Source organism: Acidovorax sp. 99 (assembly GCF_003096455.1).
GTDB classification, from domain to species: domain Bacteria; phylum Pseudomonadota; class Gammaproteobacteria; order Burkholderiales; family Burkholderiaceae_C; genus Acidovorax; species Acidovorax delafieldii.
Genome location: NZ_QEKU01000001.1, coordinates 2,401,647 through 2,513,171, shown reverse-complemented (window position 1 = coordinate 2,513,171; position 111,525 = coordinate 2,401,647). Strand labels below are relative to the sequence as shown.

The 111,525-nt window shown below is 64.1% G+C and carries 110 protein-coding genes and 6 tRNA genes (2 of these 116 running past the window's edge); 38 read left to right on the top strand and 78 right to left on the bottom strand.

Going from position 1 to position 111,525, the window contains the following annotated elements:
- The 5 genes from C8C95_RS11830 to C8C95_RS11810 all read right to left on the bottom strand — a co-directional run.
- Positions 1–287, bottom strand: the 5' portion of a protein-coding gene (locus tag C8C95_RS11830) for a nitrate reductase subunit alpha (RefSeq protein WP_116748706.1). It extends 3,517 nt beyond the left edge of the window; 287 of the gene's 3,804 nt are visible here — the first part of the coding sequence; the start codon lies at positions 285–287; the stop codon falls past the left edge of the window.
- A 34-nt stretch (positions 288–321) separates the two neighbouring features.
- The gene (locus C8C95_RS11825; protein WP_056745778.1) at positions 322–1,731 is read right to left on the bottom strand and encodes a NarK family nitrate/nitrite MFS transporter; all 1,410 of its coding nucleotides are present in this window, start codon (positions 1,729–1,731) and stop codon (positions 322–324) included.
- 20 nt (positions 1,732–1,751) lie between these two features.
- Positions 1,752–3,044 (bottom strand): nitrate/nitrite transporter, encoded by a 1,293-nt coding sequence (locus tag C8C95_RS11820; protein ID WP_116748705.1) that lies wholly within the window; start codon positions 3,042–3,044, stop codon positions 1,752–1,754.
- Between the two features lie 205 nt (positions 3,045–3,249).
- Positions 3,250–3,999, bottom strand: a complete 750-nt coding sequence (locus tag C8C95_RS11815) for a response regulator (RefSeq protein ID WP_116748704.1) — start codon at positions 3,997–3,999, stop codon at positions 3,250–3,252.
- A complete protein-coding gene (locus C8C95_RS11810) occupies positions 3,996–5,942 on the bottom strand; it encodes a type IV pili methyl-accepting chemotaxis transducer N-terminal domain-containing protein (protein WP_243415683.1) in 1,947 nt (648 codons plus the stop codon). Before C8C95_RS11810 ends, C8C95_RS11815 begins: the two co-directional genes overlap by 4 nt.
- A 71-nt stretch (positions 5,943–6,013) precedes the next feature.
- Here C8C95_RS11810 and C8C95_RS11805 point away from each other — a divergent pair, with 71 nt between their 5' ends.
- Complete coding sequence (locus C8C95_RS11805) at positions 6,014–6,880, top strand: ChaN family lipoprotein (protein ID WP_116748703.1); 867 nt, start codon at positions 6,014–6,016, stop codon at positions 6,878–6,880.
- A gap of 26 nt (positions 6,881–6,906) precedes the next feature.
- Here C8C95_RS11805 and C8C95_RS11800 read toward each other — a convergent pair whose 3' ends face one another.
- The gene (locus tag C8C95_RS11800) at positions 6,907–9,228 is read right to left on the bottom strand and encodes a bifunctional diguanylate cyclase/phosphodiesterase (RefSeq protein WP_165836537.1); all 2,322 of its coding nucleotides are present in this window, start codon (positions 9,226–9,228) and stop codon (positions 6,907–6,909) included.
- A 72-nt stretch (positions 9,229–9,300) separates the two neighbouring features.
- On the opposite strand from C8C95_RS11800, the gene purU reads away from it, so the two are divergent.
- From purU to C8C95_RS11765, 7 genes are all read left to right on the top strand, one after another.
- A complete protein-coding gene (purU, locus tag C8C95_RS11795) occupies positions 9,301–10,149 on the top strand; it encodes a formyltetrahydrofolate deformylase (RefSeq protein ID WP_116748702.1) in 849 nt (282 codons plus the stop codon).
- Between the two features lie 63 nt (positions 10,150–10,212).
- Complete coding sequence (locus tag C8C95_RS11790; protein WP_116748701.1) at positions 10,213–11,505, top strand: DNA cytosine methyltransferase; 1,293 nt, start codon at positions 10,213–10,215, stop codon at positions 11,503–11,505.
- A complete protein-coding gene (locus C8C95_RS11785; protein ID WP_116748700.1) occupies positions 11,498–12,325 on the top strand; it encodes an endonuclease in 828 nt (275 codons plus the stop codon). The genes C8C95_RS11790 and C8C95_RS11785 overlap by 8 nt, the downstream gene beginning before the upstream one ends.
- Positions 12,303–13,202 carry a LysR substrate-binding domain-containing protein gene (locus tag C8C95_RS11780; RefSeq protein WP_243415682.1) on the top strand — a complete coding sequence of 300 codons (900 nt, stop codon included), beginning with the start codon at positions 12,303–12,305 and terminating at the stop codon, positions 13,200–13,202. The genes C8C95_RS11785 and C8C95_RS11780 overlap by 23 nt, the downstream gene beginning before the upstream one ends.
- Positions 13,203–13,474: 272 nt before the next feature.
- On the top strand, positions 13,475–14,974 hold the full coding sequence (locus tag C8C95_RS11775) for an FAD-linked oxidase C-terminal domain-containing protein (RefSeq protein WP_116748698.1): 1,500 nt from the start codon (positions 13,475–13,477) through the stop codon (positions 14,972–14,974).
- Positions 14,975–14,979: 5 nt separating this feature from the next.
- The gene (locus C8C95_RS11770; protein ID WP_056059873.1) at positions 14,980–15,339 is read left to right on the top strand and encodes a CidA/LrgA family protein; all 360 of its coding nucleotides are present in this window, start codon (positions 14,980–14,982) and stop codon (positions 15,337–15,339) included.
- The gene (locus C8C95_RS11765; RefSeq protein WP_056059876.1) at positions 15,323–16,048 is read left to right on the top strand and encodes an LrgB family protein; all 726 of its coding nucleotides are present in this window, start codon (positions 15,323–15,325) and stop codon (positions 16,046–16,048) included. Before C8C95_RS11770 ends, C8C95_RS11765 begins: the two co-directional genes overlap by 17 nt.
- Positions 16,049–16,103: 55 nt before the next feature.
- Here the strand turns inward: C8C95_RS11765 and C8C95_RS11760 are convergent, their stop codons facing one another.
- Positions 16,104–17,399 carry a DUF445 family protein gene (locus tag C8C95_RS11760; RefSeq protein ID WP_116748697.1) on the bottom strand — a complete coding sequence of 432 codons (1,296 nt, stop codon included), beginning with the start codon at positions 17,397–17,399 and terminating at the stop codon, positions 16,104–16,106.
- Between the two features lie 33 nt (positions 17,400–17,432).
- Positions 17,433–18,572, bottom strand: coding sequence for an aminotransferase class V-fold PLP-dependent enzyme (locus C8C95_RS11755; RefSeq protein ID WP_116748696.1), 1,140 nt, complete (start codon positions 18,570–18,572; stop codon positions 17,433–17,435).
- 91 nt (positions 18,573–18,663) lie between these two features.
- On the opposite strand from C8C95_RS11755, the gene C8C95_RS11750 reads away from it, so the two are divergent.
- Positions 18,664–19,470, top strand: coding sequence for an AraC family transcriptional regulator (locus tag C8C95_RS11750; RefSeq protein WP_116748695.1), 807 nt, complete (start codon positions 18,664–18,666; stop codon positions 19,468–19,470).
- Positions 19,471–19,568: 98 nt separating this feature from the next.
- On the top strand, positions 19,569–20,180 hold the full coding sequence (locus C8C95_RS11745) for a LysE family translocator (protein WP_116750251.1): 612 nt from the start codon (positions 19,569–19,571) through the stop codon (positions 20,178–20,180).
- A 28-nt stretch (positions 20,181–20,208) separates the two neighbouring features.
- Here C8C95_RS11745 and C8C95_RS11740 read toward each other — a convergent pair whose 3' ends face one another.
- Complete coding sequence (locus C8C95_RS11740) at positions 20,209–23,493, bottom strand: carboxyl transferase domain-containing protein (protein WP_116748694.1); 3,285 nt, start codon at positions 23,491–23,493, stop codon at positions 20,209–20,211.
- A gap of 233 nt (positions 23,494–23,726) precedes the next feature.
- Positions 23,727–25,334, bottom strand: a complete 1,608-nt coding sequence (locus C8C95_RS11735; RefSeq protein WP_116748693.1) for an AMP-binding protein — start codon at positions 25,332–25,334, stop codon at positions 23,727–23,729.
- Positions 25,335–25,489: 155 nt separating this feature from the next.
- Here C8C95_RS11735 and C8C95_RS11730 point away from each other — a divergent pair, with 155 nt between their 5' ends.
- On the top strand, positions 25,490–26,140 hold the full coding sequence (locus tag C8C95_RS11730; RefSeq protein ID WP_116748692.1) for a TetR/AcrR family transcriptional regulator: 651 nt from the start codon (positions 25,490–25,492) through the stop codon (positions 26,138–26,140).
- Between the two features lie 53 nt (positions 26,141–26,193).
- Positions 26,194–27,441 carry a branched-chain amino acid ABC transporter substrate-binding protein gene (locus C8C95_RS11725; protein ID WP_116748691.1) on the top strand — a complete coding sequence of 416 codons (1,248 nt, stop codon included), beginning with the start codon at positions 26,194–26,196 and terminating at the stop codon, positions 27,439–27,441.
- Between the two features lie 25 nt (positions 27,442–27,466).
- On the opposite strand, the gene C8C95_RS11720 is transcribed toward C8C95_RS11725, so the two are convergent.
- Positions 27,467–28,429: an IS110 family transposase gene (locus C8C95_RS11720; protein WP_116748690.1), complete on the bottom strand. Its 963-nt coding sequence runs from the start codon at positions 28,427–28,429 to the stop codon at positions 27,467–27,469.
- Positions 28,430–28,815: 386 nt separating this feature from the next.
- Between C8C95_RS11720 and ltaE the strand changes: the two genes are divergently transcribed.
- Positions 28,816–29,886 (top strand): low-specificity L-threonine aldolase, encoded by a 1,071-nt coding sequence (gene ltaE, locus C8C95_RS11710; protein ID WP_116748688.1) that lies wholly within the window; start codon positions 28,816–28,818, stop codon positions 29,884–29,886.
- A 6-nt stretch (positions 29,887–29,892) separates the two neighbouring features.
- Here the strand turns inward: ltaE and C8C95_RS11705 are convergent, their stop codons facing one another.
- The gene (locus C8C95_RS11705; protein ID WP_116748687.1) at positions 29,893–30,612 is read right to left on the bottom strand and encodes a YggS family pyridoxal phosphate-dependent enzyme; all 720 of its coding nucleotides are present in this window, start codon (positions 30,610–30,612) and stop codon (positions 29,893–29,895) included.
- 37 nt (positions 30,613–30,649) lie between these two features.
- On the opposite strand from C8C95_RS11705, the gene C8C95_RS11700 reads away from it, so the two are divergent.
- From C8C95_RS11700 to C8C95_RS11685, 4 genes are all read left to right on the top strand, one after another.
- The gene (locus C8C95_RS11700) at positions 30,650–31,693 is read left to right on the top strand and encodes a type IV pilus twitching motility protein PilT (protein ID WP_015012257.1); all 1,044 of its coding nucleotides are present in this window, start codon (positions 30,650–30,652) and stop codon (positions 31,691–31,693) included.
- Positions 31,694–31,760: 67 nt separating this feature from the next.
- A complete protein-coding gene (locus C8C95_RS11695) occupies positions 31,761–32,396 on the top strand; it encodes a cyclic nucleotide-binding domain-containing protein (protein ID WP_015012256.1) in 636 nt (211 codons plus the stop codon).
- Between the two features lie 58 nt (positions 32,397–32,454).
- Entirely contained in the window at positions 32,455–33,591 is a 1,137-nt protein-coding gene (locus C8C95_RS11690) for a PilT/PilU family type 4a pilus ATPase (RefSeq protein WP_015012255.1), read from the top strand.
- Positions 33,592–33,690: 99 nt separating this feature from the next.
- Entirely contained in the window at positions 33,691–34,605 is a 915-nt protein-coding gene (locus C8C95_RS11685) for an NAD(P)-dependent oxidoreductase (protein WP_116748686.1), read from the top strand.
- Positions 34,606–34,726: 121 nt separating this feature from the next.
- Here the strand turns inward: C8C95_RS11685 and C8C95_RS11680 are convergent, their stop codons facing one another.
- From C8C95_RS11680 to C8C95_RS11670, 3 genes are all read right to left on the bottom strand, one after another.
- Positions 34,727–35,392: a BON domain-containing protein gene (locus tag C8C95_RS11680; RefSeq protein ID WP_015012253.1), complete on the bottom strand. Its 666-nt coding sequence runs from the start codon at positions 35,390–35,392 to the stop codon at positions 34,727–34,729.
- On the bottom strand, positions 35,389–35,988 hold the full coding sequence (locus C8C95_RS11675) for an SIS domain-containing protein (protein ID WP_116748685.1): 600 nt from the start codon (positions 35,986–35,988) through the stop codon (positions 35,389–35,391). The genes C8C95_RS11680 and C8C95_RS11675 overlap by 4 nt, the downstream gene beginning before the upstream one ends.
- Before the next feature lie 90 nt (positions 35,989–36,078).
- The gene (locus tag C8C95_RS11670) at positions 36,079–36,489 is read right to left on the bottom strand and encodes a YraN family protein (RefSeq protein WP_116748684.1); all 411 of its coding nucleotides are present in this window, start codon (positions 36,487–36,489) and stop codon (positions 36,079–36,081) included.
- On the opposite strand from C8C95_RS11670, the gene rsmI reads away from it, so the two are divergent.
- Positions 36,489–37,418, top strand: coding sequence for a 16S rRNA (cytidine(1402)-2'-O)-methyltransferase (rsmI, locus tag C8C95_RS11665; protein WP_116748683.1), 930 nt, complete (start codon positions 36,489–36,491; stop codon positions 37,416–37,418). The two genes, C8C95_RS11670 and rsmI, sit on opposite strands and share 1 nt — an antisense overlap.
- 101 nt (positions 37,419–37,519) lie before the next feature.
- On the opposite strand, the gene C8C95_RS11660 is transcribed toward rsmI, so the two are convergent.
- From C8C95_RS11660 to C8C95_RS11555, 22 genes are all read right to left on the bottom strand, one after another.
- Positions 37,520–38,773: an Hsp70 family protein gene (locus C8C95_RS11660; RefSeq protein ID WP_056059922.1), complete on the bottom strand. Its 1,254-nt coding sequence runs from the start codon at positions 38,771–38,773 to the stop codon at positions 37,520–37,522.
- Positions 38,774–38,942: 169 nt separating this feature from the next.
- A tRNA-Phe gene (locus C8C95_RS11655) sits at positions 38,943–39,018 on the bottom strand.
- Positions 39,019–39,078: 60 nt separating this feature from the next.
- Complete coding sequence (locus C8C95_RS11650) at positions 39,079–39,762, bottom strand: response regulator (protein WP_060986598.1); 684 nt, start codon at positions 39,760–39,762, stop codon at positions 39,079–39,081.
- Positions 39,763–39,804: 42 nt separating this feature from the next.
- On the bottom strand, positions 39,805–42,099 hold the full coding sequence (locus tag C8C95_RS11645; RefSeq protein WP_116748682.1) for an ATP-binding protein: 2,295 nt from the start codon (positions 42,097–42,099) through the stop codon (positions 39,805–39,807).
- Positions 42,096–42,707 carry a DUF4390 domain-containing protein gene (locus C8C95_RS11640; protein WP_056059932.1) on the bottom strand — a complete coding sequence of 204 codons (612 nt, stop codon included), beginning with the start codon at positions 42,705–42,707 and terminating at the stop codon, positions 42,096–42,098. Before C8C95_RS11640 ends, C8C95_RS11645 begins: the two co-directional genes overlap by 4 nt.
- 10 nt (positions 42,708–42,717) lie before the next feature.
- Complete coding sequence (gene rsmB, locus C8C95_RS11635) at positions 42,718–44,190, bottom strand: 16S rRNA (cytosine(967)-C(5))-methyltransferase RsmB (RefSeq protein ID WP_243415681.1); 1,473 nt, start codon at positions 44,188–44,190, stop codon at positions 42,718–42,720.
- Between the two features lie 18 nt (positions 44,191–44,208).
- Positions 44,209–44,817: a LemA family protein gene (locus C8C95_RS11630; RefSeq protein WP_116748681.1), complete on the bottom strand. Its 609-nt coding sequence runs from the start codon at positions 44,815–44,817 to the stop codon at positions 44,209–44,211.
- 179 nt (positions 44,818–44,996) lie between these two features.
- Entirely contained in the window at positions 44,997–49,232 is a 4,236-nt protein-coding gene (gene rpoC / locus C8C95_RS11625) for a DNA-directed RNA polymerase subunit beta' (RefSeq protein WP_056745839.1), read from the bottom strand.
- Between the two features lie 21 nt (positions 49,233–49,253).
- Positions 49,254–53,366 (bottom strand): DNA-directed RNA polymerase subunit beta, encoded by a 4,113-nt coding sequence (rpoB, locus tag C8C95_RS11620; protein WP_056745841.1) that lies wholly within the window; start codon positions 53,364–53,366, stop codon positions 49,254–49,256.
- Positions 53,367–53,632: 266 nt separating this feature from the next.
- Positions 53,633–54,010, bottom strand: coding sequence for a 50S ribosomal protein L7/L12 (gene rplL / locus C8C95_RS11615; RefSeq protein WP_008907085.1), 378 nt, complete (start codon positions 54,008–54,010; stop codon positions 53,633–53,635).
- 40 nt (positions 54,011–54,050) lie between these two features.
- Positions 54,051–54,575, bottom strand: coding sequence for a 50S ribosomal protein L10 (gene rplJ, locus C8C95_RS11610; RefSeq protein WP_034695835.1), 525 nt, complete (start codon positions 54,573–54,575; stop codon positions 54,051–54,053).
- Positions 54,576–54,816: 241 nt separating this feature from the next.
- On the bottom strand, positions 54,817–55,512 hold the full coding sequence (gene rplA / locus C8C95_RS11605) for a 50S ribosomal protein L1 (protein ID WP_056059944.1): 696 nt from the start codon (positions 55,510–55,512) through the stop codon (positions 54,817–54,819).
- Positions 55,513–55,944: a 50S ribosomal protein L11 gene (gene rplK, locus C8C95_RS11600; protein ID WP_008907082.1), complete on the bottom strand. Its 432-nt coding sequence runs from the start codon at positions 55,942–55,944 to the stop codon at positions 55,513–55,515. It lies immediately after the preceding gene.
- Positions 55,945–56,104: 160 nt separating this feature from the next.
- The gene (gene nusG, locus C8C95_RS11595) at positions 56,105–56,701 is read right to left on the bottom strand and encodes a transcription termination/antitermination protein NusG (protein ID WP_015012231.1); all 597 of its coding nucleotides are present in this window, start codon (positions 56,699–56,701) and stop codon (positions 56,105–56,107) included.
- On the bottom strand, positions 56,698–57,084 hold the full coding sequence (secE, locus tag C8C95_RS11590; RefSeq protein WP_056641821.1) for a preprotein translocase subunit SecE: 387 nt from the start codon (positions 57,082–57,084) through the stop codon (positions 56,698–56,700). Before secE ends, nusG begins: the two co-directional genes overlap by 4 nt.
- A gap of 91 nt (positions 57,085–57,175) precedes the next feature.
- Positions 57,176–57,251: transfer RNA gene (locus C8C95_RS11585), tRNA-Trp, on the bottom strand.
- A gap of 15 nt (positions 57,252–57,266) precedes the next feature.
- Positions 57,267–58,457: an elongation factor Tu gene (gene tuf / locus C8C95_RS11580; protein WP_099731469.1), complete on the bottom strand. Its 1,191-nt coding sequence runs from the start codon at positions 58,455–58,457 to the stop codon at positions 57,267–57,269.
- A 74-nt stretch (positions 58,458–58,531) separates the two neighbouring features.
- Positions 58,532–58,606: transfer RNA gene (locus C8C95_RS11575), tRNA-Thr, on the bottom strand.
- A gap of 60 nt (positions 58,607–58,666) precedes the next feature.
- A tRNA-Gly gene (locus C8C95_RS11570) sits at positions 58,667–58,740 on the bottom strand.
- Positions 58,741–58,814: 74 nt separating this feature from the next.
- Positions 58,815–58,900, bottom strand: a tRNA-Tyr gene (locus C8C95_RS11565).
- Positions 58,901–59,002: 102 nt separating this feature from the next.
- Positions 59,003–59,078 (bottom strand) — tRNA-Arg (locus tag C8C95_RS11560).
- 69 nt (positions 59,079–59,147) lie between these two features.
- Positions 59,148–59,804, bottom strand: a complete 657-nt coding sequence (locus tag C8C95_RS11555; protein ID WP_116748680.1) for a TetR family transcriptional regulator — start codon at positions 59,802–59,804, stop codon at positions 59,148–59,150.
- Positions 59,805–59,992: 188 nt separating this feature from the next.
- Between C8C95_RS11555 and C8C95_RS11550 the strand changes: the two genes are divergently transcribed.
- The 4 genes from C8C95_RS11550 (at position 59,993) to C8C95_RS11535 (ending at position 66,898) form a co-directional block, all read left to right on the top strand.
- On the top strand, positions 59,993–61,288 hold the full coding sequence (locus tag C8C95_RS11550; protein ID WP_116748679.1) for an efflux RND transporter periplasmic adaptor subunit: 1,296 nt from the start codon (positions 59,993–59,995) through the stop codon (positions 61,286–61,288).
- A 13-nt stretch (positions 61,289–61,301) separates the two neighbouring features.
- Positions 61,302–64,457, top strand: a complete 3,156-nt coding sequence (locus tag C8C95_RS11545; protein ID WP_116748678.1) for an efflux RND transporter permease subunit — start codon at positions 61,302–61,304, stop codon at positions 64,455–64,457.
- Positions 64,450–65,883 carry an efflux transporter outer membrane subunit gene (locus C8C95_RS11540; RefSeq protein ID WP_116750249.1) on the top strand — a complete coding sequence of 478 codons (1,434 nt, stop codon included), beginning with the start codon at positions 64,450–64,452 and terminating at the stop codon, positions 65,881–65,883. Before C8C95_RS11545 ends, C8C95_RS11540 begins: the two co-directional genes overlap by 8 nt.
- Positions 65,884–66,037: 154 nt before the next feature.
- Entirely contained in the window at positions 66,038–66,898 is an 861-nt protein-coding gene (locus C8C95_RS11535; RefSeq protein ID WP_015012225.1) for a c-type cytochrome, read from the top strand.
- 151 nt (positions 66,899–67,049) lie between these two features.
- Here C8C95_RS11535 and C8C95_RS11530 read toward each other — a convergent pair whose 3' ends face one another.
- The 3 genes from C8C95_RS11530 to C8C95_RS11520 all read right to left on the bottom strand — a co-directional run bounded on the left by C8C95_RS11530 (position 67,050) and on the right by C8C95_RS11520 (position 69,124).
- A complete protein-coding gene (locus C8C95_RS11530; RefSeq protein ID WP_116748677.1) occupies positions 67,050–67,598 on the bottom strand; it encodes a DUF2946 family protein in 549 nt (182 codons plus the stop codon).
- On the bottom strand, positions 67,591–68,604 hold the full coding sequence (locus C8C95_RS11525; protein ID WP_116748676.1) for an alpha/beta fold hydrolase: 1,014 nt from the start codon (positions 68,602–68,604) through the stop codon (positions 67,591–67,593). The genes C8C95_RS11530 and C8C95_RS11525 overlap by 8 nt, the downstream gene beginning before the upstream one ends.
- Positions 68,605–68,671: 67 nt before the next feature.
- Positions 68,672–69,124 carry a nuclear transport factor 2 family protein gene (locus C8C95_RS11520; protein WP_056059073.1) on the bottom strand — a complete coding sequence of 151 codons (453 nt, stop codon included), beginning with the start codon at positions 69,122–69,124 and terminating at the stop codon, positions 68,672–68,674.
- Positions 69,125–69,338: 214 nt separating this feature from the next.
- Between C8C95_RS11520 and C8C95_RS11515 the strand changes: the two genes are divergently transcribed.
- The 5 genes from C8C95_RS11515 (at position 69,339) to C8C95_RS11495 (ending at position 72,674) form a co-directional block, all read left to right on the top strand.
- Entirely contained in the window at positions 69,339–69,950 is a 612-nt protein-coding gene (locus C8C95_RS11515) for a LemA family protein (RefSeq protein ID WP_056744158.1), read from the top strand.
- Between the two features lie 33 nt (positions 69,951–69,983).
- Complete coding sequence (locus tag C8C95_RS11510; RefSeq protein ID WP_116748675.1) at positions 69,984–70,904, top strand: TPM domain-containing protein; 921 nt, start codon at positions 69,984–69,986, stop codon at positions 70,902–70,904.
- A gap of 104 nt (positions 70,905–71,008) precedes the next feature.
- Positions 71,009–71,446 (top strand): TPM domain-containing protein, encoded by a 438-nt coding sequence (locus tag C8C95_RS11505; RefSeq protein WP_347707485.1) that lies wholly within the window; start codon positions 71,009–71,011, stop codon positions 71,444–71,446.
- 554 nt (positions 71,447–72,000) lie between these two features.
- On the top strand, positions 72,001–72,288 hold the full coding sequence (locus tag C8C95_RS11500) for a hypothetical protein (protein WP_056746105.1): 288 nt from the start codon (positions 72,001–72,003) through the stop codon (positions 72,286–72,288).
- An 89-nt stretch (positions 72,289–72,377) separates the two neighbouring features.
- Complete coding sequence (locus C8C95_RS11495) at positions 72,378–72,674, top strand: hypothetical protein (protein WP_056062211.1); 297 nt, start codon at positions 72,378–72,380, stop codon at positions 72,672–72,674.
- Between the two features lie 293 nt (positions 72,675–72,967).
- Here C8C95_RS11495 and C8C95_RS11490 read toward each other — a convergent pair whose 3' ends face one another.
- The 9 genes from C8C95_RS11490 to C8C95_RS11450 all read right to left on the bottom strand — a co-directional run bounded on the left by C8C95_RS11490 (position 72,968) and on the right by C8C95_RS11450 (position 80,134).
- Positions 72,968–73,384, bottom strand: a complete 417-nt coding sequence (locus tag C8C95_RS11490) for a F0F1 ATP synthase subunit epsilon (protein ID WP_015012216.1) — start codon at positions 73,382–73,384, stop codon at positions 72,968–72,970.
- A 75-nt stretch (positions 73,385–73,459) separates the two neighbouring features.
- The gene (atpD, locus tag C8C95_RS11485) at positions 73,460–74,866 is read right to left on the bottom strand and encodes a F0F1 ATP synthase subunit beta (protein ID WP_116748673.1); all 1,407 of its coding nucleotides are present in this window, start codon (positions 74,864–74,866) and stop codon (positions 73,460–73,462) included.
- A gap of 33 nt (positions 74,867–74,899) precedes the next feature.
- On the bottom strand, positions 74,900–75,766 hold the full coding sequence (gene atpG, locus C8C95_RS11480) for a F0F1 ATP synthase subunit gamma (RefSeq protein ID WP_056058853.1): 867 nt from the start codon (positions 75,764–75,766) through the stop codon (positions 74,900–74,902).
- A gap of 18 nt (positions 75,767–75,784) precedes the next feature.
- Positions 75,785–77,338, bottom strand: a complete 1,554-nt coding sequence (gene atpA / locus C8C95_RS11475) for a F0F1 ATP synthase subunit alpha (RefSeq protein ID WP_056058856.1) — start codon at positions 77,336–77,338, stop codon at positions 75,785–75,787.
- A gap of 42 nt (positions 77,339–77,380) precedes the next feature.
- On the bottom strand, positions 77,381–77,923 hold the full coding sequence (locus C8C95_RS11470) for a F0F1 ATP synthase subunit delta (protein ID WP_116748672.1): 543 nt from the start codon (positions 77,921–77,923) through the stop codon (positions 77,381–77,383).
- Between the two features lie 10 nt (positions 77,924–77,933).
- A complete protein-coding gene (locus tag C8C95_RS11465) occupies positions 77,934–78,404 on the bottom strand; it encodes a F0F1 ATP synthase subunit B (protein ID WP_056058864.1) in 471 nt (156 codons plus the stop codon).
- 34 nt (positions 78,405–78,438) lie between these two features.
- Positions 78,439–78,708 (bottom strand): F0F1 ATP synthase subunit C, encoded by a 270-nt coding sequence (gene atpE / locus C8C95_RS11460; protein ID WP_015012210.1) that lies wholly within the window; start codon positions 78,706–78,708, stop codon positions 78,439–78,441.
- A gap of 54 nt (positions 78,709–78,762) precedes the next feature.
- Positions 78,763–79,641 carry a F0F1 ATP synthase subunit A gene (gene atpB / locus C8C95_RS11455; RefSeq protein ID WP_010467223.1) on the bottom strand — a complete coding sequence of 293 codons (879 nt, stop codon included), beginning with the start codon at positions 79,639–79,641 and terminating at the stop codon, positions 78,763–78,765.
- A gap of 19 nt (positions 79,642–79,660) precedes the next feature.
- The gene (locus C8C95_RS11450) at positions 79,661–80,134 is read right to left on the bottom strand and encodes an ATP synthase subunit I (RefSeq protein ID WP_116748671.1); all 474 of its coding nucleotides are present in this window, start codon (positions 80,132–80,134) and stop codon (positions 79,661–79,663) included.
- A gap of 287 nt (positions 80,135–80,421) precedes the next feature.
- On the opposite strand from C8C95_RS11450, the gene C8C95_RS11445 reads away from it, so the two are divergent.
- The 5 genes from C8C95_RS11445 (at position 80,422) to C8C95_RS11425 (ending at position 84,136) form a co-directional block, all read left to right on the top strand.
- On the top strand, positions 80,422–80,739 hold the full coding sequence (locus tag C8C95_RS11445) for a DUF493 family protein (protein ID WP_056058869.1): 318 nt from the start codon (positions 80,422–80,424) through the stop codon (positions 80,737–80,739).
- A 22-nt stretch (positions 80,740–80,761) separates the two neighbouring features.
- Positions 80,762–81,457, top strand: a complete 696-nt coding sequence (gene lipB / locus C8C95_RS11440) for a lipoyl(octanoyl) transferase LipB (RefSeq protein WP_116748670.1) — start codon at positions 80,762–80,764, stop codon at positions 81,455–81,457.
- Between the two features lie 15 nt (positions 81,458–81,472).
- A complete protein-coding gene (gene lipA / locus C8C95_RS11435; RefSeq protein ID WP_056058875.1) occupies positions 81,473–82,453 on the top strand; it encodes a lipoyl synthase in 981 nt (326 codons plus the stop codon).
- A 34-nt stretch (positions 82,454–82,487) separates the two neighbouring features.
- Positions 82,488–83,201 carry an AraC family transcriptional regulator gene (locus C8C95_RS11430; protein WP_116748669.1) on the top strand — a complete coding sequence of 238 codons (714 nt, stop codon included), beginning with the start codon at positions 82,488–82,490 and terminating at the stop codon, positions 83,199–83,201.
- A 101-nt stretch (positions 83,202–83,302) separates the two neighbouring features.
- Entirely contained in the window at positions 83,303–84,136 is an 834-nt protein-coding gene (locus tag C8C95_RS11425; RefSeq protein WP_116748668.1) for a DMT family transporter, read from the top strand.
- A 105-nt stretch (positions 84,137–84,241) separates the two neighbouring features.
- Here C8C95_RS11425 and ptsP read toward each other — a convergent pair whose 3' ends face one another.
- The 5 genes from ptsP to C8C95_RS11400 all read right to left on the bottom strand — a co-directional run bounded on the left by ptsP (position 84,242) and on the right by C8C95_RS11400 (position 88,624).
- The gene (ptsP, locus tag C8C95_RS11420; RefSeq protein WP_116748667.1) at positions 84,242–85,999 is read right to left on the bottom strand and encodes a phosphoenolpyruvate--protein phosphotransferase; all 1,758 of its coding nucleotides are present in this window, start codon (positions 85,997–85,999) and stop codon (positions 84,242–84,244) included.
- 53 nt (positions 86,000–86,052) lie between these two features.
- Complete coding sequence (locus C8C95_RS11415; RefSeq protein ID WP_056058887.1) at positions 86,053–86,322, bottom strand: HPr family phosphocarrier protein; 270 nt, start codon at positions 86,320–86,322, stop codon at positions 86,053–86,055.
- Positions 86,291–86,743, bottom strand: coding sequence for a PTS fructose transporter subunit IIA (locus C8C95_RS11410; RefSeq protein WP_116748666.1), 453 nt, complete (start codon positions 86,741–86,743; stop codon positions 86,291–86,293). Before C8C95_RS11410 ends, C8C95_RS11415 begins: the two co-directional genes overlap by 32 nt.
- Positions 86,744–86,828: 85 nt before the next feature.
- Positions 86,829–88,094: an MFS transporter gene (locus tag C8C95_RS11405; protein ID WP_207780598.1), complete on the bottom strand. Its 1,266-nt coding sequence runs from the start codon at positions 88,092–88,094 to the stop codon at positions 86,829–86,831.
- The gene (locus tag C8C95_RS11400; protein ID WP_056744131.1) at positions 88,091–88,624 is read right to left on the bottom strand and encodes a hypothetical protein; all 534 of its coding nucleotides are present in this window, start codon (positions 88,622–88,624) and stop codon (positions 88,091–88,093) included. The genes C8C95_RS11405 and C8C95_RS11400 overlap by 4 nt, the downstream gene beginning before the upstream one ends.
- A gap of 182 nt (positions 88,625–88,806) precedes the next feature.
- On the opposite strand from C8C95_RS11400, the gene C8C95_RS11395 reads away from it, so the two are divergent.
- Positions 88,807–89,310 (top strand): TlpA disulfide reductase family protein, encoded by a 504-nt coding sequence (locus C8C95_RS11395; protein ID WP_056058916.1) that lies wholly within the window; start codon positions 88,807–88,809, stop codon positions 89,308–89,310.
- A 150-nt stretch (positions 89,311–89,460) separates the two neighbouring features.
- Here C8C95_RS11395 and C8C95_RS11390 read toward each other — a convergent pair whose 3' ends face one another.
- On the bottom strand, positions 89,461–89,916 hold the full coding sequence (locus C8C95_RS11390) for a cytochrome c (RefSeq protein ID WP_108498775.1): 456 nt from the start codon (positions 89,914–89,916) through the stop codon (positions 89,461–89,463).
- A 173-nt stretch (positions 89,917–90,089) separates the two neighbouring features.
- On the opposite strand from C8C95_RS11390, the gene C8C95_RS11385 reads away from it, so the two are divergent.
- Together C8C95_RS11385 and C8C95_RS11380 are read left to right on the top strand one after the other, a co-directional pair.
- A complete protein-coding gene (locus C8C95_RS11385) occupies positions 90,090–90,767 on the top strand; it encodes a cytochrome b/b6 domain-containing protein (RefSeq protein WP_116748664.1) in 678 nt (225 codons plus the stop codon).
- Positions 90,768–90,813: 46 nt separating this feature from the next.
- The gene (locus tag C8C95_RS11380) at positions 90,814–91,305 is read left to right on the top strand and encodes a GNAT family N-acetyltransferase (protein ID WP_116748663.1); all 492 of its coding nucleotides are present in this window, start codon (positions 90,814–90,816) and stop codon (positions 91,303–91,305) included.
- A gap of 69 nt (positions 91,306–91,374) precedes the next feature.
- Here C8C95_RS11380 and C8C95_RS11375 read toward each other — a convergent pair whose 3' ends face one another.
- The 21 genes from C8C95_RS11375 to C8C95_RS11275 form a co-directional block, all read right to left on the bottom strand.
- Entirely contained in the window at positions 91,375–91,884 is a 510-nt protein-coding gene (locus tag C8C95_RS11375; protein ID WP_015012193.1) for a peroxiredoxin, read from the bottom strand.
- A 196-nt stretch (positions 91,885–92,080) separates the two neighbouring features.
- The gene (rpsQ, locus tag C8C95_RS11370) at positions 92,081–92,350 is read right to left on the bottom strand and encodes a 30S ribosomal protein S17 (RefSeq protein WP_056058906.1); all 270 of its coding nucleotides are present in this window, start codon (positions 92,348–92,350) and stop codon (positions 92,081–92,083) included.
- Positions 92,351–92,359: 9 nt separating this feature from the next.
- Positions 92,360–92,557: a 50S ribosomal protein L29 gene (rpmC, locus tag C8C95_RS11365; RefSeq protein ID WP_015012191.1), complete on the bottom strand. Its 198-nt coding sequence runs from the start codon at positions 92,555–92,557 to the stop codon at positions 92,360–92,362.
- A gap of 17 nt (positions 92,558–92,574) precedes the next feature.
- Complete coding sequence (rplP, locus tag C8C95_RS11360; protein ID WP_015012190.1) at positions 92,575–92,991, bottom strand: 50S ribosomal protein L16; 417 nt, start codon at positions 92,989–92,991, stop codon at positions 92,575–92,577.
- A gap of 2 nt (positions 92,992–92,993) precedes the next feature.
- Entirely contained in the window at positions 92,994–93,875 is an 882-nt protein-coding gene (gene rpsC / locus C8C95_RS11355) for a 30S ribosomal protein S3 (protein WP_056058910.1), read from the bottom strand.
- Positions 93,876–93,890: 15 nt separating this feature from the next.
- A complete protein-coding gene (gene rplV, locus C8C95_RS11350; RefSeq protein WP_007847806.1) occupies positions 93,891–94,223 on the bottom strand; it encodes a 50S ribosomal protein L22 in 333 nt (110 codons plus the stop codon).
- 9 nt (positions 94,224–94,232) lie between these two features.
- Positions 94,233–94,508, bottom strand: coding sequence for a 30S ribosomal protein S19 (gene rpsS, locus C8C95_RS11345; protein ID WP_010467177.1), 276 nt, complete (start codon positions 94,506–94,508; stop codon positions 94,233–94,235).
- Between the two features lie 10 nt (positions 94,509–94,518).
- Positions 94,519–95,343 carry a 50S ribosomal protein L2 gene (rplB, locus tag C8C95_RS11340; RefSeq protein ID WP_008906426.1) on the bottom strand — a complete coding sequence of 275 codons (825 nt, stop codon included), beginning with the start codon at positions 95,341–95,343 and terminating at the stop codon, positions 94,519–94,521.
- A gap of 2 nt (positions 95,344–95,345) precedes the next feature.
- The gene (gene rplW / locus C8C95_RS11335) at positions 95,346–95,660 is read right to left on the bottom strand and encodes a 50S ribosomal protein L23 (RefSeq protein ID WP_007847815.1); all 315 of its coding nucleotides are present in this window, start codon (positions 95,658–95,660) and stop codon (positions 95,346–95,348) included.
- The gene (rplD, locus tag C8C95_RS11330; protein ID WP_008906425.1) at positions 95,657–96,277 is read right to left on the bottom strand and encodes a 50S ribosomal protein L4; all 621 of its coding nucleotides are present in this window, start codon (positions 96,275–96,277) and stop codon (positions 95,657–95,659) included. Before rplD ends, rplW begins: the two co-directional genes overlap by 4 nt.
- Positions 96,277–96,951: a 50S ribosomal protein L3 gene (gene rplC, locus C8C95_RS11325; RefSeq protein WP_056058913.1), complete on the bottom strand. Its 675-nt coding sequence runs from the start codon at positions 96,949–96,951 to the stop codon at positions 96,277–96,279. The genes rplD and rplC overlap by 1 nt, the downstream gene beginning before the upstream one ends.
- Before the next feature lie 232 nt (positions 96,952–97,183).
- Entirely contained in the window at positions 97,184–97,495 is a 312-nt protein-coding gene (rpsJ, locus tag C8C95_RS11320; RefSeq protein WP_005796953.1) for a 30S ribosomal protein S10, read from the bottom strand.
- A gap of 25 nt (positions 97,496–97,520) precedes the next feature.
- The gene (gene tuf / locus C8C95_RS11315; protein WP_099731469.1) at positions 97,521–98,711 is read right to left on the bottom strand and encodes an elongation factor Tu; all 1,191 of its coding nucleotides are present in this window, start codon (positions 98,709–98,711) and stop codon (positions 97,521–97,523) included.
- Between the two features lie 142 nt (positions 98,712–98,853).
- Complete coding sequence (fusA, locus tag C8C95_RS11310) at positions 98,854–100,956, bottom strand: elongation factor G (RefSeq protein ID WP_056057548.1); 2,103 nt, start codon at positions 100,954–100,956, stop codon at positions 98,854–98,856.
- Positions 100,957–101,105: 149 nt separating this feature from the next.
- The gene (gene rpsG, locus C8C95_RS11305; protein WP_005798541.1) at positions 101,106–101,579 is read right to left on the bottom strand and encodes a 30S ribosomal protein S7; all 474 of its coding nucleotides are present in this window, start codon (positions 101,577–101,579) and stop codon (positions 101,106–101,108) included.
- Between the two features lie 175 nt (positions 101,580–101,754).
- Complete coding sequence (gene rpsL / locus C8C95_RS11300) at positions 101,755–102,132, bottom strand: 30S ribosomal protein S12 (protein WP_015012185.1); 378 nt, start codon at positions 102,130–102,132, stop codon at positions 101,755–101,757.
- A gap of 264 nt (positions 102,133–102,396) precedes the next feature.
- Positions 102,397–103,566, bottom strand: coding sequence for a D-alanyl-D-alanine carboxypeptidase family protein (locus tag C8C95_RS11295; protein ID WP_116748662.1), 1,170 nt, complete (start codon positions 103,564–103,566; stop codon positions 102,397–102,399).
- Positions 103,567–103,663: 97 nt separating this feature from the next.
- A complete protein-coding gene (locus C8C95_RS11290; protein ID WP_056642991.1) occupies positions 103,664–104,314 on the bottom strand; it encodes an alpha/beta hydrolase in 651 nt (216 codons plus the stop codon).
- Between the two features lie 87 nt (positions 104,315–104,401).
- Complete coding sequence (locus C8C95_RS11285) at positions 104,402–104,761, bottom strand: ferredoxin (protein WP_015012182.1); 360 nt, start codon at positions 104,759–104,761, stop codon at positions 104,402–104,404.
- Positions 104,762–104,859: 98 nt separating this feature from the next.
- Positions 104,860–105,963, bottom strand: coding sequence for a VanZ family protein (locus C8C95_RS11280; RefSeq protein WP_116748661.1), 1,104 nt, complete (start codon positions 105,961–105,963; stop codon positions 104,860–104,862).
- 18 nt (positions 105,964–105,981) lie between these two features.
- Positions 105,982–106,419, bottom strand: coding sequence for a CopD family protein (locus C8C95_RS11275; protein ID WP_116748660.1), 438 nt, complete (start codon positions 106,417–106,419; stop codon positions 105,982–105,984).
- Positions 106,420–106,707: 288 nt separating this feature from the next.
- On the opposite strand from C8C95_RS11275, the gene hemB reads away from it, so the two are divergent.
- Positions 106,708–107,715: a porphobilinogen synthase gene (gene hemB, locus C8C95_RS11270; RefSeq protein WP_116750248.1), complete on the top strand. Its 1,008-nt coding sequence runs from the start codon at positions 106,708–106,710 to the stop codon at positions 107,713–107,715.
- A 60-nt stretch (positions 107,716–107,775) separates the two neighbouring features.
- The gene (locus C8C95_RS11265; protein WP_207780643.1) at positions 107,776–109,023 is read left to right on the top strand and encodes a magnesium transporter CorA family protein; all 1,248 of its coding nucleotides are present in this window, start codon (positions 107,776–107,778) and stop codon (positions 109,021–109,023) included.
- Positions 109,024–109,191: 168 nt separating this feature from the next.
- Here the strand turns inward: C8C95_RS11265 and C8C95_RS11260 are convergent, their stop codons facing one another.
- Together C8C95_RS11260 and C8C95_RS11255 are read right to left on the bottom strand one after the other, a co-directional pair.
- Positions 109,192–110,052: an amidohydrolase family protein gene (locus C8C95_RS11260; protein ID WP_116748658.1), complete on the bottom strand. Its 861-nt coding sequence runs from the start codon at positions 110,050–110,052 to the stop codon at positions 109,192–109,194.
- Positions 110,053–110,158: 106 nt separating this feature from the next.
- Positions 110,159–110,848, bottom strand: a complete 690-nt coding sequence (locus C8C95_RS11255; RefSeq protein WP_116748657.1) for a dienelactone hydrolase family protein — start codon at positions 110,846–110,848, stop codon at positions 110,159–110,161.
- 122 nt (positions 110,849–110,970) lie between these two features.
- Here C8C95_RS11255 and C8C95_RS11250 point away from each other — a divergent pair, with 122 nt between their 5' ends.
- Positions 110,971–111,525, top strand: partial view of an SDR family oxidoreductase gene (locus tag C8C95_RS11250; RefSeq protein WP_116748656.1) — the 5' portion only. The gene runs 192 nt beyond the window's last position; 555 of the gene's 747 nt are visible here — the first part of the coding sequence; the start codon lies at positions 110,971–110,973; its stop codon lies off the right edge, out of view.

The window sequence follows — 111,525 nt, the reverse complement described above, 5'->3', positions numbered from 1 at the left end:
CCGCGTGCGCAGCCACGGGGTTCGTGATTGGGCAGGTCGGGCCGGGTGCGGGGGTAGTCGGTCTGCTGGGTTTCCCAGGTGACGATGCCGCCTTTGACGTAGATCTTCCACGAGCAGGAGCCCGTGCAGTTCACGCCGTGGGTGCTGCGCACGATCTTGTCGTGTGCCCAGCGGTCACGGTAGGCGTCTTCCCAGGTGCGATCTTCACCATTGGTTTCGCCATGGCCCTGGGCAAAGGTCTCGCGGGGCTGCGAGAAGTACGAAAGGCGGTCGAGGAAATGGCTCATCGGGGGCTCCTTGTTCTGTTCTGTTCAGGGGTCATCAGCAAGGCATGGCGGCGTTCTTGCGCGCGTAGTGCCACCAGGTGATCACGATGCAAACGAGGTAGAAGGCGAAGAACGTCCACAGCGCGGCATGGGGGCTGCCGGTCAGCGCAATGGAGCTGCCATAGCTCTTGGGAATGAAGAACCCGCCGTAGGCCGCCATGGCGGCCGTGAAGCCCAGCGTGGCGGCGCCCAGGGTGTTGCCTTCCTTGTTGGCCTGGGCCACGGCTGCAGTGTTGCGGGGGTCCACACCGCGCATGGCTTCGGTCAGGAAGATCACGGGGATCATGCGGAAGGTGGAGCCATTGCCGATGCCGGTGGTGAGGAACAGCACCAGGAAGCACACGAAGAAGCCTGCAAACTGACCTTCATTGCCTGCGGATGGCAGAAACACCGTGACGCCCACCACGGCAATCGCCATGACGATGAAGTTCCACAGCGTGACGCGCGCGCCGCCGAGCTTGTCGGCCAGCCACCCGCCAAACGGCCGGACCACCGCGCCCACCAGCGGCCCCAGCCAGGCGTAGGCCAGGGGGTTGATGTTAGGAAACTGGCTCTTGATGAGCAGCGGGAAGCCTGCGGCATAACCGATGAACGACCCGAAGGTGCCGAGGTACAGCACACACATCAGCCAGTTGTGCTTGCGCTTGAAGATGGCGGCCTGCGCAGCGAACGACGCACGCGCATCGGCAATGTCGTTCATGCCAAACCAGGCGGCCAGCGCCGTCAGCGCAATCCATGGCACCCAGATGAAGGCGGCGTTCTGCGTCCACACCTGCGCGGTCTGGCCGTTCTTCACAATGGTCTGTGCATCGCCACCAAAGACCCCAAAGATACCGGCCGTCACGACCAGAGGGCTGAGGAACTGCACCACCGACACGCCCAGGTTACCGAGGCCCGCATTCACACCCAGCGCGGAGCCCTTGCGCTCCTTCGGAAAGAAGAAGCTGATGTTGGCCATGCTGGAGCTGAAGTTGCCGCCGCCCAGGCCACACAGCAGCGCGAGAATGAGCATGGTGGGGTAGGCCGTGGTGTTGTCCTGCACCGCAAAGCCGATGCCGATGGCCGGGATCAGCAGCGAGGCGGTGGAGATCGCCGTCCAGCGGCGGCCACCGACCAGCGGCACCATGAACGAGTAGAAGATGCGCAGCGTGGCGCCCGAGAGCGCGGGTGCCGCCGCCAGCCAGAACAGCTGGTTGGTCGAATACTTGAAGCCCAGGCCCGGCAGGCTCACGGCGACCACGCTCCAGACCTGCCAGATGGCAAAGGCCAGGAACAGCGCGGGCACCGAGATCCACAGGTTGAGCTTGGCGATGGCTTCGCCTTCGCGCTCCCAGAACGATTTGTCCTCCGGGGCCCAGAGGGTGAGCAGACGCCCCTGGCGCCCGCTGGTGGTGGTGGCAGACATGGTGAGTTTTCCTTGAAAGATCAACGGGTGGCAGGTTGCGCAACAGCGCCCTGCGAACCCATGAGACGGGTGTTGCGCACTTCGGTGAAGTACATCCAGATGAGCGAGACCCACACCACGCCGTACATCAGCATGAAAGCGCTGGAGCGGATGCCGGTAAGGTCCATCAGCGCACCGAACAGGATCGGCAGCACGAACCCGCCCAGGCCGCCAGCCAGACCCACGATGCCGCTGATGGCGCCGATGTTGTGGGGGTAGTCGTCGCTGATGTACTTGAAGACACTGGCCTTGCCGAAGGCCCAGCAAATGCCCAGCAGAAACATGAGACCGGTGAACAGGTACACGTTCAGGCCGATGTGGAAGGTCTTGGGGCCGTTGACGGTGACGATGGTGAAATCGGTCTGGGGGTAGCTCAGCAGGAACAGGCAGATCCAGCTCACCCACATCACCCACCAGGTCACGCTGTGGGCGCCGTACTTGTCGGACAGCATGCCTCCAATGGCGCGCAGCACACCACCGGGCAGCGAGAAGCACGCGGCCAGCAGCGCCGCCACGCGGATATCCAGGCCAAACTCGCCCACGTAGTACTGCACCATCCACAGCGACAGCGCCACGTAGCCGCCAAACACGATGCTGTAGTACTGGCAGTACTTGAGGACCTTGGGATCCTTGAGCGCCTTGAGTTGGTCGGTGAACTTGACGTTGCTGGGCACCAGGTGGGCCGGGTCGCTGTAGCTGAACAACCAGAACAGCACCAGCGTGCCGAGCATGATGGCCGCATACACCTGCGGCACCATGGTCCAGCCGAAGGCCACCAGCAGCACTGGCGCCACGAACTTGTTCACGGCTGCACCCGAGTTGCCCGCGCCATACACACCCATGGCCGTGCCCTGGCGATGCTTGGGGAACCAGCGCGCCACATAGGGCGTGCCCACTGAGAACGAGCCCCCCGCCAAGCCCACGAACAGGCCGATCGTCAGGAAGTGCCAGTACTCCGTGGCATAGCTCATGAGCCAGATGGCAGGCACGGTGGTGGCCATGACGGCCGCCATCACGATGCGGCCACCGAACTTGTCGGTCCAGATCCCCAGGGGCACCCGCACCAGCGAGCCCGTGAGCACGGGCATGGACATCAGCAGCCCGAACTGCGTGGAGTTCAGGTTCAGCATCTTCTTGATGGGGATGCCGATGACGCCAAACATCATCCACACCATGAAGCAGACCGTGAAGGCGAAGGTGCTGACGATCAGCACCGACCAAGCTTGGCGAGTGCGCTGCGGGCTGTCGCCCGGGGGCAGGGTTGCGTTGGCCATTGCGCGATTCCTCTCTTTTTGCATGAGAGGAATGGTCGCGTTTGTGGCGGCCTTTGCACATCCTTCACTAGAGGGTGTGCGGCGCGGCAGAGGGACTAGTTACCCTGGGCGGAGCATCGTCCGAAAGAACTATGGCGCAAGCGTTGTGGGTAGTAGCACCCGCTCCACACCAGCCCGACACGCCCGGAGCGTGCGTGGGCCAGCGCTATTCCGCGCGCTGCCGGTCCGAGGCGTACACCGCTGCCTGAACGCGCGAACTCAGGCCCAGCTTGCGCAGGATGTGCTGCACGTGGATCTTCACCGTGGTCTCGGCGATGTCGAGCGTGCGCGCGATCTCCTTGTTGCTGGCACCGCGTGCAATCTCGCGCAGCACGTCTTCCTCTCGCGGTGACAGGGGTGTGAAGCCGCTGGAGGCGCCTGCGGCGACCGCAGCGGCATCGGCGGGTATGGACGCGACGGGCGCTATCTCGGGCGCACCCTGCGACTGGAACGCCGCCACCAGCTTGCCCATCAGCTCAGGGCTAACCACGGGCTCGCCCCGGGCGGCACGGCGAATGGCCTGGGCCAACAGGTCGCCGTCGATGGTCTTGAGCAGGTAGCCCTGCGCGCCGTTGCGCAGCGCGGTGGCCAGGTCTTGCGCGTCCTCGCTCACGGTGAGCATGAGCACGCGCGAGGCGGGCGAGACTTCGCGCAGGCCTTGGATGGCATCCACGCCCATCACCCCGGGCAGGTGGTTGTCGAGCAGGATCACCTGCGGCTGCAGCTGGGGCGCAAGCCGCAGGGCCTGCGCGGCATCCCCCGCCTCGCCCACCACGGACAGGCCCTCATACTGGCTCAGCAGCGCGATCAGCCCGCGACGGAACAGCGTGTGGTCGTCCACCACCAGCAGCGTGACCGGCGTTGTCGTCGGCGCTGACGCGGGGGTTGGGGCAACGGGCGATACGGAGGTCGTCATGGCATGGTGGCTTGTTGGGGGGATACGGCGTATATCGAACCCGCTGAATGGGTGGATGCGGCGGGCTGGTGAGGCGGCGTGGGTGCGACCGAGGGAAGCTCGATGCACACGCGGGTGCCCTGCCCCGGAGCGGACTCCACCTGGACCACCGCGCCAATGCGCTGGGCCCGCTCGCGCATGATGCCCAGGCCTACATGCAGCGAGTCCGGTGGCACGGAGGCCACCTCAAAGCCAGTGCCGTTGTCCTGCACCTCAAAGCGCCAGCGTGGATGGCGGTGTACCAGCACATCCACCCGCGTGGCGCCCGAATGTTTGCGCACGTTCGACAAGGCCTCCTGCACCATGTGCAGCACCTGGATCTGCACGTCCTGCGCCAGCGGCAAGCCGTGGCCCACCATGCCCAGCGTGGTGGCCATGCCGGTCTGGTGCTCAAACTTGGACAAGGTGGCGCGCAGCGCTGACTCGATGTCTTCCTCGCTGGTGCGGGTGCGGAAGTGCACCAGCAGCTCGCGCACATCGGAATAACACTCGCGCACCCCCACATCCAGCTCGCCGATGCTGCGGTCGCGCTTGGCCTCATCGCCGCGCGCCACGGCATCGCGCAGCAGCTGGGTCTGGATCTTGAGGAAGGCCAGCGACTGGGCAATGGAGTCGTGCAGCTCCCGGGCCAGCAGGCTGCGCTCCTCGGCCACCGCCGCCTCGCGCTCCAGCGCGGTGGCACGCAGGCCCTCCATGGCACTGGCCAGGTGGCGCGTCATGGCTTCGAGCAGGTCGCGCAGTTCATCGGTCAGCTCCACCGGCGAGCGGAAGAACAGATCCACCTCGCCCAGCAGGCGCTGCAGCATCTGCACCGGGATGGTGACCATGGTCTGGAACCCCGCCTCGCGGCAATGGGGCAACGCAACGGTGGTGGACGGTGTGATGGGAATGACCCGCGTGCGCGCCTGGGCCTGCGGCTGGCCACACAGGCAGGTGCCCGTGTGCAGGCAGTGCTCGCCTTCGGCCATGGTGTTCGGCAGGCCGTCGCCCGCCAGCAGCACATAGCGTTCGTTGGCCTCATTGGACCAGCGCACGGCGGCTGCGTCGGCCCCCGCCACGCGGCGGATCTGCTGCACAAAACCCTGGGCCAGCAGCTCCAGGCTGCCCGCCGTGCTGGCCAGCGCGCTCACCTCATACAACGCGGCCAGGCGCTGGTTCTGCACAGCGATGCTGGCGGTCTTTTCGCGCACCTTGTGCTCCAGCTCGTCGTGCGATGCCTGCAGTGCATGCGCCATGAGGTTGAAGCCCGCCGACAGCTGACCGAACTCGTCATCCGTATCCACCGGCAGCCGCGTGCCCAGCTCGCCCTGGCGCAGCCGGGCCTGGGCCTGCTGCAGACGTGCCACGGGATTGATGACCAGCAGATAGCTCACGGCCATGAAGGTGACGGCAGCCACGATGGCCAGCGCCATCATGAACAGCTGGAACAGGTGCAGCGCGGCAGTCCAGCCCGCGATCTGAATCTCGATGGCATCCACAAAACCATCGACCTGCTGCACAAAGGCATCGGCCTCCGCCAGGTTCCGGGCGCGGTCCGGGGGCGATGCGCTGACCCACCCGGTGCGGGCCTCGGTCCACCGGGTGCGGATGCCATCGAACCGCGTACGTGTCTCGTCGCTCCACGGCACAAACAGCGGGCGCGACGGATCGCCCGTGCGCAGCAACTCCAGGCTGGCGTCGAACTGGCGGGCGCGTTCTTGCACGGCCTCGGGTGGCTCGCTCTGCAGCACCAGCACCATGCGCAGCATGTTCATGCGCAGGCGGCCGGCCTCGTTGACCGCCGCTGCGCCGCCTTCGAGCTTCCAGGTCACCCACAGGGTCAGGCCGATGGAAGCGAGCGCCACCAACAAGAAGCCCGCGCCCATGGCAAGGAGTTTGGTGGAGAGCGTGGGACGGGAGCGCATGGCGCAGTGTAGGGAAGGGGCATCACCACAACCTTGACCTGGGTCAAGAGCGGCCCGCGTAGCATGGCGCCATGCAACGACTGCCCCTCCCTCTCCTGCGCACCTGGCTGGTGCTGGGAAGCGTCACCGTGGCGCTGGCTGGCTGCGCCTACGCCCCTGCCCCGGGCACGCCGCCCTCCCCCCTCTGGACCGACCGCTTGCAGAGCCTGCTGCCCGCCGATGTACTGCTGCTGGGCGAGCAGCACGATGCACCCGACCACCAGCGCCTGCAGCGCGAGGCCGTGGCGTGGCTGTCCTCGCGCGGGCAGCTGGCGGCCGTGGTGATGGAGACGGCCGAGCGGGGCCACAGCACCCGGGGCCTGCCGCGCGATGCCAGCGAAGCGCAGGCCCAGGCCGCCCTGCAATGGGACAACGCCGCCTGGCCATGGCAGGCCTATGGCCCGGTGGTGATGGCGGCCGTGGGCGCCGGCGTGCCCGTGCTGGGAGGCAACCTGCCCCGCGCCCGCATGCGGGCCGCCATGGCGGAGACCGCCTGGGACCGGCACTTGCCCGCCCCCGCGCTGGCGCAGCAATACCAGGCGCTGCGCGACGGCCACTGCGGGCTGCTGCCGGAGTCGCAAATTGCGCCCATGGCCCGCATCCAGATAGCCCGCGACGCCAGCATGGCCCGGACGGCCCAGGAGGCGTTGCGCTCCGGCCAGACGGTGCTGCTGGTGGCTGGCGGCGGCCATGTGCTGCGCCACCTGGGCGTGCCAACCCATTGGCCGGCAAATCTGGTGTCAAAAGTGGTGATAGCGCAGGTGGAAAATGCGCCAGCCGCTATCAAATCAGGTGCACAAGCAGATGCCGTGGTCCAGACCCCGGCGCTGCCCCCGCGTGATGTGTGCGCAGAGTTGCGCGAGCAGTGGCGCCCTGCGCCTCCCGGACAGAAGGTCTGAGCGCACTCAGGGCCTGTTCACCCTATTCAGCCCTGCGCGGCGGCAGCAGTCTCCGCTTGCGCGCGCAGCAGCGCCACAAAATCGTCGGCAGGTACAGGGCGGCTGCACAGGTAGCCCTGGTAGGCGTCGCAGCCCCGCTCGCGCAGAAAGGCCAGCTGGCCCTCGGTCTCCACCCCCTCGGCCAGCACCGACAGGCCCATGCTATGCCCCATGGCGATGATGGCGGCGCTGATGGCCATGTCGTCCTCGCTTTGCGGAATATCGCGGATGAATCCCTGGTCGATCTTGAGCACGTCGATGGGGAACCGCTTGAGCTGTGCGAGCGACGAATAGCCGGTGCCGAAGTCATCCACCGCGATGCGCACCCCCAGCTCGCGCAGGCGCACCAGCACCTGGCGGGCCTCTTCGGTGCGCTCGGCCAGGGCGCTTTCGGTGATCTCCAGCTCCAGCAGGGCCGCCGGAAACCCGCTGGCCTGCAGCGCGGCCGCCGTGCAACCGGCCAGGTCGGTCAGGTGGAACTGGCGCGGCGACACGTTCAGCGCCAGGGTCAGCGGTGGCAGCCCGGCATCGCGCCATTGCTGGCCCTGACGGCAGACCTCGCGCACCACCCATTCCCCCAGCGGGCCGATGACGCCCGAGGTCTCGGCCACGGGAATGAAGCGCGCGGGGGAGATCAGCCCCTCTTGCGGGTCGTTCCAGCGCACCAGGGCTTCGGCGCCCTGGATGCGACCGGTGGCAATGTCGATCTGGGGCTGGTAGTACATCTGCAGATGGCCCTGGGCCAGCGCCAGGCGCAGGCGCGACTCCAGCTCCAGCCGCTCGCGGGCCGCCTGGGTCATGGCCTCGTGGAAGAAGCACCACGCCCCCCGGCCGCGCGCCTTGGCGCCATAGACCGCCGCGTGGGCGCCCTGCAGCAGCAGCTCGGTGGTGCCGGCGTGCTCGGGGAACATGCAGATGCCCACGCTCACGCCCGCCACCACCTCCAGCCCGTCGGGCGAACGCCAGGGTTCGGCCACGGCGCGGATCAGGTGGCGCGCCACGGCGGCCGCACCGTCAGCATGGCGCAGGTTGCGCGCCACCACCGCCAGCTCGTCGCCCGCCATGCGCCCCAGCACATCCCCGGGCCGCAGGGCGGACTGCACCTGCCGCGCAATGTGCTTGAGCACCTCGTCGCCCGTGGCGTGACCATAGCTATCGTTCACATCCTTGAAGCGGTCCAGGTTGAGCAGCAGCACCGCAATGTGCTCGCCGCTGCCCTGGGCCTCCTGCACCGCCAGCTCCAGCTGGTGCCCGAACCAAGTACGGTTGGACAGGCCGGTGAGCGGGTCGTTGTGTGCCAGGTATTCCAGCTGCCGCTGCTGGGCCTTTTCTTCGGAGATGTCGGTGAACATGCACACGTAGTGCGTGATCTCACCCGCCGGGTCGCGCACGGCCGACAGCGACATGTGCTCCGGAAAGATTTCGCCGTTCTTGCGGCGGTTCCAGATCTCGCCCTGCCAGTACCCGGTTTCGGTCAGCGCCGACCACATCGCCTCATAAAAAGCCTTGTCGTGGCGGCCCGACTTGAAAACGCGCGGGGTCTTGCCCAGCAGCTCCTCTTCGGTATAGCCCAGCAGCCGGGTGAACGCCGCGTTGACCGACAGGATGCGGCTGTGGGCGTCGGTCACCACCACGCCCTCCATGGTGTTGTCCACCACCGTGGCCGCCAGGCGCTGGCGGGCCTCGCTGCGCTGCAGCGCCGCACGCGCGGCCTTGATCTCGTCGAGGTCCTGCACCACACACACCAGGTGCGCGGGCTCATCGCCCACTTCGGGCGCCAGTGTCACGGTGCACAGCACGGGCGCCCGGCGGCCGTTGTCCAGCCGCAGGCAGTGGCGCTCGCCCACATAGTGGTCGATCTCGCCAGCCAGCAGGCGCTCCAGTTGCGACGCCGCCCAGTCAGGGTCCTGGGCGATCATCACATCGCGAAAATTGAGGCCCAGCGTCTGCGCAGGCGTGGCCCCCAGCAGGTCGCACAGGCGGGCGTTGGCCCACAGAAAGCTGCCGTCCAGCGCCACCCGCGCAAACCCGGCCGGCGCATGGCGCACGATCTGCGTCAGCTCCTGCGCCATGGCCATGCGCACCTTCTCGGCGCGGCGCATGCGCCGCAGCAGCCACCAGGCCAGGCCGCTGGTCAGCGCCACATAGCCCCAGCCCTTCCAGGTCTGAAAACGGGTCAGCAGGGCCGGGTCGGTCACCCAGTGGGCCAGCAACACATCGCCCGCAAACACCCAGGCCACCCCCAGCACCAGGTACAGCAGCATGCCCCGCCAGGGGACCAGTGATGAGGCATAGCCCTCGTTGCCCATTGCGCTTCTTGCGCTCCTTGTTGATTTCACGGTTTCACGGCCTTTGGCCCTTGCTGCGACAATTGCACAGCTATGACCAACGCCTACATCCTTACCCTGTCCTGCCCCGACCGCCTGGGGCTGGTGCACGCCGTCTCCGGCTTTTTGCTGGAGCATGGCGGCAACATCGAAGAAGCCGCGCAGTACAACGACCACGCCACGGGCCTGTTCTTCATGCGGGTGCAGTTTGCCTGCGACCAGCACGACCACCCCACCCTCAAAGCGCGCCTGACCAGCTTTGCCGAGCCCTACAACATGCACTGGAGCCTGCACGCCACGGCAGCCCCCATGAAAACCGTGCTCATGGTCAGCAAGGAAGGCCACTGCCTCAACGACCTGCTGTTCCGCTGGAAGAGTGGCCTGCTGCCCATCGACATCCGCGCCATCATCAGCAACCACCGCGACTTCTACCAGCTGGCGGCCAGCTACAACGTGCCGTTTCATCACATCCCGATGACGGGCAGCACCAAGGCCCAGGCCGAAGCCAAACAGTTTGAGATTATCGAGGGCGAAGGGGCCGAGTTGGTGGTATTGGCCCGTTACATGCAGATACTTTCTCTTGACCTATGTCAAAAGTTGGCCGGTCGGGCAATCAATATCCACCACAGCTTCCTGCCCAGCTTCAAGGGCGCCAAGCCTTACTACCAGGCGCATGACCGGGGCGTGAAGCTGATCGGTGCCACGGCCCACTACGTGACGGCCGACCTGGACGAAGGTCCGATCATCGAACAGGACGTGGCCCGCGCCGACCACACCGACACCGTAGAAGACCTCACGGCCCGCGGCCGCGACACCGAAAGCCAGGTGCTGGCCCGCGCCGTGAAGTGGCACAGCGAGCACCGCGTGATCCTGAACGGCCACAAGACAGTTGTGTTCCGTTGAGACGCCGCCAAGCATACGAACATCAGTTCGCACGCCACATGTTCAATCAAGCAATAGCAACATATGCAACCCACTAAAGCTACTGCGCGCCCCATAGGCGTGGACCTCTTTGCTGGTGCAGGCGGTCTCTCGCTAGGGTTTGAGCAAGCGGGGTTTGACGTAGTGGCTGCGGTGGAAATTGATCCAATTCATTGCGCCACTCACGAATACAATTTTCCGCAATCAAAAGCAATCTGCGCTTCTGTTGTCGATTTGTCGGGAGCAGATATTCAACGCATCGCGGGCCTTGGCCACACCGATATTGACGTCGTTTTTGGTGGGGCCCCGTGTCAAGGATTTTCCATGATCGGAAAGCGCGCCTTGGATGACGCTCGGAATCAGTTGGTTTTTCACTATGTGCGCTTGGTTCGAGAGCTAAATCCCAAATACTTTGTATTCGAGAACGTCAAAGGTTTAACTCTCGGCAAGCATGCCCAGTTTCTCGAAGAGCTTGTAGATGCCCTCACTGCATCTGGGTACAAGGTACTGTTGCCTTACCAAGTGCTGAATGCAGCAGATTTCGGCGTTCCTCAGGACCGAAAGCGGCTCTTCCTAATCGGCGCCCGGGCTGATCAAGTGCTGCCAGGCTATCCAAAGGCGTCGTCCCACCGCACCACCGTGTGGGATGCGATCGGTGATCTGCCAAATGCCGATGACTTTGCCGAGTTGGAAGAAAGCGATGCAACAACCGCTAGATGGAGCACGCGATCAGCCTATGCAAGGCGTTTGCGATGCCTAGAGGCTGATGCAACCGATTTCAGCTATCCGCGCTTGTTTCGCAAAGAACTGCTGACAAGCAGCCTACGCACCAGTCATACCGAACGCTCTCAGGCACGATTCCTAGCGACGCCGCCAGGGGAGACGGAGCCAGTAAGCCGCTTCAAGAAGCTTCATCCCGACGGACTGTGCAATACCTTGCGCGCGGGTACCGACAGTGCTCGAGGTGCATTTACCTCTCCCCGGCCAATCCATCCAACATTGCCTCGCGTAATCACAGTGAGAGAAGCTGCGCGACTGCACTCATACCCAGACTGGTTTCGCTTTCATGCAACGAAGTGGCATGGTTTCAGGCAAATCGGCAACAGCGTTCCACCGCTCTTGGGACGCGCAGTTGCAACACAAATTATGAGCGCTCTCGGCCTAGTCCCTTGTATACCGAGTGCGCCTTTGCAGCTAGGGATGGATTCGCTGTTGAATTTTCAGATGCTTGATGCTTCACGCCACTTTGGTGTTGCAAGAAACGTCATTGCTCAGCGTAAGCGAAGCGCCACCAGTCGCGACGTCTACACACGAAGCATTGAAGAGACCTATGCCTAAGTCCCCAGCACAACCGCAACCGAGCAGTGTTTCTAGGAACCCCAATCGATACGCAGCCATCATCGAGCGTGTTTTTCAGAATCACTACGAACCTGGAATCGATTCGTTTGAATTCACCCGAGAAGAGCTTATTGCAGTCGCTGCAGAACTCGAGCTGCAATTACCGAAGAACGTCGGCGATTTGATTTATTCGTTTCGCTACAGAAACGAACTTCCGGGAAGAATTCTCGACTCAGCCAAGTCTGGTCTTGAATGGATCATTGAAGGAGCGGGTCGTGCAAGATACCGTTTTCGCCTATCGCAACGTAATCGCATCCTGCCTAGGGAAGACTTGCTAACGATCAAGATGCCGGACGCAACGCCGGAAATCATTGGGGCTTACGCGTTGGGCGACGAGCAGGCTCTATTGGCCAAGGTCCGCTACAACCGTCTCATAGATGTTTTTCTTGGTATTGCGGCCTACTCTCTTCAGAATCACCTGCGAACAACAGTCAAAGGTATAGGGCAAATCGAAATTGATGAGATCTATGTCGGGCTGGACAAGCACGGTCGGCAATTCGTAGTCCCAGTGCAAGCCAAAGGAGGGTCTGACAAGCACGGCGTCGTGCAAACTCAACAAGACATCGCACTATGTGCACAAGCCTTTCCCGGGTTGATTTGCAGACCCGTGTCAGCGCAGTTCATGACGGACGACCGTATTGCGATGTTCGAGCTAACGGTTGTCGACGGAAGTGTCAAAGTGATGGAAGAAAGACACTATCAATTGGTCAACGCACATGCCATTACCTCATCCGACCTTGAGCAGTACTCGCGAACGTAGAGCAAGCACGGCGGCTCGCATTCCGCCCATCCAGTGCCTGCTGACGTTCGAGGCCCTGGCCCGCCTGCGCAGCGTGACGCAGACGGCCGACGAGCTGTGCGTGACGCCCAGCGCCGTGAGCCACCGCGTCAAGCAGCTGGAGCAGATCCTGGGCGTGCGGCTGTTTGGCCGGGCCGATTTTTCGCTGACCACCGAGGGCAGCGCCTACCTGGCCCATGTGCGCGAGGGACTGGGTGCGCTGCAGCGGTTCCCCGGCCAGGCGGCCGCGCCAGGGCGCCGGCGGCTCAAGCTGGCAGTGACGCCCACGTTTGCGCGCACCATCCTCATCCCCCGCCTGCGCCAGTTCACCGAGGCGTACCCCGAGATCGACCTGGCGCTGCAGGTCTCCATCCCGCTGCTGGACGTGGTGGCCGAAGACGCCGACCTGATGGTGCGCTTTGGCCCTGGCCACTATGCCGACGTGGAGCATGTGGAGCTGGCGCGCGACGTGGTCACGCCCCTGGCCTCGCCCGCATTCGTGCGCGAGCACGGGCCCTTTGACCGCCCCGAAGACCTGGAGGGCGTGCCCCTGCTGCGCAGCCCGCTGGAGCCCTGGCGCACCTGGTTTGCTGCCACGGGTCTCGACTGGGCTGAGCCCAGCGAGGGCTCGCAGTTCAACGACATCGGCCTGATGTGCGACGGCGCTGCTGCCGGCATGGGCGTGGCGCTGGTACGCCTGAAGCTGGGCGCGCCCTGGCTGGAGAACGGCACACTGGTGCGCCTGTTTGACACGGACACCGCCAGCCCCCACGCGCACTACCTGTGCTGGCGCACGGGCACCATGGACCGGTGGGAATGCGCGGCGTTTGCCGAGTGGCTGCGCAAAACCATGGCGTAGTAGAGGTATCCCCCTGAGTCGCCTTGGGCGCCTTCCCCCTTCTCTCGGATGCGCCGGGAAGGGGGACGCAGCCCTTGCTGCGAGGCGGCCCTTGCTCGGCCGCCCCCCTCGCCCGAGCCGGTCCCGCCTCCATCAGGTTCAGGCAAATTTGCCTCCAACGCTTGCCCAAAAGGCGCTAGCAGCTATCAATTGGTGAGCAATCCGGTGTTTTTCACAATCCCCTGAAGAAAAGCTCAAGCCCGGGCACCGAGCCATCCCCTACAGTGACAGCCATGAACACTGCCGCCGACCCCACCGTAGCCCTGTCCGAACGCGCCGCGCGTCAGGCCGAGGTTGTCCAGGCCCTGGGCCGCGTGCTGCCCGCCCACTCACTGCTCTGGCACAACGAGGACACCACGCCCTACGAATGCGACGGCCTCACCGCCTACCGCCAGCGCCCGCTGGTGGTGTGCCTGCCGGAAACCTACGACGAGGTGCAGGCAGTGCTGCAGGCGTGCCACCGGCTGCAGGTGCCGGTGGTGGCGCGCGGTGCGGGCACGGGCCTGTCGGGCGGCGCCATGCCGCACGCCCTGGGCGTGACGATGTCGCTGGCCAAGTTCAACCGCATTCTCGACATCAACCCCGAAAGCCGCACGGCCGTGGTGCAGTGTGGCGTGCGCAACCTGGCGATCAGCGAGGCGGCGGCACCCTACAACCTCTACTACGCGCCCGACCCCAGCAGCCAGATCGCCTGCACCATCGGCGGCAACGTGGCCGAGAACTCGGGCGGCGTGCACTGCCTCAAATACGGCCTCACCGTGCACAACGTGCTCAAGGTAAAGGGCTTCACGGTGGAAGGCGAGCCCGTCGAATTCGGCAGCGAGGCACTCGACGCCCCCGGCTACGACCTGCTAGCCGCCGTGATCGGCAGCGAGGGCATGCTGGCCGTGACCACCGAGGTCACCGTCAAGCTCATCCCCAAGCCCCAGCTGGCGCGCTGCATCATGGCCAGCTTTGACGACGTGCGCAAAGCGGGCGACGCGGTGGCCGCGGTCATCGCGGCCGGAATCATCCCGGCCGGCCTGGAGATGATGGACAAACCCATGACCGCTGCCGTGGAGGACTTTGTGCACGCGGGCTACGACCTGACTGCGGAAGCCATCCTGCTGTGCGAGAGCGACGGCACACCCGAAGAGGTAGAGGAAGAAATTGGCCGCATGAGCGACGTGCTGCGCGCTGCAGGCGCCATCGCCATCTCGGTCAGCAACGACGAAGCCGAGCGCCTGCGCTTCTGGAGCGGCCGCAAGAACGCCTTCCCCGCCAGCGGCCGCATCAGCCCCGACTACATGTGCATGGACTCGACCATCCCGCGCAAGCGCCTGGCGGACATCCTGCTCGCCATCCAGGAGATGGAAAAGAAATACCAGCTGCGCTGCGCCAACGTGTTCCACGCGGGCGACGGCAACCTGCACCCGCTGATCCTGTTCGATGCGAACGATGCCGACCAACTGCACCGCTGCGAGCTGTTTGGCGCCGACATCCTGGAGACCAGCGTCGCCATGGGCGGCACGGTGACGGGCGAGCATGGCGTGGGCGTGGAAAAGCTCAACAGCATGTGCGTGCAGTTCTCTGCGGCAGAGAACGCACAGATGTTCGGGCTCAAGCACGCGTTTGATCCGGCAGGGTTGCTGAACCCCGGCAAGGTGATCCCCACGCTGAACCGGTGCGCGGAGTACGGGAAGATGCTGGTGCGTGGGGGGCAGATCAAGCACCCCGACCTGCCGCGTTTCTGATCGCCATGAAGGCGCTGCAAGGGCTGGCCTTTCTTCTGCTCATGCAGTCGGGGGGCGAGGCGCTGTCTCACTTTTTGAAGCTCCCGGTCCCAGGGCCGGTGGTCGGCATGGTGCTGCTCTTGCTGGCCTTGCGCTGGCAGCCCGTGCGGGATGCCGTGGCGCCAGCGGCGGGCTTCTTGCTCCAGCACCTGTCGCTGCTGTTTGTGCCGGTGGGCGTGGGGGTCATGACCCACCTGGCGCTGCTGAGCACCTATGGCCTGCAGCTGGTGGCGGTGATTGTGCTGTCCACCTGGGTCGGTATGGCCGTGACGGCGCTGGTGCTGCGTCTTTTGCAGCCCAAGGAGACCCATGGCGAACTTCGTTGAGCTGTGGGTGTACCTGGCATCGGCCCCACTGTTCGGGCTGACCGCAACGCTGGCGGTGTATGTGCTGGCGCAGGCGCTGTCGGTGCGCTCGGGGCACGCGCCCTGGGCCAACCCGGTGATGCTGTCGGTGGCCATTCTGGCCACGGTCATGCTGGCCACCGGCACGGCCTATCCCACGTACTTTGCGGGCGCGCAGTTCATCCACTTCTTGCTGGGCCCTGCGGTGGTGGCGCTGGGCTGGCCCCTGTGGCAGCGCCGCGCGGCCTTGCGCTCGCGTTGGGGCCGTCTGGTGCTAGCCTCGCTGGCGGGTGGCAGCGCGGCGGCCGCCAGCGCTGTAGGCCTGGGCTGGGCACTGGGCCTGCCGGGTGATGTGCTGATGTCGCTGGCCCCCAAATCCGTCACCGCCCCGGTCGCCATGGGCATCGCCGCACAGATCGGCGGCGTGCCCGCCCTGGCCGCCGTGTTCGCGGCGCTGACGGGCATGGTGGGGGCGCTGTCTGCGCGCTGGTTGTTTGGCTTGATGCGCCTGCCCACCGACGCGCAAGGCATGGCACTGCGGGGCTTTGCGCTGGGCACGGCGTCACATGGCATCGGCGCGGCGCATGCGCTGCAGGTGCATGCCGAAGCGGGGGCGTATGCAGGGTTGGCGCTGGGGCTGCAGGTGGTGCTGGCGGCGGTGCTGATGCCGCTGGTGTTCCGGTTGTTGTGAGGGGTGCGGCAGGGACATCACCTCTTGTCCCACGCTGCGCCGCGCTCAGCGGTCCTCACCCGCCCCACAAAGCCCGCCCCATCTCCCCCACATGCGACACAGCAAACAGCACCAGCCCGATGAGCCCGCCCACCACGGTGCCATTGATGCGGATGTACTGCAGGTCCTTGCCAATGTTCAGCTCGATCAGCTGCGTCATCTCTTCCGTATCCCACCGCCGCACCGTGTCCTCGATGTGCTGCGCAATGAACGCCGACACATCCGGCGCCAGACCCTCCACCCACCGCTCCAGCCTGTCATTGAACGACTGCCGCAGCGCCGCGTCCCCCGCCAGCGACTCGCCCAGCCATAACCCCAGCTTGCCCATCTGCCGCGCCAGCACCGAGTTGGCATCGGCCAGGTCGCGTTGCAGAGCGCCGCGCAGATCCAGCCACAAGGTCTGCACATAACCTGCCACCGTGGCGTCGGTCTGCAACCAGGTGCGGATCTCCTCGCACTTGCGCTCCCATTCCGGGTCGCTGCGCAGGCGCTCGATAAAGCGCTGCACCGCCACATCAAACTGCGCACGCAGTGCATGCTGCGGGTTGGCGGCCACATCGGCCATCAGGCTCTCCAGCGCGCGGGCCAGCAGGGCCGAGCCCTTGTCGCCCAGCCAGTCGCTGGGCAGTAATTTCTCGGTGCGCGGGTGGTCCTTCTTCAGCCAGACCACGATGGACTGCGCGACCCAGGTGCGGGTTTGCTCGTTCTGCAGCAGTTCGATGAGCTTGGCCAGCACGTCGTCCAGCAGCGCCTGGTGACGGCCGTTGTGCGTGAGGGTGTCGAGCACCGCCGCCAGGGCACGCGACATATCCACCTGCCCGATCAAGGCACGCGCGGCTTTTTGGATGAAGCGCTCCACCTGCGCGTCCTGCACCGTCTCCAGCGCGGCCGATGCCAGGCGCGTGGCCTGGTGCCCCAGCAGCGCGGCGTTGCCTGGCGCCGTGAGCCACTGCGCCAGACGCTCGGCCGGGTCGTGCCGGCGGATCAGCGACACGAGCGAAGGCACGTCCAGGAACTTGTCGCGCACAAAGGTGGCCAGGTTGCGGCCGATGCGCGCCTGGTTGCGCGCGATGACTGCGGTGTGCGGAATGGGCAGGCCCAGCGGGCGCCGGAACAGCGCCACCACCGCAAACCAGTCCGCCAGCGCACCCACCATGGCGGCCTCGGCCATGGCCTTCACACCATTCAGCCAGAGACCCCGCTCTACCACGCTGGTGGCCAAAAAAACGGCGGTGACCAACAACAGCAGGCCCAGAGCCTGCCGCTTGGCACGCCCCAGGGCGAGGGTTGCGCTATCCGCCTCGGCGTTCATCCAGGCAAGCCCGCCGATCTTGACCGCAACCCGTCAGGCAGCCGCCGCAATCTGGTCCAGCGCCTTTGACAAGTGGCCCACGGTGCGGTCCACGTTGTGCCACTTCTCCAGGCCAAACAGGCCGATGCGGAAGGTCTTGAAGTCCGGCCCTTCATCGCACTGCAGCGGCACACCCGCAGCAGTCTGTAGCCCCACTTCCATGAACTTCTTGCCGTTCTGGATGCCGGGGTCGGTGGTGTAGCTCACCACCACGCCGGGCGCCTTGAAGCCGTCTGCCGCCACGCTGGGAAAGCCACGCGATTCGAGCAGCGCGCGCACCTTGGCGCCCAATTCGATCTGCTCGTCACGCACCTTGGAAAATCCATATTCACGCGTCTCGGCCATCACCTCGCGCAGGCGCACCAGCGCATCCGTGGGCATAGTGGTGTGGTACGCGTGCTGGCCCTTTTCGTAGCCCTCGGCAATCTGCATCCACTTCTTGAGGTCGCACGAAAAGCTGCTGCTCGTGGTGCCCTCGATGGCTTCGCGCGCACGCTCGGACAGCATCACCATGGCGCAGCAGGGCGACCCGCTCCAGCCCTTTTGCGGCGCGCTGATGAGCACATCCACGCCCGTGGCCTGCATGTCCACCCACATCGCGCCCGACGCCACGCAGTCCAGCACAAACAGCGCGCCCACCTCATGCGCAGCCGCCGTCAGCGTGCGGATGTAGTCATCCGAAAGGATGATGCCGCTGGCCGTTTCCACATGGGGCGCAAACACCACCTTGGGCTTTTCTGCGCGGATGGTGGCGGCGACTTCTTCTGCGGGGCATGGTGCCCAGGGCGCCTGCGGGCCACTGCCCTGCTGGCGCGCCTTGCACACCACGGAGCCGCCGCCCAGGCCCTTGTCGGCATCAAAGATCTGCGTCCAGCGGTAGCTGAACCAGCCGTTGCGCACGATGAGCACCTTTTCCTTGTTGGCAAACTGGCGCGCCACGGCCTCCATGCCGAAGGTACCGCTGCCGGGCACCAGCACGGCCGTGTGGGCGTGGTAGACCTCTTTGAGCGTGCCCAGGATGTCCTGCACCACGCCGGTGAAGCGCTTGGACATGTGGTTGAGCGCGCGGTCGGTGTAGACCACCGAAAATTCGAGCAAACCATCGGGGTCGATATCGGGCAAAAGGCCGGGCATAGAGGAGTCTCCGCGTGTGAAACTGAGGGAGGAAAAAAGGGACGATCAGGTCAGCTTATCATGGCCCCGCGCCACCCCAAGGCCGCGCGCCATGCAGCAAAAACCCTTCCGATTCCTGCCCACCGCACTGCCCGGCATCGAAGCGATGCAGGCCGACTCCCGCCTCGTCTTCGGCAGGCACATGCACTTGCAGTTCGGCCTCGGCGTGATCGAGCGGGGTGCGCAGAAATCGGCCAGCGGCCGGGGGATTGTGGAATCGGGCCCAGGCGACACCATCACGGTCAACCCCGGCGAAGTCCACGATGGCATGCCGCTGGACGAGCGTGGACGCGCCTGGCGCATGCTCTACCTGGAGCCCGCCCTGGTGGTGCCATTGGCGGCAGAGGTGCATCCGGGCCCGCACGGCTCCGCCTTCGAATTCCATGCTCCGACGATGCGCGATGCGCGGCTGGCGGACCAGGTACTGGCGCTGTTCGACGCGGCCACCCACCGCCCCAACCACTCGGCCGCAGCGTTGCATGTGGAGGAATGCCTGTTGCGGGTGCTGGGCGGCCTGCTGCGGCCGAAGGGCCACCAACAATCCGCCGCGTCCATCGCCAGGGCTCGCACCATGATGGACGACGATCCCACCGCGGCCTGGAGCCTCGCGCAACTGGCCGATGCAGCAAGTTTGAGCCGCTACCAGCTCGTGCGCCAATTTGCCCAGGCCACGGGCCTCACGCCGCACGCCTACCTGCTGCAGCGCCGACTGCAGCTTGCGCGCCATCTGATGGGTGCGGGTACGCCCCTGGCTGATGTCGCCGCAGCCAGTGGCTTTGCCGACCAAAGCCACCTGACGCGCCTCTTCACGCGCAGCTTTGGCATCACACCGGGCGCCTACGTCCGCACACGCGGCTGACAGCCCGGACCCTGCAATTTCGTTCAAGACCGTTGTGCGGGGGTTGGCCGATGCTGCGGGCATCGCCAATTCACGCCGCCGCCGCGCGGCCTCTCGCCATGGGCATCGAATTTCTCATCACCTCTCTCATCGTGGTCGTCTCGCCGGGGCCAGGAACCCTGCTGACCGTGGCGGCCGGGCTCTCGGGCGGCGCGCGAGCCGCCGCCGTGACGGCGCTGGGCTGCACGCTCGGCATCGTGCCGCACCTGCTGGCGGCGATCACCGGGCTGGCCGCACTTCTCAACGCCAGCGCCACGGCATTCGAAGTTCTGCGCTACGCGGGGGTCGCCTACCTGGTCTACATGGGCTGGGCCACGTGGCGCTCGCCCGCCACACTGGAGGTTCGCACTGACGCACCCGCACGCACAGCCGGTGGGCGTATCGCGGAAGCCATGCTGATCAACCTGCTCAACCCCAAGCTGTCGCTGTTCTTCCTCACCTTTCTGCCGCAGTTCATCGCACCGGGTGAAGCGCAGCCCGCGTGGCGCATGCTCCAGCTCTCGCTGGTCTTCATGGCCATGACCTTTGTGGTGTTCTTGGGCTATGGCGTCTTTGCCGCCCGGTTTCGTGACCAGGTGCTGCAGCGCCCCGGCACGCTGGTGTGGCTGCGCCGCGGCTTTGCGGCCGCGTTTGTCGGGCTCGGCGCAAAGCTCGCCCTGATGCACCGATAGGCACCACCGTGTCAGGTGCCGTGCTGCTTCACCAAGTATCGATGCAACGTGGACCCAGCGGCGCCACCTGCGCCGATGCCAACCCCCGCGCCAGCCAGGCCCGCGTGTCCGCCGGGTCGATCACCGCGTCGATCTCCAGCGTGGCGGCCATGTGCATCGCCTCGCCGTTGGCGTAGGACTTGGCCAGCAGCTTGGCAAACAGCGCGTCGCGCTCGGCGCCCTCGGGCAGCGCCTCCAACTCCTTGCGAAAGCCCAGGCGCACGGCGCCTTCGAGCCCCATGGCGCCGAACTCGCCCGTGGGCCAAGCGACAGTGAACACGGGCGCATGAAAGCCCCCGGCCGTCATGCCCATGGCGCCCAGGCCGTAGCCCTTGCGCAGCACCACGCTGAAGGTGGGCACGCGCAGGCTGGCGGCGGTGACGAACAGGCGGCTTACGTGGCGCACCTGGGCCGTGGCTTCGACCTCAGGGCCGACCATGAAGCCGGGCGTGTCCACCAGGCTCACGATGGGCAGGCCATGCGCGTTGCACAGCTGCATGAAGCGCGCGCCCTTGTCCGCCGCATCGGCATCGATGGCACCGCCCAGGTGTTGCGGGTTGTTAGCCAGCAGGCCCACAGGGCGGCCTTCGATGCGTGCCAGCGCGGTGTGGATGCCCGCGCCAAAGCCGGTGCGCAGCAGCAGCAGGCTGCCCTCGTCCACCAGGCCTGCCATCGCCGTGCGGGTGTCGTACACGCGCAGACGGTTCTCGGGCACCACGGCGCGCAGCAGGCGCTGGTCGGGCGCGGACCACTCTGATGTGCGGCCCTGGAAGAACGACAGGTAGTGGCGCGCGGCCTGCACCGCCCCGGCTTCGTCATCGACCAGCACGTCGATCACGCCGTTGGCATGCTGCACGGGGCTGGGGCCGATCTGCTCGGGCTTGAAGACGCCCAGGCCACCGCCTTCGATCATGGCCGGGCCGCCCATGCCGATGTTGCTGGCGCGCGTGGCAATGATCACGTCGCTGCAGCCCAGCAGCGCCGCGTTGCCCGCAAAGCAGCGCCCGGCGGCGATGCCGATGACTGGCACCTGGCCCGACAGCGCCGCGTAGCTGGCGAAGGTGTGCACATGCAGCCCCGCCACCACGGGCATGTCGGTGTCGCCCGGGCGCCCGCCGCCGCCCTCGGCAAACAGCACCAAGGGCAGCTTCTGCGCCAGCGCGATGCCGAGCATGCGGTCGGTCTTGGCGTGGTTGCGTGCGCCCTGGGTGCCCGCGAGCACGGTGGCGTCGTACGACATCACCACGGCGCGGGACTTCTCGTCGCCAAACAGTGCGCCGTTGATGCCGCCAATGCCCGTGACCATCCCATCGGCGGGCGTGTTGGCAATCAGGTCCTCCTTGCTGCGGCGTCGGGCCTGCGCGGCGATGGCGAGGGCGCCATATTCGATGAAGCTGCCGTCGTCGCACAGGTCGGCAATGTTCTCGCGCGCGGAGCGGCCACCTTGCGCGTGGCGCTTGGCCATGGCGTCGGGGCGCGCGGCGTCGAGCGTGAAGGCGTGGCGGTCGATCACGCGTTGCAGGTCGGCGCGGATGTGGTCGGGGTCGTGCGCAGCGCTGCCCTGCACTTCGACATCGGCCGCATCGTCCACCGGGTCCAGCACCAGCAGCGGCTGCTCCTGCGCGACGTAGCCACCGGCCACGGCCAGCAGCGCGCCCACGCGGCCTGCGTGCGGGGCCAGCAGCACATGCTCCATCTTCATGGCTTCAAGCACGGCCAGCTCGGCGCCGGCAGCGACCACGTCGCCCTCGGCCACGCTCAGCTGCACCAGGCGGGCGGGCATGGGGGCCAGCACTGCGCCGTCAGGGGTGTCAGAGGCAATATGTGGTTCTTTTTGCCCTGTAGCGCTAGTCGAATCTGCCTTGATAGCTATATTTTTAGTAGCAACCAGAAGCTCTGGCAGCACCGACTCCAGCCAGCGCGTGTGCACCTGCTGGCTCTCCATTTCGGGCCGTGTTGCCAGCGCCTGCAGCAGCGCGAGGTTGGTGGCCACACCGTCGATGCGGCACTCGGCCAGCGCGCGCTGCGAGCGGCGCAGCGCATCGGCAAAACGCGGGCTGCGCGTGTGCACGATGAGCTTGGCCAGCAGCGTGTCGTAGTGCGGCGACGGCGTGGCGCCTGCTGCGCCGTGCGTGTCCACGCGCACGCCGGGGCCTGCGGGCAGGTCAAAGCGGCTGAGCGTACCGCTGCCGGGGGTGGCGTTGCCCTGTGCGTCCAGCGTCTCGGCGTTGATGCGCCACTGCACGGCAAAGCCCAACACGGCAGGCGGTTCGGCAGGGTCGAGGCCGATGTCCTGCAACGTGCGGCCCGCGGCCAGCGCAATCTGCGCCTGCACCAGGTCCACGCCGGTGACCTCTTCGGTGATGGTGTGCTCCACCTGCAGGCGCGGGTTGCATTCGATGAACACAAACGGCAGGTCGTTCGAGGCCAGGTCCACCAGAAACTCGAACGTGCCCAGGCCCTCGTAGGCCACGGCGCGCGCCATGGACAGTGCGGCGGTGGTGATGCGCTCGCGCAGCACTGCGGGCAACGAAGGGCTGGGCGCGATCTCCACCACCTTCTGAAAGCGCCGCTGCAGCGTGCACTCGCGCTCGCCCAAGGCAATTACCTCGCGCCCGTCGCTCAGCACCTGCACCTCGATATGGCGGGCGTTGTCCATCAGGCGCTCCACGTACACGCCGTCCACACCAAAGGCGGCCTGCGCCTCGCTGCGACAGCGCGCGTAGGCAGCGGGCAAGTCATCGGCCGACGCCACCGCGCGCATGCCCCGCCCGCCGCCGCCACCGATGGCCTTGATGACGATGCCAGCATGGGCGTGCTGCGCGAAGAAGGCCTGGGCCTCCTCCAGAGACACCGCCGCCTGCGTGCCGGGCATGAGCGGCACGCCCTGCTGCTGCGCCAGCGCACGGGCCTGCGCCTTGTCGCCGAACAACGCGAGCTGCGCAGGCGTGGGGCCGATGAAGCGCAGCCCCGCCTCGGCGCAGGCGCGGGCAAAGTCGGCGCGCTCGCTCAGGAAGCCATAGCCCGGGTGCACGGCATCGCAGCCCTGCGCCTGCGCAATGGCGATGAGGCGCGCGCCGTCCAGGTACGCCGCCGGGCCGGTGGCGCCCAGTGCCACGGCCGCACTGGCTGCGTGGACATGGGGGCTGGTGGCGTCATCGTCGGCATACACGGCCACGCTGGCAATGCCCAGGTCGTGCAGGGCGCGCACCGTGCGCAGTGCGATCTCGCCCCGGTTGGCGATCAGGACTTTGGCAAAGAGGGGCAAGGTCATGGTTTTGCTTCTGTTTTTATAGCATTTAGCGCTTTACTGATAAGCGCTGGCGGCTATTTTTTTCTAATTGATGGACTCACAGAACTGCGCTTGCCTCGCAGCGCTTGCAACTGGCGGGGCCCACACCAGGGCTCCCGCGCAAGGGCCGCCCCGCCGCGCTGGGAGCGTCCCCCTCCCTAGCGCGAAGCGCGTAGAGAGAGGGGGAAGGCGCCGCAGGCGACTCAGGGGGTGTTTCATGCATCCCGAAGCAGGCGGCGCAGCACTTTGCCAGCGCCCGTGGCGGGCAGTGCGTCGATGAAACGCACCTCGCGCGGGGCTTTGTAGGGCGCCATGTTCTCGCGGCACCAGGCCACCAGGCCGGCGGCGTCCACATCCTGGCCGGACTTCTTGACGATGAAGGCGCGCACCACCTCACCCTTTTCCGCATCGGGCACGCCGATGACGGCGGCCTGGGCCACGGCGGGGTGCTTGATGAGCAGGGTCTCGACCTCTTCGGGGAACACGCTGTAGCCCGAGACCTTGATCATTTCCTTGAAACGGCCGATGAAGCTGAGGTAGCCGTCCGCATCGATCTTGCCCATGTCGCCGGTGTAGACCCAGCCATCCCGCAGGGTCTTGGCCGTGGCCTCGGGCTTGTTCCAGTAGCCCTTGAAGTTGCCGGGGCCGTGGATGGTGATCTCGCCCACCTCGCCAACGGCCAGCGGTGCGCCGGTGTCGGGATCGACGATGCGCAGGGTGTTGCCCGGCACGGGCTTGCCCTGGGTGCCCCAGCGGATCGCGTCCACCGGCATGGCGGTGTCCACGGTGTGGGTTTCCGACAGGCCATAGGCCGCCTCGTGCGCAATGCAGTTGGGTGCGAACTGCTGCCACTGCAGGGCCAGCGCCTCGGTGAAGGTGATGCCGAAGCTGGTGACTGGGTTGCGGCGCAGCGCGCTCCAGTCCATCTCGCGTGCGCCGGGCACCTGCATGAGCGCGCCGTTCATGGGCGCGATGCTGTACCACCAGGTCACGCGGTGGCGCTCCAGCGCCTGGGCCACGCCCAGCGGGTCAAAACGGTACAGCAGCACGGCCGTGGCGCCGGTGTACACGGGCAGGTTCACGCCCATCACCATACCGGCGATGTGGTACAGCGGGGCCACGGCCAGCAGCGTTTCGTGCGGCGTCATGCCATTGCAGTCGGCCGACGCGGCGGTCTTGAAGGTGGCATTGCCGTAGCTCAGCATCGCGCCCTTCGGCAACCCGGTGGTGCCCGAGGTATAGGTCATGAGCGAAATGTCATCCATCGACAGCGCCACGGGCGCAGGCCGCGCACCGGTGCGGGTGGTGGCCAAGAAGTCTTCGCAGCCCGCAGGCACCGGAGCCATGGCGGCGCGCATGGCCAGCAGCTCGGCGGGTACGTCGATGCTGGGCGTGCCCTCGGGTAGCAGCTCGGCATAGCGCACCACAAACACCTGCTGCAGCGCAGTCTTGGCGCGCACCTTGTCCACCACGGGCAGCAGCACATCGGCCGCGACGATCACGCGCGCCTGCAGGTCGGTGAGCTGGTACTCCAGCTCATGCTCCTTGTTCAGCGGCCCGCAAGGGCAGACGATGGCGCCGATCTTCTGGATGCCGTAGTGCGCCATCACGTACTGCGGGCAGTTGTTCATGAACAGTGCCACGGGCTCGCCCTTGGTCACACCCAGCGCCTGCAGGTGCGCGGCAAATGCATCACTGGCCGCATCAAGCTGCGCCCAGGTGAGGGGCTGGCCGTACCAGAGGTAGGCGATGCGGTCGGGCGTTTCGCGCGCGTGACGGCGCAGGTGTTCGTGCAGCAGCAGCTGCGGTGCGGCAGAAGGCATGGCGTTGTCTCCGAGGTGTCTGGAATCGCTGGTTCTTGGCGGCCACTCAGGGTTTTCTCTGAGCGCCCTCACCCGCCAGCGTCTTGCCAATATATACCGCTCGGTAGAACAATGCTACCCATGGGTATAACTCCAACGTCGCGCAAAGGACACCGATGAACCAGCAGCCCCCCGTGCAGGCCAGCGGCCGCCAGAAGGCCGCCACGGCCGGGTCGGACGAAAAGCGCGAACGCATCTTGCGCGCAGCCGAGGCGCTATTCGATGCGCAGGGCTACGCCAATACCACCATCGAGCAGATCGTGCAGCAGCTGGGCGTGACCAAGCCCTTTGTGTACTACTACTTTCGTAACAAGCAGGAGATCTTCGAGACCCTGTCGTGGGCGCCTGCCGTGGCGTGTTTCACTGCGATGGACTTTGCGGCGGACGATGACCGGCCTGCCCATGTGAAGGTGACGGAAGGCATCGAGCGGCTGATCCGCGCCACGCTGGAGCACCACCCCTCAGCCTTCTTCCCGTACCGCGAGCCGCAGGTGTACCGGCCCGAGTACCTGGCGGCCCAGAAGGATTTGGCGACCCACTTCTACGACCGGCTGTGCGCGCTGCTCGAACAGGGCCGCGACGACGGCATGTTCGAGTTCAACGACACCAAGATTACCGCCCTGGCCGCCTGCAGCCTGCCCGGCTTTCTCTACAACTGGTACCGCCCTGACGGCCGCCTGTCGCAAGACGAGGTGGTGCAGGAGCTGGCGCAGCTGGCCTGGCGTGTGCTGGGGCTGCGACGAACCCGCAAGCGCAACTCAGCCTGACGCGCACCGCAGCACCCCTACACCAGGCACAACAACCACCGGAGACAAAACCCATGAAAACCGTGTTCCTCACCCCCCTGGCCGCTGCGGCGGCCCTGCTGATCGGCACGGCCGCCAGCGCGCAGGAGACCTTCAAGGTCGCCTACATCGACCCGCTGTCGGGCCCGTTCGCCAATGTGGGCGAGCTGATGCTCACCCACACGCAGTACGCCATCGAGGACATCAACGCCAAGGGCGGCGTGCTCAAGGGCACCAAGCTGCAGCTGCTGCAGTTCGACAGCAAGCTCTCGGCGCAGGAAAGCCAGAGTGCGCTGCAGGCCGCCATTGACCAGGGGGCCAAGGCCATCGTGACGGGCGGCTCGGGCTCATCGGTGGTCACGGCGCTGGTGCAAGCGGCAGCGCGCCACAACCAGCGCAATCCGGGCAAGGAGATCCTGGTGCTGAACCACTCCTCCATCGACCCCGAGCTGACGGGCAAGGCCTGCAACTTCTGGCACTTCCAGTTCGAGGCCAACACGGCCATGAAGATGAAGGCCATCGCCAACTACATCAAGAAGCAGCCGGACATCAAGAAGGTGTACCTGCTGAACCAGGACTACGCCCATGGCAAGCAGTGGGCGCACTATGGCCGCGAGATGGTGGGCCTGGCGCGGCCCGACATCCAGTTTGTGGGCGAGGCGCTGCACCCCATCGGCCGCGTGAAGGACTTTGCACCCTACCTTGCCAAGGTCAAGAGCACCGAGGCCGACTCGGTCATCACCGGCAACTGGGGGCAGGACATGACGCTGCTGCTCAAGGCGGCGGGTGACGCGGGCTACAACCTACGCTACTTCAACCACAGCGCGGGCTCCATCCCCGGCACGGTGCTGGCGGTATCGCAGGCCAAGCAAGGCCAGCTGACCTGGGTGGCCGAATGGCACCCCGGACAGGCCGACACCCCCAAGGTGGACGCGCTGGCCAAGACCTACAAGACCAAGACGGGCAAGGACTTCCTCGCGCCGCGCATCGAGATGACGCCGCGCTTCCTCGCCGCCGCCATCAACAAGGCCCAGTCCACCGACCCGGTGAAGGTGGCGCGCGCGCTGGAAGACCTGACGCTCGAATCGGTGGTGGGCCCGGTGCGCATGCGCGGCGAAGACCACCAGCTGCTGCTGCCCCAGGTGGTCAACACCATCGCGCCGGTGGACGGCAAGGCCGTGAAGGTGGGCTGGGAAGGCACGAACTATGGCTTTCGCACCGATGCCGCCTACACCGGCAATGAGCTGGCGCAAGGCACGGATTGCAAGATGAACAGACCGTAGCCCCCCTGAGTAACCGTCTTCAAAGTCAAGCGCGATGAAGCGAAGCATCCCAAGGTTTCCCGGTTCTGACCATGGCGTTGAGCATGGTCAGCAGCTTGCGCATGCAAGCGACCAAGGCTACCTTGGGCAGTTTGCCTGCGGCTTTGAGGCGCTCGTAGAACGCCCGGATGACGGGGTTGTAGCGCGTGGCGGTCAGGGTCGCCATGTACAGCACACGCCGAATTTCAAAACGCCCGCCCTGCACCCTGCGCCTGCCTTTACGGTTGCCCGAGTCGTTGGACATAGGGGCCACGCCCACCAAAGCCGCTATCTCGCGGCGATTGAGCCGACCCAGTTCAGGCAACTGGGCAATCAGCGTTGCGCTGGCCACAGGACCTATGCCGTTGGTCGATTGCAGCAACCCGTCGAGTTCGCTGAAGTGCTCGCGCACATGGCCCACCATCTGTGCCTCCAGATCATGGAGTTGGGCCTTGATGGCGGCAATGATGGCCTCGATGCTGGGGTGCAGTTTTGTGGGCGTGATCTGCAGACGCTGGCGTTCGCTGCCCAGCATGGCCAGCAACTGACGGCGGCGCGTGACCAAAGCCGCCAGCCACTGCTGACACTCATCGGCCACAGGGCGCAGAAAGCGCGCCAAATCCTCGCGGCGCACCAACACCGCTGCCATCTCGGCCAGCATGCGCGCATCCACGGCATCGGTTTTTGCCAGACGGCCCATGCTCCTGGCAAAGTCACGCGCCTGGCGCGGGTTCAGCACGGCCACAGGCAGGCCCGAGGCTTGCAACGCACAGGCCAGGGCAGCCTCATAGCCACCGGTAGCCTCCATGACCACCAGGTCAACCCCCAAGGGCAACAAACTGGCCGCCAGTGCCGAGTGTCCATCGGGGTCATTGGAAAACCGCTGCGCACCGCTGTCGGCGCCCAGCACACAGACATCCACGTGGGCCTTGGCCACGTCGATGCCTACCGTCAGTGAAAAAGCAGACATGATCTTCAGCTCCCATGCTTGTACATGCGCGCTCGAAGGCGGCGCGCGTAACCGTTCGGGCTTCATGAAGACCAGCGCGGCAGCCGTGCGTTATGTACTCAGGGACGGGCTCGAACACCCCAGTCGCTACCAAACTGCACGGACCGGTCTGGCTACCCCCAAAAGGGCAATCAAACTTTACCGCGAGGGTCGGATGGAAGATACAAGTCGCCTTCGGCGCCTTCCCCCTCGGGGGGACGACGCCCTCGCTGCTGGGCGGCCCTTGCTCGGCGTCCCCGACCTAGGCAGCGCCCATTTCGCCGGCCGAGGGGATTGCAGCCGCAGGGGATGCCAACGCGACTAATATGGCCGGCCATTCATTGACCCGACCCACAAGGACCGCGCCCATGCCCGACTTTCGCAGCGACACCGTCACCCAGCCCACGCCCGCCATGCGCGAGGCCATGTTCAAGGCCCCGCTGGGCGACGATGTGTTTGCCGACGACCCCTCGGTGAACGCACTGCAGGACCATGCCGCCGAGCTGCTGGGTTTTGAGGCCGCCCTGTTCGCCCCCTCGGGCACGCAAACCAACCTGATCGCGCTGTGGGGCCACTGCCAGCGCGGCGACGAGGCCATCGTGGGCCAGAGCTGGCACACCTACCGCTGGGAGGCGGGCGGCATGGCCGTGCTGGGCTCCATCCAGCCCCAGCCGGTCGAAACCCAGCCTGACGGCACGCTGCGCGTGGCCGACATCGCGGCCGCCATCAAACCGGACGACCCGCACTTCGCGCGCACCCGCCTGGTGGTGCTGGAAAACACGACCGGCGGCCAGGTGCTGCCGCCCGCCTACATCGCCGAGGTGGCGCAACTGGCGCGCAGCCGGGAGCTGGCCATGCACCTGGACGGCGCACGCATGTTCAACGCTGCCACGGCCAATGCCGCGCGCAACGGCACCGATGTGTATGCGGAAGCGCGCGCGCTGTGCAGCCACTTTGATTCCGCATCGCTGTGCCTGAGCAAGGGCCTGGGCGCGCCCGTGGGCTCGCTGGTGCTGGGCTCGCGCGACTTCATCCGGCAGGCGCGCCGCACCCGCAAGATCCTGGGCGGTGGCATGCGGCAGGCAGGTGTCCTGGCGGCTGCCGGCCACTACGCGCTGCAGCACCACGTTCGGCGCCTGGCGGAAGACCACGCCCGCCTGGACCGGCTGGCCCAAGGGCTGACCGAAGCCAACCACAGCCACCCCGTGCTGCAGGGCAAGCTCACCGTGCTGCCGTGGCAGACCAACATCCTCTTCACCGACCTGCACGCAGAGGTGGCCCCAGCCTTCACCGCCTGGCTGGCGCAGCACGGCGTGCGCGTCACCAGCAGCCTGTATGGCGGCGCCACCCGGCTGCGCTGGGTGACGCACTTGGATGTGAGTGAGGCGGACGTGACAGCGGCGCTGGACTGCGTGGCGCGCTTCACGCTGCCGGGCTGAGCCCGCTCAGGCGGCGGGGTAGGTCCGGCCACCAAACACGCCGGTGCCCACGCGCACCAGCGTGCTGCCTGCCTGAATGGCGGCCTCCAGGTCGGCCGTCATGCCCAGGGATAGGGTGTCAAACTGCCCCAGGCTTGGCTCTCCCACTGCCGATATCTCGTCAAATAGCCTTCTGGCGCTAGTGTGGATTGCCAATTGCGCTTCAAATTCAGGAGCATGGTCCGGAATGCTCATGAGCCCCCGCACCACCAGCCGTGGCAGTTTTGCGACAGCGCGCACCAGGTCCAGGGCCTCGGCCGGGGCCACGCCCGACTTGGTGGGCCCACCGTCGATGTTGACCTGGATACATACCTGCAGCGGCGGCAGGTGATCGGGCCGCTGGGCCGACAGGCGCTCGGCGATCTTGAGCCGATCCACCGTATGCACCCAGGCAAAGTGCTCGGCCACCAGGCGGGTCTTGTTGCTCTGGATAGGGCCAATGCAGTGCCACTGTAGCGCCACGCCGGGCAAGGCAGCCCGCACGGCGGCGATCTTGTCCACGCCCTCCTGGATGTAGTTCTCGCCAAAGGCGCGCTGGCCTGCGGCCACCGCCTCCAGCACTGCATCGGCGCCAAAGGTCTTGGAAACGGCCAGCAGGCCCACCTGGCCCGGGTCACGCCCGGCAGCCCGGCACGCCTGGGCGATCCGGCCCATAACCTGTTGGAGGTTGTTAGCAATCGTGGTCATAATGTTTGGCAAGCGTACCAAACGATAGAGGGACTCCGTGGACATTACCCAATTGCTCGCGTTCAGCGTGAAGAACAAGGCCTCCGACCTGCACCTCTCCGCCGGTCTGCCGCCCATGATCCGGGTCCACGGCGACGTGCGGCGTATCAACGTCGATGCGCTGGACCACAAGACGGTGCATGCCATGGTGTACGACATCATGAGCGACGCGCAGCGCAAGACGTATGAAGAGTTCCTGGAGGTGGACTTTTCCTTCGAGATCGAAGGCCTGGCCCGCTTCCGCGTCAACGCCTTCAACCAGAACCGGGGCGCGGCCGCCGTGTTCCGGACGATTCCGAGCAAGATCCTGACGCTGGAGCAACTCAACGCCCCCAAGATCTTCGGCGACCTGGCCTTGAAGCCACGGGGCCTGGTGCTGGTGACCGGCCCCACGGGCTCGGGCAAGTCCACCACGCTGGCCGCCATGGTCAACTACCTCAACGAATCCGAATACGGCCACATCCTCACGGTGGAAGACCCGATCGAATTCGTGCACGAGTCCAAGAAGTGCCTGATCAACCAGCGTGAAGTCGGCCCGATGACGCTGTCCTTCGCGGCGGCCCTGAAGTCCGCACTGCGCGAAGACCCGGACGCCATTCTGGTGGGCGAAATGCGCGACCTGGAAACCATCCGCCTGGCCATGACGGCTGCTGAAACGGGCCACTTGGTGTTCGGTACGCTGCACACCTCCAGCGCCGCCAAGACCATCGACCGGATCATCGACGTGTTCCCCGCCGAAGAAAAGGAAATGGTCCGTGCGATGTTGTCCGAGTCGCTGCAGGCCGTGATCTCGCAGACGCTGTGCAAGACCAAGGACGGCTCCGGCCGCGTGGCCGCGCACGAGATCATGCTGGGCACCAGCGCCATCCGCAACCTGATCCGCGAGGCCAAGGTGGCGCAGATGTATTCGACCATCCAGACCAGCAACAGCGTGGGCATGCAGACGCTGGACCAGAACCTGACCGACCTGGTGCGCCGCAACATCATCAGCCCGGCCGAAGCACGCAGCAAGGCCAAGATCCCCGAGAACTTCCCCGGCTGAGCCCCCGACAGCACACACCCATGAACGACTTTGCGGCCCCTGCAGGCGCCGCATACCGGAGCGCGATATGAAAGGCATTTTGAGCCTTCTGAAAATGAAAGCCCGCAGCGGCAAGCCATCGGACGACCACACGGACTCCGTGCTGTTCTCCACCGCGTTTGCGGGCCAGGGGGTGGACGACTCCATGCTGGTGCCCTGGGAGGCCCGTGCCGTGGAAGTGGGTGCCAAGCGCCTGCCCACCAGCCGGGGCGGCAAGCTGCTGCAAGGCCTGTGGGCCAAGGACAAGTACATGGCGCACCTCGACAAGGACGCCGTGGAGCGCATGGAGCGCTTTTTTGAATTTGCGGCCGTCCCCTCCAACCGCGACGTGATCCGCCAGGACGAGTACGGCAACTTCATGGTGGTGCTGCTCACCGGCACCATCGCGGTGGACCGCGTGCAGCCCTGGGGCGAGCAGTTGCGCCTGGCCGAGACCCGTCCCGGCGACATCCTGGGCGAAATGTCGCTGCTGGACAGCGGCATCCGCTTTTCGGCCTGCACCACGCTGACCGACTGCGAGATCGCCGTGCTGTCGGCCGAGGCCATGGACGACATGATGACCAAGGACCCGCAACTGGCCGCCAGCCTGATTGCCCTGCTGGCGCGCAAACTGTCGCTGCGCCTGCGTGTGGTGAGCGCGCGCCTGAGCGACAACCAGAAATGATGCACCTATCCACGACACAAGATCGTCCGGCAGACGACCACCCCCGGGAGAACTTCTGATGGAACGCGATCAGGCCAGTAAATTCATCAATGACCTGCTCAAGCTGATGGTGAGCCGCAATGGCAGCGACTTGTTCATCACGGCAGAGTTTCCACCCGCCATCAAGGTCGATGGCAAGGTGACCAAGGTGTCGCCGCAGCCGCTCACACCCAACCACACGCTGACGCTGGCGCGCGCCATCATGAGCGACAAGCAGGTGGCCGACTTCGAGCGCACCAAGGAGTGCAACTTCGCCATCTCGCCCGCCGGCATCGGGCGCTTCCGCGTCAACGCCTTCATCCAGCAGGGCAAAGTGGGCATGGTGCTGCGGACTATTCCGCTCACACTGCCGACCATTGACGGCCTGGGCGTGCCACAGGTGCTCAAGGAGGTGACGATGACCAAACGCGGCCTGTGCATCCTGGTGGGTGCCACGGGCTCGGGCAAATCCACCACGCTGGCCGCCATGGTGGACTGGCGCAACGAGAACTCGTTCGGCCACATCATCACGGTGGAAGACCCTATCGAATTTGTGCACCCGCACAAGAACTGCGTGGTCACGCAGCGCGAAGTGGGCCTGGACACCGACAGCTGGGAAGCCGCCCTGAAGAACACGTTGCGGCAGGCGCCCGACGTGATCCTGATGGGCGAAATCCGCGACCGCGAGACCATGGAGCATGCGGTGGCGTTTGCCGAAACCGGGCACTTGTGCCTGGCCACGCTGCACGCTAACAGCGCCAACCAGGCGCTGGACCGGATCATCAACTTCTTCCCTGAAGAGCGCCGCGCCCAGTTGCTGATGGATCTCTCGCTCAACCTGCGCGCCATGATCTCGCAGCGCCTGATCCCCAAACAGGACGGCAAGGGCCGCGCCGCGGCGGTGGAGGTGATGCTCAACACCCCGCTGATCTCCGACCTGATCTTCAAGGGCGAGGTCTCCGAGATCAAGGAGATCATGAAGAAGAGCCGCAACCTGGGCATGCAGACCTTCGACCAGGCGCTGTTCGATGCCTACGAGGCCAACGTCATCAGCTACGAAGACGCGCTGCGCAATGCCGACTCGCTCAATGACCTGCGCCTGCAGATCAAGCTCAACAGCCAGCGCGCCAAGTCGCCCGATCTGGCACAGGGCACCGAGCATTTCGCGATCGTGTGACGCCAGAGCAAGCTCCACACGCCTTCGCCCCGCTTCACCCGCCCTTCTGGGCGGGTTTTCGTTTTGACCCATACTTTCAGCTCATCACGCGATCACACCATGCCAAGCACCAATCCCCGCAATTACGACGCAACCCCTTCCCGCAAGGTCGCCTTTCTGGGCCTGGGCGTGATGGGCTACCCCATGGCTGGCCACCTGGCGCTGGCCGGTCATGAAGTCACGGTGTACAACCGCACCGCTACCAAATCCGTAGCATGGTGCGCAGAATATGCGCGCACCAAAGCCCCCAATCATGCAGCGACGCCCCGCGAGGCGGCCGCAGGCGCCGACATCGTGTTCTGCTGCGTGGGCAACGACGACGACCTGCGCTCCGTGACGCTGGGCGCGGACGGCGCCTTTGCCGGGATGAAGCCCGGCGCCATTTTTGTGGACCACACCACCGCATCGGCCGAGGTGGCGCGCGAGCTGTACGCTGCTGCCCAAGCCTTGGGCCTGCAGTTTGTCGATGCCCCCGTGTCGGGCGGCCAGGCGGGCGCACAGAACGGCATGCTCACGGTGATGTGCGGCGGCGATGCGGCCGCCTTCGAGGCCGCTCAGCCCGTTGCCATGGCGTTCTCGCGCGCCTTCACGCTGCTGGGCGCCAGCGGCTCGGGCCAGCTGGCCAAGATGGTCAACCAGATCTGCATCGCCGGGCTGGTGCAGGCCCTGTCAGAAGCCGTGGCGTTTGGCCAGAACGCCGGGCTGGACATGAAGCAGGTACTGGACGTGATCGGCAAGGGCGCGGCCCAGAGCTGGCAGATGGACAACCGTGGCAAGACCATGGTGGACGGCAAGTTCGACTTTGGTTTTGCCGTGGACTGGATGCGCAAGGACCTGGGACTGGTGCTGGACGAAGCCAAGCGCAACGGATCACGCGTGCCCGTGACGGCGCTGGTGGACCAGTTCTACGCCGATGTGCAGAAGATGGGTGGTAACCGCTGGGATACGTCCAGCCTGATTCAGCGCTTGAAGTAACCGCGCAACCACCGGCGACGCGTGGCAGAGCAGCGGAGCTCCCACGCTACATGCCAATAAAAAAAGTCCCAGACCACGCGCTGCGGTCTGGGACTTGGACCCTACGGTCTGATGCTCGGCCTTAGCCGCCAGCTGGCTTGGTGTCCGTGGTGACTGGCGCAGGCTGCGGCGCAATGCGGCGCAGTTCTTCTTCCGAAACGATCTCGAACACGCGCACCACCTTGCGCACATCGGTCACACCCCGGGCGATGTCGGTGGCGCGGTTGGCTTCGCGCTGCGACACACGGCCCATCAGGTAGACGGTGTTGCGCTCCGTCACCACCTTGAAGGAGTTGGCCGAGATGTCCTGCGCGTCCACCAGGCTCGCGCGCACCTTGCCGGTGATGAAGGTGTCCGTGGACCGCTGGCTCAGCGTGGAAGGGGGCATCACGGCCAGATCGTTGACGACCGAGCGCACGTTTTCCACCTGCGACACCATCTGCTCCACCGCCTGACGGTCCTGGGCGGTGGCGACTTCACCGGTCAGCAATGCCTGGCGGTTGTAGCTGGTTACGTTGACGTGGGCCCGGTCGCCCAGGGTCTCGCGGATGCGATTGGCAGCGCGCAGCTCGATGCCTTCGTCTTCGATCTGGGTGCCGGCCGTGCGGCGGTCTACCGCCATCACGCCGCCGACTACGGCGCCGCCCACGATCAAGGGCGCGCAGGCCGAGAGTGCCGCCGCCAGCGTGGCGGCAGCCAGGGCAGTGCCCACCACGCGGCGGGTGCGGTTCAGGGTTGTCGGGGTCATAGTGGAATCTCCTGTTCACCAAGTAACTGTGCGTCCACGCCGTCGCTGAGGCAGTGCAGCACCAGCGTGTGGACTTCGCGCACGCGTGCCGCACGCTCGTGGGGCACGCTGATCAAAACGTCGGTCTCCCGCAGCATGGCGGCCAGCTTGCCGCCGGTGCGGCCCGCCAGCACCACCACCGTCATGTCGCGCTCGTGCGCGGCCTCGGTGGCGGCCAGCAGGTTGGGGTCGTTGCCATGCACCGTCAGGGCCAGCAGCACATCGCCCGCCTGGCCCAGGGCACGCACCTGGCGCGCAAACTGCTGGGTGGCATCGTGGCTGCCCGCAGCCGCCGTGAGCAGGGTGTTGTCGGAGGTGAGCGCCAGCGCGGCCAGCTCGGGGCGTTCGCGTTCAAAGCCCGCCACGCAGAAGGCGGCAAACTGCTGCGCCTCGGCGGCCGATGGGCCATTGCCACAGGCCAGCACCTTGCCGCCGCTGGTCACGCAGGCCAGCACCGCCTGTACGGCAGCGGCAATGGGGTGGCTCAGGGTTTGCGCGGCCTGGTACTTCAGGTCGGCGCTGTCGATGAAATGCTGTTGGATGCGTTGCTCAAGCATGAGGGCCCGATGATACCCGCCGCGTGTTACAGCTTTTGTAGCAAAGGGTAGCCACCTGCATTGCGCTGGCGGCCAGCCGGTTGCATGCCGCTACTGCGCATCGAACGCTGCCTTGAGCCACTGCACCCTGTCCTCCACCAGCACCACGTCAAACCGGCACGGCGGTGGCGACGGCAAGCGCATCAGGTAGTGCCGTGCGGCAAAGATGATGCGCTGCTGCTTGGTCGCGCTGATGCTGGCCCCGGCGCCGCCAAAGCCGCCGTGCGTGCGGCTGCGCACCTCCACAAACACCAGGGTGCCGTCCCGGTCGCGCATCACCAGATCGATCTCGCCCCCACCGCGCCCAGGCGTCCGATAATTGCGCACCGCCAGTTGCAGTCCCGCTGCCTGCAGATGGGCCAATGCCTGGTCCTCGGCAGCGTTGCCCCGCTCACGCGTGGTGGCTTTTTTGGCAGCCCCCGGGGTGGCAAGGGCCGGTGGTCTTTTTCCAAGGAAATTCATTGAGCGCATCTTTCGCTTCAGCCCAGGGCGCGGCGCACGACGCCGCCGCTGCGCAGCATTATCCGCAGGGCGCGCTGTACGTGGTGGCCACGCCCATCGGCAACCTGGCCGACATCACCTTGCGCGCACTGCATGTGCTGCAACTGGCCGACACGGTGGCCTGCGAAGACACGCGCCATACGCAGTCGATGCTGCGCGCCTACGGCATCGACAAGGGCGCCAGCCAGCTGCTGGCTGTGCACCAGCACAACGAGGCCGAAGCCGCGCAGAACGTGGTGCACCGGCTGCAGCAGGGCCAGCGCGTGGCCTATGTGAGCGACGCAGGCACCCCCGGCGTGAGCGACCCCGGCGCACGTCTGGTGGCCGCAGTGCAGGCGGCGGGCCTGCGTGCCGTGCCCCTGCCGGGCGCCAGCAGCATCACCACCGCATTGAGCGTGGCCGGTGCCGTGGCCCACAGCACCGAACACGGCGGCTTTGTGTTTGCAGGATTTCTGCCCGTCAAGAACGCGGAGCGTGCCAACGTGATTGCGCAGCAGCTGGCCCAGGAGCCCCGGTGCGTGGTGCTGCTCGAAGCGCCCCACCGCATCGGCGAGCTGGCCCAGGCCCTGGCCGTATTGGGCGAGCGCCCCGTCACCCTGGCGCGCGAGCTGACCAAACAGTTTGAAGAAGTCACCACCCAGCCAGCGCAGGCGCTGACGGCGTGGCTGGATGGGTCGCCCCAGCGCTCGCGCGGCGAATTCGTGGTGTTGCTGCACCCGGTACCCGTGGTCAGCGACGCGGGCGACAGCCACCGCGTGCTGCGCCTGTTGCTGGCCGAGCTGCCCCTGAAGACCGCCGTGCGCCTGGCCGCCGAGATCACGGGCGCATCGCGCAACGTGCTGTACGACACCGCGCTGGAGTGGAAGCGCGAGGATGGCGTACAGGACTGACTCCAGGTGCTCCCGGGCCGTGTTTGCGATGTTTTCGGGCGGTAGCGCTAGTGCAATATGCCGCACAAGCTATCCAATTAATAGCAAACTGGATGGCATGACTACCGCGAAACCGCCAGGCCCGCAGCCACCCCGCCGAACAGATCACCCTCCACTTGCGGAGTTGCCGGGAAGGCCGTGCGCAGTGCCTGGCGCAGGGGCCGCAATGCCGACGAGCCCCCAGTCAGGTAGATCGCATCCACACCCCCATCGCCCAGTCCCGCCATCTGCAGGCAGTCGCGCGCGCAGGCCACCACCTGTTCCAGCGGCTGCGCCAGGGACTGCGCCAATCCGGGCGGCGTGATGGCGGCGCCGAGCCCAGCCTCGACCCAGTCCAGCGGCATGGGCGCCTCGGCATCGGCCAGAGAAGCCGCGATCTTGGCCTGCTCCACCGTGTTGGCCAGGCGGTGGCCCAGCCGCTCGTTCAACACCCGAATCAGCCGGGCATGCAGCGCGGCATCGGCATAGTCGGTGCGCAGGTTCTGCGCATCACGCAGTGCGCGCGGCGAATACAGCCACTGGATCAGGTGCCAGGTCGAGAGGTCGAAAAACACGCGGCTGGGCACCTCGCGCCCCGACGGACCGATGTGGCGAAAGCCCAGCAGCGGCATGAGCAGGTCCAGGCTGAGGCGCCGGTCAAAGTCCGTGCCACCGATGTGCACGCCAGTGGTGGCCAGCACATCGCTGCTGCGGTCCGCGCGGGCCATGCGCTCGGGGCCCAGGCGTACCACCGTGAAGTCCGACGTACCGCCGCCAATGTCCACCACCAGCACCAGCGACTCCCGGTCGATGCGCTGCTCGTAGTCCAGCGCGGCCGCAATGGGCTCGAACTGGAAGCTCACGTTCTCGAACCCTGCAGACAGCGCGGCCTGGCGCAGCGCGTCCTCGGCCTGCTGATCGCGCTCGGCATCGCCGTCCACAAAATGCACCGGCCGCCCCATCACCACCCGCCCGGGCATGCCACCGAGTTCGTCGCGGGCCTTCTGCGCCAGCATCCGCAAGAAGAGGCCGATGATGTCCTGGTAGCTGACCAGCTGGTTGTGCACTGCGGTCTTGTCCTGCAGCAGCGCACTGCCCAGCAGGCTCTTGAGCGAGCGCATCAGCCGCCCTTCCGTGCCCGCGAGGTACTGCGCCACCGCATCGCGCCCAAAGTGCGTGCGCTGGTCTTCAGCGTTGAAGAACAGCGCCGTGGGCAGCGTGTGTGCATCCCCCTCCAGCGCCACCATTCGCGACAGGCCCGCGCCCTGCCGCACCGCCATCGCGGAGTTGGAAGTGCCGAAGTCGATACCAAGGGTGGTGTCCTGCAGAAGGGGCATGGGGAACGTGGGGAGAAACAACAAGGAACGCAATGCGCGGTACGGGCAGCAACCAGCACCAAGGCAACGCAGGATTTCGACATGCGCACCTGCCCAGCTGGGTGTGGCCCTGCTTCGGCGGTACGAAATTGAAAAAGCCCTTGATTCTTGCAAATCAAGGGCTTTTGTTTGGTGGCCTGGGGCGGAATCGAACCACCGACACAAGGATTTTCAATCCTCTGCTCTACCGACTGAGCTACCGGGCCTGAGCCTCAAATTATAGCCAGAAAAATCAGCGCTTCCGGCAAAAAGCACAAATTAATTGATCAGCCGCGCTTGCCGCGCCCCAGATCCACGCCCAGCTGGCGCAGCTTGCGGTACAGGTGGGTGCGCTCCAGGCCCGTCTTTTCGGCCACGCGCGTCATGGAGCCGCCTTCGCGGGCCAGGTGAAACTCGAAGTAGGCTTTCTCGAAACCATCGCGCGCTTCGCGCAGGGGGCGATCCAGGTCAAACCCCTGGTGGGCGTGGGGGCCGGGGTCCACCCCCGCCATCACCGCAGAAACGGCAGGCAGCTGCGAGAACGTCGGATCGGCCGGAGCGGCAGCGGGTGCGGACACAGCAGCCACGGGTGCAGCCTGGTGGGCCGCGTTGCGTGCCAGGCCCTGCTCCACGGCCTTGAGCAGCTTTTGCAGGGTGATGGGTTTTTCGAGGAACGAGAAAGCGCCGATGCGCGTGGCCTCCACCGCCGTGTCGATGGTGGCGTGGCCGCTCATCATGATGACCGGCATGGTGAGCACGCCCGCAGTCGCCCACTCTTTGAGCAACGAGACGCCGTCGGTGTCGGGCATCCAGATGTCCAGCAGCACCAGGTCATAGCTGTTGCCTGCCCGGGCGGCTCGGGCCTGGGTCGCATTTTCTGCGAGGTCTACGCTGTGACCTTCGTCGTTCAGGATTTCCGACAGCAGATCACGAATGCCGAGCTCATCGTCGACCACCAGAATGTTTGCCATGTGTGTTGAAGCGCCTTGGGGAGGTACTGCGGGGCGGTGTTGTTATGACGCCACCGCTGGTTCAGGGGCGAATGATAACGACACTTGGGCGCCGCGCACCACGCCTTCTTCGGTGCGATTGGACAGTTCGATGCGCGCTCCGTGCTCATCTGCGATCTTTTTGACCACGGCCAAACCCAGGCCGGTGCCACGCGGTTTGGTGGTGACATAGGGTTCGAAAGCGCGCTGCAGGATGTGGGACGGAAAGCCCCCGCCGCTGTCCGACACCGTGAGCCGCACACGGCGTGACGATTCGCTCCAGCGGGTGCTGATGCGCACCGGCGGCACGGGCTCGGAGGCCCCGGCACGGGCCTGTTCGGTCGAGTCCTGGGCGTTCTGCAGCAGGTTGTGTACGACCTGGCGCAACTGCTGCGCATCGCCCGCAATCCAGGGGCAGCGCGGGTCCAGCTCGGCTTCTACAGGCACGGTGGCGTTTTCAGCCCCATACAAATGGAGCACGTCGGCGACCAGGGCATTGAGGTCCAGCGCATGCAGTTCGGCGGCAGGCAAGCGCGCGTAATCACGGAACTCGTTGACCAGTCGCTTCATCGCATCGACCTGGTCCACGATGGTCTTGACGGACTTGGCGAGGATGGCTTGTTCAGGGTCCGGCAGCTTGCCCGACAGCTTCATTTCAAGGCGCTCGGCCGACAGCTGGATGGGGGTCAGCGGGTTCTTGATTTCGTGCGCCAGCCGGCGCGCCACCTCGCCCCAGGCCTGCGCACGCTGGGCCGAAACGATCTCAGAAATGTCGTCAAAAACCAACAGTCGGGTGGCGTCGGGCAGCTCTGCGCCCCGCGCGACCAGGCTGGTGGCGTGTTGTCCGGCGCCGCCGGAGGAGGCATGCAGCTCGAACGGCTGCTGCCAATGGTCCAGGCCATGGCGTTCATGGTCCCCCAAAAACGCATCGAAATGGCCCTGGACCGACGCGGCAAACTCCGCGAGGCCCGGCACTTCGGACAGCGGCCGCCCCTCATATGCGGCCATGGGAGCGCGCAGGATGCGGGTGGCGCCCGGGTTGGACGAACGGATCAGTCCCTGCGCATCCAGCACGATGACACCCGCCGTAAGGTTGTCCAGAATGGTCTGCAGGTTGGCGCGGGAGGCATCGACCTCGCCCATGCTCTGCTCCACCGCCTGGCGCGCGTCTGCCAGTTGCTGGGTCATGAGCGCGAACGAGCGCGTTAGCCCACCCAACTCATCTTTGCTTTGCAACGCGGCCTTGGGACTCAGGTTGCCCGCAGCCACCTCGCGCACCCCCTCTGCGAGCACCAACAAAGGCCGCGCCAGCTGGTTGCCCAGCAGCACCGCCAGCAGCACCGCGCCGAACACCGCCAGGAACAGACTCAGCGTGAGCGTGCCCACATACATGCGCCGCAGCCCGCCCCGGGCCAGCGCACGCTCCTGGTATTCACGGTTGGCCTCCTGCACGGCGATGGCGTTGGCCACCAAGGCCGGCGGCAGGGGCAAGGTGGCCTGCAGATAGCGCGGCTCCATCAACAGGCCCACGCTGGGGCTGCTGACCAGGGCCAGCACCTTGACCCGCGCGTTCTGCGCCGCAGCCGGGTCGGCAATGTCGTCCAGCCCTTCGATCTGCGCCGTGGCGCGCTGCTGGCGCGCCGTGCGCAGCAAGGCAGCGCCGGGCCGCTCGGGGTTGAGGCTGAACCGCGACTGCCCCGCGCTGGCCACCGCCTGACCGGACGCGTTCCAGAGCACCACATCGGTCGCTCCGAGCTGGTCGCGAATACGCTCCAGCACCAGGCCTGCAGCGGCGTCGGGCACCTGGGCCACCTGGGCGCTGGCATTGCGGGTCTTGGCGGCCATGTCCGTGGCCAGCGAGTCCAGCGACACGCGGGCCAGGTTGACGCCCGCAAACAGGGCCCCCTCCACCTTCACGTCGAACCAGCTTTCGATGGAGCGCGTGACGAACTGGTAGGACACCACATAGATCAGCAACCCCGGCATGAGCCCCACCAGCGCAAAAATGGCTGCGAGTTTGACCAGCAGGCGGCTGCCAAAACGCCCCTTGCGCAGGCGCAAGCCCAGGCGCACCGCCACCCAGCCCAGCACCACCAGCAGCAGCAGCGCCACAAACACGTTGACGCCGAAGAGCCAGGCGTAGTTGCGCTCGTACAGCACGCGGTTGTTGGTGGCCAGCGTCAGCAAGAACAGCAGTACCAGACCGATGGCCGACATGATGGCGGCACCCACGCCCACGGCCCAGCGCACTGCGCGGGACTGGCGGGCGGTGGCGTGGGTCGATGCCGAAACGCCGGTGGATGGGGGGGAAGTGCTCACTTGGCTGGCTCTGCGCCCAGGCGCTGGCTGCGGGACACCAGCAGGTTCCAGCCCGACCGGCCGACCGCGCCGATCTGGAAAGGACGGGGCAGCTGGGACATGTCGAGGCGGAAGCGGAAGTTCACCGTATGCACGGCATCGGACTCGATCACATCGCGTTCAGCGATCTTCCAGCGTGAAAAACGCTGAATCGACGACAAGGCATCGGCGTAATTGTCAAAATTCTGACCCAGCACCACGCCCAACCCGCTGTTGGTGAAAGGCGTGGAGGAGATGTTGAGACGCCAACGGCGGGTAAGCGGCTGGTAGCTCAGGCGGAAGTACCGGGTGGTCTCGGCCACCTGCCGGTCGGACCAGTACCAGCGGTCGCGCAGCACCTGGGCGTCGGCCACGAAGAACATGGGAATGCCTTTTTGCAAGGCGTCTTCGGCCAGCTCGGGCAGTTCAAATTGTAGGTTGGCACTCAGGTACAGACCGTCGTCCCCGCGTTCGAGGCGCAGGTCACCCACCTCGGAGGAGGCCGCCTGTGCCGCTACGGCCTGCGGCACCCAGCAGAGCACCGTCCCCCAAAACAGCACAAACCATGCACACACCAGCCACCAGCGCATGCCCCGGGGCTCATTGCGCCGATTTTTGCAACAGTGCGTAAAAAAAGCCGTCGTGATCACCGGTCAGATTGTCCGGGACAGCCCCGACCTTGTCCGCGTTGCCGGGAATTAAATGCCCCGGCGACGGCAGCATTTGCGCATCGGTGTTGTGTGCAAGAAACGTTTGCACCTGGGCATCACCCTCTGCCCGGAAGACGGAACAAGTGCAATACAGCAGGCGCCCGCCGGGACGCAACAGCGGCCACAGGGCCTTGAGCAGGGCCGCCTGCAGGGTTGCCAGCTGGGCAATGTCGGATTCACGGCGCAGCCAGCGCACGTCTGGATGGCGACGCACAATGCCGGACGCGGTGCACGGTGCGTCGAGCAGGATGGCGTCGAACGGGACGCCGCCGCACTGCGACTGCCACCAGTCCTGCGGGCGGGCAGCATCGGCCACCAGGACCTGGGCCGTCAGCCCCAGGCGCTGCAGGGTTTCACCAATGCGGACGCTGCGTGTGGCATCGATTTCCAGCGCCGTGACCTGCAAGGGAGACTGCGGACCCGCCATCTCCAGCAGGTGCGCCGTCTTGCCGCCGGGGGCGGCGCAGGCGTCGAGCACGCGCAAGGGCTGACTCAGATCCAGCCCTTGTAGCAGCAAAGGAGCCGCCTGCTGGGCGGCGGCATCCTGCACGGACACCCAGCCCTCCGCAAAGTGTGGCAGCGACTGAACGGGCACCGCCTGACGCAGCGCGACGCCATGCTGGCCCACCGCAATCGCTCCTAAACCAATAGCATTCAAGGCATGTAAATACTGCGCTACCGTGCATTTTTGTTCGTTGACCCGCAACACCATGGGTGCGTGGGCATTGTTGGCCTGCAGGATCTGCTCCCAGTGCTGGGGGTGGTCCTTGCGCAGGCGCTGCACCCACCACGCCGGATGGTTCCAGCGCGCCACGGGATCGTTGTCGGTGGCTGCCACCAGGGTGTCGCGCTCGCGCAGAAAACGGCGCAGGCAGCCGTTGATGAACGAGGCCTGCGCGCGGGTGGCCGGGTGGTGCTTGGCCGCCTCCACCGTCTGGTTCACCAGGGTGAAGGGTTCATAGGGCGAGGCCTGCGGGTCCCAGCACAGCGCCAGCGCGCTGCACAGCAGCGCATCGGCGGCGGGTGCGGGGGCACGGGCGGCCAGCTGTCGGCGCAGGGCCTCGGCCCGCCCGGCCTGGCGCAATACCTGGAACAACAGGGCTTGCGCGCCAGGGCGCAGCGCGATCTCTATGGCCGCCAGCGCTGCGGTGCCGGACTGCCCACCCCGGATCGCCTGCAAGGCGCCAGCCACCGCTGTCAGCAACCGCCACAGAGGAACCGTCGTGGCACTCGATGGAGTCGCCCTATCGGGTGAGCTCGCAGCAGAACCCGCCTGCGGAGACTGCTGGCCGGAGCCTGCACGCATGGGACGCGGCGCGTTGCCACCGGTGCGGCGGGGACGGTGGTGGGGAGGTGGAGTCATCGTGATCCTGAAAACGGGTTACAGCGCACGTGCCGCCTTGAACCCGAACACCCAGGCCAGCAGGCTGGCCGGAAACTGGGCAATGGCACTGTTGTACTGCACCACGGCCTCATTGAACACGCGAATCGCTTGCTCGTTCTGCACGGCGTGTTCGTCCCAGCGCACCTGCCACACGGACAGGACCACGGGCGCAGACCCTGGGGTCATCGTAGCGGTATCTGCGGTCGGGACCAACGCTGCTGGCTGTGCAGGGTCGGCCAGCAACTTCTGCAAGGCGGTGGCCCAGGTCGCTCGCAGCACTTCGCGGGCGGCGGTCAATGCTGCCACCGCGTCACCCTGCAGCGGGCGGGCACGTGCCACGGCCAGCGAGGCACTCAATTGCGTCACGGCACCCTGCAGCGCAGCCAACTCTTGCGCACCTGCATCGGCCAGCAAGCTGCCGCGCTGTACGGTCTGCGCCGCCCCGAACTCGCCAAGCAAGGCCACCAGCCGCACCATGTGTGCGTCAAAACTGCCGAACGACTGAACGACGGCCGAGCGCAGGCGCATCAGACGGTTGTAGGCCCCCAGGGCCCAGAACAGAAAGACGGCAAAAGCAATCCAGAAGAGGGGCGACGACCACAGCATGCACAGTTGCCGGAGCGGATGCTGCTGCACCCGTCGCGGCCCGAAAAACAGAAAGTTGAAACAAACGACGAGCGGTGAAAAGACACGCGTCCATCAAAAACGCCCCCGGCCTGCCTGGGACAGGACGGGGGCGCTGTGGCGACCGCAGCAGGGCCTGAGGGAGGCCTTGCTGTTTTCTATCAGTCTGCCGCTGCGTCGGTGGCAGTGACGCTGCCACTGTCCACATCCGAGGCGTCCGACTGGGCTGCCATTTCGGCGGCTTCGGCTTCGGCGATGGCGCGGCGCTCGGCGTCGTCCATGGCATCCTTGGCCTTGCGTGCCTGGTGGTAGGCCAGACCCGTACCGGCAGGGATCAGGCGACCCACGATCACGTTTTCCTTCAGGCCACGCAGCTCGTCGCGCTTGCCCATGATGGCAGCCTCGGTAAGCACGCGGGTCGTTTCCTGGAAGGAAGCGGCCGAGATGAACGAGTCGGTGGACAGAGATGCCTTCGTGATACCCAGCAAAAGGTTGCTGTAGGTCGCAGGGATCTTGCCCTCGGCCTGCAGTGCCTCGTTGGTGTTGAGGATCTCGGAGCGCTCGACCTGCTCGCCGGCAATGTAGTTCGACTCGCCGACGTTCTCGACCACGACGCGGCGCAGCATCTGGCGAACGATCACCTCGATGTGCTTGTCGTTGATCTTCACGCCCTGCAAGCGGTACACGTCCTGCACTTCATCGACGATGTAGCGCGAGAGTTCTTCGATACCCAGCAAACGCAGAATGTCTTGTGGGTCGGCCGGGCCGTCCACAATCGATTCGCCCTTGTTCACCACCTGGCCTTCGTGCACCAGGATGTTCTTTTCCTTGGGCACGAGCTCTTCGAACACGCGACCTTCAGGGTCAGTGATCTGCAGGCGAACCTTGCCCTTGGTTTCCTTGCCGAACGACACGGTACCGGTCATTTCGGCCAGGGTGCCCTTGTCCTTCGGCGTACGGGCTTCGAACAGCTCGGCCACGCGGGGCAGACCGCCGGTAATGTCGCGGGTCTTCTGGCCTTCGACCGGAATACGCGCCAGCACTTCGCCGGGGCCCACGTCCTGGCCATCGCGCACCTGGATCAGAGCACCGACCTGGAAGCCGATGGTCACCGAGTGGTCGGTACCAGGGATCTTCACTTCGTTGCCCTGGGCGTCGATCAGCTTCACCTGCGGACGCACCACCTTGGCGGCACCACGGCGCTTCGGATCGATCACCACCAGTGTGGACAGACCGGTCACTTCATCGACCTGCTTGGCCACCGTCAGGCCTTCTTCAACGTTCTCGAACTTGGTCTGGCCGGCGAACTCGGTGATGATGGGTCGCGTCAGCGGATCCCAGTTGGCCAGGATCGTACCGGCCTTGATCTGCTGGTCGGCCTTCACCGTCAGCGTCGCACCGTAAGGCACCTTGTGGCGCTCACGCTCGCGGCCATGCTCGTCCTGGATGATGATTTCACCCGAACGTGCAATCACCACCAGCTCACCCTTGGTGTTGCTCACGTAGCGCATCGTGGCGTTGAAGCCGATCACGCCGTTGGACTTGGCTTCCACGCTCGACGCGATGGCTGCACGCGAAGCGGCACCGCCGATGTGGAACGTACGCATGGTCAGCTGCGTGCCGGGCTCGCCGATGGACTGGGCAGCGATCACACCCACGGCTTCGCCGAGGTTGATCAGGCCACCGCGGCCCAGGTCGCGGCCGTAGCACTTGGCGCACAGGCCGTAGCGGGTTTCGCAGGTCAGGGCCGTGCGCACCTTCACTTCGTCCACGCCAGCGGCTTCGAGCTCTTCGATCAGGTCTTCGTCCAGCATCACACCAGCTTCGACCAGCACCGCACGGTTCTCGGGGTGCAGCACGTCCTCAGCCGCAGTGCGGCCCAGGATACGCTCGCGCAGCGATTCGATCACTTCACCGCCTTCGACGATGGCGCGCATCAGCGAACCATTGGCCGTGCCGCAATCCTCTTCGGTCACAACCAGGTCCTGCGTCACGTCCACCAGACGGCGGGTGAGGTAACCGGAGTTCGCCGTCTTCAGCGCCGTGTCGGCCAGACCCTTACGGGCACCGTGGGTGGAGATGAAGTACTCCAGCACGTTCAGACCTTCGCGGAAGTTCGCGGTAATGGGCGTCTCGATGATCGAGCCGTCTGGCTTGGCCATCAGACCCCGCATACCAGCCACCTGACGGATCTGGGCAGCAGAGCCGCGGGCACCGGAGTCGGCCATCATGTAGATGGAGTTGAAAGACTCCTGGTCCACTTCCTTGCCGTGGCGGTCGGTGACCTTTTGCTTGGACAGCTGGGCCATCATCACCTTGGACACTTCGTCGCCGGCCTTGCCCCAGATATCCACCACCTTGTTGTAGCGCTCGCCAGACGTCACCAGACCGGACACGTACTGCTGTTCGATCTCTTTGACTTCCTTCTCGGAGCGCTCAATGATGCCTGCCTTCTGCGGAGGCACCAGCATGTCGTCGATGGCAATGGAGATACCGGCGCGCGTAGCCAGGCGGAAACCGTTTTGCAGCAGCTTGTCTGCAAACACCACGGTTTCCTTCAGGCCGCACTTGCGGAAGCTCACGTTGATGAGCTTGGAGATTTCCTTCTTCTTCAGCGCCTTGTTCATGTTGCTGAACGGCAGGCCCTTGGGCAGGATCTCGGACAGCAGTGCGCGGCCTGCAGTGGTTTCCACCAGCGAGGTCGAGGGCACAAACTCGCCCGTGGCCTTGTCCTTGGTCCACTCGGTCATGCGCACCGTGATCTTGGCAGCCAGTTCGACCTGGCCAGCGTCCAGGGCACGCTGCACTTCGCCGGTGTCAGCGAACACCAGGCCTTCGCCCTTGCCGTTAATACGGTCACGGGTGGCGTAGTACAGACCCAGCACCACGTCCTGCGAAGGCACGATGGAGGGTTCGCCCGAGGCGGGGAACAGCACGTTGTTGGAGGCCAGCATCAGCGTGCGGGCTTCCATTTGTGCTTCCACCGACAGCGGGACGTGCACAGCCATCTGGTCACCGTCGAAGTCGGCGTTGAAGGCCGCGCAGACGAGGGGGTGCAGCTGGATGGCCTTGCCTTCGATCAGGATGGGTTCAAAGGCCTGGATGCCCAAACGGTGCAGCGTAGGTGCACGGTTCAGCATCACGGGGTGTTCCTTGATGACCTCTTCCAGGATGTCCCACACCACGGGGGTGCCGGATTCGACTTCCTTCTTGGCGGCCTTGATCGTCGTCGCGATGCCCATGGCTTCGAGGCGCGAGAAGATGAAAGGCTTGAACAGCTCCAGCGCCATCAGCTTGGGCAGACCGCACTGGTGCAACTTGAGCGTTGGGCCCACGGTGATCACGGAACGACCGGAGTAGTCCACGCGCTTGCCCAGCAAGTTCTGGCGGAAACGGCCGGACTTGCCCTTGATCATGTCGGCCAGCGACTTCAGCGCGCGCTTGTTGGCGCCCGTCATGGCCTTGCCACGGCGGCCGTTGTCCAGCAGCGAGTCGACGGCTTCCTGCAGCATCCGCTTTTCGTTGCGGGCGATGATTTCAGGGGCCTTCAGCTCCAGCAGGCGGCGCAGACGCGAGTTGCGGTTGATGACCCGGCGATACAGGTCATTCAGGTCGGAGGTCGCGAAGCGGCCGCCGTCCAGCGGCACCAGCGGACGCAGGTCCGGTGGCAGCACTGGCAGCACTTCGAGCACCATCCACTCGGGCTTGATGCCCGACTTCTTGAAGGCTTCGAGCACCTTCAGGCGCTTGGCGTTCTTCTTGACCTTGACTTCGGAGCCGGTCAGGTCACCGCGCAGGCGTTCGATCGACAGGTCGATGTCGATGGATTCCAGCAGGTCCTTGATGCCTTCGGCGCCCATCTTGGCGATGAACTCGTCGCCGTATTCCTTGCGCTTGGCGTCGTAGTCGTCCTCGGACATGATGCTGAACTTCTTCAGCGGGGTCATGCCGGGGTCGGTCACCACGTAGGCTTCAAAGTACAGCACGCGTTCGATGTCGCGCAGCGTCATGTCGAGCACCAGGCCCAGACGCGAAGGCAGCGACTTCAGGAACCAGATGTGAGCGCAAGGCGCGGCCAGATCAATGTGGCCCATGCGCTCGCGACGCACCTTGGTCTGCGTGACTTCAACGCCGCACTTCTCGCAGATCACACCGCGGTGCTTGAGGCGCTTGTACTTGCCGCACAGGCATTCGTAGTCCTTGATAGGACCAAAAATCTTGGCGCAGAACAGACCATCACGCTCGGGCTTGAATGTGCGGTAGTTGATGGTTTCGGGCTTCTTCACTTCGCCGAAAGACCACGAACGGATCTTTTCGGGCGAAGCCATGCCGATGCGGATGGCATCGAAATGCTCGTCCGGCGTGAATTGCTTGAACAGGTCGAGTAGCGATTTCATAGTGACTCTTTCCTTTTCTGCTTAGGAGCGTTCCAGCTCGATGTCCAGGCCCAGCGAACGGATTTCCTTGACCAGCACGTTGAACGATTCCGGCATGCCGGCTTCGATGGCGTGTTCGCCCTTGACGATGGACTCGTACACCTTGGTACGGCCCACGACGTCGTCGGACTTCACGGTCAGCATTTCCTGCAGCACGTAGGCGGCGCCGTAAGCTTCCAGCGCCCACACTTCCATTTCCCCGAAACGCTGGCCACCGAACTGCGCCTTACCACCCAGCGGCTGCTGCGTGACGAGCGAGTAAGGACCGGTCGAGCGGGCGTGCATCTTGTCGTCCACCAAGTGGTGCAGCTTCAGGTAGTGCATGTAGCCGATGGTGGTCGGGCGCTCAAAGCGCTCGCCCGTGCGGCCATCAAACAGATAAGCCTGTGTGCGGGTCGGTGTCAGGCCCTTGCGCTCAGCAATATCGTCCGGGTAGGCGATCTTGAGCATGTCCTTGATTTCTTCTTCCGAAGCACCATCGAACACGGGGGTAGCGTAAGGCACACCACTCGTCAGGTTTTCCGCCATGGCCATCAGGTCGTCGTCGCTCAGTTGCGACAGGTCTTCCTTGCGGCCGCGCGAGTTGTACACCTCTTCGAGGAAGGTGCGCAGCTCGGACGCCTTGGCCTGCTCCTGGAGCATGTTGCCAATGCGCTGACCAATGCCCTTGCCGGCCCAGCCCAGGTGGACTTCCAGCACCTGACCAATGTTCATCCGCGAGGGCACGCCCAGCGGGTTCAGAACGATGTCGGCAGGCGTGCCGTCGGCCATGTAGGGCATGTCTTCGACCGGAACGATCTTGGACACCACACCCTTGTTACCGTGGCGGCCAGCCATTTTGTCGCCAGGCTGCAGACGGCGCTTGACGGCAAGGTACACCTTGACCATCTTGAGCACGCCAGCAGGCAGCTCGTCGCCTTGCGTGAGCTTCTTGCGCTTTTCTTCAAAGGCCAGGTCGAAGCTGTGGCGAGTTTGCTCCAGCGCGTTCTTGATGGATTCGAGCTGGGTGGCGACTTCGTCTTCCGCAGGGCGGATGTCGAACCAGTGGAACTTCTCGACGGAAGCCAGATAGGCCTTGTCGATCTTCGTGCCCTTGGCGAGCTTCTGTGGGCCGCCGTTGGCCACGCGGCCGGTCAGCAGCTTCTCGATACGATCAAAGGCGTCGGCCTCCACGATGCGCAGCTGATCGTTCAGGTCCAGACGGAAGCGCTTGAGTTCATCGTCGATGATCTGCTGGGCACGCTTGTCGCGCTGGATGCCTTCACGTGTGAACACCTGCACGTCGATCACGGTGCCGGACGAACCCTGGTCCACGCGCAGCGACGTGTCCTTCACGTCGGAAGCCTTCTCGCCGAAGATGGCGCGCAGCAGCTTCTCTTCAGGCGTGAGGGTGGTTTCGCCCTTGGGCGTGACCTTGCCGACCAGCGTGTCGCCGGGTTGCACTTCGGCGCCCACGTAGATGATGCCGGACTCGTCCAGACGGTTCAGTTGCTGTTCCGACAGGTTCGGAATGTCGCGTGTGATTTCTTCTGCACCCAGCTTCGTGTCGCGAGCCATGACCACCAGCTCTTCGATGTGGATCGAGGTGTAGCGGTCTTCGGACACCACGCGTTCGGAGATCAGGATCGAGTCTTCGAAGTTGTAGCCGTTCCAGGGCATGAACGCGATCAGCATGTTCTGGCCGATGGCGATTTCGCCAAAGTCCGTCGATGCACCGTCGGCCACGACGTCACCCTTGACCAGCTTGTCACCCTTCTTGACGATAGGACGCTGGTGGATGTTGGTGTTCTGGTTGGAACGCTGGTACTTGATGAGGTTGTAGATGTCCACACCCACTTCACCGGCCACGGCTTCGTCGTCGTTCACGCGGACCACGATACGGGTGGCATCCACGTAATCCACGATACCACCACGTGTAGCGGTCACCACGGTGCCCGAGTCCACAGCGGCGACGCGTTCGATGCCCGTACCGACCAGGGGCTTTTCAGGACGCAGCACAGGCACGGCCTGGCGCGACATGTTGGCGCCCATCAACGCGCGGTTCGCGTCATCGTGCTCCAGGAATGGCACCAGCGAGGCTGCCACCGACACGATCTGCGCGGGCGACACGTCCATGTACTGCACGCGATCTGCGCCGCACAGAATCGACTCACCCTTTTCACGGGCTGAGACCAGTTCGCCCGTCAGACGACCGTCCTTGTCGAGCTGCGCATTGGCCTGCGCAATCACGTATTTGCCTTCTTCGATCGCCGACAGATAGTCGATGTCGTTGGTCACCTTGCCGTCCACCACACGACGGTACGGGGTCTCAATGAAACCGTACTCGTTCAGGCGGGCGTACAGAGCCAGCGAGTTGATCAGACCAATGTTGGGACCTTCAGGCGTTTCGATAGGGCAGACGCGACCGTAGTGGGTCACGTGCACGTCACGCACTTCGAAGCCTGCACGTTCACGGGTCAGACCGCCTGGGCCGAGGGCAGATACACGGCGCTTGTGCGTGATTTCAGCCAGCGGGTTGGTCTGGTCCATGAACTGCGACAGCTGCGAGGCACCGAAGAATTCCTTCAGGGCGGCCGAGATCGGCTTGCTGTTGATCAGGTCGTGGGGCATCAGCGGCTCTTGCTCGGCCTGACCCAGACGCTCCTTCACGGCCTTTTCGATACGTGCCAGGCCCGTGCGGTACTGGTTTTCGGCCAGTTCGCCCACGCAGCGCACGCGGCGGTTGCCCAAGTGATCGATGTCATCGACTTCGCCGTTGCCGTTGCGCAGGTCCACCAGGATCTTGACCACGGCCAGGATGTCTTCGTTGGACAGCACCATGGGGCCGGTGGATTCGTCGCGGCCAATCTTGGCGTTGAACTTCATGCGCCCCACGCGCGACAGGTCGTACGTGTCGGGGTTGTAGAACAGGCGCTGGAACAGGGCCTGCACGGCGTCTTCTGTCGGCGGCTCGCCGGGGCGCATCATGCGGTAGATGGCCACGCGGGCAGCGAACTCGTCCACCGTTTCATCGATGCGCAGGGTCTGCGAGATGTAGGCGCCTTGGTCCAGTTCGTTCGTGTAGATGACCTGCAGGTCTTGCACGCCGGCAGTACGCAGCTTCTTGAGCAGCGCTTCAGTCAGTTCTTCATTGGCCTTGGCGATGATTTCGCCCGTGTCGGCGTCCACAATGTTGCGAGCGACCACACGGCCAATCAGGAAGTCTTCTGGCACGCTGATGTGCGTGGTGCCAGACTGCTCCAGTTCGCGGGTGTGACGGGCCGTGACGCGCTTGTCCTTGGCCACAACCACCTTGCCCGACTTGTCGGTGATGTCGAAACGTGCCACTTCGCCACGCAGGCGCTCGGAGACAAACTCCATCTGCGCACCGCTGTCCATCAGACGGAAGTTGTCGTTAACGAAGAAGTTCGCCAGGATGGACTCAGGGTTCAGGCCGATGGCCTTGAGCAGAATCGTGACCGGCATCTTGCGGCGACGGTCCACGCGGAAGTACAGGATGTCCTTGGGGTCGAACTCGAAGTCGAGCCAGGAGCCGCGGTACGGGATGATCCGAGCCGAGAACAGCAACTTGCCCGAGCTGTGGGTCTTGCCCTTGTCATGCTCGAAAAACACGCCTGGCGAACGGTGCAGCTGCGACACGATCACGCGCTCCGTGCCGTTGATGATGAACGAGCCCTTGTCGGTCATCAGGGGCACTTCACCCATGTAGACCTCTTGCTCCTTCACTTCCTTGACCACCTTGGACTGCGACGTCGAGGACTCGCGGTCATAGATGATCAGTTGCACCTTGGCGCGCACGGCCGAGGCGAACGTCAGACCACGGGTCTGGCACTCACGCACATCGAAGGCCGGCTTTGCCAGGTTGTACTCTATGAACTTCATCTCCACAAAACCGTTGTGGGAGACGATGGGGAAGGCAGCGTCGAATGCAGCCTGAAGGCCTTCGATGGTTCTTTTCTGGGGTGCTGTATCTGCCTGCAGGAAAGCGGTGTATGCGTCCTTCTGCATCTGCAGCAGATAAGGAACTTCGAGCACGCTATCGCGGGTGCCGAAACTTTTGCGAATTCGCTTGCGTTCGGTGTAGGAATAGGCCATGAGATCTCCGGGCAAAGACATGAGTCCTGGGTCTTCGACGACTGACCCGCAAGGAGCGTGGTCCTTACGGGCTTGGCGGTTGGCCACTACCAACCATGGCGGACGGTGATGCGTTGCACATCACCCGAACCAAGGCGTCTTCTGCTGTCGGGGTTGTCAGAAGACACTCGAAAGCCTCGTTGCAGACGGGGCTTACGGGTGCTCTCTGAAAGCACCAAAGGCTGGAGGCCCTTTGAGGAGCACTCCAGCCCTTGAGCAAGACCGAATTACTTGAGTTCGGCCTTGGCGCCGGCTTCCACCAGCTTCTTGACGGCTGCTTCGGCGTCGGCCTTGGCAATGCCTTCCTTGACGTTCTTGGGAGCGCCGTCCACCAGGTCCTTGGCTTCCTTGAGGCCCAGGCCGGTGATTTCGCGCACTGCCTTGATGACGGACACCTTGTTGGCGCCGGCTTCGGTCAGCACCACGTTGAATTCCGTCTTTTCTTCAGCAGCAGCGGCGCCAGCGCCACCACCAGCGGCAGCAGGAGCAGCCATAGCTGCAGCGCTCACGCCAAACTTCTCTTCAATGGCCTTCACCAGGTCATTGAGTTCCAGAACCGTCATGCTGTCCAGCGCGGTCAAAAATGCGTCTTTATCGAATGCCATTTTGATTTCCTAACAATTGTGTTGGTTGACTGCCCAGCTATCAAGCTGCTGCAGGTTCGGCGGCCGGTGCGGCTGCGCCTTCGCCTTTTTTCGCCGCCAGTGCGCCCAGCACAACGGCTGTACGCGACATGGGGGACATAAGCAAGCCACAAATCTGAGCCAGCAGAACTTCCTTGGAAGGAATGTTGGCCAGTTGCTTCACGCCGTTGACGTCCAGGGCTTTACCACCGAAAGCGCCACCGCGAATCACCAACTTGTCGTTGGTCTTCGCAAAGTCAGCCACCACTTTCGCGGCAGCCACGGCGTCTTCGGAGAAGCCATAGATCAGGGGACCGGTCATCTGGTCTGCCACCACGTCAAACTGGCTGCCTGCCACAGCACGGCGGGCCAGGGTGTTCTTCAGAACACTCAGGCTCACACCCTTGCTGCGAGCATCAACGCGCAGTTTGGTCATGTCGGCGACCGTGATGCCACGGTATTCCGCGATCACAAGCGTTTGAGCTTTAGCGGCGAGGCTGGTCACTTCACTGATGACCGCTTCTTTCTCACTGCGATTAAGACTCAAGGTCTACTCCTTAAATTGCGCACTCAGGCTTGCACCCTCCTGCGCGCTCTTGTTGCAGCGATCAACTGTTTCGGAACGAATTCCATCTGCAGCGGGATCGCCATCTGCGTTGGCCCCGCAAGGGGATTAAGTGCGGCGAGCCACACACCAACGGTCTTGGATGGCCTGCAGGCAGGTATTGCACCACCCACAGCCCACCACATCAGGCCCTTTGAAAAAGGCCCGAAGATTTCAATCGCAATTACGCTGCGATGGATTGCGTATCCACGCGGACACCAACGCCCATCGTGGAGGACACAGCGACCTTGCGCAGGTACAGACCCTTGCTCGAAGCTGGCTTGGCCTTGTTCAGTGCATCGATCAGCGCAGCCAGGTTGCCTTGCAGCTTTTCGTTGTCGAACGAACGGCGGCCAATGGTGCTGTGCACGATACCGGCCTTGTCCACGCGGAATTGCACCTGACCAGCCTTGGCGTTCTTCACAGCCGTGGCAACGTCAGGAGTCACGGTGCCAACCTTGGGGTTAGGCATCAGACCACGAGGGCCCAGAATCTGGCCCAGCGTACCCACAACGCGCATAGCGTCGGGGGCAGCAATCACCACGTCGAAAGGCATGTCACCAGCCTTGACCATGGCAGCCAGGTCGTCCATGCCAACGATGTCAGCACCCGCAGCCTTGGCTTCTTCCGCTTTGGCGCCTTGTGCAAACACAGCGACACGGGTCGTCTTTCCAGTGCCATTGGGCAGCACCACGGCGCCACGCACCACTTGGTCCGACTTCTTGGCATCGATGCCCAGTTGCACTGCCACGTCGATGGATTCATCGAACTTGGCCGTTGCAGCTTCTTTCACGAGCGCCACTGCGTCTGCAAAAGCGTACAGCTTGGTGCTGTCAACCTTGCCCTGCAGGGCCTTTTGCTTTTTCGTCAACTTGGCCATTTACAAACCCTCCACCGTCACGCCCATCGAGCGTGCGGAACCAGCCAGCGTACGGACAGCAGCGTCAACGTTAGCGGCGTTCATGTCCTTCATCTTGGTCTTGGCGATCTCTTCGAGCTGTTCGCGCGTGATCTTGCCAACCTTGGTCTTCAGGGCATTGGAAGAACCCTTTTCGAGCTTGATGGCCTTCTTGATCAGAGTCGTCGCAGGCGGCGTCTTGATGATGAAGGTAAAGCTCTTGTCTGCGAACGCCGTGATGACCACGGGCAGTGGCAGACCTGGCTCCACACCTTGGGTCTGCGCATTGAATGCCTTGCAGAACTCCATGATGTTGAGGCCACGTTGACCCAGTGCTGGGCCGATCGGTGGGGATGGATTGGCCTTACCAGCTGGAACTTGCAGCTTGATAAAACCGACGATTTTTTTCGCCATGCTTTACTCCTGACGGGTCATAACGCTTGTGTTGCACCATGCAATCACCAGCTCCCCGGGTTAACGACTCACTATGACGACGTCCGCACCGAGCCGAAAAGTGCGGCGTCCAAAATCTTTGCCCTGACTGCCGAGGCAGTCAGGCTTGTGCTCGACAGATTTATGTCTTTTCGACCTGTCCGAACTCCAGCTCCACAGGGGTCGACCGACCGAAAATCATCACAGAGACGCGCACGCGACTCTTTTCGTAATTGACTTCCTCGACAGAGCCATTGAAGTCCGTGAAAGGACCTTCCTTGACGCGCACCAACTCACCCACCATGAACTCGATCTTGTGGCGTGGTTTGTCGGTGCCTTCCTGCATCTGGCTGACGATCTTTTGCACCTCGTCTTCCGAGATGGGGGCAGGCCTGTTCTTGGCGCCGCCCACGAAACCCGTGACCTTGTTGGTGTGCTTCACCAAATGCCAGGTATCGTCATCCATCACCATCTCAACGAACACATAGCCGGGGAACAAGCGACGCTCCGTCGTCTTGCGTTGGCCGTTCTTCATTTCCACGACTTCTTCGGTCGGCACCAAGATCCGACCAAATTTGTCTTGCATGCCAGAACGGCCGATGCGCTCCTGAATGTTGCGTTCGACCGCTTTTTCCATGCCTGAATAGGCATGGACGATGTACCAGCGCAGGTCTGGATTGGCCGAGGCAGAAGCGCCTGCAGGAGCTTGTGCTCCCGTGATTTCCGCAGCGGTCGTCATGACTTTCTCCAACCCAAAATCAAGTCGTACAAGACCCACTCCAGCGTCTTATCCGTGAACCACAGAAAAAGCGCCATGATGACCACGAAGGCGAACACATAGGCCGTCATCTGCAAGGTTTCCTTGCGCGTAGGCCAGACCACCTTTTTCACTTCGCGCCATGCGTCTTTGGCAAACGCGACGAACTGGCGCCCAGATTCCGACACCAAAAACACCGCCGCAGCCGCAACCAGCCCGACGATCAATGCCGCCCACTGCACGACAGCGCCTTGCTTGCTCAACAAATAAAAGCCCGCAACGGAGGCAATGACCAACGCCACTACCGCTGCGAGCTTGGCCTTGTCTGCGCCTGTATTGACAGTTTCAACCTGTGAAGTGGCCATCTTTGAGTATTTCCTGCTTCCTAGTCACGGCATCACTTAAGACACCGAAGCCCGCCAGGGTCTGGCGGGCTTGTTGGGGGCCACATTCAAGTGGCAGGGGCAGTAGGAATCGAACCTACAACCTTCGGTTTTGGAGACCGACGCTCTGCCAATTGAGCTATACCCCTGTATACCTTGCTTGATTAAGCAATGATCTTGGCCACGACGCCAGCGCCCACGGTACGACCGCCTTCGCGGATAGCGAAGCGCAGGCCTTCTTCCATGGCGATGGGGTTGATCAGCTTCACAGTGATCGACACGTTGTCACCAGGCATGACCATTTCCTTGTCGGCTGGCAGCTCGATGGCGCCAGTCACGTCGGTCGTGCGGAAGTAGAACTGGGGACGGTAGTTGTTGAAGAAAGGAGTGTGGCGACCGCCTTCGTCCTTGCTCAGCACATACACCTCAGCCGTGAAGTGGGTATGGGGCTTGATCGAGCCGGGCTTGCACAGCACTTGGCCACGCTCCACGTCTTCGCGCTTGGTACCGCGCAGCAGCAGGCCGACGTTGTCGCCAGCTTGGCCTTGGTCCAGCAGCTTGCGGAACATTTCCACGCCGGTGCAGGTGGTCTTTTGCGTGTCGCGGATACCCACGATTTCGATTTCTTCGCCGACCTTGATGATGCCGCGTTCCACGCGACCGGTCACCACGGTGCCGCGGCCAGAGATGGAGAACACGTCTTCCACGGGCATCAGGAAGGCGCCGTCCACAGCGCGCTCAGGCGTGGGGATGTAGGTGTCCAGGGCTTCGGCCAGCTTCATGATGGCTTCTTCACCCAGCTTGCCCTTGTCGCCTTCCAGGGCGAGCTTGGCAGAGCCACGGATGATGGGGGTGTCGTCGCCTGGGAAGTCGTACTTGTCCAGGAGTTCGCGTACTTCCATTTCGACGAGTTCCAGCAGTTCTTCGTCGTCCACCATGTCGCACTTGTTCAGGAACACGATGATGTAGGGCACGCCCACTTGGCGAGCCAGCAGGATGTGCTCGCGGGTCTGGGGCATTGGGCCGTCAGCAGCGGAGCAGACCAGGATAGCGCCGTCCATCTGGGCAGCGCCGGTGATCATGTTCTTCACATAGTCGGCGTGGCCGGGGCAGTCCACGTGAGCGTAGTGGCGGTTGGCCGTTTCGTATTCCACGTGGGCGGTGTTGATCGTGATACCGCGGGCCTTTTCTTCGGGCGCAGCGTCGATCTGGTCGTAGGCCTTGGCTTCGCCGCCGAACTTGGCGGACAGCACGGTAGCGATAGCTGCCGTCAGCGTCGTCTTGCCATGGTCCACGTGACCGATCGTGCCCACGTTCACGTGGGGCTTGGTCCGCTCGAATTTTCCTTTTGCCATTTTTCCGACTCCGAAAAAAATCTAAATCAACACAACAGGATCTCGGCGCAACCAGAACCGGACGCACCAGAAAATGGTGCCCATGGCGGGAATCGGACCCGCGACCTCTCCCTTACCAAGGGAGTGCTCTACCACTGAGCCACATGGGCAATTGGCGCCGCTCGCACAACACCAAAAATCTCTACTCAACAAACCAGCACAACAAACAATGGAGCGGGAGACGGGAATCGAACCCGCGTCATTAGCTTGGAAGGCTAGGGTTCTACCATTGAACTACTCCCGCGCAGACCACCGGCCTTTGCGAACCCAACTTTGCACTCACAAAGTCAAGCATCACTCTCAACACTGCTCACTCACTGGTGGAGGGGACTGGATTCGAACCAGTGTAGGCGTAAGCCAACAGATTTACAGTCTGCCCCCTTTAGCCACTCGGGCACCCCTCCGGAGAATTTCGAATTATAGCACCAAATTTTTACGCATTCAGAAATTAAACGCATTTGACGCTCTTCGCAAACGCCGCAAGCGCTCGCTGCTGCATGTACCGTTGGTGCGGCTGGCGGGGATCGAACCCACGACCCTTGGCTTCGGAGGCCAATACTCTATCCACTGAGCTACAGCCGCATACCTCTGATTGACGCAGCCTTTGATTATTGCACGCGGCAAGCATCCAAACAAACAAAGCCCTGGCGCTCAGCCACCGCAGGATGCAGCAGGCACTTTCGTTACGGCCAGCGACAACCCCACACCACGCAAAAATGCGTCGGTGCTGGCGCCACCTACGCCAATGAGATCAAAGCCACCGTCATTCAGAATCCAGTTGCGGATCAGCCCATCAAAAAGGGCATGCAGGCTGATGGCCGCGTCCATCGCCGACATCGACAGCACCACCCCTTGCGACTCAGCAGCCAGCGCAAAGTCGCGCGCCAGCTGCTGCGTAAACCCTTCGGAGGCCGCCACATGGCGCTCGCGCAGCCCCATCAGCTCGTTCACGTATTCCACCTTGTACAACGCAATCTCGAAGACCCTTCGGGTGTGCTCGTCCGAGGCCACACTGCGCAGCACCAGCGCCATCACCGCCCGGAGGCGTTGCACAGGATCAGCGCAGGTGCTGTCTTCAAAACTGGCAAAACCCTGCTCCAACGGCAGCGTGACACGGTCCATCATGGCGCTAAACAGGTCCACCTTGTCCTTGAAGTGCCAGTAGATCGCACCACGCGTGGCTCCCGCAGCCTGGGCAATATCACCCAGCGACGCGCGGGACACCCCCTTTTCCCGAAACACCAACTCAGCCGCATCGATCAACCCGTTGCGGGTTGCGATTGCATCTTCCTTTGTCCGGCGCGCCATAGTCAAACATCCTGTTGAGTCTCCAAAACCCCTACGAATGCCTAGGGGCATCTGCATCAGTCGACAATTATACATTCATGTCTGTATGTATAATTTCTGATCAAACTGTCGGGGCATTGAGCGAAGCGCTCTAGACCTTCCACGTTTTTTCCAGATCCCTTTTTTTGACGCCCACCCAAAGGACTCTCATGCCTCAACTGCGTGACGCATCCGGCACCCCTTACTTGCGTGCCACTACCACCCGACGAGTGCTTTCGCTGGCTGCCATCAGCGCAGCAGTACTGCTTGTGTCCGCCTGCGGCAAGGCCGATGGACAGGCCGCCGGGGCAGGCGGCCCCAAGCCGCCCCCGGTCGAAGTGGGAGTCGTTACCGCCACGCCAGGCGACGTGGGGCTGATCACCGAACTACCTGGCCGCGTGGAGGCGTCTCGGGTGGCCCAAGTACGCGCACGGGCCGCCGGCATCCTGCAGCAGCGCGTGTTCAAGGAAGGTAGCGACGTCAAGGCCGGGCAGGTGCTGTTCCGCATTGATCCCGCTCCCTACGCCGCTGCTGTGGAGAGCGCGCGCGCCAGCCTCGCCAAGGCCCAGGCCAATCTGGCACAGGCCAGCGCACAAGCTGAGCGCTATCGCCCCCTGGTTGCAGCCAATGCCATCAGCAAGCAGGACTTTGTAAACGCAGAGGCGGCCGAGAAACAAGCCCAGGCCGACGTGGCGGCCGCCAAGGCTGCTGTGCGCACCGCCGACATCAACCTCAGCTATGCCAGCGTGACCTCCCCCATCTCCGGCCGCATTGGCCGCGCACTGGTCACCGAAGGCGCCTTGGTCGGCCAGGGCGAAGCGACCGCATTGGCTGTGGTGCAGCAGGTTGACCCGGTGTACGTGAACTTCACCCAATCGGCCGGTGACGTCTTCCAACTGCGGCGCGCTATGGAAAGTGGGCAGTTCAAGCGCGCTGGCGGCAGCCAGGCAGCCAGCGTCAAGCTGGTGCTCAGCGACGGATCTGAATACGCACAAGCTGGCAAGCTGCTGTTCACGGACTTGTCGGTGGACTCCACCACCGGCCAGGTCACCCTGCGCGCAGAGGTGCCCAATCCCAAGGGCGAGCTGCTGCCCGGACTGTATCTGCGTGTGCGGATTGAACAGGCACGGGCCAGCAACGCCATCACCCTGCCCCAGCAGGCTGTCACGCGCACCCAGCAGGGCGACACGGTCAGCGTGGTTGGCGAGGACGGCAAGGTGTCGCAGCGCACCGTCAAGATCAGTGCCGCACAGAACAACCGCTGGGTGGTGCTGGACGGTCTGAAGGCGGGTGAAAAAGTGATGGTGGACGGCTTCCAGAAGCTGCAGATGCTGCCTCCCGGAACCCCGGTAAAGCCCGTTCCATGGCAAGCACCAGGCACGCCTGCGCCGGCAGCAGCGACTGCCTCAGCGCCAGCCTCCGCAGAGGCGCCGGCAGTGCCCGCTTCGGCCGCATCCAAGCCATAAGGGGCAATCCAGCATGGCCAAATTTTTCATTGACCGCCCCATCTTTGCGTGGGTGATTGCGCTGTTCATCATGGTGATGGGCGGTGTAGCCATCACGCAGCTACCCATTGCCCAGTACCCGCCGGTGGCACCACCGTCCATCGTCATCAACGCGGCCTACCCTGGCGCATCGGCGCAAACCCTCGAAGACAGCGTGCTGTCGGTCATCGAACGCGAGATGAACGGCTCCCCCGGGCTGATCTACATGGAATCGGTCGCGCAGGCCGATGGTTCCGGCAGCATCACGCTGAGTTTCCAGCCCGGCACCAATGCCGACCTGGCGCAGGTGGACGTGCAAAACCGGCTTTCACGGGCCACGCCGCGCCTGCCTTCTGCCGTGACACAACAGGGGGTGCGCGTGGACAAGTCGCGCTCCAACTTCCTGCTGTTCACCATGCTGTCGTCCAGCAACCCGGCCACCGACACCGTGGCCTTGGGTGACTATGCGTCGCGCAACGTGGTGCCAGAACTGCAACGCCTCAAAGGCATTGGCCAGGCCCAGCTGTTTGGCACGGAGCGCGCCATGCGCATCTGGATCGATCCGGCCAAGATGGTGAGCTACAACCTGTCGGCAGCAGAGATCACCGCCGCCATCCGCGCCCAGAACGCCCAGGTGGCCAGTGGCACCATTGGGGACCTGCCCAATGTCGCAGGCCAAGGCATTGCCGCCACCGTGGTGGTCAATGGGCAACTGTCCAGCGTTGAACAGTTCGGCAACGTCGTGCTGCGTGCCAACACCGATGGCTCCACCGTGCGCATCAAGGATGTGGCGCGTGTGGAACTGGGCGGCCAGGCCTACGCCACCGCCGCACGCCTGAACGGAAAGCCCGCCGTGGGCATCGGCGTTCAGCTGTCGCCCAGCGGTAACGCACTGGAGGCCGCCAAGGACGTGCGCGCGAAGATGGATGAGCTGTCACGCTACTTCCCCGAAGGTATGAGCTGGAGCATTCCTTACGACAGCTCGCGCTTCGTGGACATCTCCATCAAGCAGGTCGCAGAAACACTGGTCGAGGCCGTGGTGTTGGTGTTCCTGGTGATGTTCCTGTTTCTGCAGAACTGGCGCTACACCATCATCCCGACGATCGTGGTGCCGATTGCGCTGCTGGGTACGTTTGCCACACTGCTGGCGCTGGGGTTCTCGATCAACGTGCTGACCATGTTTGGCATGGTGCTGGTGATCGGCATCGTGGTGGACGACGCCATCGTGGTGGTGGAGAACGTTGAGCGCATCATGAGCGAAGAAGGCCTGTCGCCGCTGGAAGCCACGCGCAAGGCCATGCGCCAGATTTCGGGCGCCATCATTGGCGTGACGGTGGTGCTGATCTCGGTGTTCGTGCCGCTGGCATTTTTTGCAGGTTCCACGGGCAACATCTACCGCCAGTTCTCGGCGGTGATGGTGGCATCCATTGGCTTCTCAGCCTTCATGGCCCTGTCGCTCACACCGGCACTGTGCGCCACCCTGCTCAAGCCGGTCGAGGCGGGGCATCACCACGAGAAGACTGGCTTCTTTGGCTGGTTCAATCGCGGCTTTTCGCGCACTGCCAAAGGCTACGAGGGCTTTGTGGCCCGCATGCTGCGGCGCGCCGCGCGTTACCTGGTGATCTACGCAGCCATCATCGGTGCTGTGACCGTGGTCTACATGCGCCTGCCGACCTCGTTCCTGCCCAGCGAAGACCAGGGCAACATCATCGTCAACGTGCAATTGCCACCGGGCGCCACGCAGGAGCGTACGCTGGCCGTGATGGAGCAGGTCGAAGGCTTCATCCTCAAGCAGCCCGAGGTGCAAAGCATGGTGGGCGTGCTGGGCTTCAGCTTCTCCGGCCAGGGGCAGAACGCGGCCCTCGCCTTTGTGACCCTAAAGGACTGGAGCGAGCGCCATGGCCCCGGCCAGTCGGCACAGGACGTGGCCAACCGCGCCTTCGGTGCGCTGATGGGTATTCGCGATGCGTTCATCTTTCCGCTGAGCCCGCCTCCCATTCCCGAGCTGGGCAACGCCAGCGGCTTCACATTCCGCCTGCAGGACCGTGGCGGCGCGGGGCACGAGGCCCTGGTGAAAGCCCGCAATCAGTTGCTGGGCATGGCCTCGCAGAGCAAGGTGCTCACGCAACTGCGCCCCGATGGTCTGGAAGACGCTCCGCAGTTGCAGATCGACATAGACCGCGACAAAGCCAACGCGCTGGGTGTGCCGTTTGATGCCATCAACTCCGCGCTGTCCACCGCGCTGGGCTCCAGCTATGTGAACGACTTCCCCAACCAGGGCCGCCTGCAGCGGGTGGTGGTGCAGGCCGATGCGCCGGCGCGCATGCAGCCCGACGATCTGCTGCAGATCAATGCCACCAACAGCCAGGGCAAACCGGTGCCGCTGTCGGCGTTCGCAACCACGCGCTGGGTGACCGGCGCGCAGCAAACTGTGCGCTACAACGGCTACCCAGCCATGCGCATTTCCGGCTCGCCCGCGCCGGGCTACAGCACGGGAGCTGCCATGGCCGAGATGGAGAAGCTCGCGGGCCAACTGCCCCAAGGCTTCGGTTTTGAATGGACCGGCCAGTCGCGCGAAGAAAAGCTGGCAGGCTCGCAGTCGCTCATCCTGTACAGCTTTGCCATCCTGGCGGTATTCCTGTGCCTGGCCGCGCTGTACGAGAGCTGGTCGATCCCGCTGGCCGTGATCCTGGTGGTGCCCCTGGGCGTGCTGGGCGTGCTGCTGGCCACGTTGCTGCGCGGCTATGCCAATGACGTGTACTTCCAGGTGGGCCTGATCACCATCATTGGCCTGTCGGCGAAAAACGCCATCCTGATCATCGAGTTCGCCAAGGACCTGCAGGCCCAAGGCAAGGGCGTGATCGAGTCGGCGCTGGCCGCCGCGCACCTGCGGTTCCGTCCTATCGTGATGACCTCGATGGCGTTCGGCTTGGGTGTTCTGCCACTGGTGGTTGCGTCGGGCGCAGGCTCTGCCAGCCAGCGGGCCATCGGCACTGGCGTGCTGGGTGGCATGGTCACCGGCACCGCCCTGGCCGTGTTCTTTGTGCCCGTGTTCTTTGTGGTGGTGCGCAGCCTGTTCAAGGGCAGCGCACGCCAGCAGGAAATGAACCGCCGCCATGCAGAAGAAGCAGGAGTTGGAACCCATGACTAAACACCGCCGTACCCCCCTGGCGCTGGCAGCGGCCGCAGCGGCGGCGCTGCTGGCGGGCTGCTCGTTCATTCCGACATACGAGCGTCCTCAGCCTCCCGTCCCTGCCACTTACGCCGGCGCTGCAGCAACGACGGACGGCGCAGCGGTTCAGCCGGGCGCAACCGTGCCCTGGCAGAACTACTTTGCCGAGCCACGCCTGCAGCAGCTCATCGGCATTGCGCTGGCCAACAACCGCGACCTGCGGGTGGCCATGCTCAACATCGAGCAGGCCCGGGCCACCTACCAAGTGCGCCGTGCCGACCTGTACCCGGGCGTGGGCCTGGCGGCCAATGCCAGCCGGGCGCCCGCTGCGGGCACCGGTAACCTGACCAACTCGTTCAGCGTGGGTCTGGCCGTATCCGCCTGGGAGATCGACTTCTTTGGCCGCATTGCCAGCCTCAAGGAACAGGCGCTCGCCCAATACTTCGCCACTGAAGAAGGCCGCAACGCCGCCCAGGTGAGCCTGGTGGCGGCGGTGGCCAATGGCTGGCTGACGCTGCTGGCCGACGAGGAACTGCTGGACCTGTCACGCCAGACCCTTGCCTCGCGCGAGGAGTCGGTGCGCCTGACCAAGATGCGCCTGGACGCGGGCGTGGCCTCTGAGCTCGACTTCCGCCAGGCAGAGTCGCTCACCCAGGCGGCCCGCGCTACGCTGGCACAGCAACAGCGCCAGCGCGCGCTCGACGAAAACGCGCTGGTTCTGCTGCTAGGCCAAGCACTGCCTCAGGACGTGCGCGCCAGTCTGGCGGGTGGCAAGCTGGCCGACGCGCCTGCGATGGCACCGCTGCCTGCTGGCGTGCCGTCAGAGCTGCTCACCCGCCGGCCGGACATCCGCCAGGCGGAGCAGCAGCTCATCGGAGCCAACGCCAACATTGGCGCGGCGCGGGCGGCGTTTTTCCCGCGCATCTCCCTGACAGCGCAGGCAGGCACCGCCAGCGGCGAGTTGTCCGGCCTGTTCAAGAACGGCTCCTGGGGCTTCACCATCGCGCCATCGCTGCTGTTGCCCATTTTTGACGCGGGCCGCAATCAGGCCAATCTGGACAGCGCCCGGGTCGGTCGGGAGATTGCCGTGGCGCAGTACGAAAAGGCCATCCAGACCGCGTTCCGCGAAGTCTCGGACGCGCTGGCCGGGCAAGCCACCCTGGGCGAACAGGCCCAGGCCCAGCAACAGCAGGCTCAGGCAGAAGCCGCGCGCCTGCAACTGGCCGACCTGCGATACCGCAACGGCGTGGCCAGCTATCTGGACCTGCTGGACGCACAACGCTCGCTGTTCACGGCCCAGCAGGCCGTGGTGCAGGTCCGGCTGGCGCAAGTGCAAAACCAGGTGTCGCTGTACAAGGCACTGGGGGGCGGAGCACCCGACACCAGCGCCCAGACCCCCTCCTGACGCCCAGGGCTGAAGCGCGCGCAGCCCCCTGGGGCGCTGCGCGCGCTGGGGCAAACCCGTGGTTGTCTGCATCAAGCGGGGATCGGAATAACCATCCCCGCAGATATAATTTAAGGTTGATTACACCGAAGCCCCCGATACACCTGAGGACGACATGAGCGACAACCACCACGAAGAAGCCCATACCGGCCCGATCAAGAACCCCAAGCAGTTGCTGGTCGCGGTACTTTTCTCGTTTGTAGTTCCGATCTTTGCCATCATTGGCTTGGTCCTGTATGTGACGTCGGCGGACAAGCCCGCTGCCGGTGCCGTCAACCCCGAAAAGGCCATCGCCGAACGCATCCAGAAGATCGGCATGGTCGAAGTGCGCGACGCCAATCGCCCCCTCAAGAGTGGCGAAGAGGTGTTCAAGGCCCAGTGCTCCGCCTGCCATGCCTCCGGCGCTGCAGGTGCCCCCAAGTTTGGCGATGCAGCCGCCTGGGCTGCGCGCATTGGCACCGGGTTTGAAGCCCTGGTGCAGTCGGCCCTGAAGGGCAAGGGCGCCATGGCACCCCAAGGTGGCGGCGACTTCAACGACACCGAAATCGCTCGCGCTGTGGCCTACATGGCCAATGCGGGTGGGGCCAAGTTTGCCGAACCTGCTGCTCCCGCAGCCGCTGCCCCAGCCGCTCAGGCAGACGCAGCGCCAGCCGCCGCTCCTGCACCAGCACCCGCAGCAGCCCCTGCAGCTGCTGCGCCCGCTGTAGCGGTAGCTGCCGCACCTGCAGCCGCCGCAGCAGGCGCTGGCGAGGCTCTGTACAAGCAGGCTTGCCAGGTGTGCCACGCTGCCGGTGTGGCCGGTGCTCCCAAGTTTGGTGACAAGGCCGCCTGGGCCGCTCGCCTGCCCGCAGGCATCGATGCGCTGTACACCAGTGTCGCCAAGGGCAAGGGCGCCATGCCTCCCCGTGGTGGTACACAAGCCTCTGACGCCGATCTGCGCGCCGCAGTGGAGTTCATGGCAGCCGCCGCCAAGTAGGGCAGCGCCTCACCCTGCGCGGGCGGGGTAGAACCCCACCCAGAAAGCCGGTCCTTGCGACCGGCTTTTTTTTCGTCTAGCAGGTTATTCAGTGCCGTTGTGAACCGCTCTGAGTGCCTGCAACTCCGGTTGAAGGCGGTGGGGCGGAGCTTCAGGTTGGCGGAGGGGCACCGGCTTGCGACCGGGCGCGCGGACTGCAGACATACCCGTAGCGTACCGGAAGGTCCTGCGCCTGCACGTCCTGCGGCGTCCAGCGTCCGTCGGTCACAGCCTCCGCAGCCAGTGCCACATCCAGCGTGTGCACCAGCCCCAGGCCCAGGTCTGTCTCCAGGTACACACGGCCCTGCTCGTCCAGCAGGCAGTGGCGGACCGACGCCTCCCGGCCCGTATGGCTGATGGCGCGGAGGTCTTGCGGCTGCAGACGCCAGACCCAGGGCGTGGCCTCCAGTTCGACATACACGCGCTGGGGGCCGTTTTGAAAGAACCACTGACCCTGGTCGTCGTGCTCGTAGTTGCGGGCTATGAACGCGATGAGCTTGTCGTGCTGCAGCAACGACCCTTTGCTGTGCGGAAACGTACCTGCTGCCTGCACCGCGTCGTCGCGCAGATACCAGTGGCCGCGCGCATCCAGGCCCAGCCAGCCGTAGCAGTCGGGCACGTTGGGCCATTTGGCCAGTGCCTGTTTGACGATGTCATCCATGGGCGGATTGTGCGCCGTGCAGCGCCAGCGCCCCACTGTGCTCGGCCAGCCACCCTCCCACGGCGTCGGGCATGGCACGCACGTGCCCCGGTGGCAAGCCGCGCGGGAACCCCACATGCCCGCCATGCGGCGGCTGCCAGAGCGTCACATGGCGTCCCACCTCACGCACGCCCGGTAGGCTGCCAGCGGGCACAAAGGGGTCATTGCGCGCGTTCACCACCAGCGCCGGAATACGGATGCGATGCAGCAGCGGCTTGGCCGACGCGCGCAGCCAGTAGTCCTCGGTATTACGGAATCCGTGGACCGGCGCGGTGAACACGTTGTCGAACGCGTACAGGTCCCGCGCGGCCAGCAGCGCCTGCCGGTCAAACAGCCCCGGGTGCTGGGCCAGCTTCTGCAGTGCCTTGGGCACCAGGGTGCGCATGAACATGCGCGTGTACACCAGCCGGTTGAAGCCGCGCCCAATGGCATGGCCGCCCGCCGCCAGGTCGATGGGCGAGCACACGGCCGCCACCGCATCCGCGCTGCGCGCAGCGTCAGTGCCCACTTCGGCGGCCCAGCGCAGCAGGGCATTGCCGCCCAGTGACACTCCTACCGCCATCAGCGGCCCCTGGTGGTGCACACGCAGCTGCTGCAGCATCCAGCCGATCTCCGCATGGTCGCCCGAGTGGTAGGCGCGCGGGGCACGGTTGATCTCCCCGCTGCAGCCGCGAAAGTGCGGCAGCGCGCAGGCCCAGCCGCGCTCGCGGGCCAGGTCGGCAAAGGCTTCGCAGTAATGGCTGCGTGATGAGCCCTCCAGCCCGTGGAACACCACCAGCAGCGGCCTGGGAGCGTCAGCCACCACACCGTCCTGGAGAAAGTCCACATTGACAAAATCGCCGTCGGGGGTGTCCCAGCGCTCACGGCGGTACTCGGGACGCGGGCCGAACACACGGCGTGCGTACAGCGCGGGCCAGATCGTTTGCAACTGACCACCAGGGAGCCAGCGGGGCGCTATGTATTTCATAGCTGCCAAGGCATATGTTGTCGGCGCATACAGCCAATTGGACCCAAAATCTTCACGCAGGAGCCTCTCAATGCAGAACGGGGCGCTGCGCCAGCACATCCACCTGGGCGTCGGGCGCCACGCCCGGGCTGGCGTGGTGGGCCACCATGCGCCAGCCTTCGGGGGTCTTGTGGTACACGTTGGTCGCCATGACCACGGCCTGGTGCAGGCCGTCAGGCAGCATCACCTCGACCTGCTCGACCACGCTGTGCACGGCACTCGACAGCGCCACCACGCGGTGCACCTGCGCCGGCCGGGCACGCACCGTGCCATGGGAGAACATGGCCTCGAACGCGGCACGGATGGCGGCGGGCCCCAGCAGGCGCGGCCCGCCCGGGTGCACACAGACAATCTCGTCATCGTCCGCCCAGCACGACATCAGCAGCTCGATGTCACCGCGCTGCAGCGCCTCATAAAACGCGGTTTCGGTTTCATCCGAAGAGCCACCCAGGGTGGCTGCTTTTGATCGGGCGCGGGGCATGTGGATTCTGGTGGTAAGTGGGTCGGAACGGCGTGACAGGTACAACGCCAGCCTGCTATTGTGCGGCGGCGGTGCAATGCCTGGCTGCCTACCGATTTTGTACGCGCTCGGGCGGGGGCCCACCATCGCTGGTCGGCGACCAGTTTGCGGACTGGCGCCCTCCGGTTTCTGGCACAGTCATCCCATTTCTCCATCGGCGGACTCCACCATCATGATGATCCAACGTCTACTTGCCCTCCTCACCTTGCTCGCCGCCACGCTCACGCTGAGCGGCTGCGGCTACAACGACTTCCAGCGCCTGGACGAGCAATCGAAGGCCGCCTGGAGCGAAGTGCTCAACCAGTACCAGCGCCGTGCCGACCTGGTGCCCAACATCGTCGCCACCGTGAAGGGCGAGGCCAACTTTGAACAGGAAACGCTGACCAAGGTGGTCGAGGCCCGCGCCAAGGCCACGGCCATCCAGGTCACGCCCGAGACGCTGAACAACCCCGAGGCTTTCAGCAAGTTCCAGCAGGCCCAGGGAGAGTTGTCCAGCGCCCTGTCGCGCCTGATGGTCGTGTCCGAGCGCTACCCCACCTTGCAGGCCAACCAGGGCTTTCGCGACCTGCGGGTGACGCTGGAAGGCACCGAAAACCGCATCACCGTGGCCCGCAACCGCTACATCCAGACCGTGCAGGAGTACAACGTGCTGGCCCGCAGCTTCCCCACCAACCTCACGGCCATGGCCTTCAGCTACGCCCCCAAGCCCAGCTTTACCGTGGCCAACGAGGCGCAGATTTCCGTGCCGCCCACGGTGGACTTCTCCGCATCCAAGGCCAAGCCCTGAACAACTCCTTGCAGGGCCTGACGTGAGCTGAATATGCTGCTAGCGCCTATTCGATATGCCCTGATAGCTATATTTTTTATAGCTGCATGGCCTATCTTTGGCTGGGCCCAATCGCAGCCGCTGGCTGTGCCCCCGCTGACCGGCCACGTCATTGATCACACGGGCACGCTCAGCGCCAATGACACTCAGGCGCTCGAGGGCCAGCTCGTCGCCCTCGAAAAGTCGCGCGGCTCGCAGGTCGTGGTGCTGATGGTGCCCACCACCGCACCAGAAGACATTGCCGCCTATGCCAACCGCGTCGGCAACCAGTGGAAGATCGGGCGCCGCGACGTGGGTGATGGTGTGCTGGTCCTGGTGGCCAAGAACGACCGCAAGATGCGCATCGAGGTTGCCAAGTCTCTGGAAGGTGCCATCCCCGACATCGCAGCAGCACGCATCATCGACGGCGCGATGAAGCCCCGCTTTCAGCAAGGCGACTTTGCTGGCGGTCTGAGCGCTGCGGTCACGCAGATCGGCGCGCGCATCGCGGGCGAAGCCCTGCCCGCCCCGGCAGAGACGTCCGCCCCCCCCGCTGGGGGCAGCAGTCATGGTCTGTTCGACTGGACGGACTTTGCCATCTTCCTGTTTTTTGGCGTCATGGTGGCCGGCCCGTTGGCTCGCAGCCTCTTGGGGGCTGCGCTGGGCGGACTGGCGGTAGGAGGCGGCGTAGGCGCCCTGGCGTTTGTGTTCACCTCCAGCCTGCTGCTGTCGGTGGGCGCGGGCATCATTGCGCTGCTCTACACCTGGCTTTTTGGCGGCAGCAGCGGCCCCATCAGCCTGGGGCATGGCGGCGGAGGTTCCGGGGGCTGGAGCAGCGGCAGCTCGGGCGGATTCAGCAGCAGCAGTGACAGCGGCGGCTTCAGTTCCGGCGGCGGGGGCGATTTTGGTGGCGGCGGTGCATCGGGGGACTGGTGATGGGTGTTGAGAACAGCGGGCAACCAACGCACACGCTATGGCGTTCCATCTGGAGGCTCGTCCACCATCGCTGGCACGACGCCTTCGGCCGATCCGCCATCCCGTTGCAAGCACTGCAGCGCCTCGGCGCGCAGGTCGCCGCCAGCGAGCGGCAGCACACCGGGCAGATTCGCATCGTGGCGGAAGCGGGGCTCCCCTGGAGCTACCTGCGCCGTCACGCCAATGCACGCGAACGCGCGCTGATGCTGTTCAGCAAACACCGCGTGTGGGACACCGAACACAACAACGGCGTGCTGATCTACCTGCTGATGCCGGAACATGCGTTCGAGATCGTTGCCGACCGGGGCCTGGCACGGCATGTCCCACCGACCGCATGGCAGGAGATGGCGACGAAGATGACGGCCCAGTTTCAGCAAGGCCACTACGAAGAAGGCCTGGCACAGGCCGTGGGCGCGGTAGGCGCCCTGCTGGCGGAGCACTTTCCGCGCGCCACTGATTCGCCCTCCGTCAACGAGCTACCCGACGCGCCGCTCGTGCGCTGAATACCGGCTGGCAGCCATCCCGCGCATCTACAAGGCGACGCGCATCAGAGCGCCCAGAGGACGGCCATTGTGTGTATGGGCGGGCTGCGGCTCAGCCTGACGGCACGTGCAGTTCAGCCGCAAACTGCTTTCCATGGGCATTGAATTGAACACCCCACATCCAGCCCCAGCAGGCCACATTGCGGAGCTAACCCGCTGACTCTGCGCAGGTGCGCCCGTCACACCCCTTCGGCTCTACAGCTCTGCAGCCCTGCACTCTGCAACCGTCCTGAATATGTACCCGGGTTATCCATCAGCAGGTAACTATCTCCGACCGAACCAGTGCCCCAAGCCAACGGACTGGCCCTCATCCCATCTTCATTGTTTCCAATACTGGAACAGTTAGTTCGCGACCCGGTGGTTTTTCTCTGCACCCCACCGGCGTACAGTTCATCCCATCGATGAGCCGAACCCGCAAGGCGACTCACCGAACCCGGTCCCAAGTAGCTTTCTTTGTTTTTGGCGCTTTGTCCCGGTTTTTTTGAGCCGCTTCTTTAACTTCAAGGATTTCCATCATGAACAACACCGCACGTTTCCTGTCTATCGCCGCTGTCGCCGCTTTCGCTTCTTTTGGCGCCCAGGCTGACGAAGCCGATGCTTCGCAGTTCGCCACCAAGTTTGAAACCAACCGCACCCGCGCTGAAGTGGCTGCCGAAGCCGCTACCGTGGCCCAGACCCGCTCGATCGAACCCGCTGGTTCGCGTGTGGTGACCTACAAGTCCACGGCTGACCGCGCTGCTGTGCGTGCCCAGGCTGCTGAAGCAGTGCGCACTGGCCAGATTTCTTCGGGTGAGCGCGGCTGATTCACCAGGGGCGGCTGAATCTGCCGCCCTGGTTGCGCCGTATCTCTCAGTACCCAAGTCCTCTTTTTAGAATTTTCCGGAGTTTCACCATGAACAAGTCTGTCCGTTTCCTGTCCGTTGCTGCTGTCGCCGCTTTTGCCGCTTTTGGTGCCCACGCTGATGAAGCCGATGCTTCGCAGTTCGCCACCAAGTTCGAAACCAACCGCACCCGCGCTGAAGTGGCCGCCGAAGCCGCTACCGTGGCCCAGACCCGCTCCATCGAACCCGCTGGTTCGCGTGTGGTGACTTACAAGTCCACGGCTGACCGTGCTGCTGTGCGTGCCCAGGCTGCTGAAGCCCTGCGCACGGGCCAGATCTCTTCTGGCGAAATCGGCAACGCGATGTAATTGCCAAAGGCCCCATGCGGACTGCATGAGGGCTTTGTGAAAATCGCCAATGCAAAAGGCCGGGGCCCTGTGAGGGGCCCCGGCCTTTTTTTAGTCTGGCGGGCAGCCGTTTCGTGCCGGAGCAGCGCTAAAAGTCACCGACCATCCACATCAAACGGAACTCATGGCAATCCACGGCTGGGGGGAACGTATGCATCATGGCAAGGCCAATGCTGGAGGGCATCCACACGGCGCAGAAATAAAAAAACCCGGCATTGCCGGGTTTTTTGCCGCACAAGAGTGCTCGCAAAAGCTTACTTCTTCTGGCGGAACTTGCGCAGTGCCGCGATCTGTGCGGCCATAACAGCCAGCTCGGACTGTGCCTTGGCCAGATCGATGTCGCTCTTGGCGTTCTTGAGCGCTTCTTCGGCTGCAGACTTGGCTGCGTTGGCCTTCTCGTCGTCCAGGTCCTTGCCACGGATGGCGGTGTCGGACAGCACGGTCACGCAGTTGGGTTGCACTTCCAGAATGCCACCGGCCACGAAAACGAACTCTTCGCCACCGTCAGCCATTTCGATGCGCACCGAGCCCGGCTTGATGCGGGTGATCAGCGGGGTGTGGCGGGGGTAGATGCCCAGTTCACCAGCTTCGCCGGGCAGAGCGACAAAACGCGCTTCACCGGAGAAGATGGACTCTTCGGCACTGACCACATCAACGTGGATGGTGTTCATCATTGCTCCTAGGAAAAGGTGGGTTGCTTGATTGCTGAAGGCCGCGCTGCCATGGGCTGCCCGGCCGACGGCTCATCAGGCCACCTTCTTGGCCTTTTCGAAGGCTTCGTCAATGGTGCCCACCATGTAGAACGCTTGCTCTGGCAGGTGGTCGCACTCGCCGTTCACGATCATCTTGAAACCGCGGATGGTTTCCGACAGGGGAACGTACTTGCCTGGCGAACCCGTGAACACTTCGGCCACGTGGAAAGGCTGCGACAGGAAACGCTGGATCTTGCGAGCGCGGGCCACGGCCAGCTTGTCTTCAGGAGCCAGTTCGTCCATGCCCAGGATGGCGATGATGTCGCGCAGTTCCTTGTAGCGTTGCAGCGTACCTTGCACGGCGCGGGCCGTGGTGTAGTGGTCTTCGCCCACCACGTTCGGGTCCAGCTGGCGGCTGGTGGAGTCCAGAGGATCCACGGCGGGATAGATACCCAGCGAAGCGATGTCACGCGACAACACCACGGTGGAGTCCAAGTGAGCAAACGTCGTGGCAGGCGATGGGTCGGTCAAGTCATCCGCTGGCACATACACGGCCTGGATGGAAGTGATCGAACCGACCTTGGTGGACGTAATACGCTCTTGCAGGCGGCCCATTTCTTCGGCCAGCGTAGGCTGGTAGCCCACGGCGGAAGGCATACGGCCCAGCAGAGCGGACACTTCGGTACCGGCCAGCGTGTAGCGGTAGATGTTGTCCACGAAGAACAGCACGTCACGGCCTTCGTCACGGAAGGATTCCGCGATGGTCAGGCCGGTCAGGGCCACGCGCAGACGGTTGCCTGGGGGCTCATTCATCTGGCCGTACACCATGGCGACCTTCGAGTCTTCGAGCTTCTCGAGGTTCACCACGCCGGAATCGGCCATTTCGTGATAGAAGTCGTTCCCTTCACGGGTACGCTCGCCCACACCAGCGAACACCGACAGACCACTGTGGGCCTTGGCGATGTTGTTGATGAGTTCCATCATGTTCACGGTCTTGCCCACGCCGGCGCCGCCGAACAGACCCACCTTGCCGCCCTTGGCGAACGGGCACACCAGGTCGATCACCTTGATGCCGGTTTCCAGCAGCTCTTGCGATGGCGACAGTTCGTCGTACGCAGGGGCCTTGCGGTGGATGGATGCTGTCAGGTCCTGGCTGACCGGACCGCGTTCGTCGATGGGCGAGCCCAGCACGTCCATGATGCGGCCCAGCGTCGCCTTGCCCACAGGCACGGTGATGGGGTTGCCGGTGTTGGACACCATGATGCCGCGGCGCAGGCCGTCGGACGAACCCAGGGCAATGGTACGCACCACGCCGTCGCCCAACTGCTGTTGCACTTCCAGCGTCAGCGACGAGCCTTCGAGCTTCAGGGCGTCATAAATCTTGGGCATCTGGTCGCGGGGGAACTCCACGTCCACCACAGCGCCGATACATTGAACAATCTTGCCTTGCACTTGAGCCATTTTTCGCTCCAATAAAGTAGTTTGTTGAGCTGCTTACACAGCAGCGGCGCCAGCCACGATTTCCGAAAGTTCTTTCGTGATCGCTGCCTGGCGCGTCTTGTTGTAGACCAGCTTCAACTCGCCAATGACGCTGCCGGCGTTGTCGGTGGCAGCCTTCATGGCCACCATGCGCGCCGACTGCTCGGACGCCATGTTTTCCGCAACCGCCTGGTAGATCAGGGACTCGACATAACGGACCAGCAGCTCGTCGATGACGCTTTGCGCATCGGGCTCATAGATGTAGTCCCAGCCGTGTTCCGTCTTCTCAGCCTGCATCTGCTCGGAGGACAGGGGGAGCAACTGCTCCACCACCGATTCCTGCTTCATGGTGTTGATGAACTTGGTGTAGCTCAGGTACACCGCGTTGATCTTGCCTTCTGCGTATGCATCGAGCAGCACCTTCACCGGGCCAATCAGCTTGTCCAGGTGGGGGGTGTCGCCCAGACCCGTCACGTGCGAAACCACCTTGGCGCCCACACGGTTCAGGAAACCCAGGCCCTTGTTGCCAATCGCCACGGCTTCGGTCGAGACGCCAGCACCTTGCAGTTCACGCAGCTTGGTCGTCACGGCACGCAACACGTTGGTGTTCATACCGCCACACAGACCCTTGTCTGTGGTGATGACGATGACGCCAGCGGTCTTGGCATCGTTCACTTTCATGAACGGATGCACGTACTCTGGGTTGGCCTTGCCGAGGTTGGCTGCAATGTTGCGGATCTTCTCGCTGTATGGGCGGGCAGCCCGCATCCGGTCCTGCGCCTTGCGCATTTTGGATGCGGCCACCATTTCCATGGCTTTGGTGATCTTCTTGGTGTTTTCCACCGATTTGATCTTGCCGCGTATTTCCTTGCCTGCTGCCATGATGGCTCCTCGTCCGGTTTAAGCGAACGACTTCTTGAACGCGGCGATCGCTGCGGTCAATTCGGCTTCTGCGTCCTTGTCCATGGCCTTGGCCTGCTCCAGCTTGGCCAGCAAAGCGGCGTGGCTGGTCTTCAGGAACTGGTGCAGGCCGTGTTCGAAGTCGAGCACCTTCTTGACGTCGATGTCGTCCATGAAGCCCTTGTTCACAGCGAACAGCGTGGAAGCCATCAGCGAGATGGGCAGCGGGCTGTACTGTGCCTGCTTGAGCAGTTCGGTCACGCGAGCACCGCGGTCCAGCTGCTTGCGGGTGGCTTCGTCCAGATCGGAGGCAAACTGCGCAAACGCAGCCAGTTCACGGTACTGGGCCAAGTCGGTACGGATACCACCGGACAGGTTCTTCACCAGCTTGGTCTGGGCTGCACCGCCGACGCGCGACACCGAGATACCGGCGTTGATAGCGGGGCGGATACCGGCGTTGAACAGGCTGGTTTCCAGAAAGATCTGACCGTCGGTGATCGAAATCACGTTGGTAGGCACGAAAGCGGACACGTCGCCAGCTTGCGTCTCAATGATGGGCAGTGCTGTCAACGATCCGGTCTTGCCCTTGACTTCACCCTTGGTGAAGGCTTCGACGTAGTCGGCGTTCACGCGGGCTGCGCGTTCGAGCAGGCGGCTGTGGAGATAGAACACGTCGCCAGGATAGGCTTCACGGCCTGGCGGGCGGCGGAGCAGCAGGGACACTTGGCGGTAGGCAACGGCTTGCTTGGACAGATCGTCATACACGATCAGCGCGTCTTCACCGCGGTCGCGGAAGTACTCGCCCATCGTGCAGCCCGAGTAGGCCGACACGTACTGCATGGCGGCCGATTCGGAAGCCGATGCGGCCACCACAATCGTGTACTCCATGGCGCCGGCTTGTTCCAGAGCGCGCACCACGTTCTTGATCGAGGAAGCCTTCTGACCAATAGCGACGTAGATACAGGTAACGCCCTGACCCTTCTGGGCAATGATGGCGTCGATGGCGACGGCCGTCTTGCCGGTCTGGCGGTCACCAATGATCAGCTCGCGCTGGCCACGGCCCACGGGCACCATCGAGTCGATGGACTTCAGGCCGGTCTGCAGAGGCTGGTCCACCGATTTACGGGCGATCACACCAGGAGCAACCTTTTCGATCACGTCGGTGAGCTTGGCGTTGATGGGACCCTTGCCGTCGATCGGCTGGCCCAGGGCATTCACCACGCGGCCGATCAGTTCGGGGCCGACTGGCACTTCCAGAATACGGCCCGTGCACTTCACGGTGTCGCCTTCGGAGATATGCTCGTACTCGCCCAGAATCACGGCGCCGACGGAGTCGCGCTCAAGGTTCAGCGCCAGACCGTAGGAGGGCTGGCCGTCCTTGGTCGCGGGGAACTCGAGCATTTCGCCCTGCATCACGTCCGACAGGCCATGAACGCGCACGATACCGTCGGACACGGACACCACGGTACCCTGGTTGCGGATATCGCTGCTGGCGGCCAGACCTTCGATGCGGCTCTTGATGAGTTCAGAAATTTCTGCGGGATTGAGTTGCATGACTCTTTCCTTCTTTCTTTGGTTCGCTGTCCTCGCCGCGCATTACGCGATGAGGGCCGCTTTCATTTGTTCAAGACGGGCCTTGACCGAAGTGTCCAGCACCTCGTCACCCACCACTACGCGAATACCACCGATCAGGGACTCATCCAGCTTCACAGCGAGGTTGAGCTTGCGGCCGAAGCGCTTTTCCAGCGCTGCGCTGACCTCAGACAGTGCAGCACTGTCCATCGGAAATGCGCTGTACACCACGGCATCCGAAGATCCGTTGCGACGATTCACGAGGGCACGAAACTGCGCAGCCACTTCCGGGAGCGCATCAATGCGTCCGTTGTCGATGACTGTGCGCAGGAAATTTTTGGCCATATCCGGCAGGGCCGAGCGGGCGACCCCGGTGAATACAGCGAACACCTGGTCTGCCGTCACCTTGGGGTTGTCCGCCAACTGACGCAGCTGGGGGTTGGCGGCAATCGCCGCCAGTTCGTCCACCCAGGCAGCGGTGCTGCCCAGATCGACGCCCGCGCCCGCAGTGGCAGCCTTGAACAAGGCATCGGCGTAAGGGCGGGCAATGGTGGCGAGTTCAGCCATGTGTGTCCCCTTACAGCTCGGTCTTCAGGCGGTTGAGCAGGTCGGCATGGACGCCAGCATTGACTTCCTTGCGGAGAATCTGCTCGGCACCCTTGACGGCCAACGCTGCCACCTGCTCACGCAGGGCTTCGCGGGCTTGGACCGTCTGCTGCTCGGCTTCAGCGCGGGCAGCAGCAACAATCTTGTTGCCTTCCTCTGTGGCGCGGGCCTTGGCTTCTTCGATGATGGCCTGGGCACGACGGTCGGCGTCCGCAAGACGCGAGGCCGTCTCGTTGCGCGCCTGTGACAGTTCCTTCTCGACGCGCTGGTTGGCAGCGGTCAGTTCGGATTTGGCACGGTCGGCAGCTGCGAGGCCATCGGCGATTTTCTGGGCTCGCTCATCCAGCGCCTTCGCGATCGGGGGCCACACGAATTTCATCGTGAACCACACGAGGATCAGGAAGACGATGGCCTGAACGAACAGGGTCGCATTGATACTCACGGCAACACCTTTCTAAAGTGGCGTTGAACGGGAATTACTTGGGCAGGTTGGCCAAGAGCGTGGAAACGAAGGGGTTGGCGAAAGCGAACAGCAGAGCGATAGCCACGCCGATCAGGAACGCAGCGTCGATCAGACCAGCCAAGATGAACATCTTGGTTTGCAGTTCGTTGATCAGTTCAGGCTGACGTGCCGAAGATTCGAGGAACTTGCCACCCATCAGGGCGATGCCGATGGAAGCGCCGATAGCGCCCAGACCAACGATCAGACCACAAGCCAGAGCGACGAGACCGAGAATGTTTTCCATGATGACTCCTGAGTTAAAAAGAAAAGTTAAGGAAAGAAAAAACGAAAGGGAAACTTAGTGCGCGTTGTGCGCCTGACCGAGGTAGATCAGCGCCAGCATCATGAAAATGAACGCTTGCAGCGAGATCACCAAAATGTGGAACAGCGTCCAGATGGTGCCAGCGATGACGTGGCCCACAGGCAGCAGCACACCCGACAGCGACAGGGCCGCAGCACCACCCATGAGGGCGATGAGCATGAACACCAGCTCGCCAGCGTACATGTTGCCGAACAACCGCATGCCGTGGGACACGGTGTTGGCGACATATTCAATGATCTGCATGAGCAGATTCACCACGCCCAGGATCAGGGCGAAGATAGGATTCTTGCTGGTGCCAAAAGGAGCCGACACCAATTCGTGTGCCCAGCCGCCAGCACCCTTGATCTTGACGCTGTACCAGAAGCGCAGGATCAGGATGGCAAAGGCGAGGCCCAGCGTGGTAGACAGGTCAGCCGTGGGCACAACACGCAGATAGGCGTGGTGAGGATCGTGGCCGGCGGCACCATAGATTTGCGCCCAGATGGCGGGCAGCAGGTCCACAGGCAGCATGTCCATGAAGTTCATCAAGAAGATCCAGACGAACACCGTCAGACCCAGGGGCGCAATGAACTTGCGGCTTTCAGCGTTGTGAATGTTCGCCTTGGCCTGGTTGTCCACCATCTCGACCAGCATCTCGACCGCTGCCTGGAAGCGTCCAGGCACACCAGAGGTTGCCTTACGGGCAGCTGACCACAGAATCAAAAGGGTGAGAGCACCCAGAACCAAACCGACGATGATCGAGTCATAGTTGATGACAGTGAAATCAACGATCTTGGTCTGGTTGACGTTTTGAAGATGCTGCAGGTGGTGAACGATGTATTCACTTGCAGTCGGAGCGTGCGCTTCTGCGGCCATCGGACAACTCTTCTCTCTATCAATCGGTTTTTCGGACACCAGGCCGCACCAACAGTGCCACCCAGTACGTTTTCATTGCGACCACCATGCCAATCAGCAAGGCAATCCAGCTCAAGCCCGGCACCAGCCGAGGTGCCGCCGCCAGCAGCGCCACCGTCAACATGATCTTGGCGATTTCCCACCCAAAGAACCCCACCATGGCAGCCCGCGGATTGGATGACGCCTTGTGGCGCAACACACCGCGGGCAAACAGTGCAGCCGGAGCCACCACTGCCAGGGCACCGTAGGCTGCAGACCAACCCACCACCGCCCTGCCCGTCAGAACCCAGGCCACCAGGGCCACCAGCATTCCGACCAGCGCCTGACCTGCCACCACCTTCCACACCGAGAGGGGCGGATGGCGACTGCGCCACTGCTGCGCCTCTTGGGCCGTCAGGGGCTTGAAGTCAGATTCTTCAGCCTCAGTTTCAGTCTCTGGCGGGAATGTTTTCATTGATGAATGACGCCCGCGTTACAGACCGCAACTTTTACAAAGCCTCTAATTATAAGTAAAAACCCATGGCACCTGACAAAAACCCGCAAACGTGCCTTTGGGTTTCGTGTGCGCCTGCTCTGTTGTGGTGATGCGCCAACGGCTTTTGCGCTCCAAAAACCTCGCGCAATGCACCGATCTGGCGCACGCCAAACACACAATTCAGACACCCTCATCAGCCCGTGGCGCACAATGACAGTGCATGCCTAGCTATTGAAACTGCAGCATCCCTACCACCGCGATCCACCATGACATCCTCCAATCCGCCGCCCGCCAACGGCCTCGATACGCAGGCAACAGATCCACGCAAAGACTCGCTGATCGAATACCCCTCCAAGTTCCCGATCAAGGTCATGGGCGCCAAGGTGGATGGGTTCGTGCACGCGGTGACCGAACTGGCCCGCCAGTTTGACCCCACCTTCGACGCCGCCACCATTGAACTGCGTGACAGCCGCGCAGGCAATTACCTCGGAGTAACCATCACCATCACGGCGACCAGCCGCGAGCAGCTGGACGACCTGTACCGTGCGCTGTCATCGCATCCGCTGGTGAAAGTGGTGCTGTAGCCGCCCCCCTGCAAGTTGCGCCATGACGATTGACATCCGCCTGCTGGGCCGTGTGGACTACGCCAGCACTGTGCAGGCCATGCAGGACTACACGACCACACGTACGCCCTCTGACCCGGATACGCTTTGGATTTGTGAGCACCCGCCGCTTTACACCCAAGGCATTGCAGGCAAAAGCGATCATGTGCTTGACCCAGGCGAGATCCCCGTCATCGCCACCAACCGGGGTGGGCAGGTCACCTTCCACGGACCGGGCCAGGTGGTCGCGTACCCGCTGATCGACCTGCAACGCGCAGGCTATTTCGTCAAGGAATACGTTTATCGCGTCGAAGAGTCCGTGATCCGTGCGCTGGCGCACTTCGGCGTCACGGGCCACCGGGTTGCCGGCGCACCCGGCATTTATGTGCGCCTGGATGATCCGCGCAGCCACGCCATGCTGCCCCAACGCCCCCAAAAACGAGCGGGCTCGGAGGCGCCCACGCCCGACTTCGAAGGCCTGGGCAAGATCGCGGCGCTCGGCATCAAGGTCAGCCGCCACTGCACCTACCACGGCGTGGCGCTGAACGTGAACATGGACCTGGAGCCCTACGGCCGCATCAACCCTTGCGGTTACGCAGGATTGAAAACGGTGGACCTTTCTACAATCGGGGTCCACACCACCTGGGAAGAAGCCGCGCAGGTGCTGGGCCAGCAGCTCAGCATCCGGTTGGCGCCCTGAACTCTGCCTACAGCCATGAGCACCCCTGAAGTCGTCCGCGAAGCGCAATCCACCGAAGCCTACAACCCGCTGGCCAAGCAAAAGGCTGCGGCCAAGCTGTCGCGCATTCCGATCAAGGTGGAGCAGGGCGAAGTGCTCAAGAAGCCCGAGTGGATCCGCGTGAAGGCGGGCAGCCCCACCACGCGTTTCTACGAAATCAAGGAAATCCTGCGCGAACACAAGCTGCACACGGTGTGCGAAGAAGCGTCGTGCCCCAACATCGGTGAATGCTTTGGCAAAGGCACGGCCACCTTCATGATCATGGGTGACAAGTGCACGCGCCGTTGCCCGTTCTGCGACGTGGGCCATGGCCGCCCCGACCCGCTCGACAAGGATGAGCCACTGAACCTGGCCAAGACCATTGCCGCACTCAAGCTCAAATACGTGGTGATTACCAGCGTGGACCGCGACGACCTGCGCGACGGCGGCAGCGGCCACTTTGTGGAATGCATCCAGAACATCCGCGAGCTGTCGCCCCAGACCCAAATCGAGATCCTGGTACCCGACTTCCGCGGCCGTGATGACCGCGCGCTCGAAATCCTGAAAGCCGCACCGCCCGACGTGATGAACCACAACCTGGAAACCGCGCCCCGCCTGTACAAGGAAGCGCGCCCCGGTTCGGACTACCAGTTCAGCCTGAACCTGCTCAAGAAGTTCAAGGCCTTGCACCCCAACGTGCCCACCAAGAGCGGCATCATGGTCGGCCTGGGCGAGACGGACGAAGAGATCCTGCAGGTCATGCGCGACATGCGCGCGCACAACATCGACATGCTGACCATCGGCCAGTACCTGGCCCCCAGCAACAGCCATCTGCCCGTGCGCCGCTACGTGCACCCCGACACCTTCAAGATGTTCGAGGAAGAGGCGTACAAGATGGGCTTCAGCCATGCGGCAGTTGGCGCCATGGTGCGCTCCAGCTACCACGCGGACCAACAGGCGCACGCCGCTGGCGTGTAAGCCCTGTCCACCCGGCCCGGTTCGCAGGTCACCCATGGGCCCGAATGGTCTGCTCTCGCTGCGCCGCTACGGCGCATCACCGGGCAGCCACAGCCATGACCATTTCCAGATTCTGCTGGGACTCTCCGGAGCGCTGGACCTGGAGGTGGCGGGCCGTGGCGTGCGCGTGGCACCCGGCGGCGGCTGCGTGATTGCCCCGGGAGATCGGCACGACTTTGAATCGTCCCGTGGCAGCCTGTGCCTGGTGCTGGACAGCGCACACCCCGACTGGGCGCGCTGTACCGGCCAACGCCGCTCGACCAAACCACCCGCCGATGCACTGCCACTGGCGCACTATCTGGCGAGCGCACTGCAACAAGACCGCCCGCTGGCACAAACCTACGGCCCTGCGCTCTTGCTGGAGGCGTGGCTCGACAGCACCCATTCCGACTGTTCCACGCCCGGCCCTACGCGCGGCCGCACCATCAACTGGCCCGCCCTGCAGCAATGGGCGGCGCAGCAATGGCACCATGAACTGACCGTGGCCGACCTGGCGGCGCAGGTGCATCTGAGCCCCAGCCAGTTTTCTGCCCGCTGCCGGGACGACCAGGGCATGGGCGCCATGGCCTGGCTGCGCGGCTTGCGCCTGGCGCAGGCCCGGGTGCTGCGCAGCACGGGCATGGCGGTGGCCGAGGTGGCGCTGCGCACGGGCTACCGCTCGCCCTCGGCTTTGACTGCCGCATTGCGCAGGGCTGAGCAGCACACATAACGGCCGACAACAGCTGGCAACCAGGCCAAAACCTTGGCGCGCGACGACTCACCGGTGTTGCGCGACGACTCACTACAGCGGGCGCGCGTAAGCTCGGCGCCATGCAAGCCAACCTCTATGCCCTGGGCGCCATTGCGCTGTGGGCCTCTCTCGCTTCCCTGGGGGTGTCCCTCACCCACATTCCGCCCTTCCTGCTCACAGGCGTTGCGCTCATCATCGGCAGCGTGCCGGCCTGGCCGTTTGTGCTGCGTGACCCTACACAGTGGCGCATCCCGCTGCGCACGCTGGCGTTGGGCGTGTACGGCCTGTTTGCGTACCACTTCCTGCTGTTCATCGCGCTGCGCCATGCCCCGCCGGTGGAGGCCAACCTCGTCAACTACCTGTGGCCGCTGTTCATCGTGGTGCTCTCGCCGGTGGTGCTGCCCGGTGTGGCGCTGCGCTTGCCGCATGTGCTGGCGGCGCTGCTGGGTTTTGGCGGCGCGGCCATTGCCATTGCCGGCGGGCGCGAGTTGAGCGGCACGCTGGCCTGGGGCTACCTACCCGCGCTGGCAGCGGCTTTCATCTGGGCCACGTATTCGCTCATGACCAAGCGCGTGGCAGCGTTCCCGACCACGGCCATTGGCCTGTTCGGGCTGGTGTCCGGCGTGCTGTCGCTGCTGTGCCATGTGGCGCTGGAGCCTGCGGTGGCACTGCAGCCGCGCGACTGGGGGCTGCTCGCGGTGCTGGGCCTGGGGCCGCTGGGGGCGTCGTTTTTTATGTGGGACAAGGCGCTCAAGCTGGGGGACGCACGGCACATCGGCATCCTGAGCTACATCACGCCACTGGCGTCCACCGCGCTGCTGATCCTGGTGAGCGGCCGCGCATTCACCTGGAGCATTGCGCTGGCCACGGCCATGATCATCAGCGCAGCCGTGATGGGGATGCGGGCACGCTGACGCAGTAATTTCAGCGAAATTGGCTGGGAGCGCTAGAAAAATATGCTCGGACAGCTATCAATTTTGAAGTAACCACCCCCCTCAGGCGGTCAGCTACTTCGCCTGTCAAGCAGTCAGCAGCACAGCAGGTTCATCGCCCGCCAGCACCTGCAGCGCCCAGGGGGCGAGCTTGCGCGTGTCAGCGCGCAGCACCTCCTGCTTCACAGCCAGGATCTGCGCGGGGTGCATGGAGAAGCTGCGCAGCCCCAGGCCCAACAGCAGCCGCGTCATGGTCACATCGCCCGCCGTTTCGCCGCACACACACACGCTCTTGCCCTGGCGCTCCCCCTCGGCAATCACATCGCCCACCAGGCGCAGCACGGCAGGGTGCAGCGGGTCGTACAGGTGGGCCACGGCCTCGTCGGCGCGGTCGATGGCCAGGGTGTACTGGATCAGGTCGTTGGTGCCGATGGACAAGAAGTCGAAGTACTTGAGGAAGGTGCGCACCATGAGTGCCGCGGCGGGCACCTCGATCATGGCGCCCAGCTGCACCGGGCCGTAGGGTTCGCCACGCGCATCCAGCTCACCCCGGGCGAGGTCCACCTGGGCGAGCGTCTGCTGGATTTCGTGCGTGTGTGCCAGCATGGGGAACAGCAGGTTGACCTTGCCATGGGCCGCCGCACGCAGCACGGCGCGCAGCTGGGTGCGGAACATGGCCGGGTCGGCCAGGCTCCAGCGGATGGCGCGCAGGCCCAGGGCCGGGTTCAGGTAGCTGTCCTTGTGGGCCTTGTTGTCCAGAGGCTTGTCCGCGCCCACGTCGATGGTGCGGATGGTGACGGGCAGCCCCTGCATGCCGTCAATGGCCTCGCAGTAGGCGCGGTACTGCTCGTCCTCGCCGGGCAGGTTGCCGCTTTTGCCCATGAACAGAAATTCGCTGCGGAACAGGCCCACGCCCACGGCGCCTGCGCGCACGGCGGCGGCGGCGTCGCCGGGCTGCTCGATGTTGGCCAGCAGCTCGATCTTGTGGCCGTCGATGGTGATGGCAGGCGTGTGGCGCAGGCGCGCCAGGCGTTCGCGCTCCAGCTCAACCTGGCGCTGGCGAAATCCGTATTCGGCCAGGATGATGGGCGAGGGATCGACAATGACCACGCCCGCATCGCCGTCGATGATGACCCAGTCGTCCTGGCGCACCAGCTGGCTGGCGGCACGCGCGCCCACCACGGCGGGGATGTCCATGCTGCGCGCGACGATGGCCGTGTGGCTGGTCTTGCCGCCCACGTCCGTCACAAAGCCCGCGAACACGCTTTGCTTGAACTGCAGCATGTCGGCGGGCGAGAGGTCGTGCGCCACCAGCACCAGGGGCACATCCACCGTGTCGTCCAGCAGCAAATCTTGCTGTGTCTTGCGACGCGGGCTGCTGGCCGGTGGTGCCACCGGGCTGGCCACGCCTTTCATGTAGCGCAGGATGCGTTCAACCACCTGCTCCAGGTCCGCCTTGCGCTCGCGCAAGTACTCGTCCTCCATCTCGTCGAACTGGCGCGCAATCACCTCAAGCTGGGTGGTGAGCGCCCACTCGGCGTTGTACAGGCGCTCGGTGATCCAGTGTTTCACGCCGCCCGTGAGGGCTTCGTCCTGCAGCAGCATCAGGTGCACGTCCAGCAACGCGGTCAGCTCGTGCGGCGCGTCGGCGGGCATGTCGGTCTGCAGGCGCTGCAGCTCCTCGACCACGGCATTGCGGCCCTGGCGCACCCGCTCAATCTCGCCCTCGACCTGGGAGGGCTCGACAAAGTAGTGCGCCACATCCACCCGGCTGGACGCCACCAGCACGGCCCGGCCAATAGCAATGCCGCGTGCAACTGCGAGGCCGTGGACGGAGAAGGTCATGGTGGTGTGATCAAAGGTTCGACGGGGTCAGGACACGGGCGAGGTGGACAGGCTTATTCACCTTCGCCAAATTTGTCGGCAATGAGTGCCAGCAGGGCGTCCATGGCCTCCTGTTCGCGGTCGCCGTTGGTTTCCAGCTCCACTTCAGAGCCCAGCCCAGCGGCCAGCATCATCACGCCCATGATGCTCTTGGCGTTGATGCGGCGCTCCCCCTTGCTCATGAAAACGTCACACGGAAAGCTGCCGGCCAGCTTGGTGAGCTTGGCCGATGCGCGGGCGTGTAGGCCCAGTTTATTGCTGATGGTCGTACGGGTCTTGATCATGTCGGTTACGGCGGTTCTGGTTCTGCGGCGCGGAAATGGCCACCTGCATCACCCCTTGGGTACCACCCACCACGGCGCGGGTCACCACGGAATCGAGCGGCTCGGTCCGGTAGCTCACGGCGCGCAGCAGCATGGGCAGATTGACACCCGTCACCAGGCGCGAGCGCACGCCATCGACCAGGCGCTGCGCCACGTTGCAGGGCGTGGCGCCAAACACATCGGTCAGCACCAGGGTGGTGTCGGTGCCCAGCTGGTCCAGCATGATGCGCGCCTGGGCCAGCGATTCTTCGGGGGGCTGGTTGGGCTGCACGTCGAGCGCAGCCACGCTGCTGCCGCAGTCGGCAAACACGTGCAGCGCACATTCGCGCAGCGCATGGGCCAGTGGGGCGTGGGCAATGATGAGGATGCTGGTGGGGCTCATGGTCACGACTTACGCCACGCGGGGACCAACGAAGGGCAGGTCACGAAGAGGCCGCCGGTGGTTGCATCGATGGTTGCGCAAGTGTTCATGGTGTGGGGGTTGTCAGCACATTATGGCGCCGCCCCCGAAGCAGGAACCATGCGTAGGCGCTGGCGTTGCATGCCAGGTACACCGCCATGGCAGCCTGGAACGCTGGCACGGTGGCCAGCCCCGCGGCTGCAAAGGCGTCCACCGCCAGCCCGATGCCCCACTGCACCACAAACACGCCCACAAAAATCACGAGGTTGTAGGCCGACAGCGCCCGCCCTGCCAGCGCCTGCGGAAACGCCATGGCCACGGCGGGCTGCGACAGCGACACGAAGGTGCACGACACGCAGAACAACGCCCAGGCGCCACCCCCGGCCTGGGGCCCCGCCAGGATGATGCCCAGCAGCACCACCGAGCACAGCGGAAGGCCCATGGCCATCAGCCGGTCGGCACCAAACCCCTTGCGCAGCAGCCAGGGGTTGACCATGCCCCAGGTCCAGAAGGTGCACAACATGGCCACGTTGATCCAGAACAGGCCCGTCGCCGACTCCAGGGCGGTGTAGCCCGCCACGCGCTGCATCCACGGCCCGGCCCACAGCGTCTGCATGGCCACCATGCCGCCGTAGCAGAAGAACCCCAGCGGCGCGAGGCGCTGAAAATAAGGGTGCCGCCACACCACGCCATAGCCCTGGGGCACGGCCTCTGCGGCGTTGGACGCTGCCTTGGGCTGCCCCGCCAAACCCCAGCCTGGCACCCACAGGGCAATCACCACCATCGACAACGCGATCAATACCGCCAGCCCCCAGAACAGCGGGCGCCAGCCCACCAGCGGCAAGGCCCATTGCACCGGCAGCGTGGAGGCCACCATGCCCAGCGAGCCCGTCATCAACATCCACGAGTTCGCCCGCATCTGCGCCACCGGCTCCAGCCACCGGCGGTAGCCAGTGAGCGGCGCCATCAGACAGGCGCTGACGCCCGCGCCGCACAACACCCGACCGGCGAGCAGCCCCGAAAACCCCGTGGCCCCCGAAAACACCAGGCTGCCCACCACGGCCACGCCCAGGAAGCCCAGTGCGACCTTCTTGGGGCCATGCCGGTCCAGCCAGGTCCCCAACGGCAGCTGCGTGGCCGAGAAGCCCAGAAAGTACCCGCCCGCCAGCAGCCCCAGGTCCCGCGCCTGTAGCGAGAACTCCTGGGCCAGCGTGGGCGCCAGGGTGGCCGTGACGGCACGCACCAGCGCCGACAGAAAGTAGGCAAAAGCAAACGCCAGAAAGACGATGACGGCCGCCCGCCGTGGCAACACGCCGCCGCTGCTCATCGTCATGGCAGCGCCAGGCCAGCGAAGAACTGGTCGGCCACCTCCGGCCGGGGCTTGGCGGTGTAGACGACGGCGTGGTACAGCCGCACCTGCGGCCCTGCCGCGCGTGCAAACCACACGGCCTGCGCGACCACCGCGCTGCCATCGGGACGCTGCCCCTGTGCCACGGTACGCACCGACTGCGGCAGGGGCAAGGTGCCGCGCGGCGCGTAGGGTACGTCTTTGGCGCCCGCTTCGGCCCCTGCCCCCAGGCGCGCCAGCATGGCAGCCCGCCAATGGGTGAGCGCTGCGCCCACCTGGGCAGGGTCTGCCAACGCGGCATGGGACACGGCAAAGGTGGCGCCATCGGCATCACAGCCCACCATGGACAGCTCCACCGGTGCACCGGCCAGCTCCACCGTGCGGGTGGCCTGGTCGGGCTTGCACGGCAGGGTGATGGTCAGGTCCGCTTCGGGCAGCGGCACGGTGCGCCAATTCAGTGCGGGGCTGCAGCCCGCAATCAGCAGGGCAGCGGCCCCGGTCAATGTCCATTTCATCGGGGCATTATCGGCAGAGTCCCCGATGTCGCCCCTGCCCTGCGTTCTGCGGCGAACTTTTGCGGGAAAGTCGAGTCCAGCCTTGGTGTGGCGAGCGCCGCTCGCGCTGCGATCGGGCCACTCCGGCACAATGTGGGGTGGGGTACAGGCCCCGTGTTTCTTTTGGGATGGGTGGTAAAGTCATGGCGATCAAGCATTGGGCAGCAGGTGTGGCGGTGGCAGCGTTTGCCGCTGTGGGTGCCTATGTGTACCTGGACACAGGCCGCGCCGAAGCGCCTGCATCGACCTTCGTGCTGCTGGATGGCTCCAGCAAATCCACCGCCGACCTGAAAGGCAAGGTCACCCTGGTCAACTTCTGGGCCACGAGCTGCACCACCTGCGTGGCCGAAATGCCCGAGATCATCGCGACCTACAACAAGTACAACAGCAAGGGTTTTGACACCCTGGCCGTGGCCATGAGCTACGACCCGCCCAGCTACGTGGTGAACTTTGCCGAGACACGCAAGCTGCCCTTCCAGGTGGCCATCGACAACACCGGCAACGTGGCCAAGGCCTGGGGCGATGTGCGCCTGACGCCCTCCACCTTCATCGTGAACAAGCGGGGCGAGATCGTGAAGACCTATGTGGGCGCCCCCAATTTCCCGGAGCTGCACCAGTTGATCGAGAAGCTGCTGGCAGAAACCTGAGCAGCGGGGCGGACACAACGCCCCCGCATGCACCACAGCCCGTTCAGGGCATCAAAAAGGCCAATTTCGAAAGAAATTGGCCTTTTGCGCTAGTGGATCATGCCTTGATTGCTATGCAAAACATAGCGACATGATCCTCCAGTGATCGCGTCACTTCGCTCGGAAGTTGTCGTGGCAGGCCTTGCAAGTGCCTGCAGTGGCACCAAAGGCGGTTTTCAGGTTGTCCAGGTTGCCGGTCTTGGCCGCAGCGGCGAGTTTCGCGGTCTCGGCTTCCAGCTTTTCGGCATGGTCCTTGAACTTGGCCTGCTCGGTCCAGATTTCTGGCAGTGCCTTGGTGGGCGCGCCCTTGTCGGTGCCGGGACCAAAGCCTGCCCATGGCAGCTTGGCCATCTGGGCCACGATGTCGGCATTCTCCTGCGCCACCTTGGCATCGAACGGCGCGCGGCCGTTGGCCATGGCGCCGAGGCGGCCAAAGTGCTGGCCCATCACAAACAGCGCACTCTGGCGGTATTTGATGGCGTCTTCGGCTTTGGCAAATTGGGCGGAGGCGGGGGCGGACAGGGTCAGGGCCGCAGCCGCCAGGGTCAACGCAGCAAATGCTTTCATCGGAACTTCCTTTTTCGTGGGTGGAACAGAATGGTGCCTTCCAAGCCTGCGCAGTATGCCGGTTTGGGCGCGTTTGTGCTGTGGCTGGGAGGTTACAGGTCCGGCCGCCCTGCCGCACAATGCCGCATGCTTCCTCATCCATCCCTCACTTCGGCGCACCGCCTTTGACCACCATGACGCAGCACACCGTACGCATCTGGGACCTTCCAACCCGCATTTTTCACTGGGCCCTGGCGGTCTGCATCGTGGCGCTGGTCATCACCGCCAATGTGGGAGGCAATGCCATGGTCTGGCATTTCCGCCTGGGCTACACGGTGCTGGCGCTGCTGGTGTTCCGGCTGGTCTGGGGATTGGTAGGGGGCCGCTGGTCGCGCTTTTCGGCGTTCCTGTACTCGCCAGCGCGGCTGCTGCGGTACCTGCGTGGCACGCCACACCCGGAGGACGGCATCGGACACAGCCCGCTGGGCGCGTTGTCGGTGTTCGTGCTGCTGGCCGTGCTGGCAGCCCAGGTGGGCACGGGTTTGCTGAGCGACGACGAGATCGCCTTTGCCGGACCGTTGACCCAATATGTCTCGAACGCCGTCGTGGGGCTGGCCACGAACTACCACAAGGACATCGGGCAGTTCCTGGTGCTGGGGCTGGTGGCAGTGCACGTGCTGGCCATCATCTTTTATGTGCGCGTGCGCAAGCAGCAGCTCATTCGCCCCATGCTGGACGGCGACAAGACGCTGCCCGAGGCGGCGGCGCCTTCGCGGGATGATGCCCTGAGCCGTATCGTCGCCTTGGTGGTGCTGGCACTGAGCGCTGGCGTGGCCTGGTGGGTGTCGTCCCTGGCGGCACCGGCGTTCTGAACGAAGTCGCTACACTGGCGGCTCCTTCGTTTGCACGCCTTGCGCTTTGGACAAGCCCTCCATCTCCCTGAGAACCCCCTCTTCGCCCGCCGAGTGGGATGCGGTCAGAGACATCTTTCGCGAGTACGCCAGCACGCTGGGCGTTGATTTGTGCTTTCAGGACTTTGAGTCCGAACTGACGCAGCTGCCGGGCGACTACGCCGAACCCCGTGGCGCCCTGCTGGTCGCCGAAGTGGAAGGCGCCTTGGCAGGCTGTTGCGCCCTGCGCCCGCTGGATAACGCCGACTACCCCAACGCCAGCGAAATGAAGCGGCTGTATGTGCGCAAGGCGTTTCGCGGCTTTGGCCTGGGTCGCGAGCTGGCCGAAGCCATGCTGGACCGGGCGCGGCAAGCAGGTTACGCGTGTGTTTTGCTCGACACCCTGGACGATATGGAGTCGGCCCGCGCGCTGTACACCGACCTGGGCTTCGAAGAAATCCCGCCCTACTACCACAACCCCATACCCGGGGCACACTACCTCAAGGTCGATATTTTTTGACCATTTGAGGCGCAAGCGCATGATGTACATGCGCTTGCAGCTATTGATTCAATAGCAATCAGCGGGGTCTCACGCCGCCTTGGCCTGGGCCAGCAGGGTGTCAGCGTCGCTCACTTCAAACTTGCCCGGTGCTTCGACGTTGAGCGTGACCACCTTGCCATCGCGCACGAGCATCGAATAGCGGTTGCTGCGCAGGCCCATGCCCTTGGAGGTCAGGTCCAGGGTGAGGCCCGTGGCTTGCGCGAAGGCGGCGCTGCCGTCGCCCAGCATGCGCACCTTGCCGTCGGTCTTCTGGTCGCGCGCCCAGGCGCCCATCACGAACGCGTCGTTCACGCTCACGCACCAGATTTCATCCACGCCGGCCGCCTTGAACTCGGCGGCCTTCTCCACATAGCCAGGAACATGCTTGGCCGAGCAGGTGGGTGTAAAGGCACCGGGCAATGCAAACAGGGCAATCGTCTTGCCCGCCGTCGCCTTGTCCACCGCCACGGGATTCGGGCCGATGCTGCAGCCTTCGCCCTCGACTTCGGAATATTCCATCAGCGTGGCTGCGGGCAGGGTGTCACCGACTTTGATCATTGTTTTCTCCTAGGGATGTTGGGATGGGGTGTTGGAACCCGAGAACGCAGTGCCATGCAAAGCTCCTCCTGGGCACGGTGTGAACCGTTCGCATCAAAAAGGTGGCCCACAAAGCAAAACGACCCACATTGTGGGTCGTTTTGAAGGGCCTTGCTGCCCAGGGGCTTGCGCCCCCGGAGCGGGCATGGACAGCTGCTTACAGCAGGCCGGCCTTTTGCACCAAGCGGGTCGCCACCCAGTTCTTGGTCTTGGAGAGCGGACGGCTCTCGGTGATTTCGATCACGTCGCCCAGCTTGTACTCGCCATTTTCATCATGGGCGTGGTACTTGCTCGACTTCGCAACGATCTTGCCGTAGAGCTCATGCTTCACACGACGCTCGACCAGCACGGTCACAGTCTTTTGACGCTTGTCGCTGACCACCTTGCCAATCAAGGTGCGCTTGAGGGATTTTTTAGGTTCCGTCATATGGGCTCCTTACTTGGCGGCTTGCTTTTCAGCAAGAATGGTCTTGGCACGTGCGATATCACGGCGGGTAGTGCGCAGCGTGTTGGTGTTACCCAGTTGCTGCGTAGCCTTTTGCATGCGCAGGCCGAAATGGGCCTTTTGCAGTGCCTTGATTTCGGCTTCGATGCCGGCAACGTCTTTTTGGCGCAGTTCAGTAGCTTTGGTCATTTTCATGGTCTCCTGAATTACGCGCCAAGGTGACGGCTGACGAACGTGGTGCGCAGCGGCAGCTTGGCAGCAGCCAGGCGGAAGGCTTCGCGGGCCAGTTCTTCGGGCACGCCGACGATCTCGAACACGATCTTGCCGGGCTGGATTTCGGCCACGTAGTACTCGGGGTTGCCCTTACCGTTACCCATACGCACTTCTGCGGGCTTGGTAGAGATTGGCTTGTCCGGGAACACGCGGATCCAGATACGGCCGCCACGCTTGACGTGACGGGAAATCGCACGGCGTGCAGCTTCGATCTGGCGGGCCGTCAGACGGCCACGATCGGTGCACTTCAGACCGAAATCACCGAACGCAACGGAGGCACCCCGTGTTGCGACGCCAGTGTTACGGCCCTTTTGCTCCTTGCGGTATTTACGGCGAGCAGGTTGCAGCATCTTTATTCTCCTTTACCGTCCGCTGCTGTAGCGGGCGCGGCGACTTTGCGTACGCGCTTAACGGCGGTGTTATCAGCGCCACCAGCTTCCGCTGGCTTGTCGCTGCCGTCGGCCGGAGCGGCGTTGCCACCGACAGGACGACGTGGGCCACGGCCTGCGCCTGGACGATCGCCACCTGGGCGGCCATCACGGCGTGGGCCACGTGGGCGGCGCTCTTCGTCTGGACGAGGCGTTTCCACGGCGGGCAGGTCATTGCGGCCCAGCGTGTCACCCTTGTAGACCCAGACCTTGACGCCGATCACACCATAGGTGGTCTTGGCTTCAGAGGTACCGTAGTCGATGTCCGCACGCAGCGTGTGAAGTGGCACGCGGCCTTCACGGTACCACTCGCAGCGAGCGATTTCGATACCGTTCAGACGACCGGACGACATGATCTTGATGCCCTGGGCACCCAGACGCATGGCGTTCTGCATGGCGCGCTTCATGGCGCGGCGGAACATGATGCGCTTTTCGAGCTGTTGCGTGATGCTGTCGGCGATCAGCTTGGCATCGATTTCAGGCTTGCGCACTTCTTCGATGTTCACTGCGACGGGCACGCCCAGACGCGACGCGAGTTCCTTCTTCAGGTTCTCGATGTCTTCGCCCTTCTTGCCGATCACCACACCAGGACGTGCCGAGTAAATGGTGATACGGGCGTTCTTGGCAGGACGCTCGATCAGGATGCGCGACACAGCCGCGTTCTTGAGCTTGGCCTTCAGGTACTCGCGCACCTTGATGTCTTCGGCCAGCATGCCCGCGAAATCGCGGTTGCTGGCGTACCAACGGCTGGACCAGTTGCGGCTGACCGCAAGGCGGAAGCCGGTAGGATGGATTTTCTGTCCCATAGTCTTCCCGAGCCTTTAGTTGCCAACCGTCACGTACACATGGCACGTGGGCTTGCTGATGCGGTTGCCGCGGCCTTTGGCGCGCGCGGTGAAGCGCTTGAGCGTGGTGCCTTGTTCGACGTAGATGGTCTTGACCTTCAGTTCGTCGATGTCAGCGCCATCGTTGTGTTCGGCGTTGGCGATGGCCGACTCCAGAACCTTCTTGACGATTCCCGCAGCTTTTTTCTGCGTGAAGTTCAGGATGTTCAGAGCCTGGTCCACTTTCTTGCCGCGGATCAGGTCGGCGACCAGACGGCCCTTGTCGACCGACAGACGGACGCCCCGGAGGACTGCACGTGTTTCAGACATGGTCGTTCCTTACTTCTTCGCTTTTTTGTCAGCGGGGTGACCCTTGAAGGTGCGCGTCAGGGCGAATTCGCCCAGCTTGTGGCCCACCATCTGGTCGGTGACATAGACCGGCACGTGTTGCTTGCCGTTGTGCACGGCGATGGTCAGACCGATGAACTCGGGCAGAACCATGGAGCGACGCGACCAGGTCTTGACTGGTTTCTTGTCCTTGGTGGCAACGGCCTTTTCGACCTTGGCCAGCAAGTGATGGTCAACAAATGGACCCTTTTTGAGAGAGCGAGTCATCTGCTACCCCTTACTTCTTGCGACGCGACACGATCATGATCTGTGTGCGCTTGTTGTTACGGGTGCGATAACCCTTGGTCAGATTGCCCCAAGGATCGACTGCATGGCGGCCTTCGCCGGTGCGGCCTTCGCCACCACCGTGAGGGTGATCCACCGGGTTCATGGCCACGCCGCGAACCGTAGGACGAATACCCATCCAGCGCTTCACACCGGCCTTGCCCAGTTGGCGCAGGCTGTGTTCTTCGTTGGCCACTTCACCAATGGTGGCGCGGCATTCGATGTGAATCTTGCGCACTTCGCCGGAACGCATACGCACCTGGGCGTACACGCCTTCACGGGCGAGCAGCGTTGCCGAAGCACCCGCCGAGCGGGCGATCTGAGCACCGGCACCGGGCTTGAGCTCGATGCAGTGGATGGTCGAACCCACGGGGATGTTGCGGATAGGCAGCGTGTTGCCAGCGCGGATCGGGGCTTCCGAACCCGACAGCAGGGTTGCGCCCACTTCCAGGTTGCGGGGAGCGATGATGTAGCGACGCTCGCCGTCGGCATAGCACACCAGAGCGATGTGGGCCGTACGGTTAGGGTCGTACTCAATGCGCTCAACCTTGGCCGGAATGCCGTCCTTGTTGCGCTTGAAGTCCACCACACGGTAGTGGTGCTTGTGACCACCGCCCTTGTGGCGGGTGGTGATGTGACCGTTGTTGTTACGACCGGCCTTCTGGAATTGTGGCTCCAGCAGGGGGGCGTACGCTTCACCCTTGTACAGGTGGTCACGCGTGACCTTCACCACAGCACGTTGGCCCGGCGAGGTAGGTTTCATCTTAACGACAGCCATGATTACGCGGCCTCCCCGGAGAGGTTCAGCTCTTGACCTGGCTGCAGCGTGACGTATGCCTTGCGAACATTGTCGCGGCGGCCGACAGTCTTGCCGAAACGCTTGGTCTTGCCTTTGGTGTTCACCACAGAAACGCCCTTGACTTCCACCTTGAACATCAATTCCACAGCGGCCTTGATTTCGGGCTTGGTAGCGTTCTGCAGCACCTTGAACGTCACTGCATTGGACTTCTCGGCAACCATGGTGGCCTTTTCGGACACGATGGGAGCGACCAGCACTTGCATCAGACGACCTTCGTCAAACTTGAGTGTGCTCATGCGAACATCTCCTTGAGTTTGTCGATTGCACCCTTGGTGACGAGCACTTTCTTGAAACGCACCAGCGACACGGGATCGGCGTAACGGGGCTCAACGACGAGCACGTTCACCAGATTGCGCGAGGCCAGGTACAGGTTTTCGTCCACTTCGTCGGCAATCACCATCACCGATTGCAGGTTCATCGCCTTGAACTTGTCAGCCAGGACCTTGGTCTTGGGGGAATCAAGCTTCAGCGAATCGACCACAGCCAGACGGCCTTCGCGGGCCAGCTGCGACAAGATGGCAGACATACCGGCGCGGTACATCTTCTTGTTGATCTTCTGCGTGAAATTTTCGTCAGGCATGTTCGGGAAAATCCGACCACCCCCACGCCACAGAGGCGAGGAAGTCATACCTGCACGTGCGTTACCCGTACCCTTTTGCTTGAAAGGCTTCTTGGTCGAGTGACGGACTTGCTCGCGGTCCTTCTGGGCGCGAGTGCCTTGGCGGGCGTTGGCCTGATAGGCCACCACGATCTGGTGCACCAGATCTTCGTTGTATTCACGACCGAACACGGTTTCAGGAACATCCAGCTTGGATGCGCCTTGGCCTTGGTCATTCAGGAGTTCGAGCTGCATTAGTTCGCTCCTTTGGAGGCTTTGGCCTTGATCGCTGGACGCACCGTCACGAACCCACCCTTGGAGCCCGGAATAGCGCCCTTGATCAAGAGCAGTTGACGCGCTTCATCGATGCGGATGACATCGAGGTTTTGCGTGGTCTTGGTGACATCGCCGAGGTGGCCCGTCATGCGCTTGCCGGGGAACACGCGACCTGGGTCTTGTGCCATACCGATCGAGCCAGGCACGTTGTGCGAACGGCTGTTACCGTGCGACGCGCGCTGCGAGCTCATGTTGTGACGCTTGATGGTACCGGCGTAGCCCTTACCGATAGAAGTGCCTTGCACGTCGACCTTTTGGCCCACGGCAAACACATCGGTGGCAGGAACCGTAGCACCCGCGGCGTACTTGCCAGCGGTTTCTGCGGTCACGCGGAATTCCTGGATGATTTCACCGGCTTCCACACCTGCCTTGGCAAGGTGGCCGGCTTCTGGCTTGGTCACGCGCGATGCTTTGCGCGAACCGAACGTGACCTGCAGGGCCACGTAGCCATCGTTCTCTTGGGTTTTGACCTGGGTAACGCGGTTGTTGGACACATCCACCACCGTGACAGGCACTGCGTCCCCATCATCGGTGAACAGACGCATCATGCCCACTTTGCGACCCAGCAACCCGAGGGAGTTGCTCAGACTCATTGGTTTTCTCCAAAACTCTCACCGCCGCAACTTCAATTGGCTACGGCGTTTCCGCAAACTCTCGCTTGCGTGCATGAAAGAAGGTTAATAAAACTCCGCTGACGCACACCATTTAACAGGCGCAAATCGAGCGAAGCCCTAAAGTATAACGCGAACTGCTTTTTCAAGCAAGTTCGCGTTATTTCAGTCACTGCAAGACGGGCGAACCCGTCCCACAGCAGCTACTGCTACATCACTGCAGCTTGATTTCGACGTCCACGCCAGCTGGCAGGTCGAGCTTCATCAGGGCGTCCACGGTCTTGTCCGTAGGGTCCACGATGTCCATCAGACGCTGGTGCGTGCGGATTTCGAGCTGGTCGCGGCTGGTCTTGTTGACGTGCGGCGAGCGCAGGATGTCGAAACGCTTCATGCGCGTCGGCAGGGGCACGGGACCCTTGACGATGGCGCCGGTGCGCTTGGCGGTGTCGACGATCTCGGCAGCGGACTGGTCGATCAGCTTGTAGTCAAACGCCTTCAGGCGGATGCGGATTTTTTGCTTGGACATGGCAAGTTCCTTTTCTGCTTATGAATTAAGCAATGATCTTGGCCACGACGCCAGCGCCCACGGTACGGCCGCCTTCGCGGATAGCGAAGCGCAGACCTTCTTCCATGGCGATGGGGTTGATCAGCTTCACAGTAATCGACACGTTGTCACCAGGCATGACCATTTCCTTGTCGGCTGGCAGCTCGATGGCGCCAGTCACGTCGGTCGTGCGGAAGTAGAACTGGGGACGGTAGTTGTTGAAGAAAGGAGTGTGGCGACCGCCTTCGTCCTTGCTCAACACATACACCTCAGCCGTGAAGTGGGTGTGGGGCTTGATCGAGCCGGGCTTGCACAGCACTTGGCCACGCTCCACGTCTTCGCGCTTGGTACCGCGCAGCAGCAGGCCGACGTTGTCGCCAGCTTGGCCTTGGTCCAGCAGCTTGCGGAACATTTCCACGCCGGTGCAGGTGGTCTTTTGCGTGTCGCGGATACCCACGATTTCGATTTCTTCGCCAACCTTGATGATGCCGCGTTCCACGCGACCGGTCACCACGGTGCCACGGCCGGAGATGGAGAACACGTCTTCCACAGGCATCAGGAAGGCACCGTCCACAGCGCGCTCAGGCGTGGGGATGTAGGTGTCCAGGGCTTCGGCCAGCTTCATGATGGCTTCTTCACCCAGCTTGCCCTTGTCGCCTTCCAGGGCGAGCTTGGCGGAGCCACGGATGATGGGGGTGTCGTCGCCTGGGAAGTCGTACTTGTCCAGGAGTTCGCGCACTTCCATTTCGACGAGTTCCAGCAGTTCTTCGTCGTCCACCATGTCGCACTTGTTCAGGAACACGATGATGTAAGGCACGCCCACTTGGCGAGCCAGCAGGATGTGCTCGCGGGTCTGGGGCATTGGGCCGTCAGCAGCGGAGCAGACCAGGATAGCGCCGTCCATCTGGGCAGCGCCGGTGATCATGTTCTTCACATAGTCGGCGTGGCCGGGGCAGTCCACGTGAGCGTAGTGGCGGTTGGCCGTTTCGTATTCCACGTGGGCGGTGTTGATCGTGATACCGCGGGCCTTTTCTTCGGGCGCAGCGTCGATCTGGTCGTAGGCCTTGGCTTCGCCGCCGAACTTGGCGGACAGCACGGTAGCGATCGCTGCCGTCAGCGTCGTCTTGCCATGGTCCACGTGACCGATGGTGCCCACGTTCACGTGGGGCTTGGTGCGTTCAAACTTACCTTTTGCCATTTCAATTCTCCAAAGAGCAATCCCTGTGTAGTGGTTTTACGTCTGCATCTGGTTGCTGATTCACTCCGCACAGGGAACAGAGTGGCACCGGATCGCAGACAAAACAAAGCCCGGGCCACAAGGGCCCGAGCGAAGTGCTTACTTACTTGGCGCGCGCTGCCATGATGGCTTCAGACACGTTGCGAGGTGCTTCGCTGTAGTGCTTGAATTCCATCGTGTAGGTGGCACGGCCTTGCGACATGGAGCGCAGGGTCGTGGAGTAGCCGAACATTTCGGACAGGGGTACTTCGGCCTTGATGGCCTTGCCGCCACCGACCATGTCGTCCATGCCCTGCACCATGCCGCGACGGCTGGACAGGTCGCCCATCACGTTACCGGCGTAGTCTTCAGGCGTTTCCACTTCCACGGCCATCATGGGTTCCAGAATGACCGGACCGGCCTTCTTGCAACCTTCCTTGAAGCCGAAGATGGCAGCCATCTTGAACGCCAGTTCGTTCGAGTCCACATCGTGGTACGAACCGAAGTGCAGCGTGACCTTGACGTCCACCACGGGGTAACCAGCCAGCACGCCTTGCGTCACAGCTTCGTTGATACCCTTTTCCACGGCCGGGATGAATTCGCGAGGCACCACACCGCCCTTGATCGCGTCCACGAACTCGATGCCCTTGCCGGCTTCGTTGGGTTCGATCTTGAGCACTACGTGGCCGTACTGACCCTTACCACCGGACTGGCGCACGAACTTGCCTTCGGCTTCTTCCACCGTCTTGCGGATGGTTTCGCGGTAAGCCACCTGGGGCTTGCCCACGTTGGCTTCCACGCCGAATTCACGCTTCATGCGGTCCACAATGATTTCGAGGTGCAGCTCGCCCATGCCGCCAATGATGGTCTGGCCGGATTCTTCGTCGGTCTGCACGCGGAACGATGGATCTTCAGCGGCCAGGCGCGACAGGGCGATACCCATCTTTTCCTGGTCGGCCTTGGACTTGGGTTCCACAGCCTGACGGATCACAGGCTCAGGGAACACCATGCGCTCCAGCGTCACCACGGCGGCTGGATCGCACAGGGTTTCACCGGTCGTCACGTCCTTCAGACCCACGCAAGCAGCGATGTCACCGGCGCGGATTTCGTCCACTTCCTGGCGCTCGTTGGCGTGCATCTGCACGATACGGCCGATACGCTCCTTCTTGCCACGCACGGGGTTGTACACGGTGTCGCCCTTGGAGAGCACGCCGGAGTACACACGCACGAACGTCAGCTGGCCCACGAACGGGTCGGTCATCAGCTTGAATGCCAGGGCGGAGAACTTCTCGTTGTCGTCCGCCTTGCGGGTGACTTCCTTGTCGTCTTCGTCGAAGCCAGGCACTGGAGGCACGTCCAGCGGCGAAGGCATGAGTTCGATCACGGCGTCCAGCATGCGCTGCACACCCTTGTTCTTGAACGCAGTGCCGCACAGCATGGGCTGGATTTCACCAGCGATGGTGCGAGTACGCAGGCCTTGGGTGATCTCTTCTTCCGACAGATCGCCCTCTTCCAGGTACTTGTTCATCAGGTCTTCAGAGGCTTCAGCAGCGGCTTCGACCATCTTCTCGCGCCATTCAGTGGCAGTTGCCACCAGATCGGCCGGGATTTCTTCGAAGTTGAACTTCATGCCCTGGGAGGCTTCGTCCCAGATGATGGCCTTCATCTTGCGCAGGTCGACCACGCCCTTGAAGTTTTCTTCGGCACCGATCGGGATCACGATTGGCACGGGGTTGGCCTTCAGGCGCAGCTTCATCTGGTCCACGACCTTGAAGAAGTTGGCACCGGTGCGGTCCATCTTGTTCACAAAGGCCAGACGTGGCACCTTGTACTTGTTGGCTTGGCGCCAGACGGTTTCCGACTGGGGCTGCACGCCACCCACGGCGCAGTACACCATGCAGGCACCGTCCAGCACGCGCATGGAACGCTCCACTTCAATCGTGAAGTCCACGTGACCGGGGGTGTCGATGATGTTGATGCGGTGCTCTGGGAAGGACATGTCCATGCCCTTCCAGAAGCAGGTCGTCGCAGCCGAGGTGATCGTGATGCCACGCTCTTGCTCTTGCTCCATCCAGTCCATGGTGGCCGCGCCGTCGTGCACTTCACCAATCTTGTGGTTCACGCCGGTGTAGAAAAGAATACGCTCGGTCGTGGTGGTCTTGCCAGCGTCAATGTGGGCCGAGATACCGATATTGCGGTAACGCTCGAGGGGGGTCTTGCGAGCCATGGTGGATCCTTGGATGGGTCGTGTTATTCGGGGGGCGGGCCCAGCATTCTGGCGCTGCAACCCGTCAATTTTGTGACTGCCTGAAATCGACACAAGGCTGCAGGCAAAACGCCAGCAGCCTTGGGCCTATATCAGGGCAAATCCGCGTTTTAGAAGCGGAAGTGGCTGAATGCCTTGTTGGCTTCGGCCATACGGTGCACTTCGTCACGCTTCTTCATGGCGCCGCCACGGCCTTCGGTGGCTTCCAGCAGTTCGTTGGCCAGGCGTTGGGCCATCGACTTTTCACCGCGCTTGCGAGCGGCTTCCTTGATCCAGCGCATGGACAGGGCCAGACGACGGACAGGGCGCACTTCCACGGGCACCTGGTAGTTGGCACCGCCCACGCGGCGGGACTTCACTTCCACCATGGGCTTCACGTTGTTGATGGCAACGGTGAAGGCTTCCAGAGGGTCCTTATCGGGGTGCTTCTTCTCGATCAGTTCCAGGGCGCCGTAAATGATGCGTTCTGCAACTGCCTTCTTGCCGCCTTCCATGATCACGTTCATGAATTTGGACAGCTCTACATTGCCGAACTTGGGATCCGGCAGGATTTCACGTTTGGGGACTTCGCGACGACGTGGCATTTTTTACCTCTATCTTTGCTTCAGTTGGCATCTTTTCAGACACCGCGAGAGCCAATCTCTGGACTCCCACTTACTCGACCCGCGCAGAACACCTGCGTTTGGGGTCACTACGCTGCACCTCCGCGCCACGCGGAAAAACAGCACCGAAAATTCTTCAGACCGAAAGGGCCAGGGCTTACTTGGCCTTTGGCTTCTTCGCGCCGTACTTGGAGCGGGCTTGCTTGCGGTCTTTCACGCCTTGCAAGTCCAGCGAACCACGCACGATGTGGTAACGCACACCGGGCAAGTCCTTCACACGACCGCCGCGAACCAGCACCACGCTGTGTTCCTGCAGGTTGTGGCCTTCACCGCCGATGTAGGAGATCACCTCAAAACCGTTGGTCAGGCGCACCTTGGCGACCTTACGCAGAGCGGAGTTAGGCTTCTTAGGCGTCGTGGTGTACACACGGGTGCACACGCCACGGCGCTGTGGAGAGTTTTCCATCGCAGGGCTCTTGGACTTGGTCTTTTCGACCTCGCGCCCCTGACGGACCAGTTGATTAATGGTTGGCATGAAATACGTCCCTAAACGTGAATTTGCTTCGTGAAAGCGAAAACGTGAATCCCTTCGGAAATTCCGAAAAGCCTTCTAATGTAGCAGGATGCCCCCTGAAAGGCAAGCCCACTGCGGCTTGCAGCAGTTTCTGGCACCTGCAGCCATCCCGGTGATCTGACAGGAACTGGCTGCAAAAGGAGCGAAAAACAGGCCCGGCATATGCCGGACCTGCGCAGCCAGCTATGGTTTCAGAAGTGGTTCGCCACCTTCTGCAACGCAGCGTCACTTGATCCAGAGGCGGATGGCATCCCAGGCACGGCCCAGGATGCCGGCCTGCTCCACCGCCTCCAGCGCCACCAGGGGCACTTCGCCGATGGACTGGTCGCCCAGCATGACCTTGAGGGTGCCAATGGCCTGACCCTTGGTGTAAGGCGCCACCAACGGGTCGGGGCGGGCGATCTGGGTGGTGACCTTGCCAGCGCTGCCGGCGGGCACGGCGACCACGATGGCCTCCTCGCGGCCGATCTTCAGCACGCTGTCCTTGCCCTTCCAGACGGCAGGGGTCGCCACCGGCTTGCCTGCGTCAAACAACTTGACCGCCTCGAACGCGGTGTAACCCCAGTTCAGCAGCTTCTGGCTTTCGTTCGCGCGCGCGTTTTCGCTCGCGGCACCCAGCACGATGGACAGCAGGCGGCGCTGGCCCACGCCGGGGAATTCACGCTTGGACGTGGCCACCAGGCAGTAGCCCGCCGCAGCGGTGTGGCCGGTCTTTAGGCCATCGACCGTGGGATCGCGGAACAGCAGCGAATTGCGGTTGCTGCCGTTCGATGCCGGAGTACCCGGGTAGCTGTACTGCTTGGTGGAGTAATAGTGCATGTACTCCGGGAAGTCCTTCATCAGCCGCATGGCCAGCACGGAGAGGTCGCGCGCCGTGGTGGTGTGGCCGGGCTCGGTCAGGCCTTCGGGGTTCTTGTAGCTCGTGCCCTTCATGCCCAGCGCCTGCGCCTGGTCGTTCATGAGCTTGACGAAGTTCTCAGCCGTGCCGCCCACGCCTTCGGCCAGGGCCATGGTGGCGTCGTTGCCGGACTGCACGATCATGCCCTTGATGAGGTCTTCCACGGGGACCTGCATCTTGGGGTCGATGAACATGCGCGAGCCGGGCATCTTCCAGGCGCGCACGCTCACGGGCAGCTTCTGGTCCAGCGTGATCTTCTTGGAGCGCAGCGCATCAAACACCAGGTAGCCCGTCATGAGCTTGGTGAGCGAGGCCTGCTCCACCGGCGCGTCGATGTCCTTGGCGGCCAGCACCTGGTTGGCGGTGACATCCACCAGCAGGTAGGTGCGCGCGGCGATTTCGGGGGGCTGGGGCGCCTGGGCCAGGGCGCCAAAGGCAGCCGGGGCCACCGCAGCAAAGACGGCCAGGGATCGCAACGCAGACAGGATTCGTTTCATGGGGCAGGATGGGGCTGGAGAGGCTCGAAAAAAGGGTGGGAGAGTGGGCGGGAGAGGGAAGACGACGGACGGCCGGAGCCGGTCCGGGCGGCGCCCCTCAGGCGCCCGATTGCAGGTGGCGGACCACCAGGTTCTTCAGAAGCGGCAATTGTCCGTGAAAGAAATGCCCCCCCGCGGGGACGACTGTGACAGGCAGTATCTGGGGCCGGGCCCAGTCCATCACGGCGGACAGCGGCACGGTGTCGTCCTGCTCGCCGTGCACGACCAGCGTGCGCAGGTGGGCATCGGGCGGCACCGGGGCCACCGTGAAGCGGCTGGCGGCCGTGCCGACCAGCACGGCCTTCTCCACGCGCTGCGTGGGCCACAGTGCCTCCAGCGCATGGCTGGTGACAAACGCACCGAAAGAAAACCCCGCCAGCGCCAGGGGTTGCCCCTCGGCGGCGGGAGCCACCTGCTCCACCACCGCCAGCAGGTCCTGCAACTCGCCCCGGCCTTCGTCGTACACGCCGGCCGTGGCGCCCACGCCGCGGAAGTTGAAGCGCACCGCCGTCCAGCCACACTGCACAAACGCGCGCGCCAGGGTCTGCACCACCTTGTTGTCCATGGTGCCGCCAAACAGCGGATGCGGGTGGGCGATGATGGCGACGCCACGGGGCGCCGCGCCATCGGCCAGGGTGGCGCTGTCGCGCACGGCCTCGATGGCGCCTGCGGGGCCGGACAGGGTCAGGCGTTCGGTCTGGGCATTCACGGATTTGCTACTCAATCAATAGCAGCAGGGGCATGATCCACTAGCGCCTGCTGCCAAAATCGTTCCAAGACAGGGATGGAGCCGCGCTCAGCGGCCAAGTTCCGCTGGCGTGACCAGACGCTCCACCACCTGGCCGTTCTTGAGGTGCGATTCGACGATTTCATCGATGTCCGCCGCATCCACATAGGTGTACCAGGTGCCCTCGGGGTAGACCACCGCCACGGGGCCACCCGCGCAGCGGTCCAGGCAACCGGCCTTGTTCACACGCACCTTGCCGGCACCCGCCAGCCCGGCGGCCTTGACCTGGGCCTTGCAGCGGTCAAAACCCGCCTGTGCGTTGTGGTGCGCGCAGCTGTCTTCCCCGTTGGTGCGCTCGTTGAGGCAGAAGAAGATGTGGCGCTGGTAATAACCGGGCGCTGCGGCCGGTGCGGAAGGGGTGTCGCTCATCCCTGCATTTTAAGGACCCCTGCCTCTCCCAGCGGGCGAGGCCACGCCCCAAGCCCCTGTCCTGCCACACAGAAAGCCGGAGGCCATCGCCCTGCGACTCAGGCCCCGCCTTCTCGCCGGGACACCCGAAACACCACATACAGCAGCGTCAGGTAGGGCCACAGCCAGCCCAGCCACTGTCCCAGACCATAAAAGCGGATGAAACGGCCCTGCTCCCAGATCTGCAGCGTCTGGGCAAAGTAGGCACTGGTGGGCGCCTGGTTCAGCAGCGCCAGGTGCCAGGTCAGCGCCAGCAGCAGCACGGCAGCGCAGGCCCGGCGCGGCAGGGCCAGCATCAGCAGGGCCAACGCCAGCGCCGCCCACACGCCCACGCGCACGGGCAGGTCCATCCACTCCCAGGCGTGCACGGGGCCCCAGCTCAGCGCTGCCGACAGCGCGGTCAGCACAATGCCCACCCCCACCACCGCCAGCGCAAACAGGGCGCGCCGCCCCATCTGGCGGATCACGCAATACCCCAGCAGGCAGGGAATCAGCAACCCCAGGGTGACGCACAGCAGCTCGCCGCTGGGCGACAGCGGGTCCAGCTCGGTCTCGCGCAGGGGCAGCCATTCCAGGAACGGCGTATCGGCCAGCAGGTCGATGAGTGCGGCCTCCAGCCGCTCCAGCACCTGGCCCAGGCCAAAAGGTACCGCCGCCGGAAACAGCAGCGCCAGCGGCCACAGCGCCAGCAGCACCATGCCGCCGGTCGCGTCGGACACGAACCAGCGCGCCCTGAAGTCGCTCCAGCGGTCCAGCGCCCCCAGCCGCTCCAGCAGTGCGGCGCTCAGCGCACCGGCCAGCGTGCCCAGTGCGTTGAGCGCCAGGTCCAGGTTGGAGGGCACGCGCCGGGGCAGGTAGATCTGCAGAAACTCCATGCACAGCGACAGCAGCGTGCCCGCCAGCGTGGCCAGCGCCACCGCCCACAGCACATGCCGCCAGCCCGATCGCAACAGGCCCAGCACCAGCAGGAAGCCCAGGGGCGCGTAGCCCACCAGGTTGGTCACCACGTCAAACCCCGTCCAGTACGGCGGGGGGATCCGCGCAAACAAAAAGACCAGGGGGTCGATGCCCTGTTCGCGCCACCCGTCAAACGGGAACAGGCTGGCAAAAACGATCAGCGCCGTGTACGTCAGCGCGAGCGGCCAGGCAGAGGTTTTGTGCATGCGCCCTCTGCGTCTCCGTCAGAAGGGTTTGACCACCACCAGCACCACGGCCACCAGCAGCAACAGCACCGGCGCTTCGTTGAACCAGCGGAACCAGACATGGCTGCGGCGGCTGGTGCCGTCGGCCAGCTTGCGCAGCAGCACGCTGCACGCGTGGTGGTAGCCGATGACCAGCACCACCACGGCCAGCTTGGCGTGCATCCAGCCATTACCCTCTGACGCCGGGCCCCGGCCAATGCCGTAGCCCAGCCACAGCCATAGCCCCAGCGCAATGGCGGGCACGGCCAGCAGGGTGGTAAAGCGCAGCAGCTTGCGCGCCATGAGCAGCAGGCGGTCGCGCTCGGCGGCCGAGCCGGGCGCCACCATCGCCAGGTTGACGAAGATGCGCGGCAAATAGAACAGGCCCGCAAACCAGCTGGCCACGAAAACGATGTGAAAGGCTTTGACCCAGAGCATGGGGGCAGTTTACGGGCCTACGCCACTCTGACGGGCCAACCCCAAAAAAAAGCCCGGCAGATCCGCCGGGCCGGGAAAGCCTGTGCCGCATCGCTGCAGCCCAGGTCCCGCTCAGGGAGGAAAAGCGGGGGGCGGCAAGCCGCCCGGCACCAATCTAGCACTGGGCATGGGCGGTTACAAGCGGCTTTTCCACAGCGCGCCCGAAGCGCCAACCACCACCGCCCGTCCCCCTGCCACCGGGGCGCGAACAGGTGCAAGGCGCCACAGGGAGGGATTCATAATCCGATGATGCACCTCCAAAGCCCTGCCCCATTCCCCCAGAACCGCCCCCGCCGCCTGCGCCGCGATGCCTTCACCCGCCGCCTGGTGCGCGAGAACGTAGTCACCGCCGACGACCTGATCTACCCCGTGTTCGTGCACGAGGGCACGAACCGCAGCGAGGCCGTGACCTCCATGCCCGGCGTGGACCGCCTGAGCCTGGACCTGTTGCTGCCCGTGGCCGAAGACTGCGTGAAGCTGGGCATCCCGGTGCTGGCGCTGTTCCCGGCGATTGACCCGTCGCTCAAGACGCCGGACGGCAAGGAAGCCCTGAACCCCGACGGCCTGATCCCGCGCGTGGTGCGGGCGCTGAAGAAGGAGTTTCCCGACCTGGGCGTGATGACCGACGTGGCGCTGGACCCTTACACCAGCCACGGCCAGGACGGCGTGCTGGACGAGACCGGCTACATCATCAACGACGAGACGGTGGAGATCCTCACTGGCCAGGCGCTCACGCATGCCGAGGCGGGCGTGGACATCGTCGCCCCCAGCGACATGATGGACGGGCGCATCGGTGCGATCCGCGAGGCGCTGGAGGTGCAGGGCCACATCCACACCCGCATCATGGCCTACAGCGCCAAATACGCCAGCGCCTTCTACGGCCCGTTCCGCGACGCGGTGGGCACGCGCGGCGCCCTGGGCAAGGCCGACAAGAACGTGTACCAGATGGACCCCGGCAACAGCGACGAGGCCCTGCGCGAAGTGGCCATCGACATCGCCGAAGGTGCCGACATGGTGATGGTCAAGCCCGGCATGCCCTACCTGGACATCGTGCGCCGCGTGAAGGACGAGTTCCACGTGCCCACCTTTGCCTACCAGGTGAGCGGCGAGTACGCCATGATCAAGGCCGCTGCCGCCAACGGCTGGCTGGACCACGACGCCGTGATGATGGAAAGCCTGCTGGCCTTCAAGCGCGCAGGCGCCGACGGCGTGTTGACCTACTTTGCGCGCGACGCGGCACGCAAGCTACAAAAATAATAGCTGTCAGCGTATATTCCACTAGCGCTACCGGCGCTTTTGACTGAAACCACGGTGTCCATGCGCATCTTTCACATCCACAGCAGCGGCGTGCAGGAGCTGACAGCCCTGCCCGCCCAGATGCCGGCGCAGGGTTTCCTCTGGATCGCCTGCGCCCGTCCGGCCTTTCAGGCGCGGCTCGCCGAGATCCAGGGCCGCTTGCAGGCGCTGATCGGGCTGCAGCTGGTGGACCTGCATGTGTCCGACCTGCTCAACGCCCAGCTGCCCTCGCACTACGACTACACCTCGCAGTACGACCTGCTGGTGTTCCGCCGCCTGGCCACGGTGCAGGGCGATGCGGCGCAGGCCGGGCAGCCCGGGCCTGCTGCCCCCGCCACACCGGCCGTTGCCGCCGAGCCTGACAACAACCCCAACGCCCCGGTCAAGCGCAGCGGCCCGCCCGTGCTGCGGCGCATCGACACCAGCCCCGTGGGGTTTGCGGTGTTCGACCAGCTGCTGCTGACCGTGCACCCCACCGACTGCGCGGTGCGCGATGCCTACGCGACGCGGCTGCTGGCGGCCACCCCGGCAAATGGCAATGGCAATAGCAATGGAACCAACGCCACCGCCAGCCATGCTGCCGCCCACGGCAACGCCCACGCGGGCCCCGGCATGGGCGAAGGCCGCAGCAGCCCCATCTCGGGCTCGCGCCTGCCCACCAGCCCGGCCGACCTGATGCTGCGCGTGGTCAACCAGATGGTGGACGGCTACCTGGACCTGCGCCGCGAACTCACCCGCCAGCTGGACCACTGGCAGACCGAACTGCTCAAGCCCCGCGCGCGGTACGTGAACTGGACCTCGCTGCTCGAAGCGCGCCTGTCGCTGCACATGCTCGACGAGATCTGCGAAGACCAGCGCACCGCCGTGCAGGACTGGATCGACGCGCTGGAAACCTGGGCCCTGCCCGACACCCCGGCGGGCCTGCGCGAGCTGGACCTGCTCAAGGTGCGCAGCCGCGACGTGCTGGAGCACATCGAGCGCGTGGTGCACCACGTGCGGCGCCTGGAGCAGAGCACCGAAACCGCCGTGCAGATGCACTTTTCGGTGCAGAGCAACCGCACCAACGACATCATGCGCACCCTCACGGCGCTCACGGCCGTGTTTTTGCCGCTGAACCTGATCGCGGGCATTTTCGGAATGAACTTCGAGTTCATTCCACTGGTGCACAAGGCCGACGGCTTCTGGTGGGCCATGGGGTCGATGGTGTTCATCGCGGTGTCGCTGGTGCTGCTGTTCTGGCGCAAGCGGTATCTGGCGAGGACAAGATAGGAACATCCCCCTGAGGCCCTTCGGGCCTTCCCCCTTCTCTCGGCTTCGCCGGGAAGGGGGACGATGCCCTCGCTGCGGGGCGGCCCTTGCTTGGCATCCCTGGCTTGGGTCAGCGCCCGTATCAGCGTGCGTCACCCAAAAACAGGAAGGGTCATGCGTTCCAGTGCCTTATGGCCGGGCCACCCCAAACAACCCCGCCGCGTTGTCCCACGCCACCTTGCGCGCCACATCGGCGGGCAGGCCGCCCAGCCACTGGCGGTAGCCCTGCATCAGGCCTTCGTAGTGCTGCCAGCGCTGGTTGACCCAGGTGTCCGAGCCGATCACGAAGCGCGTGGGGTACTTGAGCAGCAGCGCGCGCCAGGCGGGGCATAGCTGGTTGTCGTCGCACACCAGGCCGGGGCGGTACGAGAGCTCGCCCACCAGGCCCGGGTAGCGCGCCATCAGGGCGTCCACCCGCTCCACCGGCGCGCCGCCAATGCCGGTGTGGGCCCAGATCAGCCGGGCCTTCTGGCCTTGGGATGGGGTGTTGGCCATCAGCAGGTCGATGGCGGTGTCGTCCACATGGGCCAGCACCACCAGGTCCCTCTGCTCGGCCAGGGCCATGAGCTTTTTGGCCACGGGGCCGTTGGCGTTGGCGCTGTCGTACAGGTGGAATTCGCCCAGGCCCCGGTACGGGCCGACGGGCGTGCCCCGGGCCAGCTCGGTCTGCACCATGTCGTAGATGGTGTCGTCGGCAAACCAGCCGGTGTAGTCGGCGCGGTTGCGGTACAGCCGCACAAACGGCACCACCGTCACGCCGGCCTCGCGGGTCTGCGGCAGGCCCGCAAGGGTGAGCGACCCGGCATTGGGCCGCGAGTTGGCCACGATGGCGCGCACGCCACTGGCCTTCATGCGCGCCAGCACATCGGCGGGTGGGTGCGGGCCTGAGCGGCCGTCCCACGCTTCTTCGTTGTAGTGCAGGTGGGCGTCGAACAGGGGGCCGGTGTAGTCGGCCGCGTGGGTGGTGGTGCATAGCGCTATCAAACTCATAGCTGTCAGCGCATGACGGACTATCGCTTGAGGCCGAAATTGCCTGAAATCCGCCATGACCACCCCCGTTGGTTGTTCGCTACCGTGTCGCCGTGCTGTCGCTGTCTCAGCCCAGGTGCTTGGCAAAGAAGGCCAAGGTGCGCTCGCGCGCCGTGTTGGCGGCGGCCTCGTCATAGCTGCCGCGCTGGTCGCAGTTGAAGCCGTGGTCGGCGGCGTACACATGCACTTCGACCTCTGGGTGGGCCTTGCCGAAGGCCTGCACGCTATCAAGCGTAATCCAGTGGTCGCGCTCGCCAAAGTGGGCCAGCACCGGCACCTTGGGCGTGCGGGCCACTTCTTCCGGCGTGGTCACGCCACCGCCGTAGTACGGCACGGCGGCCGACAGGCCCTGCAGCAGGCAGGCCGAGCGCCAGGTCAGCAGGCCGCCCCAGCAGTAGCCCACGATGCCCACCTTGGCGCCGCTTTGCTGCGCGGCGTAGTCGATGGCGGCCTGGATGTCGGGCAGCACGCCCGGCGCAGGCAGGGCCTCGACTGCGGCCTTCAGGCCCATGCCGGCCTGCATGTCGTCACCGGTGTAGCCCAGCTCCACCCCTTGCTTGACGCGGTGAAAGGTGGATGGCGCCACGGCCAGGTAGCCGCTGGCGGCGTAGCGGTCGGCCACCGAACGGATGTGCGAGTTCACGCCAAAAATTTCTTGCAGCACCACCACAGCGCCACGGGGCGTGCCCTCGGGCCTGGCGACCCAGGCGGGTGCCACAAAACCGTCACTCGACGTCAGATCGACAAACTGTCCCATGCTGAATGCTCCTTGGATTTGGTACGTATGGTGCGCAGAGGGTCCGCGCTATGGGTGCGGGCGCTGCGCTGCGGGGGGCAGAACCTGTTCCAATGCGCCATTCTTGCAGGAGACCCCACCCCATGGAGAAGATCGCACTAATCACTGGCGCCAGCCGGGGCATTGGCGCCGCCACCGCACGGCTGGCCGCAAAACATGGCTGGGCCGTGGCCGTCAACTACCTCGCCAACGAGGCCGCTGCGCAGAGCGTGGTCGATGACATTCGGGCAAACGGCGGCACCGCCATCACCGTGCAGGGTGACGTGGCGAACGAGGCCGACATCCTGGCCATGTTCCAGGCGGTGGACACGCAGCTGGGCCGCATCAGCGCCCTGGTCAACAACGCCGGGGTGGTGGACGTGACCGCCCGGGTGGACGCAATGAGCACCGAGCGCCTGCGCCGCATGTTCGACACCAACGTGATCGGCAGCATCGTCTGCGCCCGCGAAGCCGTGCGGCGCATGAGCACGCGCCACGGCGCCAGCGGCGGTGCCATCGTCAATGTGTCCAGCGCCGCCTCGCGCCTGGGCTCGGCCCACCAGTACGTGGACTACGCGGCGGCCAAGGGCGCCATCGACACCTTCACCATCGGCCTGGCGCGCGAGGTGGCGGCCGAGGGCATCCGTGTGAACGCCGTG

Excerpts from the sequence above, each read along its gene's own strand:
- C8C95_RS11275 (WP_116748660.1), bottom strand. The coding sequence starts at position 106,419 with ATGCTCTGGGTCAAAGCCTTTCACATCGTTTTCGTGGCCAGCTGGTTT.
- C8C95_RS11685 (WP_116748686.1), top strand. The coding sequence starts at position 33,691 with ATGCCAAGCACCAATCCCCGCAATTACGACGCAACCCCTTCCCGCAAG.
- C8C95_RS11390 (WP_108498775.1), bottom strand. The coding sequence starts at position 89,916 with ATGAAAGCATTTGCTGCGTTGACCCTGGCGGCTGCGGCCCTGACCCTG.
- atpD (WP_116748673.1), bottom strand. The coding sequence starts at position 74,866 with ATGGCTCAAGTGCAAGGCAAGATTGTTCAATGTATCGGCGCTGTGGTG.
- C8C95_RS11725 (WP_116748691.1), top strand. The coding sequence starts at position 26,194 with ATGAAAACCGTGTTCCTCACCCCCCTGGCCGCTGCGGCGGCCCTGCTG.
- C8C95_RS11280 (WP_116748661.1), bottom strand. The coding sequence starts at position 105,963 with ATGCACAAAACCTCTGCCTGGCCGCTCGCGCTGACGTACACGGCGCTG.
- C8C95_RS11255 (WP_116748657.1), bottom strand. The coding sequence starts at position 110,848 with ATGGGACAGTTTGTCGATCTGACGTCGAGTGACGGTTTTGTGGCACCC.
- C8C95_RS11735 (WP_116748693.1), bottom strand. The coding sequence starts at position 25,334 with ATGCCTTCTGCCGCACCGCAGCTGCTGCTGCACGAACACCTGCGCCGT.
- rpsC (WP_056058910.1), bottom strand. The coding sequence starts at position 93,875 with ATGGGACAGAAAATCCATCCTACCGGCTTCCGCCTTGCGGTCAGCCGC.
- rpmC (WP_015012191.1), bottom strand. The coding sequence starts at position 92,557 with ATGACCAAAGCTACTGAACTGCGCCAAAAAGACGTTGCCGGCATCGAA.
- rplP (WP_015012190.1), bottom strand. The coding sequence starts at position 92,991 with ATGCTGCAACCTGCTCGCCGTAAATACCGCAAGGAGCAAAAGGGCCGT.
- C8C95_RS11490 (WP_015012216.1), bottom strand. The coding sequence starts at position 73,384 with ATGAACACCATCCACGTTGATGTGGTCAGTGCCGAAGAGTCCATCTTC.
- nusG (WP_015012231.1), bottom strand. The coding sequence starts at position 56,701 with ATGACGACCGCTGCGGAAATCACGGGAGCACAAGCTCCTGCAGGCGCT.
- C8C95_RS11765 (WP_056059876.1), top strand. The coding sequence starts at position 15,323 with ATGGCGAACTTCGTTGAGCTGTGGGTGTACCTGGCATCGGCCCCACTG.
- C8C95_RS11790 (WP_116748701.1), top strand. The coding sequence starts at position 10,213 with ATGCAACCCACTAAAGCTACTGCGCGCCCCATAGGCGTGGACCTCTTT.
- lipA (WP_056058875.1), top strand. The coding sequence starts at position 81,473 with ATGAGCACCCCTGAAGTCGTCCGCGAAGCGCAATCCACCGAAGCCTAC.
- lipB (WP_116748670.1), top strand. The coding sequence starts at position 80,762 with ATGACGATTGACATCCGCCTGCTGGGCCGTGTGGACTACGCCAGCACT.
- C8C95_RS11520 (WP_056059073.1), bottom strand. The coding sequence starts at position 69,124 with ATGCCCCGCGCCCGATCAAAAGCAGCCACCCTGGGTGGCTCTTCGGAT.
- C8C95_RS11495 (WP_056062211.1), top strand. The coding sequence starts at position 72,378 with ATGAACAAGTCTGTCCGTTTCCTGTCCGTTGCTGCTGTCGCCGCTTTT.
- C8C95_RS11285 (WP_015012182.1), bottom strand. The coding sequence starts at position 104,761 with ATGAGCGACACCCCTTCCGCACCGGCCGCAGCGCCCGGTTATTACCAG.
- C8C95_RS11410 (WP_116748666.1), bottom strand. The coding sequence starts at position 86,743 with ATGAGCCCCACCAGCATCCTCATCATTGCCCACGCCCCACTGGCCCAT.
- rplK (WP_008907082.1), bottom strand. The coding sequence starts at position 55,944 with ATGGCGAAAAAAATCGTCGGTTTTATCAAGCTGCAAGTTCCAGCTGGT.
- atpE (WP_015012210.1), bottom strand. The coding sequence starts at position 78,708 with ATGGAAAACATTCTCGGTCTCGTCGCTCTGGCTTGTGGTCTGATCGTT.
- hemB (WP_116750248.1), top strand. The coding sequence starts at position 106,708 with ATGCACCTCCAAAGCCCTGCCCCATTCCCCCAGAACCGCCCCCGCCGC.
- secE (WP_056641821.1), bottom strand. The coding sequence starts at position 57,084 with ATGGCCACTTCACAGGTTGAAACTGTCAATACAGGCGCAGACAAGGCC.
- rplA (WP_056059944.1), bottom strand. The coding sequence starts at position 55,512 with ATGGCCAAGTTGACGAAAAAGCAAAAGGCCCTGCAGGGCAAGGTTGAC.
- C8C95_RS11825 (WP_056745778.1), bottom strand. The coding sequence starts at position 1,731 with ATGTCTGCCACCACCACCAGCGGGCGCCAGGGGCGTCTGCTCACCCTC.
- C8C95_RS11295 (WP_116748662.1), bottom strand. The coding sequence starts at position 103,566 with ATGAAACGAATCCTGTCTGCGTTGCGATCCCTGGCCGTCTTTGCTGCG.
- C8C95_RS11670 (WP_116748684.1), bottom strand. The coding sequence starts at position 36,489 with ATGAATTTCCTTGGAAAAAGACCACCGGCCCTTGCCACCCCGGGGGCT.
- rplW (WP_007847815.1), bottom strand. The coding sequence starts at position 95,660 with ATGAGCACACTCAAGTTTGACGAAGGTCGTCTGATGCAAGTGCTGGTC.
- C8C95_RS11820 (WP_116748705.1), bottom strand. The coding sequence starts at position 3,044 with ATGGCCAACGCAACCCTGCCCCCGGGCGACAGCCCGCAGCGCACTCGC.
- C8C95_RS11385 (WP_116748664.1), top strand. The coding sequence starts at position 90,090 with ATGACGCAGCACACCGTACGCATCTGGGACCTTCCAACCCGCATTTTT.
- C8C95_RS11525 (WP_116748676.1), bottom strand. The coding sequence starts at position 68,604 with ATGAAATACATAGCGCCCCGCTGGCTCCCTGGTGGTCAGTTGCAAACG.
- rplB (WP_008906426.1), bottom strand. The coding sequence starts at position 95,343 with ATGGCTGTCGTTAAGATGAAACCTACCTCGCCGGGCCAACGTGCTGTG.
- rpsQ (WP_056058906.1), bottom strand. The coding sequence starts at position 92,350 with ATGACGGAACCTAAAAAATCCCTCAAGCGCACCTTGATTGGCAAGGTG.
- C8C95_RS11430 (WP_116748669.1), top strand. The coding sequence starts at position 82,488 with ATGGGCCCGAATGGTCTGCTCTCGCTGCGCCGCTACGGCGCATCACCG.
- C8C95_RS11445 (WP_056058869.1), top strand. The coding sequence starts at position 80,422 with ATGACATCCTCCAATCCGCCGCCCGCCAACGGCCTCGATACGCAGGCA.
- atpB (WP_010467223.1), bottom strand. The coding sequence starts at position 79,641 with ATGGCCGCAGAAGCGCACGCTCCGACTGCAAGTGAATACATCGTTCAC.
- C8C95_RS11510 (WP_116748675.1), top strand. The coding sequence starts at position 69,984 with ATGCTGCTAGCGCCTATTCGATATGCCCTGATAGCTATATTTTTTATA.
- C8C95_RS11425 (WP_116748668.1), top strand. The coding sequence starts at position 83,303 with ATGCAAGCCAACCTCTATGCCCTGGGCGCCATTGCGCTGTGGGCCTCT.
- C8C95_RS11705 (WP_116748687.1), bottom strand. The coding sequence starts at position 30,612 with ATGACCACGATTGCTAACAACCTCCAACAGGTTATGGGCCGGATCGCC.
- purU (WP_116748702.1), top strand. The coding sequence starts at position 9,301 with ATGACCAACGCCTACATCCTTACCCTGTCCTGCCCCGACCGCCTGGGG.
- rpsL (WP_015012185.1), bottom strand. The coding sequence starts at position 102,132 with ATGCCAACCATTAATCAACTGGTCCGTCAGGGGCGCGAGGTCGAAAAG.
- C8C95_RS11630 (WP_116748681.1), bottom strand. The coding sequence starts at position 44,817 with ATGCTGTGGTCGTCGCCCCTCTTCTGGATTGCTTTTGCCGTCTTTCTG.
- C8C95_RS11535 (WP_015012225.1), top strand. The coding sequence starts at position 66,038 with ATGAGCGACAACCACCACGAAGAAGCCCATACCGGCCCGATCAAGAAC.
- ptsP (WP_116748667.1), bottom strand. The coding sequence starts at position 85,999 with ATGACCTTCTCCGTCCACGGCCTCGCAGTTGCACGCGGCATTGCTATT.
- fusA (WP_056057548.1), bottom strand. The coding sequence starts at position 100,956 with ATGGCTCGCAAGACCCCCCTCGAGCGTTACCGCAATATCGGTATCTCG.
- C8C95_RS11405 (WP_207780598.1), bottom strand. The coding sequence starts at position 88,094 with ATGACGATGAGCAGCGGCGGCGTGTTGCCACGGCGGGCGGCCGTCATC.
- C8C95_RS11640 (WP_056059932.1), bottom strand. The coding sequence starts at position 42,707 with ATGCGCTGGTGGCTGGTGTGTGCATGGTTTGTGCTGTTTTGGGGGACG.
- rplV (WP_007847806.1), bottom strand. The coding sequence starts at position 94,223 with ATGTCTGAAACACGTGCAGTCCTCCGGGGCGTCCGTCTGTCGGTCGAC.
- C8C95_RS11550 (WP_116748679.1), top strand. The coding sequence starts at position 59,993 with ATGCCTCAACTGCGTGACGCATCCGGCACCCCTTACTTGCGTGCCACT.
- rsmB (WP_243415681.1), bottom strand. The coding sequence starts at position 44,190 with ATGACTCCACCTCCCCACCACCGTCCCCGCCGCACCGGTGGCAACGCG.
- C8C95_RS11755 (WP_116748696.1), bottom strand. The coding sequence starts at position 18,572 with ATGCCCGGCCTTTTGCCCGATATCGACCCCGATGGTTTGCTCGAATTT.
- rpsG (WP_005798541.1), bottom strand. The coding sequence starts at position 101,579 with ATGCCACGTCGTCGCGAAGTCCCCAAACGTGAAATCCTGCCGGATCCC.
- tuf (WP_099731469.1), bottom strand. The coding sequence starts at position 98,711 with ATGGCAAAAGGTAAGTTTGAACGCACCAAGCCCCACGTGAACGTGGGC.
- rplD (WP_008906425.1), bottom strand. The coding sequence starts at position 96,277 with ATGCAGCTCGAACTCCTGAATGACCAAGGCCAAGGCGCATCCAAGCTG.
- C8C95_RS11395 (WP_056058916.1), top strand. The coding sequence starts at position 88,807 with ATGGCGATCAAGCATTGGGCAGCAGGTGTGGCGGTGGCAGCGTTTGCC.
- C8C95_RS11450 (WP_116748671.1), bottom strand. The coding sequence starts at position 80,134 with ATGAAAACATTCCCGCCAGAGACTGAAACTGAGGCTGAAGAATCTGAC.
- rpsS (WP_010467177.1), bottom strand. The coding sequence starts at position 94,508 with ATGACTCGCTCTCTCAAAAAGGGTCCATTTGTTGACCATCACTTGCTG.
- C8C95_RS11810 (WP_243415683.1), bottom strand. The coding sequence starts at position 5,942 with ATGCGCTCCCGTCCCACGCTCTCCACCAAACTCCTTGCCATGGGCGCG.
- C8C95_RS11760 (WP_116748697.1), bottom strand. The coding sequence starts at position 17,399 with ATGAACGCCGAGGCGGATAGCGCAACCCTCGCCCTGGGGCGTGCCAAG.
- C8C95_RS11650 (WP_060986598.1), bottom strand. The coding sequence starts at position 39,762 with ATGGCAAACATTCTGGTGGTCGACGATGAGCTCGGCATTCGTGATCTG.
- rpoB (WP_056745841.1), bottom strand. The coding sequence starts at position 53,366 with ATGGCCTATTCCTACACCGAACGCAAGCGAATTCGCAAAAGTTTCGGC.
- C8C95_RS11815 (WP_116748704.1), bottom strand. The coding sequence starts at position 3,999 with ATGACGACCTCCGTATCGCCCGTTGCCCCAACCCCCGCGTCAGCGCCG.
- C8C95_RS11730 (WP_116748692.1), top strand. The coding sequence starts at position 25,490 with ATGAACCAGCAGCCCCCCGTGCAGGCCAGCGGCCGCCAGAAGGCCGCC.
- atpA (WP_056058856.1), bottom strand. The coding sequence starts at position 77,338 with ATGCAACTCAATCCCGCAGAAATTTCTGAACTCATCAAGAGCCGCATC.
- C8C95_RS11660 (WP_056059922.1), bottom strand. The coding sequence starts at position 38,773 with ATGCCCCTTCTGCAGGACACCACCCTTGGTATCGACTTCGGCACTTCC.
- C8C95_RS11530 (WP_116748677.1), bottom strand. The coding sequence starts at position 67,598 with ATGGATGACATCGTCAAACAGGCACTGGCCAAATGGCCCAACGTGCCC.
- rpsJ (WP_005796953.1), bottom strand. The coding sequence starts at position 97,495 with ATGTCCAAGCAAAAAATCCGCATCCGCCTGAAGGCGTTTGACTACAAG.
- C8C95_RS11260 (WP_116748658.1), bottom strand. The coding sequence starts at position 110,052 with ATGAGTTTGATAGCGCTATGCACCACCACCCACGCGGCCGACTACACC.
- C8C95_RS11375 (WP_015012193.1), bottom strand. The coding sequence starts at position 91,884 with ATGATCAAAGTCGGTGACACCCTGCCCGCAGCCACGCTGATGGAATAT.
- C8C95_RS11675 (WP_116748685.1), bottom strand. The coding sequence starts at position 35,988 with ATGCTTGAGCAACGCATCCAACAGCATTTCATCGACAGCGCCGACCTG.
- C8C95_RS11785 (WP_116748700.1), top strand. The coding sequence starts at position 11,498 with ATGCCTAAGTCCCCAGCACAACCGCAACCGAGCAGTGTTTCTAGGAAC.
- C8C95_RS11770 (WP_056059873.1), top strand. The coding sequence starts at position 14,980 with ATGAAGGCGCTGCAAGGGCTGGCCTTTCTTCTGCTCATGCAGTCGGGG.
- C8C95_RS11540 (WP_116750249.1), top strand. The coding sequence starts at position 64,450 with ATGACTAAACACCGCCGTACCCCCCTGGCGCTGGCAGCGGCCGCAGCG.
- C8C95_RS11745 (WP_116750251.1), top strand. The coding sequence starts at position 19,569 with ATGGGCATCGAATTTCTCATCACCTCTCTCATCGTGGTCGTCTCGCCG.
- C8C95_RS11265 (WP_207780643.1), top strand. The coding sequence starts at position 107,776 with ATGCGCATCTTTCACATCCACAGCAGCGGCGTGCAGGAGCTGACAGCC.
- C8C95_RS11515 (WP_056744158.1), top strand. The coding sequence starts at position 69,339 with ATGATCCAACGTCTACTTGCCCTCCTCACCTTGCTCGCCGCCACGCTC.
- tuf (WP_099731469.1), bottom strand. The coding sequence starts at position 58,457 with ATGGCAAAAGGAAAATTCGAGCGGACCAAGCCCCACGTGAACGTGGGC.
- C8C95_RS11680 (WP_015012253.1), bottom strand. The coding sequence starts at position 35,392 with ATGACCCCGACAACCCTGAACCGCACCCGCCGCGTGGTGGGCACTGCC.
- C8C95_RS11740 (WP_116748694.1), bottom strand. The coding sequence starts at position 23,493 with ATGACCTTGCCCCTCTTTGCCAAAGTCCTGATCGCCAACCGGGGCGAG.
- C8C95_RS11545 (WP_116748678.1), top strand. The coding sequence starts at position 61,302 with ATGGCCAAATTTTTCATTGACCGCCCCATCTTTGCGTGGGTGATTGCG.
- ltaE (WP_116748688.1), top strand. The coding sequence starts at position 28,816 with ATGCCCGACTTTCGCAGCGACACCGTCACCCAGCCCACGCCCGCCATG.
- C8C95_RS11415 (WP_056058887.1), bottom strand. The coding sequence starts at position 86,322 with ATGATCAAGACCCGTACGACCATCAGCAATAAACTGGGCCTACACGCC.
- C8C95_RS11555 (WP_116748680.1), bottom strand. The coding sequence starts at position 59,804 with ATGGCGCGCCGGACAAAGGAAGATGCAATCGCAACCCGCAACGGGTTG.
- rplL (WP_008907085.1), bottom strand. The coding sequence starts at position 54,010 with ATGGCATTCGATAAAGACGCATTTTTGACCGCGCTGGACAGCATGACG.
- C8C95_RS11500 (WP_056746105.1), top strand. The coding sequence starts at position 72,001 with ATGAACAACACCGCACGTTTCCTGTCTATCGCCGCTGTCGCCGCTTTC.
- C8C95_RS11800 (WP_165836537.1), bottom strand. The coding sequence starts at position 9,228 with ATGGGCAACGAGGGCTATGCCTCATCACTGGTCCCCTGGCGGGGCATG.
- rpoC (WP_056745839.1), bottom strand. The coding sequence starts at position 49,232 with ATGAAATCGCTACTCGACCTGTTCAAGCAATTCACGCCGGACGAGCAT.
- atpG (WP_056058853.1), bottom strand. The coding sequence starts at position 75,766 with ATGGCAGCAGGCAAGGAAATACGCGGCAAGATCAAATCGGTGGAAAAC.
- rplC (WP_056058913.1), bottom strand. The coding sequence starts at position 96,951 with ATGAGTCTGAGCAACTCCCTCGGGTTGCTGGGTCGCAAAGTGGGCATG.
- C8C95_RS11750 (WP_116748695.1), top strand. The coding sequence starts at position 18,664 with ATGCAGCAAAAACCCTTCCGATTCCTGCCCACCGCACTGCCCGGCATC.
- C8C95_RS11400 (WP_056744131.1), bottom strand. The coding sequence starts at position 88,624 with ATGAAATGGACATTGACCGGGGCCGCTGCCCTGCTGATTGCGGGCTGC.
- C8C95_RS11805 (WP_116748703.1), top strand. The coding sequence starts at position 6,014 with ATGCAACGACTGCCCCTCCCTCTCCTGCGCACCTGGCTGGTGCTGGGA.
- C8C95_RS11695 (WP_015012256.1), top strand. The coding sequence starts at position 31,761 with ATGAAAGGCATTTTGAGCCTTCTGAAAATGAAAGCCCGCAGCGGCAAG.
- C8C95_RS11470 (WP_116748672.1), bottom strand. The coding sequence starts at position 77,923 with ATGGCTGAACTCGCCACCATTGCCCGCCCTTACGCCGATGCCTTGTTC.
- C8C95_RS11690 (WP_015012255.1), top strand. The coding sequence starts at position 32,455 with ATGGAACGCGATCAGGCCAGTAAATTCATCAATGACCTGCTCAAGCTG.
- C8C95_RS11720 (WP_116748690.1), bottom strand. The coding sequence starts at position 28,429 with ATGTCTGCTTTTTCACTGACGGTAGGCATCGACGTGGCCAAGGCCCAC.
- C8C95_RS11775 (WP_116748698.1), top strand. The coding sequence starts at position 13,475 with ATGAACACTGCCGCCGACCCCACCGTAGCCCTGTCCGAACGCGCCGCG.